The organism is Streptomyces hyaluromycini (assembly GCF_002217755.1).
In the GTDB taxonomy this organism is placed as follows: Bacteria; Actinomycetota; Actinomycetes; order Streptomycetales; family Streptomycetaceae; genus Streptomyces; species Streptomyces hyaluromycini.
Genome location: NZ_BCFL01000018.1, coordinates 743,065 through 855,800 on the forward strand (window position 1 = coordinate 743,065; position 112,736 = coordinate 855,800).

A 112,736-nucleotide genomic window follows, 5' to 3' on the forward strand; every position below is an offset into this window, starting at 1 on the left:
GGGCACGGGCCCGCAGCGCCGGCGAGTCGGCCACGACCGGCCAGAAGCCCGCGAAGTTCTCGCCCACACCGCCCAGCGGATGCCGCGCGTCGATGAAGCGGAAGGCCAGGCGGCGCAGCGCCGCGAGCGGGGGCTCGCCGGGCTCACGGCCCCGTACCGCGCCGGCGAAGGCCGCGACGGCCTCCGGGATGCGGTCGAGGAACAGGTCCTCCTTGCGCGGGAAGTAGTTGAAGACGGTCATCGCCGAGAATCCGGCCGCCCGCGCCACCTCCGCGACCGTCACCTGGTCGAAGCCGCGCTCCCGGAACATCACCGTCGCGACGTTCGAGATCCGCTGCCGCGTCTCCCGCTTCTTGCGCTCCCGCAGGGACTCCCCCGGCCTGTTCTCATCCATCGCGTCATCCATCACGTCATCCATCACGAGAAAACTATAGCCGCTCGAAAGTTTTAGTGACTACAGTGAAGCCATGAGCACAAGCATGAGGACTGCACACAAGAACGATTACGACGTGGTGGTGGCCGGTGGCGGGCCCGTCGGGCTCTTCCTCGCCTGCGAGCTGCGGCTCGGCGGTGCGGACGTGCTGGTCGTGGAGCGGCTGGCCGAGGTGGACGAGACCATCAAGGCGGGCGGGATGAACACGGCGGGCGCCGTGACCCTCTACCGGCGCGGGCTGCTGCCCGACCTCACGGCGGCCTGGGAGCGGAACCGGTGGCGGATGCGGGCCTTCCTCGGAGACCGGGAGCAGGAGCCGAAGCAGAAGCAGAAGCAGAAGCAGAAGCAGAAGCAGGGTGCCGATGCTCCCCGGACTCCCCCGAAGTTCGCCGGGCACTTCGCCGGGATCATGATGCGCGGTGACCTGTTCGACGACTCCGACCCCGCGTTCGCCGACATCGGCCCCGCCGACGGCGTCGGCCTCGGTGTCCCGCAGGTGGAGCTGGAGCGGATCCTGGGCGCCCGTGCCGAGCGGCTCGGCGTCGAGGTCCGCCGGGGCGTGGAGCTGACCGGCTTCGACCCGGACGAGGACGCCGACGGTGTGGTCGTACACCTCGGGAGCGGCGAGGACGTCCGTACCGGGTGGCTCGTGGGGTGCGACGGCGGCCGGAGTACCGTCCGCAAGCTCGCCGGGTTCGACTTCCCCGGGACCGAGCCGGAGATCACCGGTTATCAGGCGGTCGTCGAGATGAGCGGGGGCGAGCGGCTGGGGGCCGGGTGGAACACCACCGACGTGGGGACGTACGTCAACGGGCCCTTCCCCGGCCGGATCCTCACCGTCGAGTTCGACGGGCCGCCCGCCGACCTCCCCCACGCTCGGCTTCGCTCGCGCGGGGGGACCCCCATCGCGCCGATCACCGCCGAGGAGCTGCAGGCCGCGCTGCGCCGGGTGTCCGGCGTGGACGAGGTGACCATCCACGAGGTGCACTCCTCGACCCGGTTCACCGACAACGCCCGGCAGGCGAGCGGCTATCGCAAGGGCCGGGTGCTGCTCGCGGGGGACGCGGCGCACGTGCACTCGCCGTTCGGCGGGCAGGGGCTCAACCTCGGGCTCGGCGACGCCATGAACCTCGGCTGGAAGCTGGCCGCCGTGGTGCGCGGGGTCGCGCCCGAGACCCTCCTCGACAGCTACACCGCCGAACGGCACCCGATCGGCGCCTGGGTGCTCGACTGGACCCGCGCCCAGATCGCCGTGATGCGCCCCGACCGGCATGCCCGTGCCCTGCGCCGGGTGGTCACCGATCTCGCGCTGACGTCGGCCGGGACGACGTACCTCGTCAAGCAGATCTCCGGGGTCTGGCAGCACTACGACCTCCCCGGCGACCACCCGCTGACCGGGCAGAGCGCCCCGGACCTCGAACTCGCCGACGGCACCCGGCTCGGCGACCACCTGCACGACGGCCGTGCCGTGCTCCTCGACCTCGTCGACGATCCGAAACTGCGCGCCCGCGCGGAGGGGTACGGCGACCGGGTGGACGTCGTCACCGTGGCCTGTCCGGGGCGGCCGGAGCTGACCGGTCTGCTCGTACGGCCCGACGGGTTCGTGGCCTGGGCCGCGGACCGGGGCGACGGCGGGCACGGGCTGGAGGAGACCCTGGACCACTGGTTCGTCGCCACGTGACCGGCACCGCCGTTTGACCCTGCCGCGACGTCAACGTCTCTACTGGTCCCATGCGGATCGGAGAACTCGCCGCCGCCGTCGGCGTCACCACGCGCACGGTGCGGCACTACCACCATCAGGGCCTGCTGCCCGAGCCCGAGCGGCTCTCGAACGGCTACCGGAACTACACCCTCCGGCACGCCGTCGTCCTCGCCCGGATCCGGCGGCTGACCGAGCTGGGGCTCGGGCTCGCCGAGGTGCGGGACGTGCTCGCGGACGACGCCGGCAAGGACCTCATCGAGGTGCTCACCGAACTGGACGGGGACCTCGCCCGGCAGGAGGCGGAGATCCACGAGCGGCGGCAGCGGCTGCGGGCCCTGCTGGACGCGGGCGAACTGCCCGCCGAGGGGCCCGTCTCGCCCGAACTGGCCGCCCTCTTCGCCGAGACGGCCCCGCGGCTCGCCGGTTCCCCGATGGCCGCCAAGGACCGTGAGGTGTTCGCCCTGATGGAGACGGTGGCCGACCCGGCGGACCGGGCACGGCTGATGTCCCTCGCCGGCGCCATCGCCGGTTCACCGCAGGCGACGGCCCGCGCGCACGAGGCCTACGCCCTGCTCGACGCGCTCGCCGACGCCGGCCTCGACGACCCCCGGGTGGCCGAGGCCGCCCGGGTCATCGCCGGCTGCATCCCCCAGGAGGTGTTCCCCGACGCCGTCATCGACCACGAGGACAGCTTCCTGCGCGCCCTCTACGCCGACCTCGCCCCGGCCCAGGCGGCGGCGGTCCGCCGGGCCCTGGACATCGTCGTGGCCGGAAAAACCGGAGAGCGGCCGTGAAGGCGGCGTACGCCGTGTTCCGGCACGAGCTGCGGCTGCTGGCGAGTCTGGTGCTGTGGGCCGCACGGCGGACCAGAGGGACGGGGGTGCGCTTCGGCTACGCCCGGGGCCAGGGCGCCATGATGTCCGGGCTCGCCTTCGTGTGCGTGATCGAGACGGTCGGCATGGCGGTGCTGCTGCGCAACTGGCCGGCCGTGCACCTCGTCGTCCTCGTCCTGGACGTCTACACGGTCCTCTTCGTCATCGGGCTGCACGCGGCCTCCGTCGTCCACCCGCACCTGCTGACCCCGGACGCGCTGCACGTCCGCAACGGCGTCCGGCTCGACCTGCGCATACCGCTGGACGCGATCAGGGCCGTACGGCGCGAGACGCGCTACCTGCACGAGAAGACGGCCGGCGAACTCGACGTGCCCATCGGCTCGCAGACCTCGGTGACTCTCGAACTCGCCGAGCCCGTCGCCCACTTCAGCCTGCTGGGCCGTCGGCAGGAGGTGCGCGTCGTCCGCTTCCACGCCGACGACGCCACCGATCTCGTACGACAACTCACCGCAGCACGACGGCTCACCGCAGCACGACGGCTCACGCAGGCGCGAAGCGCACCTTCGTCGTCCCCGGGTCGGCCTCCGTCAGCCGCACCGGCAGCCGTTCGCCCAGCGGGAGAGGTGCGTCGGCCTCGATCCGGCCTATGACGGCGGGCTGCTGCAACAGCACCTTCCCCACGGTCGGCTGACGCGGCTCGACCTCCACCACGCACCCGTCGAACACCTCCCCGACCCGGTCCTTGAGCAGGGCCGCCTCGACGATGTCGACGCACTCCCGCTCCAGGGTGCCGGCGCGCCGCGAGCCCTCGGCCATCTGCTTGGGGAGCGTGTCCAGCGCCGTCAGCACCCAGTCGGGCGGCTCCTCGCCGGCGGCCGCCGCCAGGCACAGTTCCGAGGCGAAGCGGTCGGCCAGGCGGCGCAGCGGGGCGGTGCAGTGGGCGTAGGGGGCGGCGACGGCGGCGTGGGTGGTGACCGCGGGCAGGGCGCCGTCGCGGAAAACCGTGTAGCCGGCGCCGCGCAGCAGCGTGGTGCACTCCTGGAGGAAGGCCGCGTGGCGGGGGCGGTGCGGGTTCAGGGAGCGGATCAGCGCGGCGTACGAGACATGGTGCGGCCACTCGATGCGCAGCGCGTGCGCGGTACGGCGCAGGCGGGCGACCGCGCCGTCGGGGGCGGTCGGCAGGGTGCGCAGGACGCCGGTGCCGTAGGCCAGCATCAGGTCGGCGGCGGCCATGCCGGTGAGCAGGGAGATCTGGGCGTTCCAGGCGTCGGCGGGCAGCGGGGCGCGGTAGCTGAGCTCGTAGGTGTGGTCGTACTCGACGATCTCCTGCTCCGGCACGTTGAGGGAGATGCCGCCGCGCTCCACTTCCAGGCGTTCGCGGGCCTCGCCGATCTCCCTGAGGAGTGCGACGGGTTCCTCGGCGGTCTTCTCGTCGATCCGTTTCTGCACGCCCGCGTAGTCGAGTTTGGCCCGGCTGCGGACGAGGGCCCGGCGGACCTCGGCGGTCAGCGTCCGTCCGTCTCCGTCCAGGTCGATGGTCCACAGGACGGCCGGGCAGGCCTGGCCGGGGAGCAGACTGGCCGCGCCCTCGCTCAGCACGGTGGGGTGCAGCGGGACCTTCTCGTCGGGAAAGTAGAGGGTGTTCACACGGTGGTGCGCCTCGGAGTCCAGTGCGCCGCCGGGTACGACGAAGGCGGCGACGTCGGCGATGGCGTACCGGACGCGGTAGCCGCCGTCGTGCCGGGACAGGTGCATCGCCTGGTCCAGGTCGTCGGCGGTGGGCGGGTCGACGGTGAAGAAGGGGATGTCGGTCGCGTCGTGGCCGGGCACGGCGGGGAACCTGGCGACGCCCTCGGCCTCCGCGAGGACCTCGGGCGGGAAGCTCTCGGGGATGTGCAGGTCGGCCCGGAGCGCGGCGAGCGCGGCCCGGAGGGGGGCCTCGGGGGCACCCTTGACGCGGATGTGGCGGCGGGGCATAGGACGAGCGTAGTCACAGGACGCCGGTCCGGCGCTTTACGCTGGCGCGAAGCGTTGATGATGAAACGTCGGTCATGAACGCCGGCCCTGGACGCCGGTCGTGAACGTCGTTGGTGAAGAGGAGTACCTGTGCTGGTCCTGCTGCCGCCCTCGGAGGGCAAGGCGTCCTCGGGCCGTGGTGCCCCGCTGAAGCCGGAGTCGCTGTCCCTGCCGGGGCTCGCTGCGGCCCGCGTGGCCGTGCTCGCCGAACTGGTCGACCTGTGCACCGGTGACGAGGAGAAGGCCCGCGAGGTGCTCGGGCTGAGCGAGGGACTGCGCGGCGAGGTCGCCAAGAACGCGGCGCTGCGGACGGCGGGCGCGCGGCCGGCCGGGGAGATCTACACCGGGGTGCTGTACGACGCCCTCGGCCTCGCCTCCCTGGACGCCGCGGCGAAGAAGCGGGCCGCGCGGTCGCTGCTGGTCTTCTCGGGGCTGTGGGGCGCGGTCCGGGTGACGGACCGGATCCCGTCGTACCGCTGCTCGATGGGGGTGAAGCTGCCGGGGCTGGGCGCGCTCGGCACGCACTGGCGCAAGCCGATGGCCGAGGTGCTGCCGGAGGCGGCCGGGACGGGGCTGGTGCTGGATCTGCGGTCGGCGGCGTACGCGGCCGCGTGGCGGCCGAAGGGGGAAGTGGCCTCGCGGACGGCGACCGTACGGGTGCTGCACGCGCCGACCCGGAAGGTGGTCAGCCACTTCAACAAGGCGACGAAGGGGCGGATGGTGCGCAGTCTGCTGGCCGCCGGGATCGCGCCGGCTGGTCCGGCTGAGCTGGTGGAGGCGCTGCGGGAGCTGGGGTACGAGGTGGAGGTGGAGGCGCCCGCGAAGGCGGGGCAGGCCTGGTCGCTGGATGTGCTGGTGACAGAGGTCCACTGAAGCGTCGCACTGCACGGGTGCAGTGGCGTGGCGTGGCATGGCATGGCATGGAGTGGCATGGAGCGGCATGGAGTTGCAGTATGCGCAATGAGCTTTGCGTGCTCTGCATCGCCTCGGCAGGATGGCGCCATGCCCACCTCCGTGCTGGACCTCGCGCCCGTCGTCCCCGTCGTCGTCATCGAGGACGCCGCCGCCGCCGTGCCGCTGGCGCGGGCACTCGTGGACGGCGGGCTGCCCGTCATCGAGGTGACCCTGCGGACACCGGCCGCGCTCGACGCCATCCGGGCCGTGGCCGGTGCGGTGCCGGAGGCGGTGATCGGTGCGGGTACGGTCCTCACGCCCGCGCAGGTGGCCGAGTGCGTCGCGGCCGGGGCGCGGTTCCTGGTCAGTCCCGGGTGGACGGACGGGCTGCTGGCGGCGATGACCGCGTCCGGGGTGCCGTACCTGCCGGGGGTGTCGACCGCCTCGGAGGTGGTGGCGCTGCTCGAACGCGGGGTGCGGGAGATGAAGTTCTTCCCGGCGCAGGCCGCCGGCGGCACGGCCTACCTCAGGTCGCTCGCCGGTCCGCTGCCGCAGGCCCGCTTCTGCCCGACGGGAGGGATCGGCCCGGACAACGCGCCGGAGTACCTCGCCCTCCCGAACGTCGGCTGCGTGGGCGGTACCTGGATGGTCCCGGCGGACGCCGTCGCCGCCGGTGACTGGGCCCGGGTCCGGGAGCTGGCCCGGGCCGCGGCGGGGCTCCGGCCCGGGGTCAGGGACGCAGGTGGGACGTGTCGTTGAAGAGACGTACGCTCGCGTTGCCGTCCGCGTAGTACGCCACGGCCGACAGCGAGGCCGCCGACAGTTCCATGCGGAACAGGGACTGGAGCGGGGCGCCGAGGGCGAGTTGCACGAACGTCTTGATCGGCGTGACGTGCGTGACGAGCAGGACCGTGCGGCCGGCGTAGGCCGCGATCAGCTTGTCCCGGGTGGCCGCGATACGCGCCGCCGTCTCGGCGAAGCTCTCGCCGCCGCCGGTGGGGTGGGCCGACGGGTCGGCCAGCCAGGTGGTCAGGTCGTCGGGGTAGCGCTCGCGGACCTCGCCGAAGGTGAGGCCCTCCCAGGCGCCGAAGTCCGTCTCCTTGATGCCCTCCTCGATCGTGACGTCGAGGCCGAGGCGCTCGGCCACCGCCGCGGCGGTCTGCCGGGTGCGGGTGAGGGGGGAGGCGAGGATCGTCTCGATCGTGCCACGGCGGGCGAGGGCCTCGGCGGCGCGCTGCGCCTGCTCCAGGCCGACGGGAGACAGTTCCGGGTTGGTGCCGCCGCTGCCGGAGAAGCGTTTCTGGGGGGTGAGGGGGGTTTCGCCGTGGCGGAGAAGGACGAAGGTGGCAGGGGCGCCCATGTCTGGCGACGAGGCCCAGCCGACGGTGGGCTTGGTCGCTGTCGCCACATTGCGCGCGGCGCGGGAGTCGACGTCGGTTGCCTCGGCAGTCGTCACAGTGCCGGCCGGTGGGGGCTGGTCGCGCCCGCGCGGCGGAGCCGCAAATGTCTCAGCCCCGCGCCCCTTGCGGGGCGCTGTGGCGCGGGCGCCGAATTCCGCAGTAGACGCCGAAGCCGACCACTGTTCGCCCCGCTTGCCCGCGTCCATCGCCTCGTTGGCCAAGCGGTCCGCGTGCTTGTTGTTCTCGCGCGGGATCCACTCGTACGTCACCTGCGCCGCGGGGAAGACCCGGGCCGCCTCCGTCGCCAGCGGCTTCATGTCGGGGTGTTTGATCTTCCAGCGGCCGGACATCTGCTCGATGACCAGCTTGGAGTCCATGCGGACGTGGACGGCGGCGGTCGGGTCCAGGGCGTGGGCCGCGCGCAGGCCTGCCAGCAGGCCGCGGTACTCGGCGACGTTGTTGGTGACGACGCCGAGGTACTCGGCCGCCTCCGTCAGCGTCTCGCCGGTCGCCGCGTCGATGACCACCGCGCCGTAGCCGGCCGGCCCCGGGTTGCCCCGGGAGCCGCCGTCCGCCTCGACGATGAACTCCCTTGCCACGTAAGCCCCTTGTGTCCTCTTGCGACCCTTGCAGTCCTTATAGACCCTTGCGGGACTTACAACCTCTAACGGCAGCTGTTTCTTCCAGCAGCCCTTAGAGGCTCTTGCAACTGCAACCCCTTACAGACCCGACTCGGCCGTGCGCACCAGGATGCGGCGGCAGTTCTCGCAGCGCACCACGGTGTCGGGCGCGGCCGCGCGGATCTCGCTGAGCTCGGTGATGGCGAGCTCCTGGCGGCAGCCCTGGCAGGTGCGGGCGTACAGCTTGGCGGCGCCGATGCCGCCCTGCTGCGCGCGCAGCTTGTCGTAGAGCTTCAGCAGGTCCTCCGGGACCGAGCCCGCGATGACCTCGCGCTCCTTGGTGACCGTCGCCACCTCGGCGTCGATCTGCTCGGCGGCGGTGTCCCGGCGGGCGGTCGCCTCGTCGATCCGGCCCTGGACCGCGCCGACCCGCTCGGTCAGCTCGGCGACCCGCTCCTGCACGGACTCGCGGCGCTCCATGACCTCCAGGACGACGTCCTCCAGATCGCCCTGGCGCTTGGCGAGGGAGACGATCTCCTTCTGGAGGTTCTCCAGGTCCTTCGGGGAGGTGACCGCGCCGGAGTCCAGGCGCTGCTGGTCGCGGGCGGCGCGCTGGCGCACCTGGTCCACGTCCTGCTCGGCCTTGGTCTGCTCGCGGGCGGTGTCGCTCTCCTCGGTCTGCGCGGCCACGAGCAGGTCGCGCAGCTGGGTGAGGTCCTTGGTCAGCGACTCGATCTCGGCGTGCTCGGGCAGCGACTTCCGCTTGTGCGCCAGCTGCTGAAGGCGGACGTCCAGGGCCTGGACGTCGAGGAGTCGGATCTGGTCGGCGGGCGCGGCGTTCAGTTGGGGGCTCCAAGGGACGGTGAGTGGCTGGTCCAGGGGTCGGTGACCGTCTTGGAGACGTGCACGCGCAGATCCCAGCCATGGCGGTCGGAGATTTCGTCGAGCTGGGCGGCGGCCAGCTCGCACCAGGGCCATTCGGTGGCCCAGTGCGCCGCGTCGAGCAGCGCGAGGGGGCTGTGGGCGACCGCTTCCGACGCCGGGTGGTGGCGCAGGTCGGCGGTGAGGAAGGCGTCCACCCCGGCGGCGCGTACGACGTCGAAGAGGCTGTCGCCGGAGCCGCCGCTGACGGCGATCGTGCGGACGAGGGCCTCGGGGTCGCCGGCGACGCGGATGCCCTGTGCGGTGGCGGGGAGGCGGGCCGCGGCCCGTTCCGCCAGCTCCCGGACGGTGACCGGGTGGTCCAGCTCGCAGACGCGGCCCAGGCCCCGGCGGCCCTCCGGGTCGGTCGGGTCCGGCACGAGGGGGCGTACGACCCGCAGGTCAAGGGCGCCCGCGAGTGCGTCGGAGACGCCCGGGTCGGCGGTGTCGGCGTTGGTGTGGACGACGTGCAGCGCGATGTCGTTCTTGATCAGGGTGTGCACGGCCCGGCCCTTGAAGTGGGAGGCCGCGACCGTCGTCGTACCGCGCAGGTAGAGCGGGTGGTGGGTGACCAGCAGGTCGGCACCGAGCTTCACCGCCTCGTCGACGATCTGCTGGACCGGGTCGACGGCGAAGAGGACCCGCGTGACCTCCTGGTCGGGGTCGCCCGCGACCGTACCGACCGCGTCCCAGGACTCGGCCCGCTCGGCGGGCCACAGGTTGTCCAGCGCGGCGATGACTTCTGACAGACGGGGCACGGGGAAAGGCTACCTGCCTGTTCCACGGGGCTGTACCTGCTCGCCCACGGGAGGCAACGCGCAGCACACCCGCCACCGTCTCCTCAGGCGAATCGCCGAGTGTGCACCCGTATGTGTGAAGTCGGCGTCTACCGGTCCCCCGCCTGTGCGTACGAAAACTAGCTTCGTGGCCGGAGGTGACCGAACCATGACGGCCTGTGCGATCGAACCCCCGTCTGCGGACGCGGACGACAGCGTGCCGGAGGCGGGCTGCACCATCACGGTGGACGGGTCGTACGCGGCCCGGCTGGCCCAGCAGGAAGGTTCCTGGTACCCGGAGCGGTGGACCCTGGACGGCCCCGAGCCGTACGCCGTACCGCTCCCCGGCAACCAGCCGGAGGAGCCGGGCACCGAGGTGCAGCCGATGGGCGACGGACGGGTGCTCATCCGCCGGCTGGTGGACGGGTGGCACCACTTCACCCTGCTGTATCCGACCGGGCCGGGCACCGGTGAGCTGCCGCTGGGCGCGGTGGAGTGCCCGGACGAGGGCGCCTCGCTGCGGCTGCTGCCGCCGGCGCCGGGGGGTGTGCGGGCGTATGCGCTCGCCGTGGAGCCGCGTTTCTCCGCGGTCTGGCTGGTGGCGGGCGGGGCCTTCGGCCCGGAGCAGCTCGCTGTGGTGCCGGGGCGTTGCTCGGGCGGGGTCTGGCTGGACCGGGCCGGGCGGATGCTGGCCCTGGACCGGGAGCTGGGCGGGCGGACCAAGGCGGTCGTGGTCGATCTGGAGCGGGGCGGCGAGGTGTCGCCGCTGCTGCAGATCGCGGCGGACAGCGACGACCGGCTGCTGCTCGCCGACCCGGACAGCGGGCTGATCCTGGTCGGCTCGGACGCGCCCAGCCCCGGGCAGGAACGGTTGGGCTGGGGTGTCCTCGGCAGCACGCTGCCGGTGCGCTTCCCGGAGAGCCTGCGGGTGCCGGAGTGCCCGGACTGCGTGGTGACGCCGTTCGCCGTCCAGCCCGGGCAGGTGCTGGTGCCGGAGAGCTGCGGGGTGGCGCTGCGGATCGACGGTCCGCTCGGCAGCTGGGTGGGCGCCTGGCGGCCGAGAGCGCGCAGGATGTGTCATCTCCCGGCGCCGGAAGGGTGGTTGGCCGGCGCCGGGTTGTGGACGCAGGACGGGGTGCTGCGGCTGCCGTACGCCACGGGGGAGGCCCCGTGCGGCGTGGCGGCGGTGGCGGTGCCCTGGGGGGAGACGGGGGGTTCGGGGGAAACGGGGGGAGCGGGGATGACGGGGGAGTACGGGGGGCCGGGGGACGCGGGCCCGGGGGATCCGGTTCTTCATGACGGCGCGGCTGCCGGGGCGTCGGGTACGCCCGGGGAGCCGGCGGAACCGGACCCTCCGGGACCTGTCGTGGCCCGCCCGGTGCCCCTTCAACAGGCCCCGTTGGCACGGCTTGTAACGAACTAGCACCGGTCGGTGTGCCCGCCTGGAAACGCCCCGTGGTGCGCCCGATAAAATCGCCGCGCTGTAGAAAGATCATGTTGACGGGGTGAATTCTTCCGATGAGCGACGCCAGCACGTCCCAGCCGCTGTCCGCCGACCTTCAGGAAACGGACGGCCACGGCAAGCACCGCGGTCATGTCTCGGGGCAGGACAGCGAGACGGCCCCCAGCGGCCGGCACCGCAAGCCGGAGCCTGCCGAGACGGCGGCCTGACGGGAGCAGTAGGTAGCCAGGGGGCTCGCCAGTTGGCTGGTGGGCCCCCTTCTTCATGCCCTGCCCGGTGGCATGTCACGTACCGCCCTTCAGCGCTATGTGACATATCACTGGCGCTTCAGCCCCAGCACCTCCGCCGCCGCGAACGTCTCCCCCGCCGGTCGCCCCGCATAGTGCGGGGTGAGCGCGGCGTCGAGTTCGTCGTAGCTGAAGGTGTCCTGCTTGCTGTCGAACTTGGCCTGGACGCGCGGTCGTTCGACGATCGCGACCATGCCGCCGTGCACGACGAGCAGCTGGCCGTTGATCCGTTCGGCGGCCGGGGAGGCCAGGTAGCCGACGAGCGGGGCGACGTGCTCGGGTGCGAGGGGGTCGAGGCCCTCGGCGGGCTGCTCGAAGCCGGCGAAGACGTCCTCGGTCATCCGGGTGCGGGCGCGCGGGCAGATCACGTTGGCGGTCACGCCGTACTTGGCGAGGGCGAGGGCGGTGGAGGTGGTGAGGCCGACGATGCCGCCTTTCGCGGCCGCGTAGTTGGGCTGGCCCGCGGAGCCGGCGAGGAAGGCCTCGGAGGAGGTGTTCACGATCCGGCCGTAGACCTTCTGGCCGCCCGCCGCCTTGGACCGGTCCCGCCAGTGCGCCGCCGCGAAGTGGGTGGTGTTGAAGTGGCCCTTGAGGTGGACCCGGATCACCGAGTCCCACTCGTCCTCGGTCATGGAGAAGACCATGCGGTCGCGCAGGATCCCGGCGTTGTTGACGAGGATGTCCAGCTTTCCGTAATGGGCTGTCGCGAGCGCGAGAAGGTCTCGCGCCTGTGAGAAGTCCGCGACATCGCCGGTGTGGGCGACCGCCCTGCCGCCCGCCGCGCGGATCTCCTCGGCGACCTGCTCGGCGGGTGCCGTGGAGGCCGCCCCCGAGCCGTCCCGGCCCGGCTGGCCGAAGTCGTTGACGACGACGGCCGCGCCCAGCCGGGCCAGTTCGAGTGCCTCGGCCCGGCCCAGGCCCCGGCCGGCCCCCGTGACGACGGCGGTCAGCCCTTCCAGCGGCCTCTCCTGCATACGGCGGCCCCTCAGATCTCTATGCAGGTACGCAGGGCGGTGCCCGTGCGCATCTGGTCCAGGGCCTCGTTGATCTCCGCCAGCGGCACCCGGTGGGTGATCAGGCCCTCCAGGTCGATCCGGCCCGCCCGCCACAGGGCGATCGTCCGTTCATAGGAGCGGACCACGTCCCCGCCGCCGTACATGGACGGCAGGATCCGCTTCTCGTCGAAGAACAGCTCGAACATGTTGAGCTGGAGGAAGTCGTCCATGGCGCCCGCGCCGACGACCACCAGGGTGCCGCCGCGCCGGGTGTTCTCGTACGCGGTGCGGGCGGTGGCGGACCTGCCGACGACCTCGAAGACGTAGTCGAAGCCCTCGCCGGCGGTGACCTCCTGCTTGGCGCCGGGCAGTTCGTCGGGCGAGACCGCCCTCGTCGCCCCGAACCTGAGCGCCGACTCGCGCCGCGACTCGACCGGGTCGACGGCGACGATCTCGGCCGCGCCCTTGAGCCGCGCCCCCTGGATCGCCGAGATCCCGACACCCCCGCACCCGATGACGGCGACCGACGAACCGGCCTGCACATCGGCCGTGTTGAGGGCCGCGCCGAGCCCGGTGGTGACCCCGCAGCCGATCAGCGCGGCGATGTCGAAGGGCACGTCGTCCGGGATCGGCACCGCGCACCCGGCGTCGACCACGACCTCCTCGGTGAAGGTGCCGGTGCCCGCGAAGCCGAAGACGTCTTGGCCGGGGCGCCGGAAGTTGGGGGTGCCGGCGTTCATGAACCCGGCCAGGCACAGCTCGGTCTGCCCGCGCTTGCAGGCGGGACACGCCCCGCAGGCCGGCAGCCAGCAGACGACCACCCGGTCGCCGGGCTTCACCCGGGTGACGCCCTCCCCCACCTCCAGGACCTCGCCCGCGCCCTCGTGGCCCGGCACGAAGGGTCCCGGCTGCGGCAGCACCCCGCTCATGGCCGACAGGTCCGAGTGGCACAGCCCTGTGGCGCGCACCCGGATCCGCACCCTGCCGGGCCCGAATCCCACCGCCTCGACGTCGTCGAGGACGTCCAGCTTCTCCTGGCCGATCTCGTGCAGTACGGCTGCGCGCATGGTGCGGCTCCCCTCAACTGCTCAGCTGCTCAACTGATCAAGAGTGTTCGACGATCGTGTCGGCGAGGACGGGCGCGTCCTCCCGCTCGACGGCGCTCACGGCGACCCGGACGTCCCCGTCGCCCCGCCACATGCGGATCCGGAGCGTCTCCCCCGGGTACACCACCCCGGCGAACCGGGTCGTGTACGACCGCACCCGGCTCACGTCCCCGTCGAGCAGCGTGTCCACGACCGCCTTGAGCGTCATGCCGTAGGTGCACAGCCCGTGCAGGATGGGCCGGTCGAAGCCGGCGCGCTTGGCGAAGTCCGGGTCGGCGTGCAGCGGGTTGTAGTCGCCGGAGAGGCGGTAGAGCAGGGCCTGGTCCTCGCGGATCGGGCGTTCGACGGTCCGGTCGGGCTCGCCTGCGGGTGGGTCGAGCCGGGTCGAGGGGCCGCGGTCGCCGCCCCAGCCGCCCTCGCCGCGTACGAAGATCTGCGCGTCGTTGGTCCACAGCGGGCCGTCGGCGTCCGCGACCTCGGTGCGCATCACCAGGACGGCCGCCTTGCCCTTGTCGTAGACGGCGGCGATCCTGCCGGTGGCGGTGGCGGTGCCCGCGACCGGGATGGGGCGGTGCAGGGTGAGGGACTGGCCGCCGTGCAGCACCTTGGCGAGGTCGACGTCGATGCCGGGCATGGACAGTCCGCTGATCACCCCGGGCGAGCCGGCGCCCGCGACGGTGGCGAAGCTGGGCAGCACGTGCAGCCGGGTCTCCAGGGTGTAGCGCAGTTCGTCGGGGTCGGTGGCGGGGCGGCCCGCGCCGATGCCGAGGTGGTAGAGCTGGACGTCCCGGCGCTGCCAGCCGATCTCCCCGGACCGGGGTTCGGCGGCGAGGGCCTTGGCTGCGTCGATGGGCATACGGCTCCTGAGATGTCTCAAGACCTCGGCACGGCCGTCCGCACCGTCGGCCGCACCGAGGTCGTCCACGGGGCGGGCTAGGGGGTGTCCGGCGGATCACGTCGGCGTCGCGGCCCCCGGCACGCGCATCCGCCGCGCCAGATCCCGCTCGGCCCGGCCGGGAAGCGCCGTCTCTTCCAGCCGACCTGATCCGCCGGACCCTCCCTAGAACGCGTTCCAGTCCGGCGCACCTTGTATAGCCCAGCACTCGACACTTGTGAAGGCTCCTGACGTCGTGTCAGATGCGGCTCTGTCCGGCCATGACATTTGTCCTGCCCGCGGCCGTACATCCGCCTCTGCCGGACGGGCGTGCCCTTCCGTAGGGTCGTATCGCCGGACTGGAGTACGGATCGGGGGAGAACGAGATGTCGTGGCGGCAGCAGGTGAGGTGCCAGGCGGAGACCTGGCGGACGGCGCGGGCCCAGTGGCGGGAGGAGATGGAGCGCTTCAAGGAGAAGCAGAAGGCGGCCCGGAAGAACGGTGAGGTGCCCGAGCACGCGGGCCCGCCGCCTTCCGGGTTCGCCCTGCTCCCCTGGCTGCTGATGGGGATGGGCTCCCTGTCCAACCTGCTCCAGGGCAAGACGGCCAACCCGCTGATCGGCGGCTTCGGCCTGCTCGCCTTCAACTCCCTGTACATCTACGTGACCTTCCGCTCCTTCCGCAAAGAGGCCCGGCAGGCCACCTCCACCCGCGTCGCCCTGGTGCTGATGGGCCTGCTCACCACCGGCCTGGCCCTCGGCTACGGCGGCAACTGGCTGATGTTCTTCCCGCTGCTGGGCCTCGCCGCGGGCGCGGTGCTGCGCGGGCCCTGGCTGGGCCGTGCCGGGATCCTGCTCGCCTGCTTCGCGGGCGCGGTCTCCTGGTACCGGGACGGCTCCGACGCCATCACCATCGCCTACGGCACCTTCCTGTCGACGATGATCACCGCCGCGATCCTCTCCCTCTCCGAGGCCGTGCGGGAACTGCGCGCCGCCCGCGAGGAGCTGGCCCGGCGGGCGGTCGAGAAGGAGCGGCTGCGCTTCTCCCGGGACCTGCACGACCTGCTCGGCCACACCCTCTCGGTGATCGTCGTGAAGTCGGAGGCGGCCCGGCGGGTCGCGCCCCGTGACCTGGACGCGGCGCTGTCGCAGATCTCCGACATCGAGTCGGTCGGCCGGCAGGCGCTGACCGAGATCCGGGAGGCGGTGACCGGCTACCGGGAGGGCAGCCTGGCCGCCGATCTCGCCCGGGCCCGCTCGGCCCTCAAGGCGGCGGCCATCGAGCCGGTGGTCCGGCAGTCAGGGGCGCCGCTCGCCCCGCAGACCGAGACGCTGCTCGGCTGGGTGGTGCGCGAGGCGGTCACCAACGTGGTCCGGCACAGCGACGCCACGTGCTGCGAGATCACCGTCGACAGCGCCGCCGGGCGGGCCCGGCTGACGGTCACCGACGACGGCTCGGGCACGGTGGCCGCCGAGCCCTGCCGGGAGGGCATCGGCGGCACCGGCCTGAAGGGGCTGACCGAGCGCCTCGCGGCGGCGGGCGGCTCCCTCAGCGCCGGCCCGGCGCCGCGCGGCGGCTTCACGGTCACCGCGGAACTCCCCACCGAGGCGCTGGAGCTGCTGGCCTCGACGGCTCACACGGCTCCTACGGCTCCTACGGCTCCTACGGCGCCCACGGCGAGCTGACGACCCAGCTCACGTCGTCGGTCCACGAGGTGGCGCTGTCCCAGGCGTTGGAACCGCCGTCGCTCGCTATGTAGAGGTTGTAGTTGTAGTGGCGGAGGTATTTCGTCGGGTAGTTGTACGAGGCGAAGGACGTGCCCGTGCCGCTCTTGCCGGTCGTCGGACAGAAGGTGGCGTCCTGCCGATACGTGGTGGTGCCGTCCATGGGCTGCCGGTAGATCTTGTAGTTGTAGTGCCGCAGGTAGTCGCCGGGGTAGTTCTGGGACTCGAAGGAGACGCAGGAGCTGTCGGCGAGGCCGGGGCGGACGATCCAGGTGGCGTCGCCCTTGTCGAGGGCGGAGCTGCTGGAGGTGATGGCGGACAGCACGCCGGCGTTGTTCTGGTGGCGCACGTAGTCGGCGGTGCAGCAGGACGTCGTGGCCTTCAGGGAGATCTCCGAGGCGGAGCCGAGGGTGCCGGTGGAGCCGGTCGCACCGCCGTAGCCGACGGAGACGATGTTGGACTGGACGGTGTCGTCGGCTGCGTCGGTCGGGATGCCGGAGGTCATCACGCCCTCGAAGAACGAGCCGATGGAGCCGTTGCTGTTGTCGCCGCCGGTGCCGAGGACGATCGCGCCCTCCTGGTGCATCGGCGAGTAACCGCTGCTGGTGCTGGGCTCACTGCCGGAATAGGTGGTGGTGAGACCGCCGGACTGCGCGTTTCCCCATTTCAGTGCGAAATGGTCCTGCCCGTTGTTCTTCAGCAACGCGGTGACGAACGGTATCGCGCCGGTGCCCGTGTTGGACGAGTTGGTGCTGTAGCCGAGGTTGGACTCGAACAGCCCGTTCTCCAGGTCCGCCTGCACCCAGGGGCCGGAGCCGTAGCAGGGCGAGAACCAGCACTCGGTGCCGAAGTTGATGGCGTCCATGTGGCCGTTGCCGGTGTCCTTGTTGTTGGTCTCGGCGTTGCCGTAGTCGAAGCAGCAGCTGCCGTTCACATGGGTGCCGGAGGTGACCATGTACATCCCCTCGGCGGCGCCGTTGGTGGCGACTCCCGAGGTGGCGTCGTTGCGGTAGCCCATGCCGGCCGAGATCTCCAGGCCGTAGACCTGGTGCCCGCCGACGGTCACCGGCAGCGCGTCCGCCGGAGACCCGACATCGGCCGCGCCGGCCCCGCCCGCACCCTCGACCGTGAGGTCGTTGTGCTTGCTGGACTGGTCGTAGATCCTGGTGATGATGCAGGTCGTACCGGCGCAGAAGGAGTTCTGCGCGGCCGCGTTGGCGTAGCCGCCGGTGGCCAGCAGGCCGATGTTGGCCGTGGCGCCGTCCGAGGCGCGCTGCACCTGGTAGAGGGAGCCGCTGTACGACGAGTACAGCGCCCGGACCATGCTGTGCGCGGCGACGCACGGGGTGCCGGCGGCGGCGTAGACGTCACAGGGCAGCGAACTCGCGGCGGCCGCCTCGGGCGCGCCGGCCCCGACGACCAGCGCGGCGACGGTCGCGAACGCCGCGAGCGCGGACAGCACGGCTCTCCTGAAGCGCGGCGGACAGGAGCGCAGGACTCGTACAGGCACTGAGAACACGGTGCACCTCTTCTTGGTTCCTCGTAGGGCGGTGCGGGTTCTTGCCGTCCGGTATCCCGAACGTCGTTCGATCGAAATACCGAACCCATTCAGCTGTCGAAATACCGACCATTCACCGATCATTCGGGGAATTGCAGAGGCGATTGTTTGAGCACGGTCAACCGCCGTCAAGACCTGCGGCGCGGAACAATAACCACTCTTTAACCTCGGTCGTTTATGAGGGTCCGCCGGCTTGCCGACGGACCCTTTGTGGTGAGTGCCGGTGGGGATTGCCCAGGTGCGGGCCGCAGGCGGCTGTGCAGGAGGCCCGGGCTCGGCGACCGCAGCAGACCTCGGGCCGCGCCCGGTCGCTCACGATCGCCATCTGACCCTGCCGGGCCCAGCATCCGAGCGGTCCACGCGGGCGGTGGACCACCGCTAGCCGGCGGAGCGGAAGATGGGCCAGCCGACCTCCGTGACCAGGTCGTCGTCGCCGGCCACGTCGAGGGGGCTGCGCAGGTAGTACTCGCGCAGCGGGCCGTCGACACCGATCTCGTGGCGTGCGGTGTAGGTGCCCAGGTCACCGTAGGTGAGATCGATGGTGTGCAGGGGTCCGCGGTGGACGGCGACCGCCAGTTCCGCGCCGGGCACGACCAGTGCATCGACCCGGCCGACCGGGCGGGCATCGCCCTCGACAGGGACGAACACGAGCGCCTCACCGCGCTCGTCCTGGAGCAGATCGTTGGCGAACAGCCCGCCCATCGGGCCGGTGCGGCGCAGTCCCCGGGCCGTGGCGAAGCCGTGCAGCTCGCCGAGGGCGCCCTGCCACCAGCTCACCGCGTCCTGTCGGTCGACGACCGCACGGATCCCGATCGCCGGCTGCTCGCGGACCGTGCGGTACTCGATGGCCGAACCGTGCTTCGGGCGGGCCAGCAGCTCGCGCAGCGATTCGACGGCGCTCCGGGCCTGTTCGAGCCGGTCCTCCAAACGTGCGAGATGCGCACTGATCAGCTCGTTGCGCGTGCTCACGTCCTCTGCGGCCAGCACGGCCTTCACATCCGCCACCGGCATGTCCAGGTCGCGCAGGCGCAGGATCACCTGTGCCGTGGGCACCTGGTCCAGGGAGTAGTACCGGTAGCCGGTGCCCCGGTCGACATCGGCCGGCGCGAGCAACCCCACCTCGTGGTAGTGCCTCAGCGTCTTGACGCTCAGATGGGTCACACGGGAGAACTCGCCGATCGTCAGGCCTGTGTCCATGGCGCCAGTGTCAACCCTCCCCCTGCCGGAGGGTCCAGCAGAAGGCCCCGGTTGACTCTCCCGTGAAGGTACGGCCCAACGTTTGCAGCGTGCACCGCACAGTGCCGAGGTCATCGAAGGAGCCCCCATGAACACCATCGACCAGCCGGCTGTACTGCCCGACGTCGTCGCCGCCCACATCGCGGCGGTCAACGCCTTCGACACGGACGCCATCATGGCGACCTTCTCCGACGATGCCCTGGTCAACGACGCGCGCCGCGAATTCGTCGGTACCGCCTCGATCCGCGCCTGGGCGCGCCGCGAACTGGTCGACGACAAGGTCACCATGGACGTGACCGAGGTCGCGCGCCACGGCACCGTGACGATCGTGCGGGCACGCTACGACGGCGAGTACGACAAGACGAACCTGCCCGACGAGCTGGTGCTCACCAACTACCTCACCGTCGCCGACGGCAAGATCACCTCACTGATCATCGTGCACAACGAGCCGACTCCCTACTGAAGGCAGTCCCTCGGGCCGGCGTCGACAGCAAGCACGAGGGCTGCGAAGAGATCCGCATCCTGCGCGACCAGAGCGACGCCGACCATGTCACGGGTCTGACCCAGTGGACGGAGGCGCACAACTGCACCGACTGTCTCGCCTGGCGCACCGCACACGGCTTCACCTCCACCTTCGAGGCCATGCTCACCCGCCCCATGGTGATCCACCACTACGACGAGATCTACCAGGGCCAGGGCATCGCAGCGCGCTGAGAGCCCTGGTCAGGACGGGACAGCCGGCCGTCTACCATCGCACCGCGGCCGGTCTTTCCCAGCACACGGCCGGTGCCCTTGGAGGAAACGTGCCTACCGCAGATGAGCTGATCAGCCCCGACAGCGTCCGCCGCCTGGCCGCCATCCTCCAGGAGGCCTCTTCCGGAAACTCCGACTGGCAACGCGTTGCCGGCAGCCAGTCGGCACTCGGCACCCTCGGCCTCAGCGAGCGGGCCCGGACGGTGAGCGACGCCGTCCTGGCCGACTGCGACGGCGACTACGAGAAGCTGGCACACGCGGTACGCAAGGCCCTGATCAGCCCGGACCTGACCGGTTGGATGATCTGGCCCGTCACCGAAGCCGTCGCCACTGCGGCCACCGAATCCGGCGCCGACCGGCACTTCGACGACGGCCTCCACCTGCTCGCGCAGCTCACGCCCCGCCTGACGGGCGAGTTCGCGCTGAGGACCTTCCTCAACGCAGACCTGGAGCGCACCCTGGCAACCGCACGAACGTGGACCGACTCCCCGGATCCGGCCGTGCGGCGGCTGGCGAGCGAGGGCACCCGCCCCAGACTCCCCTGGGCGCGGCAGGTCCCCGAGCTCAACCGCAGGCCCAAGGCCACCGTCCCCCTGCTGGACAGGCTCCGCACGGACAGCTCGCAGGTGGTGCGCCGCTCGGTGGCCAACCACCTCAACGACATCTCCCGTCTCGACGCCGGCCTGGCCGCCGAGGTCGCCGCGCGGTGGATGCACAACCCGGTGTCCACCACGCCGGCCCTGGTGCGGCACGCCATGCGCACGCTCGTCAAGAAGGGCGAGCCGGCGGCGCTGGAGCTGGTCGGTTTCCACGGCAGCCGCGACGATCTCGAAGTGGTGGGACCGCTGGCGGAGGAGACCGAGATCTCCATGGGCGGGACCCTCGTCTTCTCGGCACGCGTCACGAACGCCTCCGACCAGCCGGTCTCCCTGGCCATCGACTACGTCATCCACCACATGAAGGCGAACGGGAAGCAGGCGCCCAAGGTCTTCAAGCTGGCGAAGCGCGGCCTGGCACCCGGCGAGTCGGCCGAGCTGACGCGCAGCCATTCGTTCCGCCCCATCAGCACGCGCGTCTACTACCCGGGGGCCCACGCCGTGCAGCTTCAGGTCAACGGTCACCAGTTCGACAAGGTGGACTTCAGGCTCGTGGAGGCCGAAGAGGCATCGTGACCGCTTCCGCACGAGGCTCGCCGGATGGCAGTCGCCGCCGGCGACACAGTGCCGCACACAGACATGTCGGGCCGGTCGATCGTGCTGTTGCGACTGCCCTGCCTCGCCGTGTCGAGCGTCTTCGCCCTCATGCGGCCGCTTCCCCTGATCGCCCGTTGGACGACGCCCCTCGTGAAAGCCCGAGGCTACGCTTGGGCTGTGCACGAGCCTGCGAACGAGATGCCCCGGGACCACCGGCCAGCCAAGTCCATCAGGGTGCTGCTCGCCGAGGACCAGGGGATGATGCGCGGGGCTCTCGCCTTACTGCTCGGGATGGAGCCGGACATCGAGGTGGTCGCCCAGGTCGGGACGGGCGACGCGATCACGGACGCCGCGTTGGTCCACCGGCCCGACGTGGCCCTCCTCGACATCGAACTGCCGGGCATCAGCGGCCTGGACGCGGCGGCGGAGCTGCGCGAGCAGGCGCCGGACTGCCGGGTGCTGATCCTCACCACCTTCGGCCGGCCCGGATATCTGCGCCGGGCGATGGAGGCGGGGGCGGCCGGGTTCCTCGTCAAGGACGGGCCGGTGGAGGAACTGGCCCAGGCGATCCGGCGGGTGCTCACCGGGGAGACCGTGGTCGACCCGGCGCTTGCCGCGGCCGCGCTCAGCGCCGGGCCGAACCCGCTCACCGCCCGCGAGTGCGACGTACTGAAGGCGTCGGTGGACGGCGCGACCGTCGCCGACATCGCGGCGAAGCTGCATCTGTCGGAGTCGACGGTCCGCAACTACCTCTCCGCCGCGATCGGCAAGACCGGCACCCGCAACCGCGCGGAGGCGGTCCGGGAGGCCCGGCAGCGGGGGTGGCTGTGACCTCCCGGCAGGTCGGCCGCAGGCGTTACTTCGTCACCTCCGCCGACTGGTAGGCCGTGCCCTGCGGGGCCACGCAGACGAACCAGTTCGCCGTCGGGAAGCCGCCGACCGCGCGGATCGCGTTTCCGTCGTCGTGTGCCGAGACGCCCACGGCGGGGCGGGCCACGCTGGTCCGCCCGTCCTTCCAGTCGCAGGTGACCTCCTGGGCGGTCTTGGCGACCATGCCGATCACCAGCCGCCCCGAGCTCGCGGGGTCGGACGAGAACCGGGTCGCGATGGACTCCAGGTCCGTGCCGGCGTAGGACTCCAGTGTGCGGACGGTGTTGAACATGACCTGCTGGACGTGCTCCTCACCCCAGCCCCGGGTCGCGAAGAACGAGATCTTGCCGATCAGATCGGCGGGCTTGCGGGCATCCGCCGGCTTCAGCCCCAGTTCGGCCATGCGGTCGAACTGCCGGGCCGCCTCGGACTCGTTGCGCGGTGCTCCCCACACCTGGACGCTGACGCTCCACTCCTTGCCTTGGTAGGTCCCCCGTGCCAGCTCGGTCCGCTGCGGCTCGTACACATGCCGTGCCTCGGGAGACGCCGGGTGTGCCGCAACCTGTGTCCGGTGGTGCTCCCCGGGCAGCCCGGCGAACGCCAGCGTCGCTCCCGCCGATCCGCCCAGCACCACCACCGCCGTGGCCGCCGTCACCGCCCAGCGCCGGGACCGGCGCCGCCGGCCGCCGCGCATCACCGCCTGGACGGGGGCTATACCGATCTCGACCCCGTCCGCGGCGTCCGCGAGGAGGAGGGCGATGTCCGACTCCGTCTGTGTCATGCCGTGGTTCTCCCGGTTCCCGCTCATCAGCCACGCCCTCCCTGCGTCACCATCTCGGCCAGTCCCGGTATGGCACGGAGTTTCGCGATCCCCTTGGCCGCGTTGCTCTTGACCGTGCCCACCGAGCAGCCCATCGCCTCCGCCGCCTGGGTCTCCGTCAGGTCCTCCCAGTAACGCAGCACCACCGCCTCCCGCTGCCGTGGCGGCAGTTGGGCGAGCGCCTTGAGCAGGGCGCTGCGGTCATCGGCCTGGGCGATCCGGTCCCCCGTGTCCGGCACCTCGCGCACCAGGCCCGAGTCGTCCTTCGGCGCGAGGAACTCCTTGAGTTTCCTTCTGTGCCTGCGTGCGTGCGCGTTGATCATCACGCGCCGCACATACGCCTCCGGCTCGTCGGCCGAGCCGACCCTCCGCCAGGCCACGAAGACCTGTTCGAGCGTCGACTGGACCAGGTCCTCGGCGGCGTGCTGCTCCCCCGTGAGGAGAAATGCCGTACGCATCAGCCGCGGCCAGCGGCCGATCATGAAGCTCTGGAACTCCTCGTTCCGAGCGTCCTCCCGCTCCCCCATGGGCACCTCCTAGATGTAAAGAGGAGTCCACGAGCCCCCCGGACCGTTGCCCGCCGCGCCAGAAATTCCCGGCCGACTTCGCGGAACGGCCGACTTCGCGGAACGGCCGACTTCGCGGAGCCGCCCACTTCCGGAGCCGCCGACTTCGCGGAACCGCCCACTTCCGGAGCCGCCTACTTCGCGGCGACCTTCCGGCGCGGCAGCCACAGCAGCATCAGCACCGCCCCGGCCAGCAGCACCCCGGTGCTGGTGCGGAAGGCGGCGGCGTACCCCTGCGTCAGGGCGGCCGCCCCGCCTTCCCCGCCCGTCCGGGCCGCCGCGATCGTCGACATCACCGCGAGCCCCAGCGAACCGCCCATCGTGCGCGAGGTGTTGACCAGTCCGGAGAGCAGCCCGGCCTCGGCCGGCGCGGCTCCGGACGTGGCCAGCGCGGCCAGCGGGGTCGCGGCCAGGCCCGCGCCGAGCATCATCAGGATCCCGGGGAACATGATGGCCGTCGTATAGGCGCCGTGCGGGCCCATCGTCGACTGCCAGGTGAACCCGGTCGCCGCGACCAGGGTGCCGGTCACGGCCACCGTCCGCGTCCCGGCCCGCCGCATCAGCCGCGGCGCCGTCTTGGAGCCGACGAGCACCGCGACCGAGCTGGGCACCAGGGCGAGACCGGCCTCCAGCGGGGTGTAGCCGAGGACGTTCTGGGCGTAGAGCGTCATGAAGTACCACATGCAGAACATGGCCGAACCGGACACCAGCATGGCCGCGTTGGCCGAGGCCACCGAGCGCCGGCCCAGCAGTCCGAGCGGCATCAGCGGAGCCGCCGTACGCGCCTCGACGTACAGGAACAGACCGAGCAGCGCGAGTCCGGCGACGAGCGGGAGCAGGGTCCGGGCCGCTTTCCAGCCGGCCCCCTCGGTCTGCGAGATGCCGTACGCCAGGGTCCCGAGGCCCGCTGTCACCAGCAGTGCGCCGGGCAGGTCGAGGCGCCGGCCGTCCCCGGTCCGGCTCTCCGCCAGCCACAGCACGGACCCGGCGAGGACCAGCGCGCCCACCGGCACGTTGATCAGCAGCACCCAGCGCCAGGACAGCACGTCCACCAGCACCCCGCCGACCAGTCCGCCGGCCGCGCCGCCCCCGGCGCCGACCGCCGTCCAGGTGGCGATCGCCCGCGCCCGGGCGGGCCCCTCCGGCACGGCGGCCGTGAGCAGGGTCAGCGTCGAGGGTGCGAGGACCGCCGCGCCCAGACCCTGCACGGCCCGGGCGAGCAGCAGTTGCCAGCCGTCCTGGGCGAGCCCGCCGCCGAGCGAGGCCAGCGTGAACAGGCCGAGCCCGACCAGGAACATCCGCTTGCGGCCGTACAGGTCGCCGGCCCGCCCGCCGAGCAGCATGAACCCGGCGAAGGCGATGGCGTACGCGTTCACCACCCTCCCCCAGAGGGGGGATCCCCAGCAAAAGCAAGGAGCTCAGCCCGAGGCCGGCGCGCATCGACGGGAGCGCCACGTTCACCACGGACACGTCGAGCACGACCAGGAACTGCCCGGCGCACGCGAGTGACACCACCAGCCAGGTGGGGGGCGCGGTACGGCGGGATATGTGCGAGGTGTCCGCGGCTTCGAGCATGGGCGTCATGCTCTCAAGCCGGTTACGGTCCTTGCATCGGCATTTCGACCCACCCGGCCCTCGGTCCCCGGTCCCCGACCCTCGGTCCCCGGTCTCCGGTCCCCGGTCGTACGGCCTACTCCGCCCGCCGGAAGAGCGTCACCACCGCCGCCCCGCCCAGTCCGATGTTGTGCGCGAGCCCCACCCGGGCCCCGGGCACCTGCCGGTCGCCGGCCGCGCCGCGCAGCTGCCACACCAGTTCGGCGGTCTGCGCGAGCCCGGTCGCGCCCAGCGGATGCCCCTTGGAGATGAGCCCGCCGGACGGGTTCACCACCCAGCGCCCGCCGTACGTGGTCGCACCGGACTCCACGAGTTTGCCCGACTCTCCGACGGCACACATGCCGAGCGCCTCGTACGTCAGCAGCTCGTTGACCGAGAAGCAGTCGTGCAGTTCCACGACGTCGACGTCCTCGATGCCGAGGCCGGCGCGGTCGTACACCTGCCGGGCCGCCGCCCGGGACATCGGCTGTCCGACGACGTCGATGCACGAGCCGGACGCGAAGGACTCCCCGGTGTCGGTCGTCATCGCCTGCGCGACGATCTCGACCAGCCCGGTGAGGCCGCGCCGTTCGGCGAACCGTTCGGAGACGACCACGGCCGCCGCCGCGCCGTCGGAGGTGGGCGAGCACTGGAGTTTGGTGAGCGGGCGGTGGACGGTGCGGGCGGCGAGGATGCCGGCGACGTCGTACACGTCCTGGAACTGGGCGTACGGGTTGTCCGCGGAGTGCCGGTGGTTCTTGGCGGCCACGGCGGCGAGCTGTGCCTCGGTCGTGCCGTACCGCTCCATGTGCTCGCGGGCCGCGTCACCGAAGATCTGCGCGGTGGGCGGGGTCATCTCGAAGCCGTGCCGGGCGGCCATGATGCCGTAGTGCCGGGCGACCGGCGAAGTGGAGAAGTCGCCGCCGTCGGCTCCGCCCCCGAGCGCGCCCTTCTTCATCTTCTCGAAGCCGAGGGCCAGGACGCAGTCGGCCGCCCCGCCCTCGACCAGCTGGCGGGCCAGCATCAGAGCGGTCGCGCCGGTGGCGCAGTTGTTGTTGACGTTGTAGACGGGGACGCCGGTGAGACCCAGTTCGTAGGCGGCGCGCTGGCCGGCGGTGGAGGGCTGGAAGCAGTAGCCGACGGGAACCTGTTCCACCTCGCCGTACGTGATCCCGGCGTCGGCGAGCGCGGAGCCGCCGGCTTCCCGGACCATGTCCCAGTACTGCCAGTCACGACTCTCGGGCTTCTCGAACTTGGTCATTCCGACCCCGGCGACATACGCCTTCACAGCAGCCATGACGCCGGAGACTAGAACACGTTCCACAAACAGACCAGACACTGACGGCGGATCAGAAACCCATGGGACGGTCAAGGATTCGTTAGCAGCTCGAAGCAACGGAATAGTTGCCTGTGCATACGAGGTTTACCCACCACTTATCCGATGCGCATGCACGAGTCCTGACCTCGACCCGCTTCTCTTTCCGCTACTCCTCCCGCTCTTCCCGTCACTCTCTCGGCCCGGAGGCCCCACTCAATGACGCACACGACGACCGACCAGCCCGCCCGGGGCGCGAGCGGGGCCGTGGTCCCGGTCCTCGCCTTCGCGGGCATCGTGGTCGCGGTGATGCAGACCCTGCTCGTTCCGGTCATCAAGGACCTCCCGCAGCTGCTGGGCACCGAGCCCAGCAACGCCACCTGGGTCCTGACCTCGACGCTGCTGTCGGGCGCCGTGGCCACCCCGATCATGGGCCGCCTCGGCGACCTCTACGGCAAGCGGCGGATGCTGGTCCTGAGCCTCGCCGTGATGGTGGTCGGCGCGCTGGTCAGCGCCCTCACCAGCGACCTGCTCACGATGATCGCCGGCCGCACCCTCCAGGGCTTCGCCATGGGCGCGATCCCGCTGGGCATCGGCCTGATGCGCGACATGCTGCCGCGCGAGAAGCTCGGCTCGGCGATGGCCCTGATGAGCTCCTCGATCGGCGTCGGCGGCGGCCTCGCGCTGCCCGCCGCGGCCCTGGTCGCGCAGCACATGGACTGGCACGCCCTGTTCTACGGCGCGGCCGGCCTCGGCGTGCTCTCCATAGCCCTGACCCTCCTGGTCGTACCGGAGTCCCCGATGCGCGCGGAGGGGTCCTTCGACGTGCCCGGCGCGATCGGCCTGTCGGCCGGTCTGGTGCTGCTTCTGCTGCCCATCACCAAGGGCAGCGACTGGGGCTGGTCGTCCGGCACCACGCTGGGCCTGTTCGCCGCCTCGGTGGCCGTCCTGCTGCTGTGGGGCGTGTTCGAGCTGCGCCACTCGGCCCCGCTGGTCGACCTGCGCACCACGGCCCGCCCGGCCGTGCTCTTCACCAACCTCGCCTCGATCATGGTCGGCGTCAGCTTCTACGTCGTCTCGCTGGTCCTGCCGCAGCTGCTCCAGCTGCCGAAGGCCACCGGCTACGGCCTCGGCCAGTCGATGGTCACCGCCGGTCTGCTGGTCGCGCCGCTGGGCCTGACGATGATGTTCACGGCCCCCGTCTACGCCCGGCTGTCCGCCAAGTACGGGCCCAAGACCACCCTGATCCTCGGCATGCTGATCATCGCCATCGGCTACGGCGCCGGTCTCGGCCTGATGAGCGCGCCCTGGCAGAGCCTGGTCATCGCGGTCGTCCTCGGCGCCGGCATCGGCCTCGCATACTCCTCCCTCCCGGCCCTGATCGTCGGCGCGGTCCCGGCGTCCGAGACGGGCGCGGCGAACGGCCTCAACACGCTGATGCGGTCCATCGGTACGTCCGTGTCCAGCGCCGTCATCGGGATGGTGCTGGCCAACACGGCGAACCACGTCGGCGGTGTCGCCGTCCCGACCATGCACGGCTTCCGGGTCTCGTTCCTGATCGCCACGGGAGCGGTGGCGGTGGGTCTGGTGCTCGCCCTGCTGCTGCCGAAGCGGAGCCGGCCGGCCGAGGTCGCCCAGCACACCCAGCTGCGGGCCAGCAGCCAGGAGGAGGCCGCGCTCGCCAACGCCGAAGACGTGCTGCGGGGCTTCCGCGGCCGCGTCTTGGACGCCGCGGGCGGGCCGGTGGCCCGTGCCAAGGTGACCCTGATCGACCGGCGGGGGCGGCAGGCGGGGGCGACGCTGTCCGCCGAGGACGGCACGTACGCGCTCGCGGTGCCGGCCGAGGGGGCGTACGTGCTGGCCGCGAAGGCGGCGGGCCACGGTCCGCTCGCCTCGTCGGCGACGCATGCCGGGGACGACCGCGCGGTCGACCTGGACCTGGCGCTGCCCGGGGAGACGGTCAACGCGTAACACTCCGTGGGGGCGGCCGCGAGTATGACGCGGCCGCCCCGCACTTGCTGCGGGACCCGAGCGCTCCGCTGCGAAGTGCCGCGATGTGTCGTCTGCCGTGTGCGGCACCATCGTGGCTGGTCGCGCAGTTCCTCCCCCAGCCTTCGGCCGGGGGTACCCCCAGCGCCCCTTCGGGGCGCTGCCGGACCCGCGTCAGCCCGCGGCGGCGCGCTCCCCGGACGGGCGCCGGCGGTGGGCAGGGTCGGTCAGGGACGGCGGCTGCCAGACGCCGTCGGCCCGGTAGAGGTCGGTGCCGGGGGCCACGATCTCGTCGATGCGGTCGAGCACTTCGTCGTCGAGGACCAGCTCGGCCCCCTTGAGCAGCGCGGTGAGCTGGTCCATCGTGCGCGGGCCGATGATCACCGACGTCACGGCCGGGTGCACCAGCGGAAAGGCGACGGCCAGCTCCGGCAGGGTGCAGCCCACCTCCTCGGTGAGGGCGACGAGCTGCTCGACGGCCGCGTACTTCGCGGCGTTGCCGGGGATCGCGGGGTCGAAGCGCTGCGGGAAGCGCTTGGCCCGGCCGGTGGTGAGGTCGACGGGCCGGCCCTCGCGGTGGGCGCCGGAGAGGAAGCCCGAGGCGAGCGGCGACCAGGTCAGCACGCCCATGCCCAGGCGCTGCGCGGTGGGCAGCACGGCCCGTTCGATGCCGCGGGCGAGAACCGAGTACGGCGGCTGCTCCGTGCGCATCCGCATCAGCCCGCGCCGCTCCGCCACGTGGTGCGCCTCGACGAGGTCCTCGGCGGGGAACGTGGAGCAGCCGAACGCCCGGATCCTGCCCGCCGTCACCAGGTCGCCGAGGACGGACAGGGTCTCCTCGATGTCGGTGGTGTGGTCGGGGCGGTGCACCTGGTAGAGGTCGATCCAGTCGGTGTCCAGCCGCCGCAGGCTGTCCTCGACGGCCTTGAGGATCCAGCGGCGCGAGTTGCCGCTGCGGTTGCGGCCCTCCCCCAGCGGAAAGTGCACCTTCGTGGCGAGCACCACGTCGTCGCGCCTGCCCTTGAGCGCCTTGCCGACGATCTCCTCGCACTCACCGGCCGAGTACATGTCGGCGGTGTCCACGAAGTTGATGCCGGCGTCGAGTGCGGCGTTGATGATGCGGGCGCCGTCCTCGTGGTCGGGGTTGCCGAGGCCCCCGAACATCATCGTGCCCAGACAGTGGGTGCTGACCTCGATGCCGGTCTTGCCGAGGACGCGATAGCGCATGCCGGTGCTCCGTCACAGGTGGGGTGGGTTGGCGGCGTCAGTGTAGGTCTTGGAGTGCACTTGAAAGCCAGCTCCCGCGGCCAACTTCGGTGACACACACCGGGCTTGGAGACCGTGGCGCGCTCCGACGCCTCCCGGGCACCGCGACACGGGGCGTGCCGGCGGTGCCGCCGCACACCCCGGTCGGCCGGCCGACGGAGCGGGTGCGGCAGCATGGAGGTCCGGACAGTCGAACGAGTGAATGAGTGAAAGGACGCCCATGACCGCGGCAGCCCCCAAGCCCGAGATCCTGGCCGCGTTCGAGGCGGCGAAGGGGTTCATGCCCGTCGGCGAGGGGCTCGCGTTGTACGCGGCCGCCGTCGAGGCGGGGCGGCTCGGCCTCCCGTTGCTGGAGGTCGGGACGTACTGCGGGCGCTCGACGATCCTGCTCGCCGACGCGGCCCGCGCGGCCGGGGTCACCGCGCTCACCGTCGACCACCACCGGGGCAGCGAGGAGCAGCAGCCGGGCTGGGACTACCACGACCCGGAGACGGTCGACCCGGAGATCGGGCTGATGGACACGCTGCCGACCTTCCGGCGCACCCTGTACCGGGCGGGCCTGGAGGACCACGTCGTCGCCGTCGTCGGCCGGTCCCCGCAGATCGCCGCGTTCTGGAACTCCCCGCTCGGCTTCGTCTTCATCGACGGCGGCCACACCGACGAGCACGCCACCGCCGACTACGAGGGCTGGGCCCCCCATGTGGCCCAAGGCGGGCTCCTCCTGATCCACGACGTCTTCCCGGACCCGAAGGACGAGTTCACCGGCCAGGCCCCTTACCGCGTCTACCTCCGCGCCCTGGAGTCGGGCGCCTTCACGGAGGTCTCGGCCCGCGACTCGCTGCGCGTCCTGCGGCGAACGGGGGCGGGGATCCGAGGGCGCAGTTAGAGTCGCAGACGTGTCGTACACAGGCCCGGAATTCGATCCCCCGCAGCAGCGCCGGTTCCGGCGGGCGCCGCTCGCCGTCGGTCTCGCCGCGCTGGTGCCCGGTGCGCTGCTCGGCTGGGTGCTGTACGAGGGGGTCGGCAAGCCCGGCGGGAGCGGTGCCGGGCAGGCGGGCGCGGCGGCGCCCAAGTCGGCGGCCGCGGCGCCGTCCGACGACGCCAAGGTGCCGAGCGCGAGCCCGAGCGCGGCCCGTCCGCTGCAGGGCAAGGTCGTCGTCATCGACCCGGGGCACAACCCGGGGAACTTCCAGCACACGTCCGAGATCAACCAGAAGGTGAACATCGGGACGAACTGGAAGGAGTGCGACACGACGGGCACGTCCACCAACGCCGGGTACAGCGAGGCCCGCTTCACCCTCGACGTCGCGCACCGGCTGCGGACCCTGCTGGAGCGGCAGGGCGCCACGGTGAAGCTGACCCATGACGGGGACCGGCCGGCCTGGGGGCCGTGTGTGACCAAGCGCGCGGAGATCGGCAACGCCGCGCACGCCGACGCGGCCATCTCCATCCACGCCGACGGCGCTCCGGAGGGCGACCGCGGCTTCCACGTCATCCTCCCGGCCTCCGTGCACTCCGGCGCCGCCGACACCCGCCCGATCCTCGCCTCCTCCCGCACCCTCGGCGAGCGCGTCGAGAGCGACTTCGCGAAGGTCACGGGCAGCGCTCCGTCCAACTACGTCGGCAACGGCACCGGTCTCGACGTACGCAAGGATCTCGGCGGTCTCAATCTGTCAACGGTTCCCAAGGTGTTCATCGAGTGCGGCAACATGCGCGATAGCAAGGACGCGGCACTGTTGACCAGCGGTGCCTGGCGACAGAAGGCGGCGCAGGGAATCTCTGAGGGAATCGTGAGTTTCCTGCGCGGGTAGGCATCGGCGGGCCCCTCCGGGCGGACACCCTGATCGTTCGGACGATAGTGTCCGTCCTACGATCGATTCCTACGATGAGGGGCACACCCCCGCGACGCCTCCTCCGCCGACGAGACGACCTACGAAGGACCTGAAGTGAATATCCGCTCCCTCACTAGAGGCGACGGCGTGGTGATCGGAGCAGCGGCATTGCTGTTGATCGCGTCGTTCCTCGACAACTATTCGTACGACGGGGTGCCGGACGGCATCGACCTGCCGAGCCTCTGGTCGAGCGGACCGGTCCTCTTCAGCATCATCTTGGCGGGCATCGCGGGCGCCGCACTCGTCGTCGTCTCGCGAGTACTGCCGCAGCCGAGGAAAGTGGCCGGTCTGGATCTGAGCCCGTTCGGCGTCGCACTCACGGTCTTCGCCGCGTGGAGCGCGCTCGGCAACGTCATCGACCCGGCCGGCGCCGCCGACAACCTGTCCGGCTCGTCCAACGGACCCAGCGCGGGCACGGGCCTCATCCTGGCCCTGGTCGCCACCCTCGTCATGGCCGGCGCGGCTGTCGCGACCCCGCTCGTCCCCGCCCTCCAGGCCGGGCTCATCCCGGCCCCCAAGCCGCCGGCCCCCCAGCCCTACGGTGCCCAGCCTCCCGGTGGTTACGGCTATCCGGGGGCCGGTGCCCCGCAGCCCGGGCAGCCCTACGGTGCCCAGCCGCAGCCCGGCCAGCCGTACGGGCAGCAGCAGCCCCCGGCCGCCGCGCAGCAGCAGGCGCCGGCCGCGGACTTCTCGCCGTTCTGGTTCGCCGTCCCGGTGGCACGGCCGCTGTTCGCGGAGGACGGCTCGACCGCGCCGATCGCCGAACTGGCGCCCGGCACCTGGTACTTGGCGGTCGAGCAGCGGGGCGCCGCCCTGGTCGCCCAGACCCAGGACGGCCGCCGCGGCGTGCTGCAGGACACCTCCGGGATCCAGCGCGGCTGAACAGCCCAGCGCACACGGCCCCTTGCCCTTCCGGGCGAGGGGCCGTTGTCGTACAGTCGACCGGCGATTTGTCTGACGTATCGTCAGGAGGCGGCCATGCGGCTCGGGTTGGCACTTGGATACTGGGGGCGCGGCCCCTCCCCGGACCATGTGCCGCTGGCGCGGGAGGCGGAGCGGCTCGGGTACGACTCGGTGTGGACGGCGGAGTCCTGGGGCTCGGACGCCTTCACCCCGCTCACCTGGATCGCCGCGCAGACGTCGACGATCAAGCTGGGTACGGCCGTTGCCCAGATGGCGGCCCGGTCGCCGGTCACCACCGCGATGCACGCGCTGACCCTGGACCATCTGTCCGGGGGCCGGATGCTGCTGGGGCTCGGGCTGTCCGGGCCGCAGGTCGTCGAGGGCTGGTACGGCCGCCCGTTCCCGAAGTCGCCGCTGACCGCGACCAGGGAGTACGTGGACGTCGTACGGCAGGTGCTGCGCCGGGAGGGTCCGGTGGCGCTGGACGGGCGCTTCCACCCGCTCCCCTACCGGGGGCCGGACGCGACCGGCCTCGGCAAGCCGCTGAAGCCGATCACCCACCCCCTCCGCCCCGGCCTGCCCGTCCTGCTCGGCGCCGAGGGGCCGAAGAACGTCGCCCAGACGGTCCGCATCGCCGACGGCTGGCTGCCGCTGTACTGGGCGCCGAGCCGGCCCGAGGTGTACGGCCCGGCGGTCGCCTCCCTCCCGGAGGGCTTCCTGGTCGCCCCCATGGCCCAGGTCAAGGTCTGCGACGACGTGGCGGCCGGGCTGCTGCCCGTGAAGGCCATGCTCGGCTTCTACATCGGCGGGATGGGCCACGCGGCCCGCAACTTCCACGCCGACCTCATGGCCCGGATGGGGTACGAGGAGGAGGCGAGGCGGATCCAGGAGCTGTTCCTGTCGGGACGGCGCGAGGAGGCGGTGCTGGCGGTGCCGGACGCGTTCGCCGACGAGATCTCGCTGGTCGGCCCGCGCGAACGCATCGCCGAGCGGCTGGAGTTGTGGCGCAAGGGCCCGGTGACCGACCTGCTGGCCCTGGCCCCGGACCCTCACACGCTGCGGGTGCTCGCCGAGCTGAACTCCTAGCCTCCGGTGAGCTGACCGGCCGAGGGCACCCGGTTCTGTACCGGGGCGCCGGCGCTCTTCCCGGCGTCCTTGACCTGGTTGATGATGTCGTTGAACGAACTCGCCGCGTCGCCGTCGCCCTTGCGGAGCTTGGACGGCAGGTCCTTCAGGGAGTCGATCCCCGCGGAGAGCGGTGCGATGGCCTTGGACAGCAGCGGGTCGCCCTCGGCGTTCCGCTTGGCGGCCTTGAGCCGGTTGTACGCGAAGCCGCCCGCGGCGGCGGCCTTGATCAGGGCGAAGGTGCGGCCGTGGGCGCCCTTCTTGAACTTGCCGGCCTTCCACGGCTTCACGATCCACTGGTAGGTCGCGCCGGCGGCGAGACCCGCGTTGGCGACGAACCGCGTCTTGGCGAGCTTCTGTCTCTGCGCGGACGTACTCGGACTGGGCGTGTCGGCGACCGGGGCCGCCACCATACCGGTGTCGACCGACTTGCTCCGGGTGCCGCCGGCGCAGGCGGTGACACCGGCGACCAGGGCGCAGCAGAGGGTGAGCGTGACGACGAGGCGCCGTATCGGTACGGGCACGGGGTCCTCCCGTGAGTCTCGATGTCCTCCCCGAGCTTGCTTCCTCCGGCAGCCTCACCCAGATGGCGGCACCTCGCCACTCGGGGAGAACCCCCGTTCAGGTTTCAAGGACCCTTCGGCGGCAACCCGAACGGTATGTCCTCTGAATCTCGCGGTGCCAATCAGGCCGGCACGGTCGTCGCGGTCGTCGCCGACATCATGGCCCTCATCCTGGGCCTCTGGATCCTGATGTACCTGCTGGACGCGAACCGGGCCAACAGCCTGGTCCAGTTCGTCCACGACGCGGCCGCCTGGCTGGCAGGCTGGTCACACGACCTGTTCACCTTCCACGAGGCATGGGCGCGGGTGGTGACCGGATACGGCCTGGCCGCCGTGGTCTACCTGTTCATCGGCCACGCGATAGCGAACCGAATGCACCGCCACTGAAAAGCCCCGGCCGGGTAAAGCGCCCCTTCAGGGGCGCGGGGCTGTGTCGACATGCGGCTCCGCCGCGTGGGCGCGACCAGCCCCAACGGCGCCGCACCCGCCACCGCGCAGAACCCCCGCCCCACTAGGCGCAGCAATCCACCTCAAGCCCAGAAGGAAGCTCCCCGCCCCCGAACACCGCACACGTCGCGTCATGCCCCCCGAGCGCGGCCACGGCGAGCAACAACGACCCCGCCGTCCACGTCGTCAGCTCCCGCGGCCAGATCGCGTCGTCCTCGAAGACGTACCCGGTCCAGTACAGCCCCGACTCGGCGTCCCGCAGATGCTGGATGGACTGGAGGATCTCCAGCGCCCGGTCGGACTCCCCCACCGCCCACAGCGCCAGCGCCAGCTCGGCCGACTCCCCGCCCGTCACCCACGGATTGGGTACGACGCACCGCACCCCGAACCCGGGCACGACGAACCGCTCCCAGTCCTTCTCGATCCGTGCGCCCGCCTCCGCACCGGTCAACGCCCCGCCCAGCACCGGGTAGTACCAGTCCATCGAGTACCGGTCCTTGTCCAGGAACCGCTCGGGGTGCCGCCGTATCGCGTGCCGCAGCGCGCCCACCGCCAACTCCCAGTCCGGCTGCGGCTCTTCCCGCTGCTCGGCGATGGCGAGCGCGCAGCGCAACGCGTGATGGATCGACGAACTCCCGGTCAGCAGCGCGTCGTCGGTGGGCGTGCCGTCGTCCTCGCGGCGCCAGCCGATCTCCCCGCCCGGCTGCTGCAGCCGCAGCACCCACTCGACGGCCGCGTAGACGGCGGGCCACATCCGGTCGAGGAAGGTGTCGTCGCCGGTGGAGAGGTAGTGGTGCCAGACGCCCACGGCGAGGTACGCGACGAAGTTGGACTCGCGGGCGCGGTCGGTGACGTCGTCGTGCGCGCCGTCGGCGTAGGCCGCGTACCAGGAGCCGTCCTCGTTCTGGTGCTCGGCGAGCCAGGCGTACGCCCGCTCGGCGGCCGCGTGCTCCCCGGCGGCATCGAGTGCCATCGCGGCCTCGGTGTGGTCCCATGGGTCGAGGTGGTGCCCCCGGAACCACGGGATCGCGCCGTCCTCCCGCTGGACGGCGAGGATGCCGCGGACGGTCGCGGCGGCCTGCTCGGCGGTGAGGACCCCGGGCAGGACGAGGTGTTCTGTCCGGGGGGTGGTCACTTGGCGGCCACCTCGGCGTCCGACACGGCTTCGGCGCCGGGCAGGTGCGGCTTGGTGGCGTAGACGACGAAGCTCTTGCCCATGACCGGGTTCAGCGCCTGCTCGGCGACGCGCGTGGCCAGCGGCTTCTTCATGATGTCCCAGACCAGCAGCTTGTGGTACGCCCGCACCGGCAGCGCCTTGTCGTTGTCGACGCCGAACGCGCACTTCAGCCACCAGTACGGCGAGTGCAGCGCGTGCGCGTGGTGGCTGCCGTAGGGCCGCAGACCGGCTTCCTTGATCTTCCCGACCAGCTCGTCGGCCTTGTAGATGCGGATGTGGCCGCCCTCGACCTCGTGGTAGGCGTCGGAGAGCGCCCAGCAGACCTTCTCGGGGCCGTAGCGGGGCACGGTGACGGCGATCCGGCCGCCCGGCCTCAGCACCCGCACCATCTCGGCGAGCACGCCCTTGTCGTCGGGGATGTGCTCCATGACCTCGGAGATGATGACGACGTCGAAGGACTCGTCGGGGAAGGGGAGTGCCAGGGCGTCGCCCTCCATGGCGGTCGCGGTCGCGCCCGCCGGGGCCTCGCCGGCCTCCTTCATCGCCGCGAACCACTTGGCGACCTCGCGGATCTCCTCGGCGTTCTGGTCCAGGGCCACGACCTGGGCGCCGCGCCGGTAGCACTCGAAGGCGTGCCGGCCGGCCCCGCAACCGAGGTCCAGGACGCGGTCGCCCGGCGCGAGCGGGAACCGGGAGAAGTCGACGGTCAGCACGTGGCCCTGCTTTCACTCTCGTGACGAACACCAGCTGAGGCCGCGGAGCGGCCGGGACTGCGGGGCGCGGAGGGGGCGACGGCCTCGCCGGCCGCGGAGCGGGCGGACACGGCGGCGCCCGGGCCGCCCGTTCCGCCCGCGGAGCGGGCGATCGCCTCGCGGTAGCGGGCCACCGTGCCCTGCGCGGCACGCGCCCAGGTGTAGTGCCGCAGCACCCGCTCACGGCCCGCACGGCCGAGCCGCAGCCGCAGCTCCGCGTCGCCCAGCAGCCGGTTCAGCGCGGTGGCCAGCGCGCCCGCGTCGCCCGGCGGTACGGCCAGGCAGGTCTCCCCGTCGCGCCCGGCGACCTCGGGGATCGCGCCGCCGGTCGTCGCGACCAGCGGGGTGCCGGTCGCCATGGCCTCGGCGGCGGGCAGCGAGAAGCCCTCGTAGAGCGACGGCACGCAGGCGACCTCGGCCGAACGGACCAGGTCGACGAGTTCGGCGTCGGAGATGCCCTTCACGAACTCGACGGCGCCGTCGAGGCCGTACCGCTCCATGGCCTGCGCGACGGGCCCCTCGGCGGGCCGCTTGCCGACGACGACGAGGTGGGCGGCGGGGTGCTCGGTCCGTACCTTGGCGAGGGCCTCGACGAGGAAGACCAGCCCCTTGAGCGGGACGTCCGCGCTGGAGGTGGTGACGATCCGGCCGGGCACCTGGGCGACGGCGGGATTCGGCGCGAAGAGGTCGGTGTCGGCGCCGATGTGGACGACGTGGACACGGTCCTCGCGGACGCCGAGGTGGTCGACGATCTCCTGGCGGGAGGTGCCGGAGACGGTGAGCACGGAGGGCAGCCGGCGGGCGACCCGCTTCTGCATCCGGGTGAAGGCGTACCAGCGCCGTACGGAGTAGCGCCGTTTCCATCCCTCGGCGGCGTCCAGCTCCAACTGCCGGTCGACGGTGATGGGGTGGTGGATGGTGGTGACGAGGGGGGCGCCGATGTCCCCCAACAGGCCGTATCCCAGGGTCTGGTTGTCGTGGACGACGTCGAACTCCCCGGCGCGGGCGCGCAGATGGCGGCGGGCGCGCAGGGAGAAGGTCAGCGGTTCGGGGAAGCCGCCGGTCCACATGGTGGCCACTTCGAGGGCGTCGACCCAGTCCCGGTACTCGCCGCGCCCGGGCGTCCGGAAGGGGTCCGGGGAGCGGTACAGGTCGAGGCTGGGCAGCTCGGTGAGGGTGAGGCCCGGGTATCCCTCGTCGAGGACGGGGTACGGCTGCGAGCCGATCACCTCGACCCGGTGCCCGAGCCGGGCCAGCTCGCGCGACAGGTGGCGTACGTAGACACCCTGGCCGCCGCAGAACGGGTTCCCTTTATAGGTGAGGAGCGCGATGTCGAGCGGTCGCTCGCCGTCGGCGGCGGGTTCCTCGTCGGCACCCGCCCGACTGGCCTCAGCGGTCACTCCGGGCCCCCTTCTCCCTGCACTTTCCCGTGAGGTTACGCCGGGACGCTAATCTAGAACAAGTTTCAGACTTGATCGTTCAAGAGGCTCTGAATCTACCGGCAGGTAGGGGCGGAGTGAGCAGTGGATCAGGTGATTCGCGCCACGGCGGGAACCCCTGCCATGCTGTCTGATCACTCGCCCTGAGCACTGCCCTCACCGACTGTCACGGACGGGACCCATGCCTGTGGAAGCCAAGGTGGACATCGGCGCCAGATCGGCCACCCCGCCGCTCACCGAGCGGCAGGAGGCCCGGCGCCGCCGGATCCTGCACGCGAGCGCCCAGCTGGCCAGCCGGGGCGGTTTCGACGCGGTGCAGATGCGTGAGGTGGCGGAGTCCTCCCAGGTGGCCCTGGGGACCCTGTACCGGTACTTCCCGTCCAAGGTGCATCTGCTGGTCGCGACCATGCAGGACCAGCTGGAACACATGCACGGCACGCTGCGCAAGAAGCCGCCGGCGGGCGAGACGGCGTCCGAGCGGGTCGCCGAGACCCTGATGCGGGCCTTCCGCGCCCTTCAGCGGGAGCCGCACCTGGCCGACGCGATGGTCCGGGCCCTCACCTTCGCCGACCGCAGCGTCTCCCCCGAGGTGGACCAGGTCTCCCGGCAGACGACGGCAATCATCCTGGACGCGATGGGCCTGACCGACCCCACCCCCGCCCAGCTGTCCGCCGTCCGGGTGATCGAGCACACCTGGCACTCGGCCCTGATCACCTGGCTCTCGGGCCGCGCCTCCATCGCACAGGTGAAGATCGACATCGAGACGGTGTGCCGCCTGATCGACCTGACGGAGCCGGAGAAGAAGCCGTAGGCGCCGCAGGGCATGCGAACGCCTACGAGACGGGTTCCCTTCGCCGGCATGGTCCGGATCAGGTGATGGGGGTCGCCGTCCGGCCTTGCTGCTGCCTTCCGGCCTCTCAGCCCGACCGTCGACGTCGGCACCGGCGGATGCTTCTGCATCTGCGTCACGCCAGAGTCGGCTACTCCGCTCGGACTCCCTCACTCGCCTCGTAGGCTGATTCCAGGATAGAGCGCCTGAAGCGGATGGGAACCCCCAAAGATGGATTTTCTGGACTTTTCCTGATACGAGCAGCCGACCGGGTCGGAAACCTCCTGGCGGGGCGCCCCGCCCGAACGCAGAATCCCCCCATGGCACTCATCCACCACACCACCCTCAAGCCCACCAAGGTCGAACTCCTCGCCGACTGGCTCCCCACCCGCCCCTGGTACCACGGCCCCGCCGCACCGGAGTTGGTGAAGGCCGGCGGATTCCGGCTGGACGACCCGGCGGGCGAGGTCGGGATCGAGTTCACGGTCGTGACCGAGGGCCCAGGGGGCCCAGAGGGCCCGGGGGCCTACCTCGTACCGCTCACCTACCGCGGAGCACCGCTCGAAGGCGCCGAGCACGCGCTCGTCGGCACCATGGAGCACGGGGTGCTCGGTCCCCGCTGGGCGTACGACGGCTGCCACGACCCGGTGCTGACGGCCGGGCTGCTCGCCCTGATCGAGGGGCGCGCCGAGGCACAGGCCCAGAGCATCACCGACACCCCCGACCGGGAGATCGCGCGTTCCTACGCCGGTGCGGGCCCCGTGCCCGGCCTCGGCGCCCCCGTCGACACCGACGAGAGCACCGAGTTCGCCGTGGCGGACGGCGGTCTGGTGCTGCGGCTGCGGCGCGTGCTGACCCCCGGCTCGACGCCGTCCGACGACGCGGTCGGGCAGGTCACCGGCGCCTGGAACCAGCCGGACGGCACCCGCACCCGGGCACTGTTCGCGACCCTGCAGGCCCTTTAGTCCTCCGGTTAGTCCTCTTAGTCCTCCGGTCAGTCCTCCGGCGGGAACACCGGCTCCCCGCTGCCCAGCAGGGTGATCGTGATCGCCTCCACCGGGCAGTTCTCCGCCGCGTCGAGAACCTTGCCGTTGGCGTCCGTCTCCGGGTCCACGGGGTGGGACTGCATGGCGGAGTCCAGGCGGAAGGAGCCGGTGGCCCGGTGGACGCACTGGGCCGAGCCGATGCAGATCGAACGGTCGACCTCGACGTGCCAGCGGTCACCCATGGCGGCCTCTCACCCCTCCCAGCCGGCCGGCAGGTGGATCATTTTGTGTTCCAGGAACTCGCCGTACCCCTCCGGGCCGAACTCCCGCCCGAGACCGGAGTTCTTGTAGCCGCCGAAGGGGCCCAGCATGTCGAGGCTGAAGGTGTTCACGGAGTAGGTCCCGGTACGGACCTGCCGCGCGACCTCGATGCCGTGCGCCACGTCCGCCGTCCAGACGCTTCCGCTCAGCCCGTAGTCGGAGTCGTTCGCGATCTTCAGGGCCTCGGACTCGTCGCCGTAGGGGAGCAGGCAGATCACCGGGCCGAAGATCTCCTCGCGGGCGATCCGCATGGAGTTGTCGACGTCGCCGAAGAGGGTGGGCTCGACGTACCAGCCCTTCTCCAGACCCGGCGGCCGTCCGCCGCCGGTGAGGATCTTGGCCCCCTCCTCCTGGCCGATCCGGATGTAGTCCAGGTTCCGCTGCTGCTGGCGGCGCGCGACCAGCGGGCCCACCTGGGTGGCCGGGTCCAGCGGATCGCCGACCTTCAGGGCGCCCGCCGCGGCCGCGAAGGCGTCGGCGAACTCGTCGTAGCGCGAGCGCGGGACGAGGATGCGGGTCTGGGCGACGCACGCCTGGCCGTTGTTCATCCAGGCCGCCGGGACGATGCCAGCGACGGCGGTGGCCACGTCCGCGTCCGGCAGTACGACGGCCGCCGACTTGCCGCCGAGTTCCAGGGTCACCCGGGTGAGGTTCTTCGCGGCGACCTCCATCACGCGCTTGCCGGCCGCGACCGATCCGGTGAAGGAGACCTTGTCGACGCCCGGGTGGGACACCAGGTACTCACTGACCTCGCGGTCCGCCGGAAGGATGGAGAGCACTCCGTCCGGCAGTCCGGCCTCCTTGGTGATCTCGCCGAGGATGTACGCGTCGAGCGGCGACTCCGGGGACGGCTTGAGCACCACCGTGCAGCCGGTGAGCAGCGCCGGGGCCAGCTTGGCGGCCGCCACGAACTGGGGCACGTTCCACGGCACCACGGCCGCCACCACCCCGACCGGCTCCCGCCGCACCAGGATCTTCCCGAGCACCCCGTCGCGCGTCTCCTCGTACGTGAAGTCGCCCGCGACCCTGATCGCCGCGTCCCACACCATCATCGCGCCGAGCGCCTGCGCGAGGACGCTCCAGGAGTACGGCGAACCGTTCTCGGAGGAGATCACCCGGGCGATCTCCTCATGCCGTACGAGGATCGCGTCCTTGATGCGGGTGACGACCTCGATCCGCTCGTCGAGCGTCATCCGCGGCCAGGGCCCCTCGTCGAAGGCCCGCCGCGCCACCGCCACCGCCCGGTCGACGTCCTCCCGCGAGGCATGCGGCACCCGCCCGAAGACCTCCTCGGTATGCGGAGAGACCACCTCGATGACGTCCTTGCCCAGGGGGTCGGTCAACTCCCCGCCGATGAACAGCTGTCCGTGTTCCAGGAACTCGGTCATGGCGCCCCGCCACCCTTCCCTGACGATGTCTCAGAACTGATACCAGTTCTAGTTCAACTAAGCCAGGGGTGGGAGCGAATAGGCTCCCACCAGCGGTTTTGCCGATGCCGAAGGGGCGCCCCCGACACCCTCCGGGCCTAGGGCCTGTCTGACAATGCCCGTCTGCCTCGCGACGCCATGCACGCACTCTCGCCGCACCGGGCGCAGACCCAAGTACGTCCAGTACGAGGGCCTACGCCCGGCACGCCGAAAACACGCACCTGACGCCGCGAGGCCGCCCTCCGGGCGACGACGGGAATTGTTCAGACAGGCCCTAGGCCTTCGAGTCCGGGCGCCACTCCCGGGCGAGGAGACCGAGCAGTACCTCGTCCAGGAACTCGCCCATCACCCAGGCCGAGGAGCGGAGTACGCCTTCGCGGACGAAGCCGTTGCGCTCGGCGGCGCGCAGCATCGCGGTGTTGTCCGACAGCGTCTCGATCTGCAGCCGCTGCAGGCCGCGCACGACGAACCCGTAGTGGCACAGCACCGCGACCACGTCGGTGCCGTAGCCCTTGCCGCGGGAGGCCGGCAGCAGCCCCAGCCCGAGGTGCGCGCCGCGGTTGTGGGTGTCGATGCCCCACAGCACGGCGGAGCCGACCAGCGTGCCGCCCGCCAGCTCCACCACGGAGAACTTGACGCTCCCCTCGTCCTTGTCGTCCACCGTGAGCCGCGGGTCCTTCGAGCCGGGCGCGACCGGACGCCACGGCCTGCTGTCGGCCCGCGAGGAGTGGACCACGTCGTTGTAGAGCTCGGCCCGCAGGACCGGGATGTCCTCCTCGTGCCGGGCCCTGAGCCCGACCGTGCTGCCTGTAAGCATGCGAGCTTCCTATCCGGCCGCACCGGCGCGCGGCAAACCAATATGCGGGCGCCCGTGGGGCGTGCCGGTCCGGGGAGTCGGCGGGCCGGTGATTCGGCGATCGCCGGTCGCCGGTCGCAGGTCGCCGGTCGCCGGTCGCCGGTCGGTCCGTTACTCGTACCGGTACTTCAGCGAGTCCGCCTCCGTCTGCTCGATGTCGGCGATCGTCAGCTCCGGCATCCGCAGCTGGGCCAGTGTCACCTCGGCCGAGGTCGGCTGGGCGTCCGCCGGCAGCCACTGCTCCGGCTTCCAGGCCCCGCTGCGCAGGAGCGACTTGGGGCAGTGCGGGTAGACCTCCTCGATCCCCACCACCAGCGCACTGGCCGGCGGCTTGCCCACGGCGGTCAGCTGCGACAGCAGCTCCGGGCGGGTGGAGACGCAGGCCCGGCCGTTCACCCTGAGCGTCGTGGTGCGCCCCGGGATGACGAACAGCAGCCCGGCCCGTCCGGTGGCGACGACGTTCTGCAGGGTGTCCAGACGCTTGTTGCCGGTCGCGTCCGGTATCGCCACCGTCCGCGCGTCCAGGACGGCGACGAACCCGGCGGGGCCGCCGCGCGGGGAGACGTCGCAGTTGCCCTCGGCGTCCGCGCTGGCGACCAGGACCAGCGACGAGCAGCCGATCAACCGCCGTGTCTGCTCGGTGAGTTCGGTCATCTGCTTGCGTACGGCCGCGGCGCCGGGCAGTTCGTAGGCCCGGCGCAACGCCTCCTGATCGGGCACGGCGTCGAGGCGGAGCGAGTCGAAGGCACTGCCGGCAAGGGATGGCGTCATGCCCCGACCCTATGGGGCCGACCTGCGGCCGATCCCGGGCGGTGAGCGCGGGGACATGGAGACACCCGCGCGGATCGTCCGGTGCGTGGAGGTCTCGGGGGCGGCAGGCCCGATGTCTCCCCCGACGGCGGGGGGTGAGAGCCGGACGGCGGAGGTCTCCCCGGGGCGCCCCGGCGGGCCCGCCCGCGGTCGGCGGCCGCCCCGTGGTGCGACTCCGCATCGGGCGCGCCCTGGAAACCGGACGCGGACCGTGCCCCGCCGCGGATGACGCCCGGACGCAGGTCAGGGCGTCGTCAAGGGAACTTGTCCGCCGCCTGTCTGACGTGTCATCAGTTCTCGTTATAGTGAGCAATGGCCGTGGGGCCGGCGGGACCGGGCGGGGGCGGAGGAAGGCTGATGACGGACAGTCTGAGCGAGCCGGCGGGGGCACGGCCGGAGGTGGCGGTACGGGATCTCGGCGGGGGCGTGCGGTCCGTTGCCGTGCCCATTCCGGACAATCCGCTCGGCTACACGCTGGTGTACGTGATGGACACCGACCGCGGGCCGGTGCTGGTCGACACCGGGTGGGACGATCCCGGGTCGTGGGACGTCCTGGCGGCGGGGCTGGAGGCGTGCGGCACGGGCGTCGGCGAGGTGCACGGGGTCGTCATCACACATCACCATCCCGACCATCACGGGCTGTCGGAGCGGGTGCGCGAGGCGTCCGGGGCCTGGGTCGCGATGCACGCGGCCGACGCGGCGATCGTGCGGCGGGCCCGGGAGACCCGGCCGGAGCGGTGGTTCACGTACATGGCGGCGAAGCTGACGGCCGCCGGGGCGCCGGACGAGCACGTGGCGCCGTTGCGCGGCGGACCCCGCCGGAGCACCCCGCCCGGCCTGGCCCCCGCCCTCCCCGACCGCGAGATCCTCCCCGGCGAACTCCTCGACCTGCCCGGCCGCCGGCTGCGTGCCCTCTGGACGCCGGGGCACACCCCCGGCCACGTCTGCCTGCACCTGGAGGAGGAGCATCCCGCCCGGCTTCCGGGCCGCGGGCGCCTGTTCTCCGGCGACCACCTGCTCCCCGAGATCACCCCGCACATCGGCCTCTACGAGGACCCCGACGACGCGACCGTCACCGACCCCCTCGGCGACTACCTCGACTCCCTGGAACGCGTCGGCCGGCTCGCCCCGGCCGAGGTCCTCCCGGCCCACCAGCACACCTTCACCGACGCACCGGGACGGGTACGGGAACTGCTGGCCCACCACGAGGAACGCCTCTCCGGCCTGCTCTCCCTCCTCCAACAGCCCCTCACCCCCTGGCAGTTGGCCGTGCGGATGGAGTGGAACCGGCCCTGGGAGCAGATTCCGTACGGATCGAGGAACATCGCCGTCTCGGAGGCCGAGGCCCACCTGCGGCGCCTGGTGAAGCTGGGGCGCGCGGAGGCGGTGGCGGGGAGCGAGCCGGTCACGTACGTGGCGGTGTAAACCGTCTACGTGGCGGTGCAAATCGTCTACGTGGCGGTGTAAATCGTCTACGTGGCGGTGTAAATCGTTCGGCGACCGCCGCCCCCGGCCGCTGGACAGCCGTGCTGCCGTTCGGCGAGCCGACTCCCACCGCGGGCGGCTGAGGCCGTGCCCCGCGCAACCCGGCTTGCCCGAGGCTCAGTTGACGGCGCCCTCGGCGGTGATGAGCATCTCCGCCAGGTCGGCGAGGGTGGCCAGCTGGCGGGGGTTCATCTGCGGGGCGCGGGCCGCCAGGCGGACCAGGCCGCTCTCGCGGAGCCGGGAGAGCGGGTCGGCCTGGGCCTCCAGACCCTGGAGCACCGGCTGGAGCGCCTCGTACAGCGCCTCCGGCTCGTCGGCGGTGAAGAAACCGGCCGGCAGACCGAAGAACCGCCGCAGCCGGTCGGTGTGTTCGAGGCTCGGCAGCCCGCTCTTGCGCCACTCGCTCAGCCACTGCCTGCTGGTGCCGGCGATCGCCGCGAGCTCGCCCAGCGAGTACCGCTTGCCGTCCGGGCGGCGCCGGTTCTCCCGGATGAAGTCCAGCCGCTGCCGCACCCGTTCGGCGAGCCCCGCCTCGGGCGCGGCCCCGCCCGCGAGGAGTTCGGCGACCACCCCGACCGGGATCCCGGTGCGATACGACAGGTCGGCCACGTCCAGCACCTCGGGCAGCCGTCCGGGGCGTCCGGTCAGCTCCCCGAGCCGTTCCAGTACGCCGGTCAGCGGGGCATGGGCGTCACTCACCAAGGTCCCCCTGGACACGCGTGGTTGGTCGGTCGGCCGAGCAGACGCGAGGCTATCGAATCACCGGTCCCGGCCACCAGACATGACAAGGACCACTGCGCAAGTGGGCAGCAATTGTTGACATGTGACGGACCGGCAGGAAAGGATCACGTCACCAGGCCACGGTCGAACCGACCCGCCCCGGGTGCCGCCTTTGGGGGAGCGGCATCCGGGGCGACCAGCCGCCCCGCCTCCTCCCCAGAAGGTGAGGCGAACCGATGCCGCAGCCCGTCCTGCTCCTCGGTGCCGGCCGCCGGCGCGCGTACGACGAGTTCGTGCTGACGCGTGTCGCCGCGGTCCGCCCGGTGCTGCTGGTGGACGCCGCACCGCCGGCCTGGGCACAGCAGTGCCTGGCCGGCCACCTCGCGGCGGACCCCGGCAAGGGCGGCGCGACGGCATCGGCGGTGGTGCGGTTCGCGGCCAGGCACCGGGTCCGCGGCGTGCTGACCCACACGGGCGAGTACGCGGTCACCGCCGCCACGATCGCCGGGCAGTTGGGGCTGCCCGGCCCCTCCCTCGCCACGGCCGCCGCGTGTACCGACCAGCCCGCGCTGCGCACGCTGCTGGCCGGCCACGCGGTCCCCGTCGACGCCCCCGGCACGCCCCGCGTCTCGGCCGAGACGGTCGTCCTCGACGGCGAGATCCGCATCGCCGCCATCACCCGTACGACCCTGGGCCCGGCGCCCGCCCGGCAGCCGCTCCGGCACACCGTGCACGCCCATGACGGCCTGCTGCACAACCGTTTCCTGCGGCTGGCCGTCGACCGCACCGTGCACGCCCTCGGCGTGCGCCGGGGCGTCCTGCACATCGGCCTCACCCTCACCGACCGCGGCCCCCGGGTCACCGACGTCGCCCCGCATCTCCCGGGCGACCTGATCCCGCTCCTCGTCAAGCGGGCCACCGGCGTCGACCTCGCCCAGGCCGCGGCCGCCCTCGCCACCGGCGAGGTGCCCGACACGACGCCCTCCCGGCAGCGGGCGGCCGCGATCCAGTTCGCGTACCCGGCCGCCACCGGCCGCCTCGACCACCTGGACCTCTCCCCCGACGCCGCCCACGAGCCCGGCGCGGACCGCATGCTCCTCACCGGGCACGCCGGCGACCACGTCACCGCCGGTCCGCACGCCACCGCCGCCGACCGGCTGGCGCTCTGGGTGGCGGTCGGCGAGACCCCGGACCACTGCGACGACGCGCTGCGCCGGATGGCCCGCCACCTGTCCGCGGGCATCGCCCCGCTCGCGAACGCGGCGTGAGCGCTCCGCTGGAAGTGCCGCGACATGCCGTCGGTCGGCTGCGGCGCCGTCGTGGCTGGTCGCGCCCACACGGCGGCAGCCGCATACCGGATACGGCCCCGTGCCCCTAAAGGGGCGCTGCCGTCAGGACGACCTGAACGAGGCATGCGGGCCGCCCCAGAACGCGATCGCCCGTATCAACTCGCCTGCCTCACCCAGCACTTCGACTTCCTCCCGGCTCATTCTCCCCCGCCAGCAGCGCCGCCGGCATGGTCGGCCCGGACAGCCGCTCCATGACCAGTTCGGTACGGGACCCGGAGGGCCGCGCCCGGGGCGCCGGGTACCCGTGCTCCCGTACGTACGCCATCACCGCACCCTCGGCGGCCGCGTCCCCCCAGCCGTCCCGGTCCCGGCGCAGCACCCACGCCTCGTCGATCTCGTACACGTCGGCCGAACGCCCCGAGCCGAGCAGTCTCCCCGTCATGACGTGACCCTAACGAAACGGTCCCCGCACAGCCCCCTCTCAGCTTCCCGTCGGCGGCCGGTAAGGTAGCCGGGTCGTCATCACCCGTACGGGGGGAAGCCGGTGCAATTCCGGCGCTGACCCTTCCCCAGTTCTCGGCTTCGCTCGAACCGGGGAGACCCCTATCCGTGAGCCACACGCCTGTGGCAAGCCGGACCGCCGCGCCCGGGACGTTGATCGGCTCAGGTGCGCCGGCGCCCGCCGTCGCACGGCACCGTCGAGGTTTACGGAGCCGAGCCGCCGGGGTGTCCCGTGCTGCCCGGCTCCCCGCAGGGAGAGGCACCCGCCGACCATGACCGTCCTCCGCCACACCGCCGGAGTGCTGGCCGCCACCGCCGTCATCGGTACCGCCACGCCCGCGACGACCGCGCTCGCCGCCGGCGACCCTTCCCCTTCGCCGTCCGCGTCGGCGGTCCTCCCGTCGGGGCTGTACGGCAGTTCGGACCCCAAGTTCGACGGCGTCTGGCGCCAGTCCCTCGCCCTGCTGGCCCAGCGCGCGGTGGGGGTGACCCCGGCCGCGAAGGCGGTGGACTGGCTGGCCGGGCAGCAGTGCGCGAACGGCTCGTTCGCCGCGTTCCGCGCCGAGCCGACGGCAGCCTGTGATGCCAAGGCGGCGGTCGATACGAACAGCACGGCGGCCGCCGTACAGGCGCTGAAGACTGCCGGCGGGCACGACTCCGCCGCGGACAAGGCCGTGACCTGGCTGAAGTCGCAGCAGAACAAGGACGGCGGCTGGGGCTACACCCCGGGCTCGCCCAGCGACACCAACTCCACCGGCGTGGTCGTCGGCGCGCTCGCGGCGGCCGGCGCGAGCGCGGACAGGTCGCCGTACGACCTGCTCGCCAAGTGGTCCATCCCCTGCGCCGAGGACGGTGGCGGCGCCCTCGCCTACCAGCCGGACAAGCAGGGGAAGCTGGCCGCCAACGCGGACGCAACCGCGGCCGGGGTGCTCGGGGCCCTCGGCAAGGGGTTCGTGACGACGGCCGGGAAGGCCCCGGCGGAGGGCTACGCCTGTGCCGACTCCGGCTCCGGCTCCGGCTCCGGCTCCGACAAGGCCCTCACCCGGGAGGAGGTGGCCCGCAACGGCGCCGCGTACCTGGGGGACGCCATGTCCGCGACCGGCCACCTCGTCTCCACGCTGCCCGGTGCCAAGCCCCAGCCGGACTACGGCAACACCGCCGACGCGGTCGTCGCCATGGCCGCGCAGGGCTGGACGAAGCCGGCGAGGAAGCCGTACGCCTGGCTGGAGGCGCACGCCGTGCCGTGGGCGCAGCAGAGCGGGCCCGCGGCCTACGCCGAGCTGATCCTCGCCGCGCACGCGATGGGCGCGGACCCGCGCGACTTCGGCGGGACGAACCTGGTGACGGCGCTGAACGCGACGGGCCCGGCCCCGCGGGCGGCCGCCGCGAAGCACACCGAGGAGAAGAAGTCGGGCAGCAGCGTGTGGTGGATCGTCGGCACCGGTCTCGTCGCCGGTATCGGCATCGGCTTCCTGCTCAGCGGCCGCCGGAAGCAGCAGCAGCTGTGACCGCGGTCCGCCGTGCGGCGCTGCTGCTCCTGGCCGCGCTGACGCTGTGCGCGGCGGCCGCCGGGCCGGCGGCGGCCACCGGTTACCGGTACTGGTCCTTCTGGGAGCGGGACGGCGCACGCTGGACGTACGCCACGCAGGGCCCCGCCACCGCGCGGCCCGCGGACGGTTCGGTCGAGGGTTTCCGCTTCGCGGTGAGCGAGGACTCGGCGGACGCGTCGCGGCCGCGCGGCACGGCGGACTTCGGGACGATCTGCGCCGGTACGGCGGCTGTCGGGGGCCGCAAGCGGGTGGGGCTGGTCGTCGACTTCGGTACGACGGCGGACGCGCCCTCGGGAGAGCGGCCGCCTGCGCGGCGGACGGCCTGCGCGGTGGTGTCCGAGGACGCGACGGCGGCGGAGGCACTGGCGGCGGTGGCGAAGCCGCTGCGGTACGACACGAACGCGTTGTTGTGTGCGATCGGGGGGTATCCGTCGCGGGGGTGCGGAGAGAAGGTGGCCGCGGGAGGTACGTCGGGCAGCGGGCCGTCGCTTGGCCTGGCGGCCGGCGTGGGGGTGGTCGTGGTGGTGGCTGCGGGTGCCCTCTGGCAGGCACGGCGGCGGAAGAATGCGTGAGCGTCACAGTGCGGGACGGTGGGGGCTGGTCGCGCAGTTCCCCGCGCCCCTAAAGGGGCACGTCCCAGCTGCGGGCAGTCGTGCCGCTGGGGCGATGGGGGTCCCCCCGCTCGAGCGAAGCCGAGAGTGGGGGAGGGTGGGCGCGGCGGCACCCCGCAAGCGCGGGCGAGTGAAACCCCCCGTGCACCCCGGCGCCTGGTGGCTCTGGTCGCTCTCCCTCGGTGTCGCCGCGTCCCGTACCACCAACCCCCTCCTCCTCGCCCTCCTCGTCACGGTCACCGCATACGTCGTGGCCGTCTGCCGGACCCGGTCCGCCCCCTGGTCCCGTTCCTACGCCGCCTTCGCCAGGCTCGCCCTCGCCGTCCTCCTCGTCCGCCTCGCCTTCACCGTCGTCCTCGGCTCCCCCGTCCCCGGCGCGCACACCCTGTTCGCCCTCCCCGAAGTGCCGCTCCCGCACTGGGCCCAGGGCATCCGGCTCGGTGGCCGGGTCACCGCCGAGGCGCTCGTGTTCGCCCTGTACGACGGCCTCAGGATCGCCACCCTCCTCGTCTGCGTCGGCGCCGCGAACGCGCTCGCCAGTCCGGCCCGGCTGCTCAAGTCCCTGCCCGGCGCCCTGTACGAGCTGGGCGTGGCCGTGGTCGTCGCCCTCACCTTCGCGCCGCATCTGGTCGCCGACGTGCAGCGGCTGCGGGCCGCCCGGCGGCTGCGCGGCCGCCCCGACTCCGGCATCCGCGGCCTGCTCCAGGTCGGACTCCCGGTCCTGGAGGGCGCGTTGGAGCGTTCGGTCGCCCTCGCCGCCGCGATGGACGCGCGCGGGTACGGCCGCAGCGCCGACGTCCCGGACCGGGTCCGCCGTACGACGGCCGCGCTCACCCTCGGCGGCCTGCTCGGCATCTGCGCGGGGCTGTACGGGCTGCTCACCACCGAGGGCGGCGGCTACGGGCTGCCCGTGCTGCTCGCCGGGGCGGCCGCCGCGCTGGCGGGGCTGCGGCTCGGCGGCCGACGTTCGCCGCGCACCCGGTACCGGCCGGACCCGTGGGACGCCCGGGCCTGGCTGGTGTCCGGGGCGGGCGCCGCCGTCGCCGCCCTGCTCACCCTGGCGTCCGTCCGTGCCCCGGACGCCCTGCATCCCGGGGTCGTACCGCTGGTCGCCCCCACGCTTCCGCTGTGGCCCGCGGCCGCCGTGCTGCTCGGCCTGCTGCCCGCCCTCGTCGTGCCGAAGGAGCCGTCGTGATCCGCTTCGAGGACGTCTCCGTGACGTACGAGGGCGCTGCCCGACCCGCCGTCCGGGGCGTCGACTTCGAGGTGCCCGAGGGTGAACTCGTCCTCCTGGTCGGCCCGTCCGGCACCGGGAAGTCGACGGTTCTGAACTCCGTGAGCGGGCTCGTGCCGCACTTCACCGGCGGCACCCTGCGCGGCCGGGTGACCGTCGCCGGCCGGGACACCCGTACCCACCGGCCGCGCGAACTCGCCGACGTCGTCGGCACGGTGGGCCAGGATCCGCTCGCCCACTTCGTGACCGACACGGTGGAGGACGAACTCGCCTACGGGATGGAGTCGCTGGGGATCGCCCCGGCCGTTATGCGGCGGCGGGTGGAGGAGACCCTCGACCTGCTGGGGCTCGCCGAGCTGCGGGACCGGGCGATCGCCACGCTCTCGGGCGGGCAGCGGCAGCGGGTCGCGATCGGGTCGGTGCTCACCCCGCATCCCGCGGTCCTGGTGCTGGACGAGCCGACCTCCGCGCTCGACCCGGCCGCCGCCGAGGAGGTGCTGGCCGTCCTCCAGCGGCTGGTGCACGACCTGGGGACGACGGTTCTGCTGGCCGAGCACCGGCTGGAGCGGGTCGTGCAGTACGCCGACCGGGTCGTGCTGCTGCCGGGGGACGGGGCCGCGCCGGTGTGCGGGACGCCCGCCGAGGTGATGGCCGTGTCGCCGGTGTGTCCGCCGGTGGTGGAGCTGGGGCGGCTGGCCGGGTGGTCGCCGCTGCCGATGACCGTGCGGGACGCCCGGCGGCGGGCGACGGCGGCCGGGCTGCGGGAGCGTCTCGCCGGGCGGGTCCCGGAGCAGCGGTCCACAGCCGACCACGCGGTCGGCCACGCAGCCGGCCACCCAGCCGGCCACGCGGTCGGCCACGCGGTCGGCCACGCGGCCCCGCTCGCCGAGGTCCGCTCCCTCGCCGTCCGCCGGGGCCGGGTCGACGCGCTGTGCGGCGTCGATCTCACCGTCGCCCCCGGGGAGACCGTCGCGCTCATGGGGCGCAACGGCGCCGGGAAGTCCACGCTGCTGGGCGCCCTGGTCGGGCTCGTCGAGCCGGGCTCCGGCACGGTGCGGGTCGGCGGCGCGGTCCCGCACCGCACCCGCCCGCGCGATCTCGTACGCCTCGTCGGACTGGTCCCGCAGGAACCCCGTGACCTGCTGTACGCCGACACGGTCGGCGCCGAGTGCGCGGCCGCCGACCGGGACGCGGGGGCGGCGCCCGGGACCTGCCGCGGGCTCGTGTCCGGTCTGCTTCCCGGGGTCGCGGACGGCACGCACCCCCGTGATCTGTCCGAGGGGCAGCGGCTCGCCCTCGCGCTCGCCGTCGTCCTCACCGCCCGGCCGCCGCTGCTCCTGCTCGACGAGCCGACCCGGGGCCTGGACTACGCGGCGAAGGCCCGGCTGGTGGGCGTGTTGCGCGGGCTCGCCGCCGACGGGCACGCGATCGTGCTGGCCACGCACGACGTGGAGCTGGCCGCGGAGCTCGCGCACCGGGTGGTGCTGCTCGCGGAGGGGGAGGTCATCGCGGACGGGCCGACCGACGACATCGTCGTCTCCTCGCCGTCCTTCGCCCCGCAGGTGACGAAGATCCTCGCGCCCGAGCGGTGGCTCACCGTGGCCCAGGTCCGCGAGGCGCTGGCATGACCGGCACGGCCCCGCCCCGGGCGAGGTCCCGTCCCCGGGCGAGGTCCCGAGCGGACAGCCCCGTGCGGCTCGGCCCCCGCTCCCTCGCCGCCCTGCTCCTCGTCAGTGCCGTCGGGGTGGTCGCCGTCGGCTGGCCCTTCCTCGCCCCGCCCTCCTCCCGGATCGCCTCGCACGCCCAGGACGCGCCCTGGCTCTTCGCGGGCCTGCTGGTGCTGCTGGTCGCCGTGCTGGCGGCGACGATCGCCGAGTCGGGGCTCGGTCCGAAGGCGGTCGCCATGCTGGGCGTGCTGGCCGCGACGGGGGCGGCGCTGCGGCCGGTCGGCGCCGGCACCGCCGGGATCGAGCCGATGTTCTTCCTGATGGTGCTGAGCGGGCGGGTGCTCGGGCCGGGCTTCGGGTTCACCCTGGGCTCGCTCACCATGTTCGCGTCGGCGCTGCTCACCGGTGGGGTGGGGCCGTGGCTGCCGTTCCAGATGCTGGCGATGGGCTGGTTCACGATGGGGGCCGGTCTGCTGCCGGGCGCCGGGCGGCTGCGCGGCCGCGGTGAGCTGGCGCTGCTGGCGGGCTACGGCTTCCTGGCCGCGTTCGCCTACGGCACGGTCGTCGACCTGGCCGGCTGGCCGCTGCTGGCCGGCAACGCCTCGAACCTGGCCTTCGACCCGCACGCCGGGCCCGCCGCCAACCTGGCCCGTTTCCTCGCCTACAGCCTGGCCACCGCCATGGGCTGGAACCTGGGGCGGGCCCTGTGCACGGTCGTCCTCACCCTGGTCCTCGGTCCGGCGCTGCTGCGGGCGCTGCGCCGGGCCACCCGGCGGGCCGCCTTCGAGACCGCGGTCACATTCGACGGCCCCGGCACGTGAGGCCTCGTACGCGTCCGGTGACGAGACCGGTGAAGCACCCCACATGACGCACGTCACCTACGATCCGGAACAGTAGTCGGACTCTTCCGTTATGTCCGTTTCGCGACCCCTGCTGACCTGCGGTTTGAGAGCCACGCCACACAACGGACCATCGCCGCCTATGCGACCACCACTAGTAAAAGGGGTGATTGCGGACGGCTTTCCGGCCTGCTTGTCTGGACGACGTCGCCAGGCGCCACGAGCCCACAGCGGGCCGCGGCGCCGACGCATACGGACGGCCCTCACGGGTGGTTCCGGAGCACGGCGACTCCCTGTCCCCGACGAACGAGGTTCTCCGTGTCCGTGTCCTTCATCCGCCGCATCGCTTCCCCGAAGAAGGCCCTCACCACCGCCGCCGTGGCCGCTGCCGCCGCCGGCATGGCCCTGACCGCGGCGCCCGCCCAGGCCGCCACCACGTCGGCCTCCTCCGCCCAGGCGATCGCGCACAAGATGATTCCGGACGCCGCGCAGTTCAACGCGTTCAGCAAGATCGTCTCGCACGAGAGCGGCTGGAACCCCTCCGCCACCAACTCGTCCTCCGGCGCCTACGGCCTGGTCCAGGCCCTGCCCGGCTCGAAGATGGCGTCCGCCGGCTCCGACTGGAAGACCAACTCGGCCACCCAGATCAAGTGGGGCCTGGACTACATGAACTCCCGCTACGGCAGCCCGACGGCCGCCTGGAGCTTCTGGCAGGCCAACGGCTGGTACTGAGCCGGCCGACCCGCGCGCGCCCGCGGTCGATCGCGGCCGAGCCGCACAGCCGCCGCTGATCCCCGGCGCCGCGCGCCCCTGAACCCCGGCACCCTCGCCCCCTCCTCCTGGGCGAGGGTGCCGACGTATGTCCGGACAGGGTGCCGACCGACGCAGGTGCGGCCGTGGTGCCGACGTACGTCCGGCCGTGGTGCACTGGGCCCGGGAGCCTGCCCAACCCGCCGGAGGAACGATGACGACGGCCACCCCGCCCCGCGACCCCGAGTCCCGCGGTGTGCGGCTGGTGGCCGTTCTGCTGGCGCTGATGCTGGTGAGCGGCCTGATCGACGCCGTCGGCTATCTGGGCCTCGGCCATGTCTTCACCGCCAACATGACCGGCAACGTGGTGCTCCTCGGCTTCGCGGCCGCCGGAACGCCCGGCTTCTCCGTCCCCCACTCGGCGGCCTCGCTGGCCGCCTTCATGCTGGGCGCGGCGGTGGGCGGCCGGGTCGCGGCCCGCTTCGGCGCCGGGTCGCGGCGCCGGTGGATGCGGGTGACGCTGGCCGCGGAGGCGGTCCTGGTGGCCGGGGCAGCCGTGGTGGCCTTCGCCGGCCCCGGCACGCAGGCGACCAGGTACGTGCTGATCGCGCTGACCGCCTTCGCGATGGGCCTGCGCAACGCGAACGTCCGCAAGCTGGGCGTGCCCGACCTCACGGCGACCACGGTCCTCACCACCACCCTGACCGGACTCGTCTCCGAGTCCCGCCTCGGCGACGGCACCAGCCGCCGCTCCCCGCGCCGGGCGGCCGCGGTCGCCGCGCTGTTCGCCGGCGCGATCCTGGGCGCCTGGCTGATCCGCGACCACAGCCCGGGGGTGCCGCTGCTGGTCGCGGCGGCCATGTCCGGGGTGCTGGCGATGATCGCCTCGGGCAGGGAGTGACATCGCGTCTCGGGGGAGGCAGGAACGGGGCGTAGGGAGGGGGTGCTCCTGCCTCCCTCGGGACGGGCCGGCGGCGCCGGGAGCCGTCGGCCCGCGTCCGGAGGGGGTTACGACGTGGTGACCTGAAGGTGTTTCACACCGTTGATCCAGGCCGAGCGGAGCCGGTCCGGGTCGCTGACCAGCCGGAGGCCCGGCATCGCGTCGGCGATCGCGTTGAAGATCAGGTCGATCTCGAGGACGGCCAGGGACTTGCCGAGGCAGTAGTGGGGGCCGCCGCCTCCGAAGCCGAGGTGGGGGTTGGGGTCGCGGGTGATGTCGAAGTCGTCGGGGTCGGCGAAGACCTCGGGGTCGTGGTTGGCGGAGGCGTAGAAGACGCCGACCCGGTCGCCCTTGCGGATCAGCTTGCCGCCCAGTTCGGTGTCCTGGGTGGCGGTGCGCTGGAAGGAGTTGACCGGGGTGGCCCAGCGGACGATCTCCTCGGCCGCGGTCGACGGGCGCTCCCGCTTGTAGAGGTCCCAGGCGTCGGGGTGGGTCAGGAACGCGTGCATGCCGTGGGTGATGGCGTTGCGGGTGGTCTCGTTGCCGGCCACCGCGAGCATCAGCACGAAGAAGCCGAACTCGTCGGAGTTGAGGTTGCCCTCGTCCTCGGCGGCGACCAGGGTGGAGACGATGTCCTTGGCCGGGCACTGCTTGCGGTCGGCCGCCATGTTCATCGCGTAGGCGATCAGCTCGGTGGCGGACTCGGCGCCCACCTCCTCGGTGATCGCGTACTCCGGGTCGTCGTACGAGATCATCTTGTTGGACCAGTCGAAGATCTTGGCCCGGTCGTCCTGCGGGATGCCGATCAGTTCCGCGATCGCCTGGAGGGGGAGCTCGCAGGCGACCTCGGTGACGAAGTCGAAGGGGCCGGAGTGGGCGCGGGCCGCGTCGACGATCGACCCGGCGCGGGCGCGCAGCCGCTCCTCCAGGGCGCGGATGGAGCGCGGGGTGAAGCCGCGCTGGATGATCTGGCGGACCCGGGTGTGCTCGGGCGGGTCCATGTTCAGCAGGATCAGCCGCTGGGCGTCGATCGCGTCCCGCTGCATATGCTCGCCGAAGCGGATGATCGCGGTGTTGACCCAGGACGAGAAGATCTCCGGGTGCGTGGAGACGTACTTGACGTCCGCGTGCCGGGTGACGGCCCAGTAGCCGTCGTCCTGGAAGCCCGCGATGCCGTGCGGCTGTTCGATCCAGCGGACCGGTTCCGCCTGGCGCAGTTGGGCGAACTCCGGGAGCGGCACCCGGTGATGGAGCAGGTCGGGGTCGGTGAGGTCGAACCCGTCGGGCAGCGCGGGACAGGGCATGAGCGACTCACTCCCACCGTGTACGAGCCTGGACATGTGCCTCTGACGCATTCTGACGATCCATCAGAAATGGCGGTTGCCGTGAAGGTAATAACGGGTTCTACAAGTCGCAAGAGGCGCGGTCCCCCCAATTGCATGCACCCCTCTTGCGGTTGTGGACGGACTGTCAGCAAACTGCACGCAGAACTAGTACGCGTTCTAGTTCTGCGTGGCGGGCCGGGCCGGGACGCCCCTGCGCCGCGCGGGTGACCGAGGAGAGGACCGAGCCCCCATGGCCGCGGAACCCGTGATCGTCGAAGCCGTACGCACCCCCATCGGCAAGCGCGGTGGCGCGCTCGCCAACCTGCATCCCGCCTACCTCCTGGGCGAGACCTACCGTGAACTCCTCGGCCGCACCGGCATCCCCGCCGACGCGGTCGAGCAGATCGTCGGCGGCACGGTGACCCACGCCGGCGAGCAGTCCATGAACCCCGCACGCACCGCCTGGCTCACCATGGGGCTGCCGTACGAGACCGCGGCCACCACCGTCGACTGCCAGTGCGGCTCCTCGCAGCAGGCCTCGCACATGACCGCCAACATGATCGCCGCCGGGGTCATCGACGTCGGGATCAGCTGCGGGGTCGAGGCGATGTCGCGGGTGCCGCTGGGCTCGGGCTCCAAGCACGGGCCGGGCAAGCCGTTCCCCGACGAGTGGAACGTGGACCTCCCCAACCAGTTCGAGGCCGCCGAGCGCATCGCCCGCAACCGCGGCCTGACCAGGGAGGACGTCGACGCGCTCGGGCTGCTCTCGCAGGAGCGGGCGGCGCACGCCTGGGCCGAGGAGCGCTTCAAGCGCGAGACCTTCGCCGTCCAGGTGCCGACGACGGAGGAGGAACAGCACGCGGGGCAGGGCATGTGGCGCCTGGTCGACAGGGACGAGGGGCTGCGGGACACGTCGGCCGAGGCGCTGGCGGGCCTGAAGCCGGTGATGCCGACGGCCGTCCACACGGCCGGCAACTCCTCCCAGATCTCGGACGGCGCGGCCGCCATCATGTGGGCGTCGAAGCGGATGGCCCGCGCCCTGAAGCTCCGCCCCCGCGCCCGGATCGTCGCCCAGGCCCTGGTCGGCGCCGACCCGCACTTCCACCTCGACGGCCCGATCGACGCGACCCGCGCCGTGCTCGGCAAGGCCGGCATGACCCTGAGGGACATCGACCTCGTCGAGATCAACGAGGCGTTCGCGTCCGTGGTGCTCAGCTGGGCCCGGGTCTTCGAGCAGAACCTGGACAAGGTCAACGTCAACGGCGGCGCGATCGTCCTCGGCCATCCGGTCGGGGCCACCGGCGCCCGCCTGATCACCACCGCCCTGCACGAACTGGAGCGCACGGACAAGGAGTTCGCCCTCATCACGATGTGCGCAGGCGGCGCCCTGGCAACCGGGACGATCATCCAGCGGCTGTAGCGCCCCAAAGGGGCGCGGGGAACTGCGCGACCAGCCACGACGGCGCCGCGGCCGAACTCGAACGACAGGCGTCACCCGGGAGCCGACGCCATCACCGGCTCCCGGTCTTCCTTGTCGGCCCCCGCCGCCCGCAGGGCCCGCGGCCCCTGCAGCAGATAGCCGACGCCGAAGCCCGCGCCGACCACCGCCGCACCGCCCACCGCGTCCAGGACCCAGTGGTTGCCGGTGCCGATGATCGCCGAGACCGTGAAGAGGGGGTGGATCAGGCCGAGGACCTTCAGCCACCACTTGGGGGCGACGACGGCGATGACGATCCCGCACCACAGCGCCCAGCCGAAGTGCAGCGAGGGCATCGCCGCGTACTGGTTGGTCAGCTCGGTGAGCGTGCCGTAGTCCGGCTTGGCGAAGTCCTGCGGGCCGTGCACGGTGTCGATGATGCCGAGGCCCGGCGTCAGGCGGGGCGGGGCCAGCGGGTAGAGCCAGAAGCCGATCAGGGCGAACGCGGTGGCGAAGCCGAGGGCGGTGCGGGCCCAGCGGTAGTCGACCGGGCGGCGGACGTAGAGGACGGCGAGGACGGTCAGCGGGACGACGAAGTGGAAGGACTCGTAGTAGAAGTCGAGGAAGCTCCGCAGCCAGCCGATGCCGTACACGGTGTGGTTGGCCCAGTGCTCGATGTCGATGTGCAGGAACCGCTCGATGTCGTGGATCCGGTACCCGTGGCGCTCGGCGCGGGCCCGCCCGGAGGTGCCGTTCCCGTCCCCGGCGGCGGCGAGCCTGATCTGCTGGTAGACGAAGTAGACCAGCCGCATCGCGACCAGTTCGAGGAAGAGGTTGGGGCGGGTCAGCACCCGGCGCAGGGACGCGGTCAGCGGGACCTGCCGGAAGCGGGCCGGTACCGGCTCCGCGTAGTCCGTCGGGACCGGGCGGAGGAACTCCGGGGCGGTGCGGGACAGGAAGGGGACGACCGTGGCCGCGGCCAGCGCGGCGAGCAGGACCGCGTTGTCGCGCACGGGCACGAAGAGCGACTGGTTCGGCAGCATCGCCTTGGCGGGCAGCGTCATCACGAGGACGACCACCACCGGCCACACCGACCGGTCCGCCGCCCGCCGCCCGGCCCGGCCGACCACCGCAAGCAGCACCCACAGCAGCTGGTGCTGCCAGGCGGCCGGTGACACCGCCACCACCGCACAGCCGGTGATCGCGACCGCCAGCAGCAGTTGCCCGTCCCGGGCGTAGCGCACCGCCCGGCGCAGCGCGAGGGTGGCCACGCCCGCGGCGAGCGCCAGGAACAGGACGATCTCCAGCGGGCCGCTCAGTCCGAACCGCAGCAGGGCACCGTGCAGCGACTGGTTGGCGAGCGCGTCGGCCTCGCCGCCGAGGCCCACGCCGGCCGTGTGGTGGACCCAGTAGGTGTACGAGTCGTGCGGCATCGCCGCCCAGGCCAGCACCGTGCAGGCGGCGAAGGTCGCGCCGGTGGTGAGGGCGGCCCGGCGGCGGCCGGTGAACCACAGCAGCGGCGCGAACAGCAGCAGGGCCGGCTGGAGGGCGGCGGCCAGCCCGATGCACAGCCCGCTGTCGCGCTGCCCGCGGGCGGCGAAGCAGCCGAGCAGGACGAGCAGGACCGGGATGATGCTGGTCTGGCCGAGCCAGAGGGTGTTGCGGACCGGCAGCGAGAGCATCAGCAGGCTGATCGCGACCGGCGCGGCCAGCAGCGAGGTGCGGCGGCTCACCGGCTGGGGCAGAGCGCGGGCGGCGACCAGGCCGAGGGCGACCACCAGCAGCAGCGTGCCGAAGGTCCAGCCCCAGCCCAGGGCCTGCTCGGCGGCTCTGGTGAGCGGCTTGAGCACCAGCCCGCCGAAGGGGGTGCCGGTGAACTGCGTCGAGTCGTACAGGGAGCCCTTGACGTGCAGCACGCCGTCCGGGCCGACCCAGGTCTCCAGGTCCGTCAGCCGTTCCCCGCTCGGGGTGCTGAGGACGGCGGCCACCTGCCGTACGGCAAGGATCGCGGCCACCGCCCACAGGCCGAGCCGGGCCATTCTGAATCGTGCTCCGGCCTCCGCCCCGCCGAAAGCCTCCCCCGGTCGTCCTCCGTGCTCCACGTTCGCCACGCCTCGCCGGCCTCCCGCCCCGTCCCGCGCATCGTTCTGAGAACCCTATGAGGCTCCCACCACCTCTGGACACAGACGCAGGCAACCCCCTCGTCACCTGACGTCCGCCCGTCTTTTGTCCGGAAGACGTCAGTGCGCGAGGGGTGGGGTTGCGCCCACGGAGGGCGACAAGGATCACAGTGCGCGGCCCGCATACCGCTGCGGGAGGGGGCAGACATCCCTGCACACACCGCGTTTAGCTGCACTGTGCACGTAAGCGCGTACGCGACGTAACGCCCCCAAGTACTCCTATCGTCGCTTTTCGGCTCGTCCGCCGCCGTACGGGCCGCGCCCCCGTCCCCCACGAAAGGTAGGCGAGCCCCGTTTTGGCGACCGCCACAGCCGTCACCCCGTCCACCCGTACGGCCACCGCACCCGGCCCCGCCCCCACCGTCACCGACCCCGCGCTGGTGAAGCGCGCCGTGAAGGCGGCCGCGCTCGGCAACGCCATGGAGTGGTTCGACTTCGGCGTCTACAGCTACATCGCGGTGACCCTGGGCAAGGTCTTCTTCCCGTCCGGCAGCCCGACCGCCCAGCTGCTGTCCACGTTCGGCACCTTCGCCGCGGCCTTCCTGGTCCGCCCGCTCGGCGGCATGGTCTTCGGCCCCTCGGCGACCTCCCCCACGCCTTAAGGGCGCGGGGGGACCCCCAGGCCGCCAGAAGGTCCTCGCCGTCACCATGATCATGATGGCGGCGGGCACCTTCGCCATCGGCCTGATCCCCTCCTACGCCACGATCGGCGTCGGCGCCCCGCTGCTCCTCCTCGCCGCCCGCCTGGTGCAGGGCTTCTCCACCGGCGGCGAGTACGCGGGCGCGTCCACGTTCATCGCCGAGTACGCGCCGGACAAGAAGCGCGGCTTCTTCGGCAGCTGGCTGGAGTTCGGCACGCTGGCGGGCTACATCGGCGGCGCGGGCCTGGTGACCCTGATGACGGCGCTGCTCTCCTCCGACGACCTGACGTCCTGGGGCTGGCGCATCCCGTTCCTGATCGCGGGCCCGATGGGCATCATCGGCCTCTACCTGCGGATGCGCCTGGAGGAGACCCCGGCGTTCGCGGCCGAGGCCGAGAAGTCCGGACAGGCCCGCCCGAAGGTCCCCCTGCGCGAGATGATCACGGGCCAGTGGCGGGCCCTGCTCCTCTGCATGGCCCTGGTCCTGGTCTTCAACGTCACGGACTACATGCTGCTGTCGTACATGCCCAGCTATCTCACCAGCGAGCTGAAGTACGACGAGACGCACGGCCTGCTGGTCGTCCTCGGCGTGATGACGCTGATGATGATCGTGCAGCCGTTCGCCGGAGCCCTGACCGACCGGGTCGGCCGCCGCCCGGTGATCGCGGCGGGCTGCGCGGGCTTCCTCTGCCTCTCCGTCCCCGCCCTCCTCCTGATCCGCCAGGGCAGCCTGCTCGCGGTCGCCCTCGGCATGGGCGCCCTGGGCCTCCTCCTGGTCTGCTTCACGGCAGCGATGCCGGCCGCCCTCCCGGCCCTCTTCCCGACCCGGGTCCGCTACGGCTCCCTGTCGATCGGCTTCAACATCTCGGTCTCCCTGTTCGGCGGCACGACCCCGCTGGCGGTGACGGCCCTGATCGGAGCGACGGGAAACCTGATGATGCCCGCGTACTACATGATGACCGCAGCCGTGACAGGCGGCTTCGCGGCCTGGCGCATGGCAGAGACAGCGGGCCAGCCCCTTCCGGGCTCGGCGCCTTCTGTGGAAGCGCCCCGGTAGGAGCGCCCCTGAAGGGGCGCGGGGCTGTATCAATGTGCGGCTCCGCCGCGGGGGCGCGCCCAGCCCTCGCCAGCCCGCAGACAGCCGAGGAGCGAGCGCCCCGACAGGGGCGCGGGGAACTGCGCGACAAGCCCCCACGCACGCGCAGCCGACCGACAACGGTCAGCCCCCTCTCCTGCCTCACCCACCTGCACGCATCGAACCAACCGCCCACCCCGCCCGTACCCTCGGTCGACAGGCGGTAGCTGTCCGGAACAGGGCCCAGGAACCATGCCCTCCGCTATACCGTCTGTAGTCGGTGATCCACACACGGGCGGAGGGCATCGGTTCATGATCGGCCAGCGGAGACCTCGCCGACGCACACGTTTACTCGCGGTCCTCCTCATCCTCACCGGCATCCAGCTCGGCTGGCTCGCCGCCCCCGCCTTCGCCTGCGCCTGCGGCGCCCTCGTCCCCGGCGCCACCCAGCAGGTCACCGTCGGCCGCGAGGAATCCGTACTGCGCTGGGACGGCACCCGCGAACAGATCGTGATGCGTCTGACGGTGGACGGCGACGCCGACGCCGCCGCCTGGATCATGCCCGTCCCGCACCGCGCCACCGTCGCCCTCGCCGACCCGGCCCTCTTCGACCAGCTGCACACCCTCACCGCCCCGGCGCACCGCACCCGCTACCACTTCTGGCCCGAGGACGGCGACTGGCCCCTCACCAACGGCGGCGACACCTCCACCGGCCCGCCCGGCACCGGCGCCACCGCCCCCGGCGTCGCCGTGGTCGACCGCCAGCGGCTCGGCCCGTTCGACGTGGCCCAGCTGACCGCCACCGACTCCGGCGCCCTGAGCGGCTGGCTGCGCAGCCACGGCTTCCCCTTCCCGCCCCGCCTGAACACCGCGCTCCAGTCCTACGTCGCGGACCACTGGGAGTACGTCGCGGTCAGACTCGCCCCCGAGACCGCGGACACCGCACTGCACGGCGCCCTCGACCCGCTCCACCTCGCCTTCGCCAGCGACAGCCCCGTCTACCCGATGCGGCTGTCCAAGCTCGCGGCCACCCCGCAGTCGCTCGGCCTGTACGTCCTCGCCGCGCACCGCATGGAGCCGCGCTCGGCGATCGGCGGCGATCCCCCGCGGGTCGTCTACGCCGGCCGTCTCGGCCACCCGACCGGCGAGCTGGCCGAGCTGGCCGCCGGCACCCCGTACCTGACGGCGATCGGCCAGGAGTTCCCGTACCCGTCCCGGATCTCGGCCGACCACGTGCTGCGACGGGCGTCCTCGGACACCCCGTTCCAGCAGGTGATCTACGAGGACCGGCTGCGCGAGGTGGCCGGGATGCCGGCCTGGCTGGTGACGGTCGGCGGCGCGCTGCTGCTGCTCGTCGCGGTCACGTCCCTGGCGGCCGTACGACGCTCCCGCCGCCCGTCCCCGCCGCCCCCGCCGGTGCAGCCACCGCCCCCGCCGACGCACCCGCCGACGCCCCCTGCGCCGATCGGCTGAGTTCCGTCCGGCACCGGGGCGGTGGATCACCGGCGCGCCCGCCGCCTCAGTAGTGCTATCCAGGTAGCTGTCACCGGACAGTCATCTGAATAGGCGAAAGGCAGCGGACACATGAGCGGCTCTCAGCTCTGGGACGACGTCGACTTCTACTTCACCAGCCACCTGTCACCGGACGACGAGGCGCTCCAGTCGGCCCTGCGGGAGAGCGAGGCGAACGAGCTCCCGCACGCCAACGTCACCGCCAACCAGGGCAAACTGCTCCAGCTCCTCGCCCAGATCCAGGACGCCCGGAACATCCTGGAGATCGGCACCCTCGGCGGCTACAGCACCATCTGGCTGGCCCGCGCCCTGCCCGCCGACGGCAGGCTGATCTCGCTGGAGTACAGCGCCCGGCACGCCGAGGTCGCGGTCCGCAACATCGCCCGCGCGGGCCTGGAGAAGGTCGTCGAGGTGCGGGTCGGCCCCGCCCTGGAGTCGCTGCCCAATCTCGCCGACGAGAACCCGGCCCCCTTCGACCTGGTCTTCATCGACGCCGACAAGGCCAACAACCCCAACTACGTGGAGTGGGCGCTCCGGCTCACCCGCACCGGCAGCCTGATCGTCGTCGACAACGTGGTGCGCGGCGGCCGGGTCGTCGACGCCGAGAGTGCCGAGCCGGACGTGGTCGGCACCCGTGCCGCGATCGAGCTGATCGCCGCCCACCCGAGGCTGAGCGGCACGGCGATCCAGACGGTCGGCAGCAAGGGCTACGACGGCTTCGCGCTGGCGAGGGTCCTCGACTGACCCCCCGGCTCACCGGAAAGGCGTCGCTCAACCCTCGTGGTAGAAGCCCACGTTGACGCTGCGCGGGGCGGTGCGGTCCCGGACGACGATCTCGCCGGAGCCGCCCCGGGGCAGCGCGACCGTGCCGCCGTACGCGATGGCCTGGGCGTACTCCCCGACCTTCAGCAGGACCTCGGAGGACGGTTCGGGCTGGGAGCCGCGCAGCCAGGTGACCTGCCAGCCGCCCTCGGGTCCGCACAGGAACTCCAGGTGGACCCGGGAGACGAACAGCCAGTCGTCGGGCGTGGCGAGCCGGCAGACGGAGGCGTCGCGGCCCACCCGCAGCACGGCGCCCGGGTCGCTGGGCGCGTCGGCCATGAGCATTCCGGCCGTCTCGCCCGCTTCTCCGGACACGGAGGCCATGGTGAGTTCGAGCACGTGCGTTCCCCCTGCGCGGTTCCTGAATCCTTGTTGGATCTCCGGCGCATGATAAAACGCCCGGCCGGGCCGCGTCCGGCACAATGGAGTCATGACCGAGCGAAAGCCACCCGGGGTACCGTTCGAGTCCTGGGTCGACAAGCAGATCGGGGACGCGCAGCGGCGCGGCGAGTTCGACCGACTACCTGGCCTGGGCGAGCCGTTGCCCGCAGGCCTGGACTCGTCGTACGACGAGATGTGGTGGATCAAAAGGAAGCTGGCCCGGGAGGGCCTGGCGATGCTGCCGCCGACGCTCGCCCTGCGCAAGGAGGCCGAGGACGCGCTGGCGGCCGCCTACGCGGCGCCCTCGGAGCGGATCGTCCGCAGGATCATCGAGGAAGTCAACGTCCGGATCCGCGACATGATGTTCAAGCCGCCGCCCGGACCCCCGCTGGGCAAGAAGCCGTACGACGTCGACGAGGTCGTACGCGAGTGGCGGGAGCGCCGGGCGGCGGCCGGGACGGAACCGGACGCGGACCCGGGGCCGGACGCACGCGGGTGACTCACATGTGCAGCAGCCGGTCCGCCAGTTCGCGGTAGTCGCGCAGGGCCAGCCGGAGCTGCTCGGTGTCCGCGCTGCCGGGGCGGTCCGCGTCGGCGGACTGCCAGCTGCCGCGCAGGGTGCGGCGGCGCCGGTCGACGGCGTCGGTGAGGCGGGCGCTGATCTCCTCGACGGCCCGGTCGGCCTCCTCGACGGCCGTGCGCGGCTCGTCGACGAACCCGGTGACCGCGTGCGCCAGCCGCCGTTCCAGCTGTCCGCACTCCTCAGGTGGCATCAGCAGCTCACCGCGGCCCGCGGCCGTCTCCCGGCCGTCCCGGTAGTCCCGGTCGTCCATGCGTGCGGGTTCCTCCTGTCCCGGGGTTCCCCCGCTCACGGAGGCCCAGTCGGTGGTCCTCTCGTCACGTCCCGGCATCGCTGTACCGCCGGGATTCACGTCGCCGCCGATGGGACGGCGGTCCGGTCCGGTCCTGGCGTCGGTCATGTCGGTCAACTCTCCTTCGGACGGCTCTGGTCGGCGGACCAGGGCAGACGGCCGCCGGTGCCGGCACCGACACCGGCGCGGTGGCGGCCGGACTCGCGGGACGACGGGGTGACCAGGTCGTCGAAGAGGAAGCGGGCCTCGATCACGGCCGCCCGCATCTCCTCGGTGCCGGCCCGGCTCCGCGGCGACCCGGCCGTGGGCGGCTCGGCGGCGCGGTGCACGCGGCGGTAGCCGTCGACGTGGTCGGCGTGGTGCACGGAGAGCGCGGCCACCTGGTCCTCGTACTCGGCACCGGCCGGGAAGCCGCGGTCGGCGGCCAGTTCGGCGAGCAGCCGGTCGATCTCGGTCACGGACTCCCGGGGCGAGTCGACGAAGTGTTCCTGTGCGGTGGTCCAGCGGGCCGCGTAGCGTTCGCGTTCCGCCGGTTCCAGATCACGCTCGTGCAGTGCGCCGTGGCGCTGTACCCGCTCGGCGAGTTCCTGCTCGGCCGCCCTGGTGTCGCCGCCGTGCTGGGCCACCGTCCGCTCGTACTCCGGCCCGAAGCGCCGCTTCAGACCGTGCGGGCCACTGCCCTTGGAGCGCACGGCCAGTACGGCCGCGACTACCACCACGGCGGCCACGATCACGATTGCGATGATCAAGCCTGTGGACATGGTTGCCTTCCGGTGTCTCGGCCCGACGGGCCGTCTCCCCCTACGGGTGACCCGCACTGCGGACCCCAAACAGCCCGGCAGGACGGAGCCGGCCCGAGCCCGCCGATATCCGGTTGCGCGAGCCGCCCCGGTCCGCCGGAGACTACGGACCATGACCTCCTGGACGACCGCCCCCGAACACCCCGACTCCCCGGCCGCCCGCGCCCTGTGGCGGGCGTACTACACGGAGGTCAGCGACCGCTGGTACCTGCTCCACGAGGGCCGCCGCACCGACCCGGCCGAGCTGGAGCGGGAGATCGCCGCCCGGACGGGCTCCGAACTTGCCCCGCCCACCGGGCGGTTGCTCATCGCGCGGTACGACGGCGACCCGGCCGGCAGCGCGGGTGTACGGCTCCTGGACCCGGCCACCGCCGAACTCACCCGGGTCTTCGTGCACGAGGGGCTGCGCGGCCGGGGCGGCGCCGCGCTGCTCGTCACGGCGGCCGAGGACGCGGCCCGCGCCCTGGGGGCCGCGCGGATCCTCCTGGACACCCGCACCGACCTGGTGGAGGCCCGCGCCCTGTACGCGCGGCTCGGCTACACGGAGACCGGGCCGCACAACGACGACGTCTACGCCGGGCACTGGTTCCGCAAGGAACTCGTCAGCTGACCGGCCGGGTCGCCGGGTGCTGCGGCTGCTCGCGTTCGGTGCCGCACAGCTCGTCGGTCAGTTCGCGCACCAGGCGGTCCAGGTCGGTCGGCCGGTCCGGGGTCCACCAGTCGCCGAGGAGTTCGGCCAGGGACTCCTCGCGGGCCCCGGCGAGTCGTTCGGCGGCCTCGCGGCCCTGGCCGGTGAGGGTCAGGTCGAGGCCCAGGCGGTCGGCGAGATGCCGCTCCTCCAGCTGGCGGGCCCCCTCCAGGACGACGTTCATCGGGACCGGGCCGCGCTCGGCGAGCCTGCCCGGCTCCACCGAGCCGTACTTCCGGATCCGCAGCAGCATCCACCCGGAGGCGGGCAGCAGGTCGGCGTACCCGGCCCGGGTGTTGATCTTCCGGTAGACCTCCCGGCGCCCCTCCCGGGTGCCGAGCAGGGACAGCGCCCGGGAGCACTCGTCGTAGGACGACCGCTGGACCGGGTTGGGCGGGATGGTCTCGGAGGCGTCCGGCGCGGTGACCGAGCCGCGCAGCCGGTCCTCCTTGAGGAACCAGGCGAGGACGAACCCGAGGAGGGCGACCGGAGCGGCGTACAGGAACACGTCGGTGATCGAGGACGCGTACGCGTGCAGGGCCGCCGGGCGCAGCGCGGGCGGCAGCGCGGCGATGCCCCGCGGGTCGGCCTTGAGGGAGCCCGGGGTGGCGCCGGGCGGGAGCCGGACGCCCCGGAAGGCGTCGGCCAGCTTGTCGGCGAGCCGGCTCGCGAAGACCGAACCGAAGACGGCGACGCCGAAGGAGGCCCCGATGGAGCGGAAGAAGGTCGCACCGGAGGTGGCCACGCCGAGATCCTCGTACGACACGGAGTTCTGCACGATCAGCACCAGCACCTGCATGACCAGCCCGAGGCCCAGGCCGAAGACGAAGAAGTAGCCGCTCATCTCGGCGGTCGAGCTGTGCTCGTCGAGCCGGTGCAGGAGCAGCAGCCCGATGGTGGTCACGCCGGTGCCTGTGACCGGGAACACCTTCCAGCGCCCGGTACGGCTGACTATCTGCCCGGAAATCGTCGACGACAGCAGCAGACCGATCACCATCGGCAGCATGTGCACGCCCGACAGGGTCGGCGAGATGCCCTGCACGACCTGGAGGAAGGTCGGCAGATAGGTCATCGCGCCGAACATCGCGAACCCGACGATGAAGCTGATCAGGGCGGCGAGGGTGAACGTGCGGATGCCGAAGAGCTTCAGCGGGAGCACGGGTTCGGCGGCCCGCCGCTCGACGGCCACGAACGCGACGGCGAGGACGACTCCGAGCACCACGAGCCCGATGATCTGCGGCGAGCCCCACGCCCAGGTCGTCCCGCCCAGCGAGGCCACCAGCACCAGGCAGGTGGCGACGGCGGCGATCAGGAAGGTGCCGAGGTAGTCGATGACGTGGTGGGCGCTCCGGCGCGGGATGCGCAGCGCGGCCGCGATCGCGGTGAGCGCGACGATGCCGACGGGCAGGTTGACGTAGAACACCCAGCGCCAGCTCAGCTGCTCGGTGAGCACCCCGCCGAGCAGCGGCCCGAGCACACTGGTCGTACCGAACACGGCGCCGAACAGCCCCTGGTAGCGCCCGCGGTCACGCGGCGGCACGATGTCCCCGACGATCGCCATCGACAGCACCATGAGCCCGCCGCCGCCCAGCCCCTGCAAGGCGCGGAAGCCGATCAGCTCGCCCATGTTCTGGGCCATCCCGCACAGCGCCGACCCGACGAGGAAGATCACGATCGCGAGCTGGAAGAGCCGCTTGCGCCCGTACTGGTCGCCGAGCTTGCCCCACAGCGGGGTGGCCGCGGTGGCGGCCAGCAGGTAGGCGGTGACCACCCACGACAGGTGCTCAAGACCCCCGAGGTCGCTGACGATGGTCGGCAGGGCCGTCGACACGATCGTCTGGTCCAGCGCGGCCAGCAGCAGCCCGAGCAGCAGCGCACCGATCGGGACCAGCACATTGCCGGGTACGCGTTCCGCGTCCTTCGCCGGGGTGTGCGTCGTTTCCAGGGCCATGGAGACCTCCCGGGGCTTTCGGCCATCTTCCATCGTGGACGGTGTCGACCGGTATGGCCCGTCGAGTCCGCTTCGGTACCTGTGAGACGGGAGATTCCAGCGAACGTACGTGTGGGTGCTCTGCATAATCTGTGGAGTTCGTGAGGGGAGGGACGAATGCCGTGACGGATACGACCGGGGGCCACCAGTGCCCGGAGTGCGGGACACCGAAGGGGCCGGACGGCTCGCCCTTCTGCGACTGCAACCGGCGCACCTCCGACGCCCTGCGCGACGCACGCACGGCCGAACAGGCGGCCGCCGAGGACTTCGACCCGCTGCGGATACGGCCGTACGTCGACATCGCGGGCGACCCGGGCGACGCTGCCGACGGCGGGGAGACCGCGCCGCTGCCGGTGACCGCGCCGGTCACGGTGCCGGCCGAGGTGACCGTGCCGCTGCGGGCGGTGCCCGCCGACGCCCCCGGCCCGGTCGGGGCTCCGGAAGCTCCTCGCCGGCGTCTCCGGTGGGCCCTGCTCCTGGCGGCCGCCGGGGCGGTGACCGGGATCCTCGCCGTGGCGGGGTTCGCGAGCGGGCTGTTCGCCGACGCGACGCCGAGGCGGGACAGGGCGGCACCGGCGGACGTACGGGAGAGCGTCCCGGACGTGACCCCGAGCACGGCGTCGCATTCGGCCGCGGCGCCGGTGCCGTCGCCGCGATCCGCGCCGCCGACCTCGTCGTCCGGGTCCGCGAGCCCGAGCGCGTCGCACTCGCCGTCCCCCGCGCCGTCCAGTACCGCCCCGTCCCCGGCCCCCTCCCGCTCGGCCACGCCGACCGAGTCGGCGTCGACGACGGGCACGGCGGCCTCCGCCCGGCCCACCTCGGCACCGGTCCTGCGCCCCGGCGACACCGGGGCGGAGGTGACGGAACTCCAGCAGCGGCTGGCCCAGCTGAACCTCTACACGGGGACGGCCGACGGCCACTACGACACCAAGACCGAGGACGCGGTGCGGACGTACCAGCTGGCGCGGGGGATCCTGACCGACGAGGCGGGGGTGTACGGAGCGGCTACCCGAGCGGCACTGGAGTCGGAGACGACGGAGCCGTAGGGAGTGCGCCGGTCAGGGGCGGTGGCGGTGGTGGTGTGGCTGCGGGTGAGTGGGGGGGCTGGTCGCGCAGTTCCCCGCGCCCCTTACGGGGCGCTGCCCAGCCGCGCCCTACATACATAGCTGCGGGCAGGCGTGCCGCAGGGCGGCACGGGTGGGCGCTGGGGGTCCCCCCGGCCGAAGGCTGGGGGAGGCACCCTGCCAACGCCGGTAAGTGACACCCCCGCCCTCAGGCCCCGCCGACGTGCACCCGGAGCGACCCGTCCGCCACCGCCTCCACCCGCACCCCCGTCAGATCCCGCACCACCGCGTCCGGCCTGTGCACCCCGGCCCGCGCCCCGACGCCCACGACCCGCATCCCCGCCGCCCGCCCGGCCGCGATCCCCGCGCCCGAGTCCTCGAACACCACGCAGTCGGCCGGAGCGACCCCCAGCTCCGCCGCCCCCTTCAAAAAGCCCTCGGGGTCCGGCTTGCTGGCGCCCACCGACTCCGCGGTCACCCGCACCGCCGGCAGCGGCAGCCCGGCCGCGGCCATCCGTGCCGTCGACAGCGCCACGTCCGCCGAGGTCACGAGCGCGTGCGGCAGCCCCGCCAGGGACGCGAGGAAGGCCGCGGCGCCCGGGACCTCCACCACGCCGTCCACGTCGGCCGTCTCCTCCGCCAGCATCCGCGCGTTGTCCGCGAGGTTCTGCTTCACCGGCCGGTCCGGCAGCAGCACCGCCATGGACGCATGCCCCTGGCGCCCGTGGACGACCTTCATAACCTCGTCGCCGTCCAGCCCGTGCCGCTCGGACCAGCGCCGCCAGATGCGTTCCACGGCGGCGTCGGAGTTGACGAGGGTGCCGTCCATGTCGAGCAGGAGGGCGCGGGCGGTGAGGACGGTGGCCGTCATCAGGCAGCTCCTATGCACAGGCCGAAAGCAGGCCGGGAAGAACAAGGCGGCCCCGCCCGCCGGTCAGGGAAAACGGGCGGGAGCCACTTTGTTTCTCCACGGTACAAAACAGAACACCGATCCCGCCACCGCCTTCGCCGACCGTTCACCGAGTCTTCAGCTCGGCAGGTCGGACCGGGGCGGGCCACAGCGCGCCGGACCGGGCCACGGCGAGCCGGCGAGCCGACGACCCGGACCGCACTCGGCAGGCCACAGCGGGCCGCAGGAAGCCCCCGGCCGGCCAGGACCCGGCCGGCTCAGGCCGCGATCGCCTCCCACAGGCTCCACACGCCCAGCACCAGCATCAGCACCGCCGCGATCTGCGTGATCAGCCGCAGCGGCACCTTCTTCATCAGCGCCTTGCCGCCGACGATGCCGAGTCCGGCCACCGCCCACAGGCCGAGCACCGCGCCGAGGCCGACGGAGAGCGGGTCGTCGTAGCGGGCCGCGAGGTTCGCGGTCATGATCTGCGTGAGGTCCCCGAACTCGGCGACCATGATGAGCATGAATCCGGTGCCCGCGACCTTCCAGAAGGACTGGTCGGCCGGCTTGCGGATCTCCTCTTCCTCCTCGCCCTTCTTCAGCAGCAGCACGGCCGCGCCGCCGAGGAAGAGCACGCCGGTCAGCGCGTGCACGATCTGCTGCGGGAGCAGGGTCAGGACGCTGCCGGCCGCGACGGCGAGCACGACGTGCAGCAGGAAGGCCGCGGCGACACCGGCGAAGACGTACGACGCCCGGTAGCGCGTGCCCAGGACGAGGCCGGCGAGCGCGGTCTTGTCGGGCAGTTCGGCGAGGAAGATGACGCCGAAGACGAGCGCCGTCACGGTGATGCTGATCAAGGGTCCTCAATCGGTCGGGGGCCAACCCACCGAGAGCACCGCACTTCGCAGACGAACACCTCGGCAGGGCAGCACACACGATCACCCGTGCCGTACGGCACGGGAGTGCACTGCTTGCCGAAGGTCTCGCTGGCGGCCCCTGACCGAGATGGCCGAGGTCCGCCTCCGGGCGCCGGCTCAGACGAGCTGAGCAGTATGTCGACGGTCCGGCGAAGAGCTACTCCCCTTCAACGCCGTCAAGAGTACGTGACCTCGCCACCTATCCCAAGGCCGGAGCTCCCACCTGTGAGTCACGTCGCACATCTTGTCGTGTCATGAACACGTCACTAGTTTCTTACCGAACGCTCACCCATCGGCAACACGGCGGCGCGAGCATTCCCTCGCTCGCGCTCCAACACCCCCACCCCACAAGGGAGTTCGCATGCCGAAGTTCTACGCGCGTCGACGAACCAGCATACTCGCGGCTCTTACCGGTCTCATAGCCTCCGTCGCACTGTTCAACTCCCCGAGCGCCTCCGCCGCCCTGCCCACCCCGGTCAGCGCGTCCACCGCCCGCACCTACCTCGCCTCCCTCACCGTGGCGACCGAGGTCAGGACCGGCTACGCGCGCGACCTGTTCCCGACCTGGGACACCATCAGCGGCACCTGCAACACCCGTGAGTGGATCCTCAAGCGCGACGGTACGAACGTCGTCACCAACTCCGCCTGCACCGCCACCAGCGGCAGCTGGTACTCCCCCTACGACGGCGCCACCTGGACCGCCGCCTCCGACGTCGACATCGACCACCTCGTGCCGCTGGCCGAGGCCTGGGACTCCGGTGCCCGCAACTGGACCACCGCCCAGCGCGAGGCCTTCGCCAACGACGTCACCCGCCCGCAGCTCCTCGCCGTCACGGACAACGTGAACCAGTCCAAGGGCGACCAGGACCCGGCCACCTGGATGCCGTCGCTCACGTCCTACCGCTGCACCTACGTCCGCGCCTGGGTCCAGGTGAAGTACTACTACGACCTCTCGGTGGACTCCGCCGAGAAGAGCGCGCTCACCAGCTACCTCTCCGCCTGCTGAACCGACCGGGCGCAGCGGCGTCCCGCTTCCCCTGCGTTCCGGCCACGCTCCGCTCCCTCTCCGGAACTCCTCCGGATCTCCTCCGGGTCTCCTCCGGCTCTCTTTCCGGCGTCGGCACCTCCCCGCCGGCCTCCGTCGTTCCGTACCGTACGGGGCGACGGAGGCGAACCGACCGAGGAAGAGAGCGGAGCGATCGTGGCCGGACTGCGCCTGGGACCGCTGCTGAGGTACACCGACGGCTCGTCGGCGACCGTCTGGGTCGAGGCGAGCCGTCCGTGTACCGCCGAGGTGCGCTGCGCGGACGGCGCCGGCGGCACCGCGCGCACCTTCCAGGTGGCCGGCCACCACTACGCCCTGGTCCCGGTCACCGGTCTGACTCCGGGTACGTCACCGTCGTACGACGTCCTCCTGGACGGCACCCGCGTGTGGCCGCTGCCCGGCTCCCCTTTCCCGCCCTCGGAGATCCGCAGCCCGGCCGCCGGCGCCGGCCTCGACGTCGTCCTCGGCTCCTGCCGCTGGGCCGCCCCGCCGGCCGACGGCCACGACCCGGTCGGCCCGGACGCCCTGGACAGCCTGGCCGCGCGCATCGCCGCCGGCGGTCAACGGCCGGACGTGCTGCTGCTGTTGGGCGACCAGGTGTACGCCGACGAGACCTCAGCGGCCACCCGGCACTGGCTGGCCGCCCGCCGCGACCTCGCGGAAGCACCCGGCGCCGAGGTCGCGGACTACGAGGAGTACACCCGCCTCTACCACGAGTCCTGGCTGGACCCGGAGGTGCGCTGGCTGCTCTCCACGGTGCCCAGTTGCATGATCTTCGACGACCACGACGTCATCGACGACTGGAACACCTCCGAGGCCTGGCTGGCCGACCTGCGTGCCAGCCCCTGGTGGCAGGAGCGGCTGCTGAGCGGGCTGATGTCGTACTGGGTCCATCAGCACCTGGGCAACCTCTCGCCGGCCGACCTGGCCGCCGACCCGGTGTACGCGGCCGTGCGCTCCGCTCCCGACGGCACCGAGGAGCTGCGCGCCTTCGCCGCCGGGGCCGACGCCGATCCGGCCTCGGTGCGGTGGAGTTACCGGCGTGACTTCGGGCGGGTGCGGCTGCTGATGGTGGACACCCGGGCGGCGCGGGTGCTCGACGAGCAGAGCCGCGCCATGCTCGACCCCGGCGAGGCCGAGTGGCTGCGCGAACAGGCGCTGGACGGCCGGGAGTCGTACGACCATCTCCTGGTCGGCACCTCGCTGCCCTGGCTGCTGCCGCACCTGATACACGACGTCGAGGCCTGGGACGCGGCGCTGTGCCGGGGCGAACGCGGCGCCCGCTGGGCGGAGTTCGGGGAACGGCTGCGCCGTGCGGCCGACCTGGAGCACTGGGCGGCCTTCCCGGAGTCCTTCGCCGAGCTGGCCGCCCTGTTCGCCCGGACCGGCTCCGGTCCCGGAGCGCCCGCCTCCATCTGCGTGCTCTCCGGAGACGTCCATCACGCGTACGTCGCCGAGCCCGCGTGGCCCGCCGGAGCCGCCCCCGACTCCCGTGTGCTGCAACTCACCTGCTCCCCCGTCCACAACTCCGTGCCGCCGACGATCCGGGTCGGTTTCCGGTTCGGCTGGAGCGCCCTCGCCCGGTTCCTCGGACGGCGGTTCGCCCGGCACGGGCGCTGTGCGCGACCACCGGTGACATGGCGGAAGAGGGGCGGACCGTGGTTCGGCAACCAGCTCATGACGCTGACGCTGCACGGCCGTTCGGCCCGGCTGCGGCTGGAGCGGGCCCGGCGGGACGGAACCCTGGAGACCGTGGAGGAGTCCGTCCTCACCACGCCATGAGGGACGACTGAGGGACATCCGAGGGGCAACTGGGGTGTGTGTGGCGCACGTTGGCAACTGTTAACCGCGACGGCATGATGAGGCGGACCGTCCGCTTCCTGATCCCGTGCGGACGGTGTTCCTGCCCTGCGCCCCCACCCGCCCGGGAGTCACGTCCTTGTCTTCCTCCCCACAGGAGTCCCCCCAGCACCCGGTCCCGGAGCCGATCCAGGAGCCGGTCCAGGAGCCGGTCCAGGACCCGGCCCTGGAATCCGTGCCGGTCTCCGTCGCCCTGGTGGGCGCCGGCCCGCGCGGCACCAGCGTCCTGGAACGGCTCTGCGCCTCCGCCCCCGAACTGCTGCCCCCGGGCCGGCGCCTCACGGTCCATGTGATCGACCCGGCACAACCGGGCCCCGGCCGGGTCTGGCGTACGACGCAGTCGGCGGAGCTGCTGATGAACACCGTGGCGAGCCAGGTCACCCTGTTCACCGACGCCAGCGTGGACTGCGCGGGCCCCGTCCTGCCCGGCCCCAGCCTGCACGCGTGGGCGGCCGGCGAGCTGGGCCCCGACGACTACCCGACCCGCGCCCACTACGGCCGTTACCTGGAGTGGGTGTTCGCGCGGACGGTCTCCCGGGCACCGGCGGCGGTCCGCGTCGAGACGCACCGCGCCCGCGCCGTACGGCTCGACGACGCCCCCGACGGCCGCCAGACCCTCACTCTGGACGACGGCCGCACGCTGCCCGGCCTGGCGGCGGTGGTGCTGGCCCAGGGCCATCTCCCGGCGACGGCGTCCGCCGGGCAGCGCCGGCTCGCCGCCCACGCCGCCCGGCACGGCCTGCGGCACATCCCGCCCGCCAACCCGGCCGACGTCGACCTCACCCCGCTCGCGCCCGGCGAACCGGTACTGCTGCGCGGCCTGGGCCTCAACTTCTTCGACCACCTGGCCCTGCTGACCACCGGCCGGGGCGGCCGTTACACCCGCACCCCCGACGGCACCGCCCTGCGCTACACCCCCTCCGGCCGCGAGCCCCGCCTGTACGCGGGCTCCCGGCGCGGCATCCCGTACCAGGCACGCGGCGACAACGCCAAGGGCCCGCACGGCCGCCACACCCCGCTCCTCCTCACCCCCGAGGTGATCACGGGTTTCCGCAGCCGCGCGGACTCCGGCGCGGCGCCCGACTTCCTCGCGGAGATCTGGCCACTGGTCGCCAAGGAGGTGGAGACGGTCTACTACGCGGCCCTGACCGGCGACCCGGAGTTCACCGAGCGCTTCCTCGCGGCCGGCGGCCGGCCCGCGGAGACGGCCGTACTCGACGCCCACGGCGTGCCGGAACCGGACCGCTGGTCCTGGGAGCGGCTCCAGCACCCGTACCGGGAACGGAAGTTCACCGGTCCCGAGCAGTGGCGGGCCTGGCTCCTGGGATATCTGCGCGAGGACGCGGCACAGGCCGCCCTCGGCAATGTGCGGGGCCCGCTCAAGGCCGCCCTGGACGTGCTGCGCGACCTGCGCAACGAGATACGGCTGATCGTCGACCACGGCGGCCTGGCCGGTGCCTCCCGGCGCGCCCATCTGGACGGCTGGTACACCCCGCTCAACGCCTTCCTGTCCATCGGCCCGCCCCGCCGCCGGATCGAGGAGTTCGCCGCGCTGCTGGCGGCGGGCGTGGTGGAAGTGCTGGGTCCGGGGCTGGAGGTGGACCTCGGGGACGGCGCCTGGGTGGCCCGCTCCCCCGAGATACCCGGCTCGGCGGTCCGGGTGACCACCCTTGTCGAGGCCCGCCTCCCCGAGCCGGACCTGCGCCGCACCGCCGACGCACTGCTGGCCGGACTGCTCCGCGAGGGCGCGTGCCGCCCGCACGTGGCGGACGGCCACGAGACCGGCGGCGTCGACGTGACACCGCGCCCGTACCGCCTCATCGGCCGTCACGGCCGCCCGCACGCACGGCGGTTCGCCTTCGGGGTGCCCACGGAGGGGGTGCACTGGGTGACCGCGGCGGGAGCCCGGCCGGGCGTGGACTCGGTGACCCTGTCGGACGCGGACGCGATCGCGCGGGCAGTACTCCGTATCGCCGCGGCCGCGCCGGGATCACGGCCGGAGGCGGCCCCGGAACGGCCGACGGCGGCCGAACGGAACACACCGGTCACCGTATGACACTGCATGACACCGCATGACACACGCCTGACCCTCCGCTGATAACCCTTTGCCGAACATACGAAGCCCCCGTGACACTCCTGTCACACCCCCCGCGTACGCTGTATGGCTGTCGTCGGGGGGCGCAACAGGACAATCGCGGGGGAACCGTCGTGTGGGAAAGCGTGGGCTCACTGGAGGCCGGGCCATGGATATACGCCATGGTGGCCCTCTCCGTGCTGCTTGATGTGTTCCTGCCGGTCCTGCCGAGCGGGGTGCTCGTCATCACCGCGGCCACCGCAGCGGCGGGCACCGGAGCGTCGGCCGGACAGGTCCCGCCGCACGCCCTGCCGGACATCCTGGCGCTGACCCTCTGCGCGGCCACCGCATCGGTCCTCGGCGACCTGGTTGCCTACCGGCTGGCCCGGCGCGGCGGGGCCCGCCTGGACCGCGCCATCGCCCGCTCCCGGCGGCTCAGCAGCGCGCAGGAACGTCTCGGCGAGGCCCTGTCCCGAGGCGGCGGCGCGCTGGTGGTACTGGCCCGCTTCGCCCCGGCCGGCCGCTCGATCGTCTCCCTCGGCGCCGGCGCGACCCACCGCAGCGTCCGCGACTTCCTCCCCTGGTCCGCCCTGGCAGGCCTGACCTGGGCGATCTACAGCGTTGCCCTCGGCTGGCTGGGCGCCCAGTGGCTGGGTGCGACCTGGATGGCGACGGCGGTATCGGTCGCAGCGCTGTTCGGCGCGGGAGCGGGCGCGGGGTACCTGATGCGAAGACGCCCCGCCTGAACCATGCCTCGCCCACCCGGCAAGCGCCGGTGAGCATCCCCACCCTCCTGCCTCAGCCCCCGCCCGCGGCCGCCTGCCCCCGCACCTCCAGTCCCCCCAGCAACGCGGCGGTGGCCTCCGCAACCGCATCCACCGCCCGCTCGAACACCTCCCGGTTGTGCGCGGCCGGCGCCCGGAACCCGGACACCTTCCGCACGTACTGCAACGCGGCAGCACGGATCTCGTCCTCCGTGGCCTCCTCGGCCAGCTGAGGCGGACGCAGGGTCTTGATACTCCGGCACATGTCCCCAGTCTCCCGCAGACCCCCTCCTTCCTGCGAGGATCTTCCAGAGGCGGCCACCGCTCCCGGGGCCGACCGACGAGAGGACAACTCCATGCCGAACAGCCCGAACAGCCCGGACACGCCGAAGGCTCCCGCCCCTCACCTCACCGTCGCCGTCCTCGGCCCCGGCGGCGTCGGCGGCCTGCTCGCGGCCCTGCTCTCCCGCTCCGGCCACCGCGTCCTCTGCCTCGCGAGCGAGGAGACCGCGCACACGCTCCGTACCACCGGCATCCACGTCCGCAGCCCCCTGTTCGGCGACTTCACGGCCCCCGTCGAGGCCGACACGGCCCTCCGCGAACCGGTCGACACCTGCCTGGTCACCGTCAAGGCCACCGCCCTGGACGCGGCCCTCACCCGGATCCCGCCCTCGGCCCTCGGCGACGCCCTCCTCGTACCGTTCCTGAACGGCGTGGAACACCCCGCGCTGCTGCGCGCCCGCTACGCCCCGGACCGCGTGGTTCCGTCCGTGATCCGCGTCGAGTCCACCCGCACGGCCCCCGGCCTGGTCGAACACACCAGCCCCTTCGCGGAGATCGACCTGACCGGCGCCAAGGTCCCCCGCCCCCGCCTGGAGGCCCTGGCCGAAGCCCTCACCGCCGCCGGCCCGGCCACCCGCGTCCTGGACGACGAAACCACCACCCTCTGGGCGAAGATGGCGTTCCTCGCCCCGCTCGCCCTTCTCACCACCCGCTACGCCCTCCCCCTCGGCGAGGCCCGCACCCGGCACCGCGAGGAACTGGCGTCCCTCGTGGCGGAGACGGCGGCGGTCAGCCGGGCCTGCGGCGCCCCCGCCGACCCGGCCCGGGCACTGGCCCGCTACGACGCCTTCCCGCCCGCCACCAAGTCCTCGATGCAGCGCGACGCGGAGGCCGGCCGCCCGCTCGAACTCGACGCGATCGGGGGCGCGTTGCTGCGCGCGGCGGACCGGCACGGCGTACCCGTGCCGGTGACGGCACGCATCGTCAGGGAGTTGCGCGAGGCCGGACGCTAGCGGCTGCCGCGCCCGGGGGTACGCCCGGGGGCTCGGGCGGCGGCGACGAAGGCGGCCATCTTCTCGCGGCTCTTGACCCCCGGCGCGGTCTCGACACTGCTGGAGACGTCCACGCCGTAGGGCCCGAACTCCTCGATGACACCGGCCACGTTGTGCTCGTCGAGGCCGCCGGCGATCACCACCTTCCCCGGCACCCCGCCGACCCAGTCGGGGATGTCCTCGAACACGCCACTGCCGGCGCTGGCGTCGTAGAAGAAGTACTGGAGCGCCTCCGGCTTCCCGGGCGGGGTGCCGGAGGCGAGGGCGAGGTTCGGGATGTCGGCCGTCTCGTAGATCTGGACGGTGTCGAAGTGCCCGGCGACGGCGGCCGTCTCGGCGTGGGTCAGGGCCACGGCGAAGACGGTGATCCGTCCCCGGGCGTATTCGGCGAGCGCCACGGCCCGCTCCGGCGGGCAGTACCGCTTGCTCTTCGGGGTCACGACGATCCCGACGGCGTCGTATCCCAGCTCGACGGCCCAGTCGATCTGCTGCTCCTGGGTGAGCCCGCACACCTTCACGAACGTCGGCTGCCGCTGCCCGCTCATCCTGTCCTTGCTCCGTTCTCCCGCCCGGCGGGAACACGATCCTGTCCTCCAGCTTCTCAGTCCGCGGGCCGGGGCGTTGTCAGTGGCGGCCCCGACGAGCACCGGCAGCACGAGCGCCGCGTCCTGGCGGCCCTCGCAACCGCATTCGGCGTCCGCCTGCCCCGGTTCGCCCTCACCCGAGGCCGCCTGCACACCATCGGCACCCGCCCCTGGAACCGCGCCCCGGGCCCGGGCGAGCCATACCTGGCCATCCGCTTCGTGCCGCACCGGCCGTAGCGGAGTCTCCCTCCTACGCCCCTGGGCTGCTGGTCGCGTCACCGTGGCGGGGACGGACCCGTGTCGGCCGGGTCCACGGTATGAGTGCCGGGACGCGGGCGCGGTAGGCGTCGTAGGCGGCCCCGAACCGGCCGGCCATGAGGGCGTCCTCGGTCCGCACCCGGCTCAGCAGCCACGGGACGGCGACCGCCAGGGCGGCTGTCCAGGCACCGAAGCCGCAGGCCAGCATGGCGCCGACGACCAGTCCGAGCAGGCCGGTGTATATGGGATGGCGAACCAGCCCGTAGGGCCCGTCGGTACGCAGTTCGTGATGCTCCTGGACCGTCGGGACGCTGGCCCACATCGTGCCCAGGACCCAGCGGGCCCACAGCAGCAGTGCGGTGGAGGCGACGGCGAGCAGGGCGCCCAGGAGGGCGAGTTCAGGCTGCCAGTACTGCAGGCGGTGCCAGAACCCTCCGGTGTGCCCGACCAGCCAGGAGAACAGCCACGCGCCGGCGACCAGCAGAACCCGGCGGGGCAGCGTGCGGCGCAGTCCGCGCACCCAGCCGCGCGCACCGGCCTGGCTCTTCAAGCCGAAGTAGACAGCACCCGCGATCCAGGCCACGACGAAGACCAGAACGCAGACGCCGGTGAGAGCGACGAGTGCCGAGTGCAGTGATCCCATGCCTCAAGGCTCCTCCGGCACCCGGCCGATCACCACCACCCACGGGCCGATGGAGAGGGCCTCCACCCACCGGTCGAGTCCCGGTCCGGTATCGGTATGAGGGCGAGGCCGACGGAGTCTGCGGCTCCGGGGGACGCTGCCGCGGTGGACGGCGGAATAAGACGGTACGCGAAGTGGGCAGGGGACGTGGTCGCGGCGGTGGCCATGGTGGTGTTCGAGGCGGTCGCGGTGTTCGGAGCCCTGGCCATTTTGATGCTCGGCACGATGGGGGCGGCGTGGGTCCCACTGGCGTGCTTCGGAGGCCTCGCCCTGTGCGCGGGGATCATCGCGGCGGCGGCGTGGAGCGCACGGATGTGGGTCACGGCGGTGGTGCAGGGGCTGGTCACCGGGGGTTGCCTGGCGGCGGTGATCCACCTCTGGGGCGGCGCGTGACGACGCGATCCGACGACACCGCGCGCGCATCGAACACATGAACCCCACGAACAAACTCGCCACCTAAAATCGAACAGGCGTACCATTGCCGCGTGGCTGCGACCTATGACTTTCCGAGTGACCTCCTCGCCGGTCAGGAGGAGCTGCATCAGGTCCGGGCCGAGCTGTCGGCCCTGCTGAAGCGGCTTCCCTGGTCGGTCGAGCCGCTGGACGGATTCAGCGACGAGGGCGGCTGGCGCAAGGTGGAGCGCCCCGCCTCCCCGGGCTGGACCGAGGACGAACAGGCGGAGGTGGAGAAGCTGCGCCGCCGCGAACACGAACTCGCGGTGTTCGTCAGCGGCCACCGCTTCTGGGCGGAGGTCACGGCGCCGGACCGCATGGACGCCCGAAGCCGCCTCAAGCACGCGCACGAGAAGGCCTGAGAACACGAGGGGACCCCGGCCGCATCGGCCGGGGTCCTCTCGTCACGTGGGCGCGGACGGTTTCGAACCGCCGACATGCTGCTTGTAAGGCAGCCGCTCTACCCCTGAGCTACGCACCCGAGACGAGTCGACAGCCTACATTGCCAGGGGCGCTGTCCCGCAAACCCGTATCCGGACCGGCCGCGCGTACCGTCGTCGGACGGTCGTGGCGAATGTGACCGGCTGATCGTATTCACCGCGAACTGACCGGCTCGTGTGTTCGTCTTTCACCAGTGGGAGAATTGCAGCAACCGCCAGGACACAGGGCGCACCGCGGTACGGGAGAGGGAGAAGTGACGGGGACATCGGCGACTTCGGCGGTATCCGAGCGGTCGTACTCGCCTCCCGTACGGGCCCGGCGCACGCCGCTGCGGGATGTTCTCGGTCTGATGAGCCTGCCGCTGCTGGCCGTGCTGGTGGTGCCCGGGGCGTTCGCCGGCGGCGGGACGCGGCGGTGGTTCGGGGGGCGTGCGGAGAGTCAGCGGGCGGAGGCGCAGGCGGCCAAGGACGCCGCGGCCGCCGCGTTCTACGAGCTGGACACCGCCCAGCGGGATCTGCGGATCTCGATAGAGACCATCTCCGCCGTCGACGACTCGCCGGCGGCCCGTCGTGCCGTCTCGGACTTCGAGGCGCTGGGGCGGCGGATCGACGAGGTGAGCAACCGGTACATCGAAGCCATCGACGCCTATGACCTGGACCGGGACGATCTGGAGGCCGGGGTCGCGGCGCGGGCGCGTGGGCAGATCTCCGGGGCCAAGGACGAGCTGGTCCGGGTCAAGGGGGAGCTGGACCGGTTCGGGGAGTCGCTGGGGCCGTTGCTGGGCAAGGCCGAGACGCAGTTGGCGCGGCTGGCGCCGGCCGTGGAGCGGGCCCGGCAGGCGCTGCTGGCGGCCAGCAACGCGCTCGACGCCGTGCGGAAGACGCAGATCAGGGCGGATGAGCTGGCGGCCCGGCTGGCCGCGCTGTCGCCCGAGCTGACCAGGCTCAACCAGGGTGCGGGGCAGCACGGTGTGCAGGCGACGCTGGAGCGGGCCGGGCGGGTGCAGCGGGAGGCCGAGGCCATTCGGGTCGAGGCGGAGCGGCTGCCGGAGAAGGCCGCGGAGATCGATCACCGGCTGGTGAGCCTGCGGACCCGGGCGCAGGCGCTGACCACCCGGGCCGGGCAGGTGGACCCGGTGCTGAGCGAGCTGCGGCGGCGGTTCTCGGCGGCCTGCTGGCAGGATCTGCAGCAGGTGCCGCAGCAGGCCGTGGAGAACGTCGGGCAGGCCGAGGTGAAGCTGCGGGAGGCGCAGGCGGCGCGGGACGCGCAGAAGTGGGCGGACGCCGCCTCGCTGCTCTCGACCGTGCGGGCGCTGCTGAACAGTACGGACGAGGCGGTGTCGGCGGCCGGTGACCGGTTGAGCCGGCTCAACGCCGTGCAGAAGGATCCGCAGGCGGAGATCGAGCGGACGCGGTTCGCGATCCGGGACGCGCAGCGGCTGGCGATGGCCGGGCGGACCAGTCCGGATCCGCGGCACGCGCGGCTGCTGGACGACGCGGTGGCGCGGCTGGACCGGGCGGTGGGGACGCTGGAGGGGCGGCATCCCGACTACTGGCACTTCCTGACGGAGACGGAGGCGGTGCGGCAGTCGGTCGCGCGGGCGGTGGCGCAGATCCGGGAGGACCGGGGCACCGGACACCTGTGAGCCGTTGCCGTCCCCTCGGTGCGGGCGGATATTGGGAGGGCGGTCCGTAATCCAGGTCCGCAGTCCAGATGGGGAGGCGGAGATGGCCTCACACGCAGCGCACTCGGGGACGTCGGGGACCTCGCGGCGGCGGATCATTTTCGACGAGGCGCTGCCCGTCGACCACCGCCTGAACAGGATCTACCGGATCGGGGCGGGCCTGATGGGCCTGTTCCTGCTGGCGTTCGGGATCCTCGGACTGACCAACAACATCGGCTTCTTCGACACGGGCGGGAACAGCGCGATCGGTCTGAACACGAACGGTGCGCTGAGCGTGCTGTCGATCTGTGTGGGGCTGCTGCTGTTCGTCGGGATGGTGATCGGCGGGAACTTCGCGTCCACGCTGAACATGGTGCTGGGTGTGCTGTTCATCCTGAACGGCTTCCTGTTCCTGGGTCTGCTCGACACCCAGTCGGACTTCCTGGCGTTCAAGATCCAGAACGTGCTGTTCAGTTTCGTGGTGGGCCTCGTGCTGATGGTGTTCGGGATGTACGGCAGGGTGAGTACGAACCTGCCGCACGACAACCCGTACTGGCGGGCCCGCCACCCCGAGGCGGAGCAGCGGGCCGAACCTGAGGCTCAGGTGCGGTAGGCGTAGTAGTACGCGTTCGGGTACGACGCGATGAGGCTCGCCAGCGACCTGCGGTAGGTGTTGTTGGAGTGGTATGTCACATACGGGATGCCGTTGGCCTTGTACGTGACGATCATCGTGTGGTCCTTCGCCCCGTCCCGGTCGAAGTCCACCTGGATGACGTCGCCGACTTCCGCCTGGTAGACGTTGGCGAGCGGGGTGGTCCGCTTGGAGTTCTGGGCGAACCAGGACCACTCGTTGACGCCGACGAACGAGTCGGACTGGATGTCGGCGGTGCCGAACCACTTCGTGTAGTCGTAGACGTAGCCCGGGACGTGCTTCCAGCCGCCGGCCTTGAGTGACTGGCTGACGAAGTTGGTGCAGTCGCCGCCGGCCGTCTCGTTGTTGTAGTCCGGGTAGGCGGTGTTGTAGTTGTTCCAGTACGTCTCGGCGTAGGTGGCCATCGCCTTGTAGTCGTACGTGCCGCCGGTGAGCGTCTTCGGCACGGCCACCGGGTTGCGGGTGGTGGCCGCGCGGGGGGCGTCCGGCGTGGAGTTGCCGTCGTCGGGGGTGGCGGGCGCCTTGACCGAAGGCTTGGACAGCGTGTTGACGGCGAGGCCGCCCTCGTCGGTGTCCTGGATGTTCGTCAGCTGCCAGGTGCCCCGCTGGTCCGCCTTGAAGGTCAGCTCGTGGTGGGCCTGGAAGCCGGTGCTCTTCGGCGTGCCGCCGGCGGCCTTGGCGTAGGTCAGCGTCGTGGTCTCGGTGACGTCGGCCTTGGCGGTGCGGCCGGTCACGCGGGTCGCGTCGAGCGTGACCTGGGTGCTGCCGGCGCTGTACGTCTCGCCGGCCTTGGCGATGCTGTTCTGACGGCCGCGCAGCTGGGTCAGCGCCGTGTTCTCGTCGCGCGACTGGGTGCTGGAGAGCCGGACGTCGCCGGAGAAGCGGGACGTCTGCTTCTTCTGCGAGGCACCCTGGACGAGGGCCTGGGTGCGGTCGGTGAAGACCGCGTCGGCCAGCTTCTGGAAGGTCGCCTTGGTCGCGGCGTTCACGGTCGGGTCGTCGACGACGGCCGCGCCCGCGCTCCAGTTGGGCACGAGGGCGACGCCGGCGACGACCGAGGCGGCCGCCGCCGTGACTATGGCCGCACGGCTGCGCTTACGGCTCAGTTTTCTGGATTTCAATGGTGTTCCCCTCTACGCCGGTACACCTCTACCGGGCGACGGCATCTTCGCACGACGTGTGTGACTCCTGTGAAGGGGGTTGCACGATTGGAATCCGCTTGCTGTCGCGCCGAATTGAACCGCCCGCCGGGAGTTGGTACGACGCTCACTTCACGATGCTCGACCAGTCCGACGGGGCCTGGGCGGGGTCAAGGGTGCGCAGCCGGGCGAGGGTGGCCGGGTCCTGGGCGTCCATCCAGTCGGAAAGCTCCTTGAAGGAGACGCACTTGACGCCCTTCTTGGTGCATATCTTCGGGATGATCTGGTCGATGGCCTTCATGTAGATGCCGCCGTTCCAGTCCTCGAAGTGGTTGCCGATGAACAGGGGGGCGCGGCTGCCGTAGTAGACGCGGTTGAAGCCGTCCATGTAGGACTCGACGGTCTGCTGCTCCCATTCGGCGTACTTGGCGGGGTCGCCGTCGGTCTCGCCGTTGGACTGGTTGTAGAGGAAGTTGAAGTCCATGGACAGGCCCTGGTAGTCACCGCCGGGGTAGGGGAGCATCTCCAGCGGGAAGTTCCACAGGCCGTCCTTCTTCGAGGGCCATATCTGGAAGTCGCCGGGGGAGCTGGCGTCGTACTTCCAGTTGTAGCCGTACTTCTGCAGGGCCTTGAGCAGGTTGGGCTGGCCTTCCAGGCAGGGGGCGCGGCCGCCGACGACCTCCTGCTTGAAGTCGAAGGGCAGGGCGGGGATGTCCTTGAAGCCGGTGTTGGTCTTCCAGTTCTCGACGAACTTGTAGAACTGGTCGATCTCGCTCTTCCACTGCTCGACGCTCCAGTCGCCGCCGCCCTTCTTCTCGCAGAAGTGGCCGTTGAAGTGGGTGCCGATCTCGTTGCCGTCGTTGTAGGCCTCGCGGAGCTGTTCCAGGGTGGTGCGGATGTGCTCGTCGGTGGCGTAGTCGATGGCGGCGTCGCCGGGCTGGTGCATCGGGCCGGTGTAGAGGGTCTTCTTGCTCTTGGGCAGCAGGTAGATGCCGGTGAGGAAGAAGGTCATGTGGGCGTTGTACTCCTTGGCCATCTCCCGGTAGTGCGAGAAGAGATGGTCGGAGCCCTCCAGCGCGCCGTCCCAGGAGAAGACGACGAACTGGGGCGGCTTCTCACCCGGCTTGAGCTTCACGGGCTTCAACTGGCCCTTCTGCGGCCCGGTGTACGAGGTCGAGCCGTCGCCCAGGATGTGGGTCTTGCCGTCCCACTTCGGTGAGGCCGAGGCCGACGGGGAGGCCTTGGTGGTCCCGGCGGCGGTGGGCGCGGTGTCGTCCTGTCTGGTGAGCACCAGATAGCCCGCGACGAGGGAGGCCACGACCAGGAAGGCGGCCAGGGTCATGACCTCCGGGCGGGCTGGACGGCGGTCACGGGCGGGCGCCTTGCGGCGGTGACCGCCGGCTGTCTGCTTCGTGCGGGGCTTCATGCTCGGCTCATTCTGCGGGTGGGTGGCGTGGGGAGCGTCGGGGCCTCGGGGGTCAGCCGAGGCCCATGGCCTGTGCCCAGACCGTGTAAGGGACGTTGTCGGTGCCGGATCCGGCGATTCCCTTGAGCGGCAGCGGCTCCAGGGACTTGTTCAGGTCGATGCGGTAGACGACGACCGACGTCGTCACCTTCGAGAGCGTGCCGGTGTACCAGGCGGCGGTGTCCTTGCCGCTGGCGTACGTGCTGCCGGCCTTCCCGGCCGCCGCGTTGGTCAGCGCGGTGGTCGGATGGGCCAGGCGGAACGATTCGGTGAGTGCCTGCTCGACGTCCTCGGCCACGTCGTCGCGGACCGCGCGGGTCGGCCGGGAGGTGTCCATGGCGATCCGGCGGCCGTTGCGGGTGATCTTGGAGACCGAGTACGGCTCGGTGTGGTCGCCGCCGGCGGCGAACGTGGCGTATCCGCCGGCCATCCGGATCGCGCTGGGTGTGGAGCTGCCCATGGAGAGCGCGGGCACCTGGGGTCCCATGCTCTCGGAGAGCAGTCCGGAGGCCACCGCGGTGGACCGCACCTTGTCGAGTCCGGTGTCCACGCCGAGTTGCATGAAGGGGGTGTTCACCGACTGGGCGAGGGCATTGGCCAGGCTGATCTGCCCGTAGGACTTGTCGTCGTCGTTCTTGGCGTAGACCTTCTTGCCGCTGCGGTCCCAGTACGGTCCGTCGGGTGTGGTGACCGGGACCTTGTCGTCGCCGTCGTAGAGCGTCTCGGGCAGGACGTCGGTGGCGGCCCCGCCGCGTTCCTTGTGGATGCCGTTCTGCAGTCCGGCCGCGTAGACGAAGGGCAGGAAGGCGCTGCCGGCCGGGACGGTGGTGGCGTTGGACTCGTTGTAGCCCTGTGTCCGGTGGTCGGGGCCGCCGTACACGGCGACGATCCGTCCGTCGGTGGCGACCGAGGCGGCGCCGTAGTGGGCGGCCGCGGCGTTCTTCAGGTCGCTCGCCTTGGCCTCCTTGCGGGCCTCGGTCACGGCCTTGGTGAGGGTGCCTTCCTTCTTCCGGTCGAAGGTCGTGTAGATCTGGTATCCGCCCAGGTCGAACTGTTTGTCCGAGATGTGGGCGGACTTCTTGGCGTACTGCTGCGCCAGTTCCACGAGGTAGTCGCTCTGATTGCCGGTGTCGTACACCTTGTTGGTCGCGATCGGTTCGGGGAACTTGGTGTACTTGGCCCGCTCGGTCGGCGACAGCTTGCCGATCTTGACCATCCGGTCCAGGATCCAGGACCAGCGTTCCACCGCCCGCTTGTGGTTGGCCTGGCCGAGCGTCGGGTCGTAGAGCCCGGCGCCCTTGAGCAGCCCGGCGAGCATGGCGGCCTGGCTGGCGTTCAGCTGGCCGACGTCCTTGCCGTAGTAGGCCTGGGCGGCGCGCTGGATGCCGTACGTCCCCCGGCCGAACCAGCTGGTGTTGAGGTAGCCCTCCAGGATCTGGTCCTTGCTCATCTTGTTGTCGAGCTTGAGGGAGATCATGGCCTCGGTGAATTTACGGCTTACCGTCTGGTTCTGCGTGAGATAGACGTTTTTCACGTATTGCTGGGTAATCGTCGAGCCGCCCTCGGTGTCCCCTTCGCCGACTGTGCGATACAGGGCCCGGGCTATGCCTTTGACCGATATACCGGGGTCGGAGTAGAAACTCTCGTTCTCGGCCGCGAGCACCGCCCAGCGCACGTCCACGGGTATGTCCTTGAGCGGCATGTCCTGCCGCTGCACCCAGCCGGTCCGGGCCATCGGCGTTCCGTCGGACCAGAAGTAGACGTTGTCCTGCTGGGTGGCGTACGTGTTGAGGTTGCTGGGAATGTCCGTCGCCGCGTAGGCCACCACGAGGAACAGCCCGGTCAGCCCGATGCTCCCCAGCCAGGCCCCCAGCCACTGCCGCCAGGACGGCACCCAGCGCCGCCAGCCGGTCCGGCCGGGGCGCGGGTACATCGGCCGCAGCTTCCGCGCGTACGGCAGCAGGGGCTCGATACGGGGCCCCACGAGAGCCCCGATCCGCTCCCAAGCACCGACGGCACGCTCCCGCGCGGAGGGCCGCGCGCTGCGCCGCCGCTCGGCACGGCCGCCCGAGGCCGCCGACTCCGGCTCCGGCCGCCGTTGTTCGGGCACCCGGATCTGCATCGTGACGTCCGCCCGCAGGGCGCCCACGTTCAGATGCAGGGTCTCGTCGTGCACCGGCAGATCCGGCTGCTTGCGCCGTGCTCGCTTACCGGGCGCCGGGTCGTCGCCCGCGCCGCGGCGCGCACCCTCGCCCTCCCCCGCCTGCGCGGTGTCGGCCTCGGCGGCCCGCAGGGCGTGCAGCTCCTTCCACAGAGCCTCCGCCTTGCGCCGCGCGACCTCCTGCGCACGCTGAGCGTCGTCGCCCTTCTGCCACAGAGCGTGCTCCGCGCGCAGGCCGTCGACGTTCAGATGCAGGGTCGCGTCCGGCTCGAACGGCTTCCGACCCCGGGGTCCGGCCTGGTCATGGCCCTCCTCCGGGTCGCCCGTCCGCTCCGATGCGTCCGTCACGACTGCGTCTCCCCTCGCACTCGGTCTTGCGCGCGTGGTCGGACACGACGGGGGGGGCAGGGCCGCGGTGGGCGCGGCGCTACGAGCCCCCCTCTTCCCCCGGTCTTTCGGCTCCTCGCGGCCAGCTCAAATTATCAGCGATCTTTTCAAAATCTCCGCACAAGTATCGGACAGAAAGGAACACTCATGAAATTCTGAGGTGAAGTGATGCCCATCACTCCCGCATCACTGCCGCTAGCCTGTCCCTCATGCCCCGCTACGAGTACCGCTGCCGCACCTGCGGCGACACCTTCGAACTGTCCCGCCCCATGGCCGAGTCATCGGCTCCGGCAGCATGCCCGGAAGGGCATCAAGACACGGTAAAGCTCTTGTCGACGGTGGCGGTGGGGGGCTCGGCGTCCGCGCCCGCCACCGGCTCCGGCGCCCCCGCCGCCTCCGGTGGGGGCTGCTGCGGCGGCGGTTGCTGCGGCTAGCCCGCCGTACGGACCGCCTTCAGGAATTCGCGCAGGATTCGCTCACCGGCGAGCACCCCTCGCTCCGGCAGCGCGGTGATGGCCGGCCCGGTCCACCCGGCGTCGGCCAGCTCCCCGTGCCCCGGCCGCCAGCCGCAGTCCGCGGCCAGCAACAGGTCGGCGTCCAGCAGCGAGTCCCCCGCGGCCACCGTCAGCTCGGCCCCGGTCCGGCGCGCGACCTCCCGCATGGCCGCGCTCTTCGTCAGCGGCTTCGGCACGGCGTAGATCTTCCGGCCCTGCAACGACACCGTCCAGCCGCGGTTCTCCGCCCACACCGCGAGGCTCTTCACCCACTCCTCGGGCAGCAGCTCCCGCTCCACGACCAGGTAGGCGAACAGGTCCTCGGCGACCCGCTGCTTGCGCAGCCACACCGGATCGGCGTGCTCCGCCAGATACGCCCGCACCTCGTCCAGCGGGGCGCACTCGTCGGCCAGCCGCGCCAGCACCCGTCCGTGCCAGTCCACGTCGGACACCCCGTCGACCAGCAGATGCCCGCCGTTGGCACAGATGGCGTACCTCGGCGCGGGCCCCGGCAGGTTGATCCGCTCGTACTGCTTGCGGGTCCGCGTCGTGGTCGGCACGAAGACGGCCGCGTCCCCCAGTTCGGCCAGCAGCTGCGCGGCCGTCTCCGTCATGTACGACAGCGGCCTGCTCTCGTGCACCTCGACGCAGAGCAGCCGGGGCGCCCGCGCGTCCGGCATGGTCAGCGCCAGGGCACCCGCCGAGTAGATGAGCGTGCGGTCGAGGTCACTTGCGACGAGCACCGCCATCAGACGTTCACCGCCTTGCCGTCGGCACCGGTCGCCCCGCGCGTGTACTTGGGGTGGATCAATCCGACGCAGGTGTACGGCAGTTCGCCGACCTCCTCCACCGGCACCCCTCTCTGCTCCGCGAGGAGCCGCACATGGTCGAGGTCGGCGCCCGCCCCGGCCCGCGCCAGGATCTTCCAGGGCACCCGGCGCAGCAGCACCCGGGTGGTCTCGCCGACGCCCGGCTTGACGAGGTTCACGTCGTGGATGCCGTACTCCTCGCTGATCCGCTCCACGGCCGCCCAGCCCTCCCAGGTCGGCGCGCGGTCGGCGACGGCCAGCTCCTTCACAGCGGCGTCCACGGAGTCGACCACCTCGGCGAACCGCGCCACGACCGCGTCGAGGAAGGCCACCGACACGTCGGCCCCGGCCAGCTCGCGGTAGAACTTCGCGCCGTGGAAGTCGTCGGGACCCACCAGGTCGGCCCGCAGCACGGTCCGCGAGATCAGCCCGGAGACGGTCGAGTTGAGGCACGCGGAGGGGATCAGGAAGTCCTCCCGGGTGCCGTACGTCCGCACGCACGACCCGGGGTCCGCGAGCACCGCGATCTCCGGATCGAACCCGGAGACGCCCGCCCGCTCCTCGAACTCCTCGACCGCGTCGGCCAGTTCCCGGGTGATCGCGCCCTTCCCCGTCCACCCGTCCACGAACACCACGTCCCGCGGGTCGTGGTGCGCGGCCAGCCAGCGCAGCGCGTTGGCGTCGATGCCGCGGCCGCGCACGATCGACACCGCGTAGTGCGGCAGGTCGACGCCGTACCGGAACTGCGCCCAGCGGCGCATCAGCACGCCCACCGGGGTGCCGGCCCGTGCCAGCGACACCAGCACCGGCCGCGGCGACCGCTCGGCCAGCACGGTCTCGGTGACCACCCCGACCGCCTGCGCGATCCGCGCGGCCGAGGTGTCCAGGGCGGCGTGGAAGAGGGCCTGGTACCGGTCACTCGGCTGGTACTCGACCGGCAGCGACTCGGCGTAGTGCGCGCCGCCGCTCTGGATCGCCTCCTCGCGCTCCTCGGTCGGCGCCTCCAGCGTGACGTCCGAGAGGTCCTGGAGCAGCCAGCCGACGTCCTCCGCCGGGTACGAGGAGAAGGCGGGGCCGCGGAGGGGCTCGGGCAGCATGGCGGGGCTCTCTTCGGTCAGCGCGGGGACGTACGACGGTACAACCGCGAGCAGGACGTGCGGGGCATGCGCGCCGAGCCGGTCCAGCAGGCCGTCGGGGGCGTGCAGTTCGGGGGTGTCGCCGGCGGAGTCGACGAACAGGACGACGGCGTCGAAGCCGGCGCCGGCCACGTTGTACGCGTAGCGCTCGCCGGGGCCGTCGGCGGGGTTGTCGTGGGCCGGGAAGACGAGGCGGCTGCGGATGGCGTAGCCGGGGTCGTCGACGGCCAGGACGGGCGAGCGGGTGGTGGTGGAGTACCGGACCTCGGCGGTGACCAGGGCCTCCAGCTCGCGGGCGACCCTGAGGGGGGCGTACATCAGCTCCTCGAAGCCGAGCGTGAGCACGCGGCGGGCGTCGGCGGGGAGCGCTTCGGCGACCCGGGCCGCCATCAGGGGGAGGGCCGTTTCGAGGCGTATGCGGTGGGCCGGGGTGAAGCCGTGCCGTCCGCCGTCGGGGAGGCCTGGCGGCCAGTGCAGGTCGATGCGGGTGAGGTGGGGGGTGGTGCGGTTGTCGGTCGCCTGCGGGCCGGTGGGGGCTGGTCGCGCCCACGCGGCGGTAGCCGCAGATTCAACACAGCCCCGCGCCCCTTGAGGGGGTTGCCCCCCACCCCCTAGGGGCGCGGGGAACTGCGCGCTCAGCCCCGACGGCGCCGCACCCGGCCGCTCACCCCCCGCGGCACTCTCTTCGTACCGTGCCACCAGTTCCTGGCCCTTTTCCAGGACGCCCTCGGGCAGCTTCACGGTGCCGGAGGCCGCGGCCACCAGGTCCACCCTGGCACCGATCTCACCGGCGAAATCCACCAAGCGGCCCGCGTCCGCCGCCGACCGCACATCGACCAGAGCCACCACGACGTAACGTTTCCGCGGATAACGGGCATGCAGGTCCCTGATCGTGTTCAGGACCGTGTTGCCGGTGGAGAACTCGTCGTCGACGAGGACCAGGGGGCCGTCGCCGGACAGCAGGGCGGGGTCCTCCGGCAGCAGCAGGTGGGACGTGGCGTGGGAGTGGGCCTCCTCGAAGCCACCCGCAGGCGCGACCCCGGCGACCGGGCGGCGCGTGGAGTGCAGGTACGGAGCGAGGCCGACCCCGTCCGCCACCGAGTGGCCGAGGCCGGTGGCCGTCTCGGCGTAGCCCAGGACGACCGCCTGCCCGGCCTCCTGCTCGCCGAGCAGGTCCCGCACCCGTCGGCCGAGGGCGAAGCCATGCCCGTACACGACCGCCGGCGACTGCGGTACGTGCTTGCCGAGCACGTTGGAGACCAGGAGGTGGGCCCGTCTGGGGTTGCGGCGCAGGGCGAGGCCGAGGAGGGCCGTGAGGCCGTCGTCGCCCACGAGCTCGACGCCGAGCCGCTCGGCGACCCAGCTGCCGGACCAGACCCCGTTGTTCGCTGCGATGTTCATGCGTTCCCTGTGTCGTCCCCTGGAGCCCGTCAACCCGGTATCCCGGCGGCGAGCAGCTCCACGAAGCCGACGTCCTCGTTGGCCACGCCGAACACCTCGGCGCGGAGCATGGTCCGCTCGGCCCAGGCGCGGTGCGGCTTCACCTCGTTCATCTTGTTCGTGTAGGCCGAGCGAAGTACACCCCCGCCGCCCCGTTCCGGCCGCAGGATGTCCTGGGCGTCGGAGAACTCCTCGTGACTGACGACGGACAGCGCGTGCACGGGGATCACGTGGGACGGGTGGATGCAGGTCTTGCCGAGCAGCCCGTTGGCCTGGTCGAGGGAGATCTCTCTCAGCAGGCCGTCCATGGCGTGCTCGATGAGCCGGTTGCGCAGTTCCACGGCCTGCTCCTCCAGGAAGGGGCTGGTCCGCAGCATCGGCTTGAACATGCGCTCGGGGACCCGGAAGTACTCCCACACCGGCCCGGTCACCGTGAAACCGGTGCCGTCGGCCCGGCCCAGCATGTTCACCACGTCGGCGATGACGGAGGCGATGATCTGCACGTCGTAGGCGGTCATGTCGGGGGCCCGCCGCAGCCCGTAGGACGAGCAGAAGTCGGTGACCCCGAGGCGCAGCGCCAGCACCTTGTCACGGTACTTGTCGACGGCGCGGGCGATGCCCTCCAGGGCGTCCACGCGCGTCTCCCGGTACATCAGCTCGGGCGTCTCAAGCACCGGCATGCCGAACAGCCGGCGCCCGCTGCGCAGCGCGGCGCCGTCCAGGGCCTGCAGGAAGGGGATGCCGCGCTCCTCGGTGAACTTCGGGAACACGAATCCGGACAGCAGCGACACGCTCGCGCCCAGCCGTCGTACCAGGTCGGGGATCTGCTCGGGCTCCCGCACCCGGATGAAGAGCAGCGGCAGCTCCACGCCCGCCCGCGCCCGCTCGGCCAGGTCGGCGAACTGCCGGACGAGGTTCTCCTCGCCGGCCACCACGTCCTCGTCGCCGATGGAGTCCTCCAGGCACAGCACCATCGAGACCACGCCGAGTGCCGACTGCTTGACGATGTCGTCGGCGAGCCGCGGCCGGGTGGCCGGACTGTACAGCGTGGCGCCCAGGGCTGCGGAGAGCAGGCGGGCCGGGGAGTCGGCGGTGAACTCGCACGGCTCCTGGTGGAAGAGGCGCTGCCGCACCTCAGGTGCGATGTGCCCGAAATGACGCATAGAACTCCCCCGTGGCGTGGGCCGAGCCTGTGAAATTGGTAAAGGGTGGCCGGTAATAGTACGTACAAAGCCATGTCGGGGGTTCCCGCAGGGCATGAATTTCAGGTAACCCGCCTGTGTCGGTCGCGAGGCCCCCCGCGTTGTCGTGACCAGGACCGAGAGGGCAGGATGACCGCATGACGCACGCGATGCTGAAGGGGTCCAACGTACCGGTGGAGGCCACCACGGTCCGGGCCGTGCTGCGCTGGACACCCGGGCAGGGAGTTCCGGACGTCGACGCCTCGGCGCTGCTCCTCGGCCCCGACGGACGTGTGCGCTCCGACGAGGACTTCGTCTTCTACAACCAGCCCCGGCACCCCTCCGGGAAGGTCTGGCGGCTCGGCAAGAAACGGGTGGCCGAGGGCCTCACCGACACGATCCAGACAGATCTGCCCGGTGTCGAGCCCAACGTCGGCCGAATCCTCCTGGTCGCGTCGGCGGACGGCATCCCGTTCGAACACGTACCCGCGCTGCGCATCCTGCTGTACGACGCCTCGGCACCCGACGCCGAGGCGCTGGCCCATTTCGACATCAAGCCGGAGACCGGCGCCGAGACGGCCCTGATCTGCGGCGAGCTGTACCGCAGGGGCGAGGGCTGGAAGTTCCGCGCGCTGGGCGAGGGCTACAGCAACGGCCTCAAGGGCCTGGCCACGGACTTCGGCATCTCGGTGGACGAGTCGGAGCCGATGGAGGAGCCGTCGGCGTCCATGCCGCTCCCGCCCGAGCAGCCGACATCGGTACCCACGCAGCCGGCGTACGGCTACCCGCAGCCGACCTCACCGGCCCAGCCGGCCTACGGCTTCCCGCAGCCCGCATACACCCAGCAACAGCCCCAGTCGGGCTACGGCTACCCGCCTCCGGCCCCGATCCCGGTGGCGACGGTCCCGAACGCGGACTTCAGGCTGCCTCCGCAGGGCCCGCAGTTCATCGGACGCTAGGGCCTGTCTGCTTTTGGGGGCGCCCCCACAGACGGACTACTTCTCCGCCTTGGTCTTGTAACCCCGCCCCCACTGCAACCCCCACCCGTACAGCCGGTCCAGCTCCCCCTGGAACCCGTACACGAACTTCACCTCACGCCGGACGACCAGCTCGCCCTTCACGTTCTCGATCATCACGACCGCACAGGACCGGGCCTGCGGATGCCGTTCGTCGAGGCCTATCTCGATGCGCGGTCCGTTGCTCGGGTACAGCGTGACGATCGCGTGGGTGCGGTCGAACGCCGGCGTCTGGTCGTAGATGTACACGAACACCAGCAGCCGCTTGATGTCGTCCCGGTGATCGAGGTTGACGTACATCGTCTCGCCGGACGCCGACCCGAACCGGTCGTCGCCGCTGAGCTTGACGTACGGCGGCGCGTTCACGTCCCCGAGCAGGCCGCCGAGCGGCTGGACGACCCCCTTCGTCCCGTCGGCCAGCTCGTACAGCGCACCGAGGTCGAGGTCGACGTTGACCATGCTCTGCCCGTGTCCCATCACCTCCGGCGGCTTGAGCGCCCTGAAGGGGTGCCGGAACAGACTCGTGCGCTGTTCGCCGTCGAAGTCGGACGTCCGCATCCGCCAGGCGAGGTTGATCCGCAGGTTGCCGGTGGCCGCGCCCTGCTTGGTGAGGGACACCTGCTGATGCCGCCTGGTGAGCTCGATGGAGTTGGACGCGGCACTGCCCGAGTCGAACTCGGCCGCCTTCCCGCCCAGCAGCCCGTCGAAGAAACCCATTCCCGCCCCCAGAGACTCCGGATCAACACTTCAGGGCGGCCGACTCGGGTCGGCCGCCCTGAACAGAGCGTTCCTCGTGCAGAAGGGTGTCACACCCTTCTTTTCGGTCGGTCAGACTCCGGACGAGACTTCAGCCTTCTCGTCCGATCCCGCTTTTCCCTCGGCCGCCGCCAGCCGCTGGTTGCGCCGTACGGAGGACCAGAACGACCAGCCGATCAGGACGACGCCGACGAGGCCGGTGATGACCTCGTTGATCTCGTACTGGATGGTGACCATGAGGATCACGGCCAGGGCGCCGATCGCGTAGTGGGCGCCGTGCTCCAGGTAGACGTAGTCGTCCAGGGTGCCCTGGCGGACCAGGTACACGGTGAGCGAGCGGACGTACATCGCGCCGATGCCGAGGCCGAGGGCCATGAGGACGATGTCGTTGGTGATGGCGAAGGCGCCGATCACGCCGTCGAAGGAGAAGGACGCGTCCAGGACCTCCAGGTAGAGGAACATGAAGAACGCGGCCTGGCCGGCCAGCACGACCGACGACTTCTTCTTGCCGGTGCGCTCGGCCTCTTCCTCCTCCTCGTGCTCGCGCTCCTCCTCGGCCTCCAGCCGGTCCTCGAAGAAGCCGGAGAGACCACCGACGATCATGTACGTGATCAGGCCGGCGATGCCGGCGATCAGGACCGTCTGCGCCTTGTCGACGTGGCCGCCGCCGTGCTGGTGGGCGTGGGTGGCGAAGGTGAAGGAGGTGATCAGCAGGACGATCAGGGCGATGCAGACCGCCAGCATGTCGACCTTGCCGAGCTTGGCCAGCGGGCGCTCGATCCAGCGCAGCCACTGGATGTCCCGGTCCTCGAAGATGAAGTCCAGGAAGATCATCAGCAGGAACATGCCACCGAAGGCGGCGATCGCCGGGTGGGCGTCGGTGACCAGCTCCTGGTAGCGGTCCTTGTTGTTGAGCGCGAGGTCGACGGCCTCGATGGGGCCCATCTTGGCGGTGATCGCGACGATGACGACGGGGAAGACCAGCCGCATGCCGAAGACCGCGATGAGCACGCCCACCGTGAGGAAGATCTTCTGCCAGAAGGCGTTCATCTTCTTCAGGATTCCGGCGTTGACGACCGCGTTGTCGAACGACAGGGAGATTTCGAGGACGGCGAGGATCGCCACGATGCCGAAGGCTTCCCAGCCCCCGTAGAAGACCGCGGCGACCAGGCCGAGCGCGGTGATCGCGAACGACCAGCCGAAGGTTTTCAGAAGCACTGGCTACCCAATCGTGTGTGTACGGGTCTCGCTCGCGCCGTACTCGGCTTTACCTACTGTTGACCACGCAGTGTAGAGGGCGTGGGTGTCCAACGGCCCGGGCGGCCCCCATATCCGGCGTGAAGGTCCTATGAGACGTTCACGCCGAAGTCGAGTGCGATGCCGCGCAGCCCGGAGGCGTAGCCCTGGCCGACGGCCCGGAACTTCCACTCGTTCTGGTAGCGGTAGAGCTCGCCGAAGATCATGGCGGTCTCGGTGGAGGCGTCCTCGGACAGGTCGTAGCGGGCGAGCTCCTGGCCGTCGGCCTGGTTGACGACCCGGATGAAGGCGTTGGAGACCTGGCCGAAGGTCTGGCCGCGCTCGTCGGCCATGTGGATCGACACCGGAAAGACGATCTTGTCGCAGGTGGCCGGCACCTTGGGCAGGTCGACCAGAATCGATTCGTCGTCACCCTCGCCCTCACCGGTGAGGTTGTCACCGGTGTGCTCCACGGAGCCTTCCGGGCTCTTGAGCTGGTTGTAGAAGACGAACCACTCGTCGCCGAGGACTCGCCCGCCCTGGCACAGCAGGGCGCTGGCGTCCAGGTCGAAGGGGGCGCCGGTGGTGGAGCGGGCGTCCCAGCCGAGTCCGATCATGACGTTGGTGAGGTTCGGTGCGGCCTTCGAGAGGGAGACATTGCCCCCCTTGGCGAGCGTGACGCCCATGATGCTGGTCCTCCCCTAGCGGTGTTTCTCCGTTGTCCTGCGCGTCCGGCGCCGACCGTAAACGGTGCGGCGCCGGACGGATCGGACTTTCGAACGCCCCGGGGCGTTCACATGACTCAGACGTTGACGCCGAAGTCCTGGGCGATGCCGCGCAGGCCGGAGGCGTAGCCCTGGCCGATGGCGCGGAACTTCCACTCGGCGCCGTTGCGGTAGAGCTCGCCGAAGACCATCGCGGTCTCGGTCGAGGCGTCCTCGGACAGGTCGTAACGGGCGATCTCGGCGCCGCCGGCCTGGTTGACCACGCGGATGAACGCGTTGCGCACCTGGCCGAAGGACTGCTGCCGGTTGTCGGCGTCGTAGATCGACACCGGGAAGACGATCTTGTCGACGTCGGCGGGGACCGTGGCCAGATTGACCTTGATCACCTCGTCGTCGCCCTCGCCCTCACCGGTGAGGTTGTCGCCGGTGTGCTCGACCGAGCCCTCGGGGCTCTTGAGGTTGTTGAAGAAGACGAAGTTCTGATCGCTGCCGACCTTGCCCGCCGCGTTCAGCAGCAGTGCGCTGGCGTCCAGGTCGAAGTCGGTGCCGGTGGTGGTCCGGACGTCCCAGCCCAGACCGACGAGGACCGCGGTCAGGCCGGGGGCCTCCTTCGTCAGCGATACGTTGCCGCCCTTGCTGAGGCTGACTCCCACGAGTCCTCCCATGTGTGGTCCAGGGGCGGGGAGCCCCCGTCGTGCTTCGGATACCGGATCAACGATTCGATCCTAGTGACGGGTTCCCGTCGCACGCAGGCCCTGGACCCCGAAGAATCACGGGGTGTCGGCCGGGTCGCCCCCTAGGGGACGCGGCATACCGGCCCCCGGGCGGCCGGCGCGGGGGTCGGGAGCGGGTGGGTTACAGGGCGTCGAGCGCCGTCACGTACTCGTTCAGGTCCCGGGCGTCCGGCAGTCCGTTGACCACGGTCCACCGCACGACGCCCTCCCTGTCGATGACGAAGGTGCCGCGCACGGCGCAGCCCTTGGCCTCGTCGAAGACGCCGTAGGCGCGCGAGGTCTCGCCGTGCGGCCAGAAGTCGCTCAGCAGCGGGTACTCCAGGCCCTCCTGCTCGGCGAAGACGCGCAGGGTGTGGATGGAGTCGTTGGAGACGGCCAGCAGCTGGGTGTCGCGGTCCTCGAACTTCGGGAGGTTGTCGCGCAGCTCGCACAGCTCGCCGGTGCACACCCCCGTGAAGGCGAACGGGTAGAAGAGCAGCACCACGTTCTTCTCGCCGCGGAAGTCGGACAGCCGTACGGTCCGGCCGTGGTTGTCCTTGAGCTCGAAGTCGGGTGCCTTGTCGCCGACCTGGATCGCCATCGTCCTGCATCCCATCGTCAGGGGCTGTTCGGGTGAGGACACCCTATGCGGCGATCGCTGTGGACCGGCGGACGGACCCGGTGGGCCCGTCCGCCGGCGAGGCTCGCTCTACGGGGCTCAGCGCTTCTTGGCTGCTGCCTTCGGCGTGCTCAGACGGCTGCCGTTCCAGTCCTTGCCCACGCTGACGCTCTTGGTCTGCGAGAGGCCGGCGGTGGTCACCGCGTCACCGATGTCGCTCGGCTCGATGTAGCCGTCGCGGCCGGTCTTCGGTGTCAGCAGCAGAATCGCGCCACCCTCTTCGAGGTAGCTGAGGGCGTCGACCAGCGCATCCGTCAGGTCACCGTCCTCGTCGCGGAACCACAGCACCACGGCGTCGGCCACGTCGTCGTAGTCCTCGTCCACCAACTCGGTACCGGTGGTCTCTTCGATGGACTCGCGGAGCTCCTGGTCGACGTCGTCGTCGTAGCCGATCTCCTGGACCACCTGCGCCGGCTGGAACCCCAGCCTGGCGGCAAGGGTCCGCTCCTCCGCGTGGTCCGCGGTCGCGCTCACGGGTTGCCTCCTGATCATGTCTTGGTGATGAACTCAGCCACGCGCGTGCGCGAAGCATTGGCCGTAGTCCACACGGGCGGGACGGATCGCGCAAGTACCCGGCCGTTCGGACCGCCGAAACGGTGACGATCCCGGCCGTGTCGCCGCAACTCCCGGCACCGTATCGCGGATGACTGTGGCACACACCACTCCCTTTTGCCCGCTATGCACCTTTCGGAATCATCCTCACATACGGCGGTCGAACGAGTTTGCCAAGCGCGTCACACCCCGGGCGTATCGTTGCGTTTTGGCCGGTCCCGAGTTACCTCACGGTAGAGATGACGTGCGCTGCCCCGGGGTGGACGATGGACAGCGGTGCAGGCAAGACGCAGGTAAAACCGGAAAAAACAGGGAATCAGTGGCCCTCTGACAGGTAAGGAACAGCGTGGCTTCCGGATCCGATCGCAACCCGATCATCATTGGCGGCCTTCCGAGTCAGGTTCCTGACTTCGACCCCGAGGAAACCCAGGAGTGGCTCGACTCGCTCGACGCCGCCGTGGACGAGCGCGGCCGGGAGCGGGCCCGCTATCTGATGCTCCGCCTGATCGAGCGCGCCCGCGAGCGGCGCGTGGCTGTGCCCGAGATGCGCAGCACGGACTACGTCAACACGATCCCGACCCGGGCCGAGCCGTTCTTCCCGGGCAACGAGGAGATCGAGCGCAAGGTCCTCAACGCGACCCGCTGGAACGCCGCGGTGATGGTCTCCCGCGCCCAGCGTCCGGGCATCGGCGTCGGCGGTCACATCGCCACCTTCGCGTCCTCGGCGTCCCTCTACGACGTCGGCTTCAACCACTTCTTCCACGGCAAGGACGACGGCCACGGCGGCGACCAGGTCTTCTTCCAGGGCCACGCCTCCCCCGGCATCTACGCGCGCGCCTTCCTGCTCGACCGGCTCAGCGAGAACCAGCTGGACGGCTTCCGCCAGGAGAAGTCGAAGTACCCGGACGGCCTCTCCAGCTACCCGCACCCGCGCTCGATGCCGGACTTCTGGGAGTTCCCGACCGTCTCGATGGGCCTCGGCCCGATCGGCGCCATCTACCAGGCGCGGATGAACCGCTACATGCACGCGCGCGGGATCGCCGACACGTCGAAGTCGCACGTCTGGGCGTTCCTCGGCGACGGCGAGATGGACGAGCCCGAGTCGCTCGGCCAGCTGTCCATCGCCGCCCGCGAGGGCCTGGACAACCTGACCTTCGTCGTCAACTGCAACCTGCAGCGGCTCGACGGCCCGGTGCGCGGCAACGGCAAGATCATCCAGGAGCTGGAGTCCGTCTTCCGGGGCGCCGGCTGGAACGTGATCAAGCTGGTCTGGGACCGCACCTGGGACCCGCTGCTCGCCCAGGACCGCGACGGCGTGCTGGTCAACAGGATGAACACGACCCCGGACGGTCAGTTCCAGACCTACGCCACCGAGTCCGGCGCGTACATCCGCGACCACTTCTTCGGCGACGACCAGCGGCTGCGCGCGATGGTCGAGCACATGACCGACGACCAGATCCTGCACCTGGGCCGCGGCGGCCACGACCACCGCAAGATCTACGCGGCGTTCAAGGCGGCCACCGAGCACCGGGGCCAGCCGACGGTCATCCTGGCCAAGACGATCAAGGGCTGGACGCTGGGCCCGAACTTCGAGGGCCGCAACGCCACGCACCAGATGAAGAAGCTGACGGTCGCCGACCTCAAGGGCTTCCGGGACCGCCTGCACCTGCCGATCTCCGACAAGGAGCTGGAGTCCGGCCTGCCGCCGTACTACCACCCGGGCCGGAACTCGGAGGAGATCCAGTACATGCACGACCGGCGCAAGGGGCTCGGCGGCTACGTCCCGACCCGCGTCGTACGCTCCAAGCCGCTCGCCCTTCCGGACGACAAGACGTACGCGACCGTGAAGAAGGGCACCGGCCAGCAGTCCATCGCGACGACCATGGCCTTCGTCCGTCTCCTCAAGGACCTCATGCGGGACAAGGAGCTCGGCCGCCGCTTCGTCCTCATCGCGCCGGACGAGTACCGCACCTTCGGCATGGACTCCTTCTTCCCGAGCGCGAAGATCTACAACCCGCTCGGCCAGCAGTACGAGGCGGTCGACCGCGACCTGCTGCTCGCCTACAAGGAGTCGCCGACCGGCCAGATGCTGCACGACGGCATCTCGGAGGCGGGCTGCACGGCCTCCCTGATCGCGGCGGGCTCGGCCTACGCCACGCACGGCGAGCCGCTCATCCCGGTCTACGTCTTCTACTCGATGTTCGGTTTCCAGCGCACCGGCGACCAGTTCTGGCAGATGGCCGACCAGCTTTCGCGCGGTTTCGTCCTGGGTGCGACCGCCGGCCGTACGACCCTGACCGGCGAGGGCCTCCAGCACGCGGACGGCCACTCCCAGCTGCTGGCCTCGACGAACCCCGCCTGCGTCGCCTACGACCCGGCGTACTCGTACGAGATCGCGCACATCGTCCAGGACGGCCTGCGCCGCATGTACGGCGGCGACGCGGAGCACCCGCACGGCGAGGACGTCTTCTACTACCTGACCGTCTACAACGAGCCGATCCAGCACCCGGCCGAGCCGGCCGACGTGGACGTCGAGGGCATCCTCAAGGGCGTGCACCGGATCAGCGCGGGCACGGCGGGCACGGTCGCGGCGCAGATCATGGCGTCGGGCGTGGCGGTCCCGTGGGCGATCGAGGCCCAGAAGATCCTCGCGGAGGACTGGAACGTCAAGGCCGACGTCTGGTCCGCCACCTCCTGGAACGAGCTGCGGCGCGAGGCCGTGGCCTGCGAGCAGCACAACCTGCTGCATCCGGAGGAGGAGCAGCGGACGCCGTGGGTGACGCAGAAGCTGAGCGGCGCCGAGGGTCCGTTCGTGGCCGTCTCCGACTGGATGCGATCGGTTCCGGACCAGATCGCGCGCTGGGTGCCGGGCACGTACCAGTCGCTGGGCGCCGACGGGTTCGGCTTCGCCGACACGCGGGGCGCGGCGCGCCGCTTCTTCCACATCGACGCGCAGTCGATCGTGGTCGCGGTGCTGACCGAACTGGCCCGTGAGGGCAAGCTCGACCGCTCGGTCCTCAAGCAGGCCATCGACCGGTACCAGCTGCTGGACGTCACGGCGGCGCACCCGGGCGCGGCGGGCGGCGACGCGTAGCCCCCGACGGGCGGACAGGTCAAGGGCGGCGGGACCGTGGTCTCCGCCGCCCTTGCGGTTTCTTTACGATGCGCACATGAAGGAACAGTCCGCGCAGGCTCGTTGGGAGCAGGTCAGTCAACGGCCGTTGCTGGCACTCGCGGTGGCCTTCGCCGTCGCCTACGCGCTGCCGATCGTGGACCGTTCGGCCGGGCACGTCCTCACCGCGGCCTGCACGGTGGCGGAGTGGGTGGTGTGGGGTTCCTTCGCCCTCGACTACCTCGTACGGCTGGCGCTGGCGCCCCGGCGCCGGGAGTTCGTACGGACGCACTGGATAGACCTGTGCGCGGTGGTGCTCCCGTTGCTCCAGCCGCTGCGGCTGCTGCGGCTCGTCGCGACGCTGATGCTGGTGGGGCGGCGGGCGCGGATGGCCTCGCAGATCCGGCTGACGACGTATGTCGTGGGCGCGGTGGTCGGGCTGCTGATGTTCGGGTCGCTGGCCGTGCTCTCGGTGGAACGCGACTCGCCGAACGGGAACATCCGGACGCTGGGTGACGCGCTGTGGTGGTCGTTCACGACGATGACGACGGTGGGGTACGGGGACCACGCGCCGACGACGGGGCTGGGCCGGATGATCGCGGTGGGCCTGATGCTCTCCGGGATCGCCCTGCTGGGTGTGGTGACGGCGAACATCGCGACGTGGTTCATCGCGCGGTTCGAGAAGGACGATGTGGAGGAGCGGCGGCAGACGGAGGCGATCGCTCTGCTGACCGAGGAAGTGCGGGCGCTGCGGGCCGAGGTGCTTGCCTTGCGCGAGGGGGTGGTGGCGGGGGGCGCAGTGCGCTCACCGGCGCTGGCCGGGTGCCGCTGCGCCCACCCGTGCCGCCCCAGCGGCACGACTGCCCGCAGCTAGTGCCCCGGCAGGCAACGTTCGCCCCGTCGCGACGCCCGGCACGCACTCTCGCCGCACCGGGCACAAGCCCAAGTACATCCAGTACGAGGGCCTGCACCCGGCACGCCGAGAGCACGCACCGGACGCCGCTCCTTGACGGGCAAACGTTGCCTGCCGGGGCACTAGATAGATGCGGCTGGGGAGCGCTCCGTAAGGGGCGCGGGGAACTGCGCGACCAGCCCCCACCGGGCCGCAGTCGAACGACGGCCCGCCCCCCTTCGGCCCCACCGCCGTAGGCGGACGCGCTGCCCCCCTCCAGCAGCGCGCCGCGGTCCGCCGTCCTCCCATGCCCTGCGGAGGACTTGACCCACTGTGACCTGCGGCGCGTGCCGAGTGCGAGGAATCTTTAGCGGAGTCACCCTGATAGGGGAACTCCGCCCAGATAAACCGGATATATCGGCCCGGCGTGTTGCGCTAGACGTGTCCGACGCCCGCGCCCGCGTCCGCGTTCTCGCCGCGCTTGGTGAGCAGCGCGACCAGGATCGCGACCGCCGCCACACCCGCCGCGACGAGCGAGGCGAGGCTCATGCCGGAGATGAACGTGTCGTGGGCGACGTCGGCGATCTTCGCGGCGACCGCCTCGGGCGTCCCCTTGGCGACCGGCGCGACACCGACCTGGACCGCCTCCGAGGCCTGGGCCAGCTGCGCCGGAGTCAGCTTCGGCAACCCCGCGTCGGCCCAGTTGCCCGCCAGGTCGCCGTCGACCTTGGAGGCCATCACGGCGCCGAGGACGGCCGTACCGAGGCTGCCGCCGATCTGCATCGCGGCCTGCTGGAGACCGCCGGCCACACCGGAGAGCTCCATCGGGGCGTTGCCGACGATGACCTCCGTGGCGCCGACCATGACCGGCGCGAGGCCGAGGCCGAGCAGCGCGAACCAGAGGGACATGAGCGCACTGCCCGTGTCCGCCTTCAGCGTGGACATGCCGTACATGGCGATCGCGGTGGCCGCCATGCCGCCGGCCAGCGGGATGCGCGGGCCGAGCTTGGTGATCGCGGCCCCGGCCAGCGGGGAGCCGACGATCATCATGCCGGTGAGCGGGAGGAGGTGGAGGCCTGCGTCGACCGGGTCCATGCCGTGCACGTTCTGGAGGTAGAACGTCACGAAGAACAGGCCGCCCATGAAGGCGATGGCCATCAGGACCATCAGCACCACACCGGCCGACAGCGGGACCGAGCGGAACAGGCCCAGCGGGATGAGCGGCTCCTTGACCCTCGTCTCCCAGAAGGAGAAGAGGGCGAAGCCCAGGACCGACGCGACGATGAAGGTCCACGTCTTGCCGTCGCCCCAGCCCCAGCTCGGCGCCTTGATGAGCGCCCAGACCAGGCAGAACATCGCGCCGGAGAGCAGGGCGATGCCGAGCAGGTCGAAGGAGCGCGGCGCGTTCTCCGCGCGGTGGTCGCGCAGGATCAGCACACCGAGGACGAGGGCGGTCAGGCCGACCGGCACGTTGATGAAGAACACCGACTGCCAGCTGACGTGCTGCACCAGCACACCGCCGAGGATCGGGCCGCCCGCGGTGGAGGCGCCGATGACCATGCCCCAGATGCCGATCGCCATGTTGAGCTTCTCGGCCGGGAAGGTGGCCCGCAGCAGGCCGAGCGCGGCCGGCATCAGCAGCGCGCCGAACAGGCCCTGGAAGACGCGGAAGGTGACGACCAGGCCGATGCTGTCGGAGAGGCCGATGGCGCCGGAGGCGGCGGCGAAGCCGACGACGCCGATCAGGAAGGTCTGTCGGTGGCCGAAGCGGTCGCCGAGCTTGCCCGCGGTGATCAGGGAGACCGCGAGGGCCAGGAAGTAGCCGTTGGTGATCCACTGCACCTGGGCGAAGGTGGCGCCGAGGTCCTTCTGGATCGCGGGGTTGGCGATGGCCACGATGGTGCCGTCGAGGGCGACCATCATGACCCCGACGGCGACGGTTATCAGGGTGAACCAGGGGTGGCCGCGAAGGCCGGAGGCCGGCGGCTGTTCCGGCAGGGCCGCCGGCGCCTTGTCCCCCGCCCCCGCCGTGTCGATCGTGGTCTGACTAGTCATGCGTGCGAGGCTAGTGACAGCCACTGACAGTTGACAAACAAATTCACTAGTCAGTAACTGTCAGGCATGGAAACGCTGCGCGAACGCAAGAAACAGCGCACCCGGGACGCACTGCTGCGCTCCGCGCTCGAACTGTTCGTCACCCGGGGCTACGAGCACACCACCGTCGACGAGATCGCCGAGTCCGTCGACGTCTCGCAGCGCACCTTCTTCCGCTACTTCGCCAGCAAGGAGGACGTGGCCTTCTTCGTGCCACGGCTCACCGAGGCGCACTACATCGAGGCGGTGCGCCGGCGCCCGCCCGAGGAGACCCCGCTGGAGGCGCTGCGCCGGTCCGTCATGGACAGCTGGGACACCATCGAGGAGGCCATCGAGCGGTACGTCCCGGTCGAGCTGTTCCTGCGCACGTACAAGATGATCGAGGCGACCCCGGTCCTGTTCGCCGCCCATCTGCGGCGCCAGGCGGAGACGGAGGAGGAGATCGCGCGGATCGTCGCCGAGCGGGAGGGCGTCGACCCGGACACCGACCCCCGGCCACGGCTCGTGGTCGCCGTGTTCGGCGCGGTCATCCGGGTCACCGAACGGAACTGGTCGGTCGGCGAGGACTTCAGCGTCACGGCGATCCGCGAACTCACCGCGTCGTACCTCGATCAGGTGGGACCGGCGCTCACCGGGAACTGGCGCGCGGGCTGAACCCGTCCACACGGGCCTGAGACCGGCCTCACGTTTGCCAAAACGTGATAACCGTCACTCAGTTACCGCGAGACCCCTTCGTTCTCCTAGTGTGTCCTCCCAGTGACTTCCTTCGACACCTCCCCGCCGCTCAACGTCTGGCGCACTCTGCTCGCCCTGGCCGTGGTGTTCGTGATGCTCGCGACCACCGGCTGGACGGCCCTGCGCACGCACCGCGAGACCACCGCCCTGCAGACCTCCCTCGCCAAGTGGGAGCACGGCAGCGTCCACGGCCTGCATCTGCCGGACCCGGAGGCGTCGCCCGCGCGGCTCACCCGGTTCTTCGCGTCCCTCACCGCGCAGGAGCGCGACCGGCTCGTGCACCGATACCCGCTCGCCGTGGGCAACATGAACGGCGCCCCGGTCGAACTGCGCTACCGCGCCAACGACATCGCCCTCGCCCAGCAGCGCGCCGTCGAGAAGAAACGCATGCACGACCCACGGCTCAGCGCGGCCGGACAGCAGGACGCGGGCCGTCGTATGCACCGCTACGAGGCGCTGATGACGAAGGGCCGGCAGATCCTCGCCTTCGACCCGGACGGCAGCGGCCGGGTCGCGGAGGTGTTCGGCGACCTCAGCAGGGCCGAGCGGATCTCCGTCGTCGTCCCCGGCGTCGACACCGACCTGCTCACCTTCCAGAAGACGAACCGTCAGTACACCGCGCCGGTCGGCATGGCCCGGGCGCTGTACAAGGCGGAGCGCACGGCGAGCCCCACGACCCGCACGGCGGTGATCGCCTGGGCCGACTACACCGCGCCCGACGGTCTCGGCGTGGACGCGGCGACCGGCGCGGCAGCCGAGCAGGGCGCCGTACGTCTCAACGCGCTGCTGCGCGCGCTGCCCGGCGACGCGCCGGTGTCGATGTTCTGCCACAGCTACGGCTCGGTGGTCTGCGGGGTGGCCGCGCACGCCATGCCGGACCGGGTGGCCGACATAGCGGTGGCCGCGAGCCCCGGTATGCGCGTCGAGAACGCCTCCCACCTCGGCACCTCGGCCCGGGTGTGGGCGATGCGGGACGCCACCGACTGGATCCAGGACGTCCCCTACCTGGAGCTCGGCGGACTCGGCCACGGCGCCGACCCCGTCTCCTCCTCCTTCGGCGCCCGGGTGCTGTCGGCGCACGACGCCCAGGGACACGCCGGTTACTTCGAGCCGGGCACGGACAGCCTGCGCAACCTCGCCGACGTCGGGGTCGGCGCATACGGCGCGGTGACGTGCGCCCACGACGATGACGGGTGCCGGGCGGGTTTGTCCGGCACGTTGATGGCCGGACGCGCGTAGAGACAGCAGGAAGTGCGGTATGCGCGGGGATGGGACTGAGAAGCACGTGCCGCATACGATGAGCCGCATGGGTGACGTACTGGCCGGATTTCATGCCGCCTGGGAGTTCGAGTCCGACTCCGTGCTCATCCGCTACGAACGGGGGATTCGAACACCCAAGCTGTTCCAGAGCCTGGGTGAGCGCCGGGTGCCGCTGGCCGCGCTGCAGGGCGTGACGCTCACGCCGGGGAAGCGGGGAACGGTCGTACTCCGGGCCGAACCACGCCCCGGCGCGGATCCGCTGCTTGAGGCGGCGGCCGGGCAGCTGAAGGACGGCAACGACCCGTACCGCCTGGTGCTCCCGGCCGAGCGGGCGACTCTCGCCGAGTACTACGCCGACGAACTGCGACCGCTGCTCACCGCCTCCGACCCGGCCGAAAGGTTTCTGGTGGCCGCGCCCGAGGGGCCCCGGCAGTTCAAGGCGTACGACGGGAAGGCGACCTTCGACGGCAGGGCCGTGCACTTCCGGTGGTCGTGGACGGGTGCGTCCACCGCGAAGTGGAAGGCCGGCGACCAGAGCTTCGCGGTCGCCGACCTGGCCGGGGTGGAGTGGCGGTCGCCGGAGGTCTTCGAGGGGCATCTACGACTGCTGCGGCGGGACCTCGCGGGGGCGGCGCCGACGGTCCCGGCCGACCAGGATCCGGCGACCGTGGTGTTCGGGCTGGGATACGGCCCGGTGCACGAGTCGCTGCCGTTCGCGGCCGCCGTGCTGGAGGCCCTGCGGGCCAAGGGGGCCGCTTCGGTGCCGGTGCAGGCGGGGCGGCGGGACCCCGCGGACATCGCCGAGCGGATCCGGCATCTGGGGGAGCTGCATCAGGCGGGGCTGGTCACCGATGAGGAGTTCGCCGCGAAGAAGGCGGAGTTGTTGGCCGAGTTGTGAGGGTGCGTTGTCGGGTGCGGGTGTGTGGGGGCTGGTCGCGCAGTTCCCCGCGCCCCTTTGGGGCGCCTGTCGTGAGGGACGCTTTCAGTTTCCGCCCGTCTCATAGAAGCTGATCTTCCGGTCCAGCACGGACAAGGTGTCGTGCAGTTCGGCGATTCTCGACACTACGTCCCTGCGCGTCTGTTCCAGCAGCTCGCGGCGGTCGGGGTAGGTCGTCTCGCCTTCCCTCACCAGCTCCGCGTATCGCACCATGTCCGCCACCGGCATGCCGGTCAGGCGGAGCTTGGTCACGAAGTCCAGCCAGTCCAGGTCGCGGTTGCTGTAGCGGCGCTGGCCGGTGTGGGAGCGGTCGATGTGGGACATCAGACCGATCCGCTCGTACCAGCGCAGGGTGTGGGCGGTCAGGCCGGTGAAGGCGACGACCTCGCTGATCGTGTAGTGGTCCTGGCCCTCGGGACGCGGATGCCGCCGGGGTGGGGCGGAACAGATGTCGGCGGGCGTGCGGTCGGGCTGCTGGGTGGGGGCCGCGGTCGTGGTCTGCATCACCGTCATGCGCCAACGCTATGACCTTGGAGTGCACTCGAAGCAAGCGGAACGCGTCAAGAAATACGCGCGACGAGCACGGCGGGCGGTGGCTAGCGTGCGGGCCATGAGTCTCGTACGCCGTGCCACGGCCGAGGACGCGGCGGAAGTGCTGCGTCTGCGCCAGGTGATGATCGACGCGCTGCCCGGTGGGGACGGCTCCACAGAATGGCACGCCCAGGCGGGGCCGGCGCTGGAGGAGAGGCTGGGCGAGCCGGACGGGGACTTCGCCGCGTTCGTCGTCGACCATCCGGACCGGCCGGGGGCGCTGGCGGCGCTGGTGGCCGGGACCGTCGACTACCGGATCGGCAAGGCGGGCAACCCGCACGGCCGCTCCGGGTACGTCTTCAGCGTGGCCACCGACCCGGACGCCCGCCGGCGCGGGTACGCGCGCGCGTGCATGGAGGAGCTGCTGGCGTGGTTCCGTGAGCGGGGTGCGGGCCAGGTGATGCTGACGGCGTCCGCCGAGGCCGAGCCCCTCTACGCCGCCCTCGGCTTCGTCCACAAGCCGGACCCCACGATGACCCTGCGGCTCTGAGCCGCTTAGGGTCGTGGGCATGTCCTTGAACAGCCTCGCGTCGATCGCGAACTGGCCCGTCCCCACCGCCGCCGCGGGTGCCGTACGCGCCGACGGGACGGTCCTCGGTACGCACGGGCCGGTCGGACACCGCTTCCCGCTGGCCTCCGTCACCAAGCCGCTCGCGGCGTACGCGGTGCTGGTCGCGTACGAGGAGGGGGCGGTCGAACTCGACGAGCCGGCCGGGCCGGAGGGGGCGACCGTACGGCATCTGCTCGCGCACACCTCGGGGCTGGCCTTCGACGAGCACCGGGTGACGGCGCCGCCCGGGGAGCGGCGGCTGTACTCCAACGCCGGGTTCGAGGTGCTCGGGGACCATGTCGCCAAGGCGACGGAGATGCCGTTCGCCGAGTATGCGCGGCAGGCGGTGCTGGAGCCGCTGTCCATGACGTCGACGTCGCTGGAGGGCTCACCGGCGAAGGACGGCGTGTCGTCGGTGTCGGACCTGCTCCGCTTCGCGGCGGAGCTGCAGGCGCCGAGGCTGCTGGATCCGCGGACGGTGGCGGAGGCGACGCTGACCGTCCAGTACCCGGGGACGAAGGGGGTGCTGCCGGGGTACGGGCACCAGAACCCGAACGACTGGGGGCTGGGCTTCGAGATCCGGGACGGCAAGGCTCCGCACTGGACGGGTTCCTCGTCCTCGCCGCGGACGTTCGGGCACTTCGGGCAGGCGGGGACGTTCCTGTGGGTGGACCCGGAGGCGGGGCTGGCGTGCGTCGCCCTGACGGACCGGGCGTTCGGGCCCTGGGCGATCGAGGCGTGGCCGGTGTTCACTGACATGGTGCTGGCGGAGCTGCGCGGCTGAGGTCGGCTGGGGGGCGGGGGGACGCTTACCGGCGCTTGCAGGGTGCCTCCCCCAGAGGGGGGACCCCCAGCGCCCACCCGTGCCGCCCTGCGGCACGCCTGCCCGCAGCTGGGTAGCTGAAAAGGGGCGGCTGGGCAGCGCCCCGTAAGGGGCGCGGGGCTGTATCTGATGTGCGGCTCCGCCGCGTGGGCGCGAGCAACCCCCACCGGCCCGCAGCCGACGCACGGCCGCAGCTACCCCGCCGCCATCTCCCACATCAGCACTTCCGCCGGCGTCAGCCCCTCCGCCGCCAAGTCCTTCGCCCCCACCACCCGCACGGAATCTCCCGGCCCCAACTCCTCGCCCCCCAGCCGCACTTCCCCCCGCACCACGTGCACATAGACGTACGCCCCGTCCGGCACCGCCGTCCGCTCCCCCGCCCCCAGGCGGCGGACGTGCAGCATCGCGCCGGCCTCCGGGACCGCGTACGGGGTCGAGTCGGCGATGCCGCGGACGATGTCGTACGACGGCTCACCACCGGGGCGTACCGGTGCCAGCCACATCTGGACGAAGGTCAGGGGCAGCTCCCCGTCGTTGCGCTCCACGTGGCGGACGCCCCCCGCGGCGCTCAGCCGCTGCACGTCGCCGTGGCGCACCACCGTCTCGTTGCCCGCCGAGTCGCGGTGGGTGAGCTCGCCCTCGACCACCCACGTCACGATCTCGGTGTGGCTGTGCGGATGCTCGTCGAAGCCGGCGCCCGGCGCCAGGCGCTCCTCGTTGCAGGCGATGACCGCCGCGAAGCGCAGGTTGTCGGGGTCGTAGTGCGGGCCGAAGGAGAAGGCGTGCGACGACTCGATTCCGGTCGCCGGGTCGCCTCCCGGGTAGCGCTGCGCCGCGCGCCGTACGTCCATCACGGAACCACGGTAGACCGCAGTCGGCACCCGGCGGCGCATGCTCCCGTCCGGATAAGGCAGTCTTGTCCCCGTGCCCGAACCCGTAACGCGCAAGTCCGACCCCTCGGCTCATCCGGCCCACCCGCACTCCGCGACCCTGAAGCGGCTGGAGAAGTCGTCCGGCAGCCTCGCCGCCCAGGCCATCGCGCGCATGGACGAGACCCTGTCGTGGTACCGGGCCATGCCCCCGGAGAACCGCTCCTGGATCGGGCTCGTCGCCCAGGCGGGCATCGCGGCCTTCACCGAGTGGTTCCGGCACCCGGACGCTCCGCAGGCGATCTCGACGGACGTGTTCGGGACCGCGCCGCGGGAGCTGACCCGGGCGATCACCCTGCGGCAGACCGTGGAGATGGTGCGGACCACCATCGAGGTCATGGAGAGCGCGATCGACGAGGTCGCGGCTCCGGGCGACGAGCGCGTGCTGCGCGAGGCGCTGCTCGTGTACGCCCGTGAGATCGCCTTCGCCACCGCCCAGGTGTACGCCCAGGCCGCCGAGGCACGCGGTGCCTGGGACGCCCGGCTGGAGTCGCTGGTGGTCAACGCGGTGCTCAGCGGGGAGGCGGACGAGGGGGCGGTGAGCAGGGCCGCGGCTCTGGGGTGGAACTCCCCCGACCATGTCTGCGTGGTGCTCGGGACCGCGCCCGAGGGGGACAGCGAGCTGACCGTCGAGGCGATCCGGCGGGCCTCCCGGCACGCCAAGCTCCAGGTGCTGACCGGGGTGCTCGGGGACCGGCTCGTCGTCATCGCGGGCGGCAACGACAATCCGCTGGCCGTGGCCAAGTCGCTGATCGGGCCGTACGCCGCGGGACCGGTCGTCGCGGGGCCGGTGGTGCCGGATCTGCTGGCCGCCACGCGGTCCGCGCAGGCCGCCGCCGCGGGGCTCAAGGCCTGTTCCGCCTGGCAGGACGCGCCGCGGCCGGTGCTGGCGGACGATCTCCTTCCGGAGCGCGCCATCGCGGGCGATCCGAGCGCGCGCGAACAGTTGGTGGAGGAGATCTACAGACCACTGGAAGAAGCCGGTTCGGCACTGCTGGAAACGCTGAGCGTCTATCTGGAACAGGCGAGCAGCCTGGAGGGCGCGGCCCGGATGCTCTTCGTTCACCCGAACACCGTGCGCTACCGGCTTCGACGTGTGACTGACGTCACCGGGTGGTCGCCGTCCGATGTACGATCCGCCTTCACACTGCGGATCGCGCTGATCCTGGGGCGTCTGGTCGATGGAGATCTCCAGCCATAGGATTTTGTCGGGGGTCCACAAAACCCCCTCGTGTTCTTCGTCCCTGTCCCCACGGGCGGCCGTGGCCGTCCCCAAGAGAGAGTGTGAGAGTGCTCGTACTCGTCGCTCCCGGCCAGGGCGCCCAGACCCCTGGCTTCCTGACCCCCTGGCTCGACCTTCCCGGTGTCGAGGACCGTCTGCGCGCCTGGTCGGACGCCATCGGTCTCGACCTGGTGCACTACGGCACGCACGCCGACGCGGACGAGATCCGGGACACCGCGATCGCCCAGCCGCTGCTCGTCGCCGCGGGACTCGTGTCCGGCGCGGCACTCGGTGACATGGCGAACATCGCCCCGGGCGCGGTCGCCGGGCACAGTGTCGGCGAGATCACCGCCGCCGCCTTCGCGGGCGTCCTGGACGACACCGCCGCGCTGGGCCTCGTACGCAAGCGTGGTCTGGCGATGGCCGAGGCCGCCGCGATCACCGAGACCGGCATGTCGGCGCTGCTCGGCGGCGACCCGGAGGTCTCCGTCGCGCACCTGGAGAAGCTCGGTCTGACCCCGGCGAACATCAACGGCGCAGGCCAGATCGTCGCCGCGGGCACCCTGGAGCAGCTCGCCGCACTCAACGAGGACAAGCCCGAGGGTGTCCGCAAGGTCGTCGCCCTCAAGGTCGCCGGTGCCTTCCACACGCACCACATGGGCCCCGCGGTCGAGAAGCTGGCCGAGGCGGCCAAGGAACTCGCGCCGCTCGACCCGAAGTTCACCTACGTCTCCAACAAGGACGGACAGGCCGTCGCCACCGGCGGGGAGATCGTGGACCGCCTTGTCGGCCAGGTCGCCAATCCGGTCCGCTGGGACCTGTGCATGGAGACCTTCAAGGAGCTCGGCGTCACCGCCCTCCTGGAGGTGTGCCCCGGCGGCACCCTGACCGGCCTGGCCAAGCGCGCCCTGCCCGGCGTGAAGACGCTGGCCCTGAAGACCCCCGACGACCTCGACGCGGCCCGCGAGCTCATCGCCGAGCACAGCTGAGTTAGGAGCCCA

The 112,736-nt window shown here is 71.7% G+C and carries 103 protein-coding genes, 1 tRNA gene and 3 pseudogenes (1 of these 107 running past the window's edge); 55 read left to right on the forward strand and 52 right to left on the reverse strand.

Translation table 11 applies throughout. The features are described from left to right. Positions 1 to 394, reverse strand: partial view of a TetR/AcrR family transcriptional regulator gene (locus tag SSP29_RS16340; protein ID WP_245883112.1) — the 5' portion only. 224 nt of this gene lie to the left of the window's left edge; only the first 394 of its 618 coding nucleotides appear in the window; it begins with the start codon at positions 392 to 394; the stop codon falls past the left edge of the window. A 73-nt stretch (positions 395 to 467) separates the two neighbouring features. Here SSP29_RS16340 and SSP29_RS16345 point away from each other — a divergent pair, with 73 nt between their 5' ends. Genes SSP29_RS16345 through SSP29_RS16355 form a run of 3 tightly spaced genes read left to right on the forward strand, consistent with a single transcriptional unit; the run spans position 468 to position 3,618 of the window. Beyond that, positions 468 to 2,114, forward strand: a complete 1,647-nt coding sequence (locus SSP29_RS16345) for an FAD-dependent monooxygenase (protein ID WP_150134287.1) — start codon at positions 468 to 470, stop codon at positions 2,112 to 2,114. A gap of 50 nt (positions 2,115 to 2,164) precedes the next feature. Next, positions 2,165 to 2,929, forward strand: coding sequence for a MerR family transcriptional regulator (locus tag SSP29_RS16350; protein WP_089101359.1), 765 nt, complete (start codon positions 2,165 to 2,167; stop codon positions 2,927 to 2,929). After that, positions 2,926 to 3,618, forward strand: a complete 693-nt coding sequence (locus SSP29_RS16355) for a hypothetical protein (protein WP_150134288.1) — start codon at positions 2,926 to 2,928, stop codon at positions 3,616 to 3,618. Before SSP29_RS16350 ends, SSP29_RS16355 begins: the two co-directional genes overlap by 4 nt. Here the strand turns inward: SSP29_RS16355 and SSP29_RS16360 are convergent. After that, positions 3,509 to 4,945, reverse strand: a complete 1,437-nt coding sequence (locus SSP29_RS16360) for an RNB domain-containing ribonuclease (RefSeq protein WP_089101360.1) — start codon at positions 4,943 to 4,945, stop codon at positions 3,509 to 3,511. The genes SSP29_RS16355 and SSP29_RS16360 overlap by 110 nt on opposite strands. Before the next feature lie 129 nt (positions 4,946 to 5,074). Between SSP29_RS16360 and yaaA the strand changes: the two genes are divergently transcribed. Beyond that, on the forward strand, positions 5,075 to 5,857 hold the full coding sequence (yaaA, locus tag SSP29_RS16365; protein WP_089101361.1) for a peroxide stress protein YaaA: 783 nt from the start codon (positions 5,075 to 5,077) through the stop codon (positions 5,855 to 5,857). A gap of 129 nt (positions 5,858 to 5,986) precedes the next feature. Further along, entirely contained in the window at positions 5,987 to 6,637 is a 651-nt protein-coding gene (gene eda / locus SSP29_RS16370) for a bifunctional 4-hydroxy-2-oxoglutarate aldolase/2-dehydro-3-deoxy-phosphogluconate aldolase (protein WP_167449925.1), read from the forward strand. Here the strand turns inward: eda and SSP29_RS16375 are convergent. From SSP29_RS16375 to SSP29_RS16385, 3 genes are all read right to left on the reverse strand, one after another. Beyond that, a complete protein-coding gene (locus tag SSP29_RS16375; protein WP_089101363.1) occupies positions 6,609 to 7,877 on the reverse strand; it encodes a bifunctional RNase H/acid phosphatase in 1,269 nt (422 codons plus the stop codon). The genes eda and SSP29_RS16375 overlap by 29 nt on opposite strands. A 120-nt stretch (positions 7,878 to 7,997) precedes the next feature. Beyond that, positions 7,998 to 8,741: a zinc ribbon domain-containing protein gene (locus tag SSP29_RS16380; RefSeq protein ID WP_089101645.1), complete on the reverse strand. Its 744-nt coding sequence runs from the start codon at positions 8,739 to 8,741 to the stop codon at positions 7,998 to 8,000. Continuing rightward, positions 8,738 to 9,577, reverse strand: a complete 840-nt coding sequence (locus SSP29_RS16385; protein ID WP_089101364.1) for a Nif3-like dinuclear metal center hexameric protein — start codon at positions 9,575 to 9,577, stop codon at positions 8,738 to 8,740. The genes SSP29_RS16380 and SSP29_RS16385 overlap by 4 nt, the downstream gene beginning before the upstream one ends. Positions 9,578 to 9,764: 187 nt before the next feature. On the opposite strand from SSP29_RS16385, the gene SSP29_RS16390 reads away from it, so the two are divergent. Then, a complete protein-coding gene (locus tag SSP29_RS16390) occupies positions 9,765 to 11,018 on the forward strand; it encodes a hypothetical protein (protein ID WP_089101365.1) in 1,254 nt (417 codons plus the stop codon). A 95-nt stretch (positions 11,019 to 11,113) separates the two neighbouring features. Continuing rightward, positions 11,114 to 11,266: a hypothetical protein gene (locus SSP29_RS58465; protein ID WP_089101366.1), complete on the forward strand. Its 153-nt coding sequence runs from the start codon at positions 11,114 to 11,116 to the stop codon at positions 11,264 to 11,266. Between the two features lie 107 nt (positions 11,267 to 11,373). Here SSP29_RS58465 and SSP29_RS16400 read toward each other — a convergent pair whose 3' ends face one another. From SSP29_RS16400 to chsH3, 3 genes are read right to left on the reverse strand one after another with little or no spacing between them, the layout of a single operon-like run. Next, complete coding sequence (locus SSP29_RS16400; protein WP_089101367.1) at positions 11,374 to 12,318, reverse strand: 3-oxoacyl-ACP reductase; 945 nt, start codon at positions 12,316 to 12,318, stop codon at positions 11,374 to 11,376. 11 nt (positions 12,319 to 12,329) lie between these two features. Further along, positions 12,330 to 13,406: a Zn-dependent alcohol dehydrogenase gene (locus tag SSP29_RS16405; RefSeq protein ID WP_089101368.1), complete on the reverse strand. Its 1,077-nt coding sequence runs from the start codon at positions 13,404 to 13,406 to the stop codon at positions 12,330 to 12,332. A 37-nt stretch (positions 13,407 to 13,443) separates the two neighbouring features. Next, the gene (chsH3, locus tag SSP29_RS16410; RefSeq protein ID WP_089101369.1) at positions 13,444 to 14,301 is read right to left on the reverse strand and encodes an enoyl-CoA hydratase ChsH3; all 858 of its coding nucleotides are present in this window, start codon (positions 14,299 to 14,301) and stop codon (positions 13,444 to 13,446) included. Positions 14,302 to 14,705: 404 nt separating this feature from the next. On the opposite strand from chsH3, the gene SSP29_RS16415 reads away from it, so the two are divergent. After that, complete coding sequence (locus SSP29_RS16415; RefSeq protein WP_150134292.1) at positions 14,706 to 16,004, forward strand: sensor histidine kinase; 1,299 nt, start codon at positions 14,706 to 14,708, stop codon at positions 16,002 to 16,004. Here SSP29_RS16415 and SSP29_RS16420 read toward each other — a convergent pair. Both SSP29_RS16420 and SSP29_RS16425 read right to left on the reverse strand, forming a co-directional pair. Continuing rightward, entirely contained in the window at positions 15,982 to 17,553 is a 1,572-nt protein-coding gene (locus SSP29_RS16420) for an alpha-L-arabinofuranosidase B (protein WP_089101370.1), read from the reverse strand. The two genes, SSP29_RS16415 and SSP29_RS16420, sit on opposite strands and share 23 nt — an antisense overlap. A 426-nt stretch (positions 17,554 to 17,979) precedes the next feature. Next, entirely contained in the window at positions 17,980 to 18,798 is an 819-nt protein-coding gene (locus SSP29_RS16425) for a MerR family transcriptional regulator (protein ID WP_089101371.1), read from the reverse strand. Positions 18,799 to 18,925: 127 nt separating this feature from the next. Here SSP29_RS16425 and SSP29_RS16430 point away from each other — a divergent pair, with 127 nt between their 5' ends. From SSP29_RS16430 to SSP29_RS16440, 3 genes are all read left to right on the forward strand, one after another. Next, positions 18,926 to 19,300, forward strand: coding sequence for a nuclear transport factor 2 family protein (locus SSP29_RS16430; protein ID WP_089101372.1), 375 nt, complete (start codon positions 18,926 to 18,928; stop codon positions 19,298 to 19,300). 340 nt (positions 19,301 to 19,640) lie between these two features. Further along, complete coding sequence (locus SSP29_RS16435; protein WP_089101373.1) at positions 19,641 to 20,762, forward strand: DNA alkylation repair protein; 1,122 nt, start codon at positions 19,641 to 19,643, stop codon at positions 20,760 to 20,762. Positions 20,763 to 20,981: 219 nt separating this feature from the next. Then, positions 20,982 to 21,614: a response regulator transcription factor gene (locus SSP29_RS16440; protein WP_089101647.1), complete on the forward strand. Its 633-nt coding sequence runs from the start codon at positions 20,982 to 20,984 to the stop codon at positions 21,612 to 21,614. Between the two features lie 25 nt (positions 21,615 to 21,639). Here SSP29_RS16440 and SSP29_RS16445 read toward each other — a convergent pair whose 3' ends face one another. The 4 genes and pseudogenes from SSP29_RS16445 to SSP29_RS16460 all read right to left on the reverse strand — a co-directional run bounded on the left by SSP29_RS16445 (position 21,640) and on the right by SSP29_RS16460 (position 25,920). Then, positions 21,640 to 22,461, reverse strand: coding sequence for a hypothetical protein (locus SSP29_RS16445; RefSeq protein ID WP_150134296.1), 822 nt, complete (start codon positions 22,459 to 22,461; stop codon positions 21,640 to 21,642). Further along, on the reverse strand, positions 22,461 to 23,000 hold the full coding sequence (locus SSP29_RS16450; protein WP_089101375.1) for a SigE family RNA polymerase sigma factor: 540 nt from the start codon (positions 22,998 to 23,000) through the stop codon (positions 22,461 to 22,463). The genes SSP29_RS16445 and SSP29_RS16450 overlap by 1 nt, the downstream gene beginning before the upstream one ends. Positions 23,001 to 23,173: 173 nt before the next feature. Further along, positions 23,174 to 24,623 (reverse strand): annotated as a pseudogene (locus SSP29_RS16455) (MFS transporter). A gap of 106 nt (positions 24,624 to 24,729) precedes the next feature. Continuing rightward, positions 24,730 to 25,920, reverse strand: coding sequence for a lipid-transfer protein (locus SSP29_RS16460; protein ID WP_089101376.1), 1,191 nt, complete (start codon positions 25,918 to 25,920; stop codon positions 24,730 to 24,732). Positions 25,921 to 26,166: 246 nt separating this feature from the next. On the opposite strand from SSP29_RS16460, the gene SSP29_RS16465 reads away from it, so the two are divergent. After that, entirely contained in the window at positions 26,167 to 27,918 is a 1,752-nt protein-coding gene (locus SSP29_RS16465) for an MFS transporter (protein ID WP_089101377.1), read from the forward strand. A gap of 192 nt (positions 27,919 to 28,110) precedes the next feature. On the opposite strand, the gene SSP29_RS16470 is transcribed toward SSP29_RS16465, so the two are convergent. After that, positions 28,111 to 29,163 (reverse strand): aldo/keto reductase, encoded by a 1,053-nt coding sequence (locus tag SSP29_RS16470; RefSeq protein ID WP_089101378.1) that lies wholly within the window; start codon positions 29,161 to 29,163, stop codon positions 28,111 to 28,113. Positions 29,164 to 29,422: 259 nt separating this feature from the next. On the opposite strand from SSP29_RS16470, the gene SSP29_RS16475 reads away from it, so the two are divergent. The 4 genes from SSP29_RS16475 (at position 29,423) to SSP29_RS16490 (ending at position 33,083) form a co-directional block, all read left to right on the forward strand. After that, positions 29,423 to 30,088: a class I SAM-dependent methyltransferase gene (locus tag SSP29_RS16475; RefSeq protein ID WP_089101379.1), complete on the forward strand. Its 666-nt coding sequence runs from the start codon at positions 29,423 to 29,425 to the stop codon at positions 30,086 to 30,088. Positions 30,089 to 30,098: 10 nt separating this feature from the next. Continuing rightward, the gene (locus SSP29_RS16480) at positions 30,099 to 31,013 is read left to right on the forward strand and encodes an N-acetylmuramoyl-L-alanine amidase (protein WP_089101380.1); all 915 of its coding nucleotides are present in this window, start codon (positions 30,099 to 30,101) and stop codon (positions 31,011 to 31,013) included. Between the two features lie 135 nt (positions 31,014 to 31,148). Further along, positions 31,149 to 31,976, forward strand: coding sequence for a DUF5336 domain-containing protein (locus SSP29_RS16485; protein ID WP_089101381.1), 828 nt, complete (start codon positions 31,149 to 31,151; stop codon positions 31,974 to 31,976). 96 nt (positions 31,977 to 32,072) lie between these two features. Continuing rightward, the gene (locus SSP29_RS16490) at positions 32,073 to 33,083 is read left to right on the forward strand and encodes an LLM class F420-dependent oxidoreductase (protein WP_089101382.1); all 1,011 of its coding nucleotides are present in this window, start codon (positions 32,073 to 32,075) and stop codon (positions 33,081 to 33,083) included. Here SSP29_RS16490 and SSP29_RS16495 read toward each other — a convergent pair. After that, a complete protein-coding gene (locus SSP29_RS16495) occupies positions 33,080 to 33,646 on the reverse strand; it encodes a hypothetical protein (protein WP_089101383.1) in 567 nt (188 codons plus the stop codon). The two genes, SSP29_RS16490 and SSP29_RS16495, sit on opposite strands and share 4 nt — an antisense overlap. A 135-nt stretch (positions 33,647 to 33,781) precedes the next feature. On the opposite strand from SSP29_RS16495, the gene SSP29_RS16500 reads away from it, so the two are divergent. Next, positions 33,782 to 34,072, forward strand: a complete 291-nt coding sequence (locus SSP29_RS16500; RefSeq protein ID WP_089101384.1) for a hypothetical protein — start codon at positions 33,782 to 33,784, stop codon at positions 34,070 to 34,072. Between the two features lie 124 nt (positions 34,073 to 34,196). Here SSP29_RS16500 and SSP29_RS16505 read toward each other — a convergent pair whose 3' ends face one another. Genes SSP29_RS16505 through SSP29_RS16515 form a run of 3 tightly spaced genes read right to left on the reverse strand, consistent with a single transcriptional unit; the run spans position 34,197 to position 37,461 of the window. Further along, entirely contained in the window at positions 34,197 to 35,267 is a 1,071-nt protein-coding gene (locus SSP29_RS16505) for a prenyltransferase/squalene oxidase repeat-containing protein (RefSeq protein ID WP_089101385.1), read from the reverse strand. Then, complete coding sequence (locus SSP29_RS16510; RefSeq protein WP_089101386.1) at positions 35,264 to 36,022, reverse strand: class I SAM-dependent methyltransferase; 759 nt, start codon at positions 36,020 to 36,022, stop codon at positions 35,264 to 35,266. Before SSP29_RS16510 ends, SSP29_RS16505 begins: the two co-directional genes overlap by 4 nt. Next, positions 36,016 to 37,461: a glycosyltransferase family 4 protein gene (locus SSP29_RS16515; protein WP_089101387.1), complete on the reverse strand. Its 1,446-nt coding sequence runs from the start codon at positions 37,459 to 37,461 to the stop codon at positions 36,016 to 36,018. The genes SSP29_RS16510 and SSP29_RS16515 overlap by 7 nt, the downstream gene beginning before the upstream one ends. Before the next feature lie 220 nt (positions 37,462 to 37,681). Here SSP29_RS16515 and SSP29_RS16520 point away from each other — a divergent pair, with 220 nt between their 5' ends. Continuing rightward, positions 37,682 to 38,311: a TetR family transcriptional regulator gene (locus tag SSP29_RS16520; RefSeq protein ID WP_089101388.1), complete on the forward strand. Its 630-nt coding sequence runs from the start codon at positions 37,682 to 37,684 to the stop codon at positions 38,309 to 38,311. A 338-nt stretch (positions 38,312 to 38,649) separates the two neighbouring features. Then, entirely contained in the window at positions 38,650 to 39,294 is a 645-nt protein-coding gene (locus SSP29_RS16525; protein ID WP_089101389.1) for a maltokinase N-terminal cap-like domain-containing protein, read from the forward strand. 29 nt (positions 39,295 to 39,323) lie between these two features. On the opposite strand, the gene SSP29_RS16530 is transcribed toward SSP29_RS16525, so the two are convergent. From SSP29_RS16530 to SSP29_RS16550, 4 genes are all read right to left on the reverse strand, one after another. After that, positions 39,324 to 39,557, reverse strand: coding sequence for a ferredoxin (locus SSP29_RS16530; protein ID WP_089101390.1), 234 nt, complete (start codon positions 39,555 to 39,557; stop codon positions 39,324 to 39,326). Between the two features lie 9 nt (positions 39,558 to 39,566). Continuing rightward, entirely contained in the window at positions 39,567 to 41,024 is a 1,458-nt protein-coding gene (locus tag SSP29_RS16535) for an aldehyde dehydrogenase (RefSeq protein WP_089101391.1), read from the reverse strand. Positions 41,025 to 41,337: 313 nt separating this feature from the next. Continuing rightward, positions 41,338 to 41,880, reverse strand: a complete 543-nt coding sequence (locus SSP29_RS16545) for a GNAT family N-acetyltransferase (protein ID WP_089101392.1) — start codon at positions 41,878 to 41,880, stop codon at positions 41,338 to 41,340. A gap of 150 nt (positions 41,881 to 42,030) precedes the next feature. Continuing rightward, positions 42,031 to 42,690 carry an MSMEG_1061 family FMN-dependent PPOX-type flavoprotein gene (locus SSP29_RS16550; protein ID WP_089101393.1) on the reverse strand — a complete coding sequence of 220 codons (660 nt, stop codon included), beginning with the start codon at positions 42,688 to 42,690 and terminating at the stop codon, positions 42,031 to 42,033. Between the two features lie 396 nt (positions 42,691 to 43,086). On the opposite strand from SSP29_RS16550, the gene SSP29_RS16555 reads away from it, so the two are divergent. Beyond that, complete coding sequence (locus SSP29_RS16555) at positions 43,087 to 44,154, forward strand: Strvi_7410 family MBL fold metallo-hydrolase (protein ID WP_089101394.1); 1,068 nt, start codon at positions 43,087 to 43,089, stop codon at positions 44,152 to 44,154. A gap of 177 nt (positions 44,155 to 44,331) precedes the next feature. Here the strand turns inward: SSP29_RS16555 and SSP29_RS16560 are convergent, their stop codons facing one another. Next, entirely contained in the window at positions 44,332 to 44,913 is a 582-nt protein-coding gene (locus tag SSP29_RS16560) for a transcriptional regulator (RefSeq protein ID WP_089101395.1), read from the reverse strand. Positions 44,914 to 45,170: 257 nt separating this feature from the next. On the opposite strand from SSP29_RS16560, the gene SSP29_RS16565 reads away from it, so the two are divergent. After that, the gene (locus tag SSP29_RS16565) at positions 45,171 to 46,202 is read left to right on the forward strand and encodes an ATP-grasp domain-containing protein (protein WP_089101396.1); all 1,032 of its coding nucleotides are present in this window, start codon (positions 45,171 to 45,173) and stop codon (positions 46,200 to 46,202) included. A 226-nt stretch (positions 46,203 to 46,428) separates the two neighbouring features. Here SSP29_RS16565 and SSP29_RS16570 read toward each other — a convergent pair. Further along, positions 46,429 to 46,665, reverse strand: a pseudogene (locus tag SSP29_RS16570) (phosphotransferase); the annotation flags it as partial. A gap of 331 nt (positions 46,666 to 46,996) precedes the next feature. Between SSP29_RS16570 and SSP29_RS16575 the strand changes: the two are divergent. The 7 genes from SSP29_RS16575 to SSP29_RS16605 all read left to right on the forward strand — a co-directional run bounded on the left by SSP29_RS16575 (position 46,997) and on the right by SSP29_RS16605 (position 54,276). Beyond that, a complete protein-coding gene (locus SSP29_RS16575) occupies positions 46,997 to 48,232 on the forward strand; it encodes an SCO2321 family membrane protein (protein WP_089101397.1) in 1,236 nt (411 codons plus the stop codon). Next, positions 48,229 to 48,846, forward strand: a complete 618-nt coding sequence (locus SSP29_RS16580; protein ID WP_089101398.1) for an SCO2322 family protein — start codon at positions 48,229 to 48,231, stop codon at positions 48,844 to 48,846. The genes SSP29_RS16575 and SSP29_RS16580 overlap by 4 nt, the downstream gene beginning before the upstream one ends. After that, on the forward strand, positions 48,839 to 50,080 hold the full coding sequence (locus SSP29_RS16585) for a CbiQ family ECF transporter T component (RefSeq protein WP_150134302.1): 1,242 nt from the start codon (positions 48,839 to 48,841) through the stop codon (positions 50,078 to 50,080). The genes SSP29_RS16580 and SSP29_RS16585 overlap by 8 nt, the downstream gene beginning before the upstream one ends. Continuing rightward, the gene (locus SSP29_RS55695) at positions 50,077 to 51,747 is read left to right on the forward strand and encodes an ABC transporter ATP-binding protein (protein WP_089101400.1); all 1,671 of its coding nucleotides are present in this window, start codon (positions 50,077 to 50,079) and stop codon (positions 51,745 to 51,747) included. Before SSP29_RS16585 ends, SSP29_RS55695 begins: the two co-directional genes overlap by 4 nt. Then, a complete protein-coding gene (locus SSP29_RS16595; RefSeq protein ID WP_089101401.1) occupies positions 51,744 to 52,607 on the forward strand; it encodes an ECF transporter S component in 864 nt (287 codons plus the stop codon). Before SSP29_RS55695 ends, SSP29_RS16595 begins: the two co-directional genes overlap by 4 nt. Positions 52,608 to 52,943: 336 nt before the next feature. After that, positions 52,944 to 53,357, forward strand: coding sequence for an aggregation-promoting factor C-terminal-like domain-containing protein (locus SSP29_RS16600; RefSeq protein WP_089101402.1), 414 nt, complete (start codon positions 52,944 to 52,946; stop codon positions 53,355 to 53,357). 232 nt (positions 53,358 to 53,589) lie between these two features. After that, positions 53,590 to 54,276: a YoaK family protein gene (locus tag SSP29_RS16605; protein ID WP_089101403.1), complete on the forward strand. Its 687-nt coding sequence runs from the start codon at positions 53,590 to 53,592 to the stop codon at positions 54,274 to 54,276. Between the two features lie 107 nt (positions 54,277 to 54,383). On the opposite strand, the gene SSP29_RS16610 is transcribed toward SSP29_RS16605, so the two are convergent. Further along, entirely contained in the window at positions 54,384 to 55,619 is a 1,236-nt protein-coding gene (locus SSP29_RS16610; RefSeq protein WP_089101404.1) for a cytochrome P450, read from the reverse strand. Positions 55,620 to 55,890: 271 nt separating this feature from the next. Here SSP29_RS16610 and SSP29_RS16615 point away from each other — a divergent pair, with 271 nt between their 5' ends. Beyond that, positions 55,891 to 57,060, forward strand: a complete 1,170-nt coding sequence (locus tag SSP29_RS16615) for a steroid 3-ketoacyl-CoA thiolase (RefSeq protein ID WP_089101405.1) — start codon at positions 55,891 to 55,893, stop codon at positions 57,058 to 57,060. 71 nt (positions 57,061 to 57,131) lie between these two features. Here SSP29_RS16615 and SSP29_RS16620 read toward each other — a convergent pair whose 3' ends face one another. Further along, positions 57,132 to 59,168 carry a bifunctional glycosyltransferase 87/phosphatase PAP2 family protein gene (locus tag SSP29_RS16620; protein WP_089101406.1) on the reverse strand — a complete coding sequence of 679 codons (2,037 nt, stop codon included), beginning with the start codon at positions 59,166 to 59,168 and terminating at the stop codon, positions 57,132 to 57,134. Positions 59,169 to 59,575: 407 nt separating this feature from the next. On the opposite strand from SSP29_RS16620, the pseudogene SSP29_RS16625 reads away from it, so the two are divergent. From SSP29_RS16625 to SSP29_RS16635, 3 genes and pseudogenes are all read left to right on the forward strand, one after another. Further along, positions 59,576 to 60,935, forward strand: a pseudogene (locus SSP29_RS16625) (MFS transporter); the annotation flags it as partial. A gap of 330 nt (positions 60,936 to 61,265) precedes the next feature. Then, positions 61,266 to 62,426, forward strand: a complete 1,161-nt coding sequence (locus SSP29_RS16630; RefSeq protein ID WP_174855966.1) for a DUF2330 domain-containing protein — start codon at positions 61,266 to 61,268, stop codon at positions 62,424 to 62,426. Between the two features lie 111 nt (positions 62,427 to 62,537). Continuing rightward, entirely contained in the window at positions 62,538 to 63,209 is a 672-nt protein-coding gene (locus tag SSP29_RS16635; protein WP_089101407.1) for an O-methyltransferase, read from the forward strand. A 27-nt stretch (positions 63,210 to 63,236) separates the two neighbouring features. Here SSP29_RS16635 and SSP29_RS16640 read toward each other — a convergent pair whose 3' ends face one another. Next, positions 63,237 to 63,626 (reverse strand): FHA domain-containing protein, encoded by a 390-nt coding sequence (locus tag SSP29_RS16640; RefSeq protein WP_089101408.1) that lies wholly within the window; start codon positions 63,624 to 63,626, stop codon positions 63,237 to 63,239. 91 nt (positions 63,627 to 63,717) lie between these two features. Here SSP29_RS16640 and SSP29_RS16645 point away from each other — a divergent pair, with 91 nt between their 5' ends. Then, the gene (locus SSP29_RS16645; protein ID WP_089101409.1) at positions 63,718 to 64,167 is read left to right on the forward strand and encodes a DnaJ family domain-containing protein; all 450 of its coding nucleotides are present in this window, start codon (positions 63,718 to 63,720) and stop codon (positions 64,165 to 64,167) included. A gap of 1 nt (position 64,168) precedes the next feature. On the opposite strand, the gene SSP29_RS16650 is transcribed toward SSP29_RS16645, so the two are convergent. Beyond that, entirely contained in the window at positions 64,169 to 64,648 is a 480-nt protein-coding gene (locus SSP29_RS16650; protein WP_089101410.1) for a hypothetical protein, read from the reverse strand. Between the two features lie 5 nt (positions 64,649 to 64,653). Beyond that, entirely contained in the window at positions 64,654 to 65,301 is a 648-nt protein-coding gene (locus tag SSP29_RS16655) for a hypothetical protein (protein WP_089101411.1), read from the reverse strand. Between the two features lie 151 nt (positions 65,302 to 65,452). On the opposite strand from SSP29_RS16655, the gene SSP29_RS16660 reads away from it, so the two are divergent. Further along, on the forward strand, positions 65,453 to 65,950 hold the full coding sequence (locus tag SSP29_RS16660) for a GNAT family N-acetyltransferase (RefSeq protein WP_089101412.1): 498 nt from the start codon (positions 65,453 to 65,455) through the stop codon (positions 65,948 to 65,950). On the opposite strand, the gene SSP29_RS16665 is transcribed toward SSP29_RS16660, so the two are convergent. Further along, positions 65,943 to 67,979 (reverse strand): MDR family MFS transporter, encoded by a 2,037-nt coding sequence (locus SSP29_RS16665; RefSeq protein ID WP_167449926.1) that lies wholly within the window; start codon positions 67,977 to 67,979, stop codon positions 65,943 to 65,945. The two genes, SSP29_RS16660 and SSP29_RS16665, sit on opposite strands and share 8 nt — an antisense overlap. A 161-nt stretch (positions 67,980 to 68,140) precedes the next feature. Between SSP29_RS16665 and SSP29_RS16670 the strand changes: the two genes are divergently transcribed. After that, positions 68,141 to 69,064, forward strand: coding sequence for a peptidoglycan-binding protein (locus SSP29_RS16670; RefSeq protein WP_089101414.1), 924 nt, complete (start codon positions 68,141 to 68,143; stop codon positions 69,062 to 69,064). A 226-nt stretch (positions 69,065 to 69,290) separates the two neighbouring features. Here SSP29_RS16670 and SSP29_RS16675 read toward each other — a convergent pair whose 3' ends face one another. Together SSP29_RS16675 and SSP29_RS16680 are read right to left on the reverse strand one after the other, a co-directional pair. Next, a complete protein-coding gene (locus SSP29_RS16675; protein ID WP_089101415.1) occupies positions 69,291 to 69,953 on the reverse strand; it encodes an HAD-IA family hydrolase in 663 nt (220 codons plus the stop codon). Positions 69,954 to 70,249: 296 nt separating this feature from the next. Continuing rightward, positions 70,250 to 70,831, reverse strand: a complete 582-nt coding sequence (locus SSP29_RS16680; protein WP_089101416.1) for a TMEM165/GDT1 family protein — start codon at positions 70,829 to 70,831, stop codon at positions 70,250 to 70,252. Between the two features lie 421 nt (positions 70,832 to 71,252). Here SSP29_RS16680 and SSP29_RS16685 point away from each other — a divergent pair, with 421 nt between their 5' ends. From SSP29_RS16685 to SSP29_RS16700, 4 genes are all read left to right on the forward strand, one after another. Further along, the gene (locus SSP29_RS16685; protein ID WP_089101417.1) at positions 71,253 to 71,897 is read left to right on the forward strand and encodes an HNH endonuclease family protein; all 645 of its coding nucleotides are present in this window, start codon (positions 71,253 to 71,255) and stop codon (positions 71,895 to 71,897) included. A 195-nt stretch (positions 71,898 to 72,092) separates the two neighbouring features. Continuing rightward, positions 72,093 to 73,718, forward strand: a complete 1,626-nt coding sequence (locus SSP29_RS16690) for an alkaline phosphatase D family protein (RefSeq protein WP_089101418.1) — start codon at positions 72,093 to 72,095, stop codon at positions 73,716 to 73,718. A gap of 205 nt (positions 73,719 to 73,923) precedes the next feature. Next, a complete protein-coding gene (locus tag SSP29_RS16695) occupies positions 73,924 to 75,852 on the forward strand; it encodes an FAD/NAD(P)-binding protein (protein ID WP_438363797.1) in 1,929 nt (642 codons plus the stop codon). Between the two features lie 152 nt (positions 75,853 to 76,004). Continuing rightward, positions 76,005 to 76,616, forward strand: coding sequence for a DedA family protein (locus SSP29_RS16700; RefSeq protein ID WP_167449927.1), 612 nt, complete (start codon positions 76,005 to 76,007; stop codon positions 76,614 to 76,616). Between the two features lie 52 nt (positions 76,617 to 76,668). Here the strand turns inward: SSP29_RS16700 and SSP29_RS16705 are convergent, their stop codons facing one another. Beyond that, positions 76,669 to 76,899 (reverse strand): DUF2277 domain-containing protein, encoded by a 231-nt coding sequence (locus SSP29_RS16705; protein ID WP_174855967.1) that lies wholly within the window; start codon positions 76,897 to 76,899, stop codon positions 76,669 to 76,671. A gap of 91 nt (positions 76,900 to 76,990) precedes the next feature. Between SSP29_RS16705 and SSP29_RS16710 the strand changes: the two genes are divergently transcribed. Further along, the gene (locus SSP29_RS16710; RefSeq protein ID WP_089101420.1) at positions 76,991 to 77,929 is read left to right on the forward strand and encodes a ketopantoate reductase family protein; all 939 of its coding nucleotides are present in this window, start codon (positions 76,991 to 76,993) and stop codon (positions 77,927 to 77,929) included. Here SSP29_RS16710 and SSP29_RS16715 read toward each other — a convergent pair. Beyond that, the gene (locus SSP29_RS16715) at positions 77,926 to 78,513 is read right to left on the reverse strand and encodes a phosphoribosylanthranilate isomerase (protein WP_089101421.1); all 588 of its coding nucleotides are present in this window, start codon (positions 78,511 to 78,513) and stop codon (positions 77,926 to 77,928) included. The two genes, SSP29_RS16710 and SSP29_RS16715, sit on opposite strands and share 4 nt — an antisense overlap. A gap of 289 nt (positions 78,514 to 78,802) precedes the next feature. After that, positions 78,803 to 79,453 carry a methyltransferase family protein gene (locus SSP29_RS16720; RefSeq protein WP_089101422.1) on the reverse strand — a complete coding sequence of 217 codons (651 nt, stop codon included), beginning with the start codon at positions 79,451 to 79,453 and terminating at the stop codon, positions 78,803 to 78,805. 144 nt (positions 79,454 to 79,597) lie between these two features. Here SSP29_RS16720 and SSP29_RS16725 point away from each other — a divergent pair, with 144 nt between their 5' ends. Together SSP29_RS16725 and SSP29_RS16730 are read left to right on the forward strand one after the other, a co-directional pair. After that, a complete protein-coding gene (locus SSP29_RS16725; protein WP_145968903.1) occupies positions 79,598 to 79,885 on the forward strand; it encodes a hypothetical protein in 288 nt (95 codons plus the stop codon). Positions 79,886 to 79,977: 92 nt separating this feature from the next. Further along, positions 79,978 to 80,307 carry a DUF8825 domain-containing protein gene (locus tag SSP29_RS16730; RefSeq protein ID WP_089101424.1) on the forward strand — a complete coding sequence of 110 codons (330 nt, stop codon included), beginning with the start codon at positions 79,978 to 79,980 and terminating at the stop codon, positions 80,305 to 80,307. A 47-nt stretch (positions 80,308 to 80,354) separates the two neighbouring features. On the opposite strand, the gene SSP29_RS16735 is transcribed toward SSP29_RS16730, so the two are convergent. Further along, positions 80,355 to 80,426, reverse strand: a tRNA-Val gene (locus SSP29_RS16735). 213 nt (positions 80,427 to 80,639) lie between these two features. Between SSP29_RS16735 and SSP29_RS16740 the strand changes: the two genes are divergently transcribed. Beyond that, positions 80,640 to 82,031 carry a coiled-coil domain-containing protein gene (locus tag SSP29_RS16740; protein ID WP_089101425.1) on the forward strand — a complete coding sequence of 464 codons (1,392 nt, stop codon included), beginning with the start codon at positions 80,640 to 80,642 and terminating at the stop codon, positions 82,029 to 82,031. An 82-nt stretch (positions 82,032 to 82,113) separates the two neighbouring features. Beyond that, positions 82,114 to 82,662, forward strand: coding sequence for a DUF4383 domain-containing protein (locus tag SSP29_RS16745; protein ID WP_089101426.1), 549 nt, complete (start codon positions 82,114 to 82,116; stop codon positions 82,660 to 82,662). On the opposite strand, the gene SSP29_RS16750 is transcribed toward SSP29_RS16745, so the two are convergent. The 3 genes from SSP29_RS16750 to SSP29_RS16760 form a co-directional block, all read right to left on the reverse strand. Next, a complete protein-coding gene (locus SSP29_RS16750) occupies positions 82,650 to 83,822 on the reverse strand; it encodes an amidase domain-containing protein (protein ID WP_089101427.1) in 1,173 nt (390 codons plus the stop codon). The two genes, SSP29_RS16745 and SSP29_RS16750, sit on opposite strands and share 13 nt — an antisense overlap. Before the next feature lie 145 nt (positions 83,823 to 83,967). After that, positions 83,968 to 85,266, reverse strand: coding sequence for a polysaccharide deacetylase family protein (locus SSP29_RS16755; protein ID WP_089101428.1), 1,299 nt, complete (start codon positions 85,264 to 85,266; stop codon positions 83,968 to 83,970). Between the two features lie 52 nt (positions 85,267 to 85,318). Then, positions 85,319 to 87,427, reverse strand: coding sequence for a transglycosylase domain-containing protein (locus SSP29_RS16760; protein ID WP_089101651.1), 2,109 nt, complete (start codon positions 87,425 to 87,427; stop codon positions 85,319 to 85,321). Between the two features lie 635 nt (positions 87,428 to 88,062). Here SSP29_RS16760 and SSP29_RS16765 point away from each other — a divergent pair. Continuing rightward, positions 88,063 to 88,287 carry an FmdB family zinc ribbon protein gene (locus SSP29_RS16765; protein WP_089101429.1) on the forward strand — a complete coding sequence of 75 codons (225 nt, stop codon included), beginning with the start codon at positions 88,063 to 88,065 and terminating at the stop codon, positions 88,285 to 88,287. Here SSP29_RS16765 and SSP29_RS16770 read toward each other — a convergent pair. From SSP29_RS16770 to SSP29_RS16780, 3 genes are read right to left on the reverse strand one after another with little or no spacing between them, the layout of a single operon-like run. Continuing rightward, positions 88,284 to 89,096 carry an HAD family hydrolase gene (locus SSP29_RS16770; RefSeq protein WP_089101430.1) on the reverse strand — a complete coding sequence of 271 codons (813 nt, stop codon included), beginning with the start codon at positions 89,094 to 89,096 and terminating at the stop codon, positions 88,284 to 88,286. The two genes, SSP29_RS16765 and SSP29_RS16770, sit on opposite strands and share 4 nt — an antisense overlap. Next, positions 89,096 to 91,693: a phosphoribosyltransferase gene (locus tag SSP29_RS16775; protein ID WP_089101431.1), complete on the reverse strand. Its 2,598-nt coding sequence runs from the start codon at positions 91,691 to 91,693 to the stop codon at positions 89,096 to 89,098. Before SSP29_RS16775 ends, SSP29_RS16770 begins: the two co-directional genes overlap by 1 nt. A 29-nt stretch (positions 91,694 to 91,722) precedes the next feature. Then, complete coding sequence (locus SSP29_RS16780; protein WP_089101432.1) at positions 91,723 to 92,895, reverse strand: HpcH/HpaI aldolase/citrate lyase family protein; 1,173 nt, start codon at positions 92,893 to 92,895, stop codon at positions 91,723 to 91,725. A 176-nt stretch (positions 92,896 to 93,071) separates the two neighbouring features. Here SSP29_RS16780 and SSP29_RS16785 point away from each other — a divergent pair, with 176 nt between their 5' ends. Further along, the gene (locus SSP29_RS16785) at positions 93,072 to 93,872 is read left to right on the forward strand and encodes a TerD family protein (RefSeq protein WP_089101433.1); all 801 of its coding nucleotides are present in this window, start codon (positions 93,072 to 93,074) and stop codon (positions 93,870 to 93,872) included. A 36-nt stretch (positions 93,873 to 93,908) separates the two neighbouring features. On the opposite strand, the gene SSP29_RS16790 is transcribed toward SSP29_RS16785, so the two are convergent. From SSP29_RS16790 to SSP29_RS16815, 6 genes are all read right to left on the reverse strand, one after another. Continuing rightward, a complete protein-coding gene (locus tag SSP29_RS16790; protein WP_089101434.1) occupies positions 93,909 to 94,646 on the reverse strand; it encodes a TerD family protein in 738 nt (245 codons plus the stop codon). Between the two features lie 111 nt (positions 94,647 to 94,757). Further along, entirely contained in the window at positions 94,758 to 95,903 is a 1,146-nt protein-coding gene (locus tag SSP29_RS16795; RefSeq protein WP_089101435.1) for a DUF475 domain-containing protein, read from the reverse strand. A gap of 128 nt (positions 95,904 to 96,031) precedes the next feature. Next, positions 96,032 to 96,607 carry a TerD family protein gene (locus SSP29_RS16800; protein ID WP_089101436.1) on the reverse strand — a complete coding sequence of 192 codons (576 nt, stop codon included), beginning with the start codon at positions 96,605 to 96,607 and terminating at the stop codon, positions 96,032 to 96,034. 116 nt (positions 96,608 to 96,723) lie between these two features. Beyond that, positions 96,724 to 97,299: a TerD family protein gene (locus SSP29_RS16805; protein ID WP_089101652.1), complete on the reverse strand. Its 576-nt coding sequence runs from the start codon at positions 97,297 to 97,299 to the stop codon at positions 96,724 to 96,726. A 202-nt stretch (positions 97,300 to 97,501) separates the two neighbouring features. Further along, positions 97,502 to 97,960 (reverse strand): peroxiredoxin, encoded by a 459-nt coding sequence (locus SSP29_RS16810; RefSeq protein ID WP_089101437.1) that lies wholly within the window; start codon positions 97,958 to 97,960, stop codon positions 97,502 to 97,504. Positions 97,961 to 98,077: 117 nt separating this feature from the next. Further along, complete coding sequence (locus SSP29_RS16815) at positions 98,078 to 98,512, reverse strand: DUF3052 domain-containing protein (RefSeq protein ID WP_167449928.1); 435 nt, start codon at positions 98,510 to 98,512, stop codon at positions 98,078 to 98,080. A 424-nt stretch (positions 98,513 to 98,936) separates the two neighbouring features. Between SSP29_RS16815 and aceE the strand changes: the two genes are divergently transcribed. Together aceE and SSP29_RS16825 are read left to right on the forward strand one after the other, a co-directional pair. After that, positions 98,937 to 101,684, forward strand: coding sequence for a pyruvate dehydrogenase (acetyl-transferring), homodimeric type (aceE, locus tag SSP29_RS16820; RefSeq protein ID WP_089101439.1), 2,748 nt, complete (start codon positions 98,937 to 98,939; stop codon positions 101,682 to 101,684). 76 nt (positions 101,685 to 101,760) lie between these two features. Further along, on the forward strand, positions 101,761 to 102,576 hold the full coding sequence (locus SSP29_RS16825) for a potassium channel family protein (RefSeq protein WP_089101440.1): 816 nt from the start codon (positions 101,761 to 101,763) through the stop codon (positions 102,574 to 102,576). A gap of 453 nt (positions 102,577 to 103,029) precedes the next feature. Here SSP29_RS16825 and SSP29_RS16835 read toward each other — a convergent pair whose 3' ends face one another. Continuing rightward, positions 103,030 to 104,649, reverse strand: coding sequence for an MFS transporter (locus SSP29_RS16835; protein WP_089101442.1), 1,620 nt, complete (start codon positions 104,647 to 104,649; stop codon positions 103,030 to 103,032). A 66-nt stretch (positions 104,650 to 104,715) separates the two neighbouring features. Here SSP29_RS16835 and SSP29_RS16840 point away from each other — a divergent pair, with 66 nt between their 5' ends. The 3 genes from SSP29_RS16840 (at position 104,716) to SSP29_RS16850 (ending at position 107,581) form a co-directional block, all read left to right on the forward strand. Then, entirely contained in the window at positions 104,716 to 105,342 is a 627-nt protein-coding gene (locus tag SSP29_RS16840; protein WP_089101443.1) for a TetR family transcriptional regulator, read from the forward strand. Positions 105,343 to 105,444: 102 nt separating this feature from the next. Further along, the gene (locus SSP29_RS16845; protein ID WP_089101444.1) at positions 105,445 to 106,662 is read left to right on the forward strand and encodes an alpha/beta hydrolase; all 1,218 of its coding nucleotides are present in this window, start codon (positions 105,445 to 105,447) and stop codon (positions 106,660 to 106,662) included. 67 nt (positions 106,663 to 106,729) lie between these two features. Then, a complete protein-coding gene (locus tag SSP29_RS16850) occupies positions 106,730 to 107,581 on the forward strand; it encodes a DUF4429 domain-containing protein (RefSeq protein WP_089101445.1) in 852 nt (283 codons plus the stop codon). A gap of 84 nt (positions 107,582 to 107,665) precedes the next feature. Here SSP29_RS16850 and SSP29_RS16855 read toward each other — a convergent pair whose 3' ends face one another. Next, a complete protein-coding gene (locus SSP29_RS16855) occupies positions 107,666 to 108,133 on the reverse strand; it encodes a MerR family transcriptional regulator (RefSeq protein ID WP_089101446.1) in 468 nt (155 codons plus the stop codon). 97 nt (positions 108,134 to 108,230) lie between these two features. On the opposite strand from SSP29_RS16855, the gene SSP29_RS16860 reads away from it, so the two are divergent. Then, positions 108,231 to 108,701, forward strand: a complete 471-nt coding sequence (locus SSP29_RS16860; RefSeq protein WP_089101447.1) for a GNAT family N-acetyltransferase — start codon at positions 108,231 to 108,233, stop codon at positions 108,699 to 108,701. A gap of 19 nt (positions 108,702 to 108,720) precedes the next feature. Further along, positions 108,721 to 109,545: a serine hydrolase domain-containing protein gene (locus tag SSP29_RS16865; RefSeq protein WP_089101448.1), complete on the forward strand. Its 825-nt coding sequence runs from the start codon at positions 108,721 to 108,723 to the stop codon at positions 109,543 to 109,545. A 233-nt stretch (positions 109,546 to 109,778) separates the two neighbouring features. On the opposite strand, the gene SSP29_RS16870 is transcribed toward SSP29_RS16865, so the two are convergent. Next, entirely contained in the window at positions 109,779 to 110,435 is a 657-nt protein-coding gene (locus SSP29_RS16870; protein WP_089101653.1) for a pirin family protein, read from the reverse strand. A gap of 73 nt (positions 110,436 to 110,508) precedes the next feature. Here SSP29_RS16870 and fasR point away from each other — a divergent pair, with 73 nt between their 5' ends. Both fasR and SSP29_RS16880 read left to right on the forward strand, forming a co-directional pair. Then, positions 110,509 to 111,714 (forward strand): fatty acid biosynthesis transcriptional regulator FasR, encoded by a 1,206-nt coding sequence (fasR, locus tag SSP29_RS16875; protein WP_089101449.1) that lies wholly within the window; start codon positions 110,509 to 110,511, stop codon positions 111,712 to 111,714. 89 nt (positions 111,715 to 111,803) lie between these two features. Then, complete coding sequence (locus SSP29_RS16880) at positions 111,804 to 112,724, forward strand: ACP S-malonyltransferase (RefSeq protein ID WP_089101450.1); 921 nt, start codon at positions 111,804 to 111,806, stop codon at positions 112,722 to 112,724. Positions 112,725 to 112,736: the final 12 nt, after the last annotated feature.

Bases quoted from the DNA above. Each gene is read 5' to 3' on its own strand.
- SSP29_RS16345 (WP_150134287.1), top strand. From the start codon at position 468: ATGAGCACAAGCATGAGGACTGCACACAAGAACGATTACGACGTGGTG.
- SSP29_RS16350 (WP_089101359.1), top strand. From the start codon at position 2,165: ATGCGGATCGGAGAACTCGCCGCCGCCGTCGGCGTCACCACGCGCACG.
- SSP29_RS16360 (WP_089101360.1), bottom strand. From the start codon at position 4,945: ATGCCCCGCCGCCACATCCGCGTCAAGGGTGCCCCCGAGGCCCCCCTC.
- eda (WP_167449925.1), top strand. From the start codon at position 5,987: ATGCCCACCTCCGTGCTGGACCTCGCGCCCGTCGTCCCCGTCGTCGTC.
- SSP29_RS16390 (WP_089101365.1), top strand. From the start codon at position 9,765: ATGACGGCCTGTGCGATCGAACCCCCGTCTGCGGACGCGGACGACAGC.
- SSP29_RS58465 (WP_089101366.1), top strand. From the start codon at position 11,114: ATGAGCGACGCCAGCACGTCCCAGCCGCTGTCCGCCGACCTTCAGGAA.
- SSP29_RS16400 (WP_089101367.1), bottom strand. From the start codon at position 12,318: ATGCAGGAGAGGCCGCTGGAAGGGCTGACCGCCGTCGTCACGGGGGCC.
- SSP29_RS16405 (WP_089101368.1), bottom strand. From the start codon at position 13,406: ATGCGCGCAGCCGTACTGCACGAGATCGGCCAGGAGAAGCTGGACGTC.
- chsH3 (WP_089101369.1), bottom strand. From the start codon at position 14,301: ATGCCCATCGACGCAGCCAAGGCCCTCGCCGCCGAACCCCGGTCCGGG.
- SSP29_RS16415 (WP_150134292.1), top strand. From the start codon at position 14,706: ATGTCGTGGCGGCAGCAGGTGAGGTGCCAGGCGGAGACCTGGCGGACG.
- SSP29_RS16425 (WP_089101371.1), bottom strand. From the start codon at position 18,798: ATGGACACAGGCCTGACGATCGGCGAGTTCTCCCGTGTGACCCATCTG.
- SSP29_RS16430 (WP_089101372.1), top strand. From the start codon at position 18,926: ATGAACACCATCGACCAGCCGGCTGTACTGCCCGACGTCGTCGCCGCC.
- SSP29_RS16440 (WP_089101647.1), top strand. From the start codon at position 20,982: ATGCCCCGGGACCACCGGCCAGCCAAGTCCATCAGGGTGCTGCTCGCC.
- SSP29_RS16445 (WP_150134296.1), bottom strand. From the start codon at position 22,461: ATGAGCGGGAACCGGGAGAACCACGGCATGACACAGACGGAGTCGGAC.
- SSP29_RS16450 (WP_089101375.1), bottom strand. From the start codon at position 23,000: ATGGGGGAGCGGGAGGACGCTCGGAACGAGGAGTTCCAGAGCTTCATG.
- SSP29_RS16465 (WP_089101377.1), top strand. From the start codon at position 26,167: ATGACGCACACGACGACCGACCAGCCCGCCCGGGGCGCGAGCGGGGCC.
- SSP29_RS16470 (WP_089101378.1), bottom strand. From the start codon at position 29,163: ATGCGCTATCGCGTCCTCGGCAAGACCGGCATCGAGGTCAGCACCCAC.
- SSP29_RS16475 (WP_089101379.1), top strand. From the start codon at position 29,423: ATGACCGCGGCAGCCCCCAAGCCCGAGATCCTGGCCGCGTTCGAGGCG.
- SSP29_RS16490 (WP_089101382.1), top strand. From the start codon at position 32,073: ATGCGGCTCGGGTTGGCACTTGGATACTGGGGGCGCGGCCCCTCCCCG.
- SSP29_RS16500 (WP_089101384.1), top strand. From the start codon at position 33,782: ATGTCCTCTGAATCTCGCGGTGCCAATCAGGCCGGCACGGTCGTCGCG.
- SSP29_RS16520 (WP_089101388.1), top strand. From the start codon at position 37,682: ATGCCTGTGGAAGCCAAGGTGGACATCGGCGCCAGATCGGCCACCCCG.
- SSP29_RS16525 (WP_089101389.1), top strand. From the start codon at position 38,650: ATGGCACTCATCCACCACACCACCCTCAAGCCCACCAAGGTCGAACTC.
- SSP29_RS16530 (WP_089101390.1), bottom strand. From the start codon at position 39,557: ATGGGTGACCGCTGGCACGTCGAGGTCGACCGTTCGATCTGCATCGGC.
- SSP29_RS16535 (WP_089101391.1), bottom strand. From the start codon at position 41,024: ATGACCGAGTTCCTGGAACACGGACAGCTGTTCATCGGCGGGGAGTTG.
- SSP29_RS16545 (WP_089101392.1), bottom strand. From the start codon at position 41,880: ATGCTTACAGGCAGCACGGTCGGGCTCAGGGCCCGGCACGAGGAGGAC.
- SSP29_RS16550 (WP_089101393.1), bottom strand. From the start codon at position 42,690: ATGACGCCATCCCTTGCCGGCAGTGCCTTCGACTCGCTCCGCCTCGAC.
- SSP29_RS16555 (WP_089101394.1), top strand. From the start codon at position 43,087: ATGACGGACAGTCTGAGCGAGCCGGCGGGGGCACGGCCGGAGGTGGCG.
- SSP29_RS16565 (WP_089101396.1), top strand. From the start codon at position 45,171: ATGCCGCAGCCCGTCCTGCTCCTCGGTGCCGGCCGCCGGCGCGCGTAC.
- SSP29_RS16575 (WP_089101397.1), top strand. From the start codon at position 46,997: ATGACCGTCCTCCGCCACACCGCCGGAGTGCTGGCCGCCACCGCCGTC.
- SSP29_RS16585 (WP_150134302.1), top strand. From the start codon at position 48,839: ATGCGTGAGCGTCACAGTGCGGGACGGTGGGGGCTGGTCGCGCAGTTC.
- SSP29_RS16595 (WP_089101401.1), top strand. From the start codon at position 51,744: ATGACCGGCACGGCCCCGCCCCGGGCGAGGTCCCGTCCCCGGGCGAGG.
- SSP29_RS16605 (WP_089101403.1), top strand. From the start codon at position 53,590: ATGACGACGGCCACCCCGCCCCGCGACCCCGAGTCCCGCGGTGTGCGG.
- SSP29_RS16610 (WP_089101404.1), bottom strand. From the start codon at position 55,619: ATGCCCTGTCCCGCGCTGCCCGACGGGTTCGACCTCACCGACCCCGAC.
- SSP29_RS16615 (WP_089101405.1), top strand. From the start codon at position 55,891: ATGGCCGCGGAACCCGTGATCGTCGAAGCCGTACGCACCCCCATCGGC.
- SSP29_RS16630 (WP_174855966.1), top strand. From the start codon at position 61,266: ATGATCGGCCAGCGGAGACCTCGCCGACGCACACGTTTACTCGCGGTC.
- SSP29_RS16635 (WP_089101407.1), top strand. From the start codon at position 62,538: ATGAGCGGCTCTCAGCTCTGGGACGACGTCGACTTCTACTTCACCAGC.
- SSP29_RS16645 (WP_089101409.1), top strand. From the start codon at position 63,718: ATGACCGAGCGAAAGCCACCCGGGGTACCGTTCGAGTCCTGGGTCGAC.
- SSP29_RS16650 (WP_089101410.1), bottom strand. From the start codon at position 64,648: ATGACCGACGCCAGGACCGGACCGGACCGCCGTCCCATCGGCGGCGAC.
- SSP29_RS16655 (WP_089101411.1), bottom strand. From the start codon at position 65,301: ATGTCCACAGGCTTGATCATCGCAATCGTGATCGTGGCCGCCGTGGTG.
- SSP29_RS16660 (WP_089101412.1), top strand. From the start codon at position 65,453: ATGACCTCCTGGACGACCGCCCCCGAACACCCCGACTCCCCGGCCGCC.
- SSP29_RS16665 (WP_167449926.1), bottom strand. From the start codon at position 67,979: ATGGCCCTGGAAACGACGCACACCCCGGCGAAGGACGCGGAACGCGTA.
- SSP29_RS16675 (WP_089101415.1), bottom strand. From the start codon at position 69,953: ATGACGGCCACCGTCCTCACCGCCCGCGCCCTCCTGCTCGACATGGAC.
- SSP29_RS16685 (WP_089101417.1), top strand. From the start codon at position 71,253: ATGCCGAAGTTCTACGCGCGTCGACGAACCAGCATACTCGCGGCTCTT.
- SSP29_RS16705 (WP_174855967.1), bottom strand. From the start codon at position 76,899: ATGTGCCGGAGTATCAAGACCCTGCGTCCGCCTCAGCTGGCCGAGGAG.
- SSP29_RS16710 (WP_089101420.1), top strand. From the start codon at position 76,991: ATGCCGAACAGCCCGAACAGCCCGGACACGCCGAAGGCTCCCGCCCCT.
- SSP29_RS16715 (WP_089101421.1), bottom strand. From the start codon at position 78,513: ATGAGCGGGCAGCGGCAGCCGACGTTCGTGAAGGTGTGCGGGCTCACC.
- SSP29_RS16720 (WP_089101422.1), bottom strand. From the start codon at position 79,453: ATGGGATCACTGCACTCGGCACTCGTCGCTCTCACCGGCGTCTGCGTT.
- SSP29_RS16745 (WP_089101426.1), top strand. From the start codon at position 82,114: ATGGCCTCACACGCAGCGCACTCGGGGACGTCGGGGACCTCGCGGCGG.
- SSP29_RS16755 (WP_089101428.1), bottom strand. From the start codon at position 85,266: ATGAAGCCCCGCACGAAGCAGACAGCCGGCGGTCACCGCCGCAAGGCG.
- SSP29_RS16760 (WP_089101651.1), bottom strand. From the start codon at position 87,427: ATGCAGATCCGGGTGCCCGAACAACGGCGGCCGGAGCCGGAGTCGGCG.
- SSP29_RS16765 (WP_089101429.1), top strand. From the start codon at position 88,063: ATGCCCCGCTACGAGTACCGCTGCCGCACCTGCGGCGACACCTTCGAA.
- SSP29_RS16770 (WP_089101430.1), bottom strand. From the start codon at position 89,096: ATGGCGGTGCTCGTCGCAAGTGACCTCGACCGCACGCTCATCTACTCG.
- SSP29_RS16775 (WP_089101431.1), bottom strand. From the start codon at position 91,693: ATGAACATCGCAGCGAACAACGGGGTCTGGTCCGGCAGCTGGGTCGCC.
- SSP29_RS16780 (WP_089101432.1), bottom strand. From the start codon at position 92,895: ATGCGTCATTTCGGGCACATCGCACCTGAGGTGCGGCAGCGCCTCTTC.
- SSP29_RS16785 (WP_089101433.1), top strand. From the start codon at position 93,072: ATGACGCACGCGATGCTGAAGGGGTCCAACGTACCGGTGGAGGCCACC.
- SSP29_RS16790 (WP_089101434.1), bottom strand. From the start codon at position 94,646: ATGGGTTTCTTCGACGGGCTGCTGGGCGGGAAGGCGGCCGAGTTCGAC.
- SSP29_RS16800 (WP_089101436.1), bottom strand. From the start codon at position 96,607: ATGGGCGTCACGCTCGCCAAGGGGGGCAATGTCTCCCTCTCGAAGGCC.
- SSP29_RS16810 (WP_089101437.1), bottom strand. From the start codon at position 97,960: ATGGCGATCCAGGTCGGCGACAAGGCACCCGACTTCGAGCTCAAGGAC.
- SSP29_RS16825 (WP_089101440.1), top strand. From the start codon at position 101,761: ATGAAGGAACAGTCCGCGCAGGCTCGTTGGGAGCAGGTCAGTCAACGG.
- SSP29_RS16835 (WP_089101442.1), bottom strand. From the start codon at position 104,649: ATGACTAGTCAGACCACGATCGACACGGCGGGGGCGGGGGACAAGGCG.
- SSP29_RS16840 (WP_089101443.1), top strand. From the start codon at position 104,716: ATGGAAACGCTGCGCGAACGCAAGAAACAGCGCACCCGGGACGCACTG.
- SSP29_RS16850 (WP_089101445.1), top strand. From the start codon at position 106,730: ATGGGTGACGTACTGGCCGGATTTCATGCCGCCTGGGAGTTCGAGTCC.
- SSP29_RS16855 (WP_089101446.1), bottom strand. From the start codon at position 108,133: ATGACGGTGATGCAGACCACGACCGCGGCCCCCACCCAGCAGCCCGAC.
- SSP29_RS16860 (WP_089101447.1), top strand. From the start codon at position 108,231: ATGAGTCTCGTACGCCGTGCCACGGCCGAGGACGCGGCGGAAGTGCTG.
- SSP29_RS16865 (WP_089101448.1), top strand. From the start codon at position 108,721: ATGTCCTTGAACAGCCTCGCGTCGATCGCGAACTGGCCCGTCCCCACC.
- SSP29_RS16870 (WP_089101653.1), bottom strand. From the start codon at position 110,435: ATGGACGTACGGCGCGCGGCGCAGCGCTACCCGGGAGGCGACCCGGCG.